This window comes from Thermosipho sp. 1070, from assembly GCF_001682135.1.
GTDB classification, from domain to species: domain Bacteria; phylum Thermotogota; class Thermotogae; order Thermotogales; family Fervidobacteriaceae; genus Thermosipho; species Thermosipho affectus.
Window position 1 is genome coordinate 1,614,204 of the sequence record NZ_CP007121.1, and the last position, 115,343, is coordinate 1,729,546.

Consider the following 115,343-nt stretch of genomic DNA (forward strand, 5'->3'; position numbering starts at 1 on the left):
ATTTTAGAAAGGATAGAAAAAGCCGATGGAGATGATGCATATGAGGCATTGAAAAAAGTATTAATTGATATTTTGAGAGGAAATAATGATCTTATAATAAGCGATTTGCCATTTGTTATAAGCATGGTTGGAGTTAATGGTTCTGGAAAAACAACAACTGCGGGGAAGCTAGCTTCATACTTTTCAAAAAATGGCAAGTCTGTTGTTTTGGCTGCTTGTGATACTTTTAGGGCTGCAGCAATTGATCAATTAAAGGTGTGGGGAGATAAGACAAATGCAACAATTATTGCACATCAAGAAGGTGCAGATTCTGCCGCAGTAGCTTTTGATGCAGTAAATCATGCAATTTCCAAGAAAAAAGATGTTGTAATACTGGACACTGCGGGAAGGTTGCACACAAAGAAGAATTTGATGGAAGAGTTGAGAAAGATTAACAGGGTTATTAAGAAAAAGATTGAAAATGCGCCACATGAAGTTTTATTGGTAATTGATGCGGTTACAGGTCAAAATGGATTGCAACAGGCAAAGGTCTTTAAAGAATTTGTGGATATTACTGGAATAGTTTTGACCAAATTGGATGGTACAGCAAAAGGTGGAATCGCAATTGCTATTGCAAAGGAACTTGGTATTCCAATAAAGTTTGTAGGTTTAGGGGAAGGAATTGATGATTTAAAACCGTTTGATGCAGAAGATTTTGTTAATGCACTTTTGGAAGGTGAATAATATGAATAGTTTATGGGATAAGGATTATAAGTGCCCTGTATGTGGTAAAGAATTTAAAAGTAAAAAGGTAAGGATAGATTCAGTGAAAATCTCAAGTTATGATGAAGACTTGAAACCTAACTTTTTGGAAGTTAATCCCTTTTTATATGAAGTTGTTGTATGTCCGTATTGTCTTTACGCAGAGTATGAACCAAAATTTGAAAATACTGTAACTGTTGTTGAAAAAGATAAGATAATTGAAGCATTGGATAAATTAAAAGAGAAACTTTCAGAAATGAAAAGTAAGTTTGTAGAGAAGAGAAATATAGATATTGCCTTAAAGGCATATGGGATAGTTATAATTTTATCAACTGTTACTAAAAAATATTGTAAATTAGCAGATGCATATTTAAAGGTTGCGTGGTTACTTAGAGAAAAAGGTGATAAAAATCAAGAAGATATAGCGCTTGCGCATGCGCTAAAAAATTTTGAAGATTGTTATATGAAATCTGATATTCCAGAAGGAAAACCCGAAGAGAAAGTTTTATTTTATCTTGGAGAGTTAAATAGGTATTTTAACAAAAAAGATGAATCTATAAAGTGGTTTTCTGTACTTATTAAAAAGTATGGAAGAAGCTCTTCGTATTATGCAAAGGTGGGAAGAGATAGATGGCAAAGTATGCGGCAATAGTAGTTCTTTTATTATTCTTGTTTTCTTGTAATTATGTAACATATGAACAGTTTAATCAATTGGAAAATAGAGTATTTACTATGGAAAATGTTGTGGAAAAACATGAAAAACAGATAGAAGAGCTTGAGAAAAATTATATTAGTCTTTCAAAGAGTTTGAAAAAGGATATTGAAAGATTAGATAAAGAATTAAAAAGCATTAATTTAAAAAATAAAGTAGATTATCTTGAGGATTTTACCCATAAATTAGCGTTTCAAATTTCTAGTATGGAAAATCAATTGAATAAAGTAACTGCTAATTTAACATCGTATAATATTCGTGGAATTATTTACAGGATAAACGAGGTAGAAGGCTTGGTCCAAAGTTTAGATTTGAATTCTGTAAATACGCTTTTAAATGATGCCATTGAAAAATATAACAATGGATATGCGGAAATTTATAATTTAGCAGATAAGGTAAGGAAGTTAGAGTTGGAAATTCAGGCTCTAAGTGAAACATTGTCGGAGATAGATAATGTAAAAAGCAAAAATGACGAGAAGAGTATACCCGCAATTCAAATAATAAATCAGGTTGAAAAGATAAACAAATTGGAAAGTGTGGTTAATGATTTGATACTAAAAGTTGATAAGTTTTCATCTAAGGAAGGATTGGAAAAGGAATTGGCATTGGTGAAACAGATTAGTTCTGAAATTAGTTTTTTAAGGAAAAATTTTAGTCGAGAAGATATTATTGATATATTGAAGTTGAGGCAGGGGTATATTTCTTATATTGTAAGAAGTGGAGATTCATTGTACAGTATAAGTAAAAGATTTAATCTGGGAAATGGGGGAATTGAAAAGCTAATATCATTTAATGCAATAGTGAATCCGAGGAAGATTATTCCAGGTCAAATAATAAAAATTCCGGTGGATGATTTTAAGAAATTTTTGAGAATTCCGATAGATGTGAATCCTGAGAGTATTTTGAGTTATTTTGGAGAATCAAGAGATGGAATTACCAATTTGGGAATAGACGTTGATGCTGCGGGTAATGAAGTTTATCCAATTTTAGTGGGAAGAGTTACAATCAAGGGTGAGGATGTTTTGTATATAGATCATGGAAATGGTATTTTAGGAATTTACAAGGGAATAGAAACTAATTTAGAGGAAAATGACTGGGTGGATATTAACAAACCGCTGGGAAAGGTTAAAAAAATCTTTCATTTTGAATTGTGGGTTGATGGTGAACCTAAGGATCCTTTGAAATTATTATTTGAGTACAAAGGAAAATTTATGGTAACGTTTTATACCCCGTGGGATGATGGAAAAATACCTTTACATCCTACTTTTAGATTAACAAGATCTGGTAAAGTGGCAAGAGAGTGGATTACAGCTGCAATTGATCCCACATTGATCCCTTTGGGTAGTTATATATATATTCCGCAGTTGAAAAAACTACTAGTCGCGGAGGATACTGGGAGTTTGATACAAGGAAAGAGGATAGATATATATATTGAAGATGTAAATGTTGCAAGAAAAAATAGTGTTAAAGATTTTGATGTGTTTATACTAAAAAATGGAGGTATTTAAATATGGCAGTTACGATGAAAAGTGAATATGCGTTGAGGTTATTGCTTCTTTTGTCTGTTGAGAATAAGCAACTTAGTACAAAAGGATTGATTGAAAGGTGTAAAAATAAAATACCATATGAATTTGCACAAAAAATTTTGTCCAAATTGGTATCAGCCGGGATTTTATCATCATCTAGGGGAAAGTTTGGAGGTTACAAGCTTATTAAAAATCCCGATGAAATAACCATTTACGATATTGTGACAGCTGTGGATGATATAACTTCTGTGATTACGTGTTTTGTAGAACCGGGGAAAATTAAGACTTCACCTGAAATTTGCACTGTAAATGAAGTATGGCAAATAGTTATGGATAGGTTTTCACAGTCATTGAGATCTGTAACTTTGGAAGATTTACGAAAGTCTTATACAAAAAAGTGTGAGAAGTATGAAAGGAGGAGCAAATTATAAAGGTAGGTGTTGCATTAAGTGGAGGAGTTGATAGTGCAGTTGCTTTATACCTTTTAAAGCAAAAAGGGTATGATGTTACTGCTTATCATATTAAAACAATTCCAGATTCGGTTTACTTGACAAAAGAAATAAAACATAAAGTTTGTTGTAGTCCATCAGATACTTTTGATGCAATGAAAGTAGCAAAAAAATTCGATGTAGAAATGAAAATAGTACATGTTGAAGATGTATTTAAGGAAACGATAGTTAAATATTTTTTAGATGAATATAGAAAGGGAAGAACTCCCAACCCTTGTTTTTTTTGTAATGATTGGATTAAGTTTGGGTTTTTACTTGATGAAATCTTAGAAGATGGTAATGACTATGTTGCTTCAGGTCATTATGCAATTGTAAAAAACGGTAAGTTGTACAAGGCAAAGAGTAAAGAGAAGGATCAGTCCTATTTTTTAGCTTCTATAAAACGTGGAAAATTGGGACATTTGTTATTTCCAAATGGTGAATATGAAAAAGAAGAAATTAGAGAAATTGCGAAAAAATTGGATATTCATGTGCATTCAAAGGAAGACTCTCAAGATTTGTGTTTTATACCTGATAACGATATTTATAACTTTTTAAGTGAGAATGGTGTGAATTTTAATCCAGGATTGATAATAGATACTAAAGGAAATATTTTGGGGACTCATAAAGGATTACCAAATTACACAATTGGACAACGGAAAATAGGAATTGCAACTGGGAAAAGATTGTATGTGTTAAAAAAAGATTTTGAAAATAATTTGTTGATTGTAGGCGAAAAGGATGAAGTGTTTAACAAAAAGTTTACCGTTTCGAAATTAAATTTTTTACAAGATGTATCTAACTCTCTACTAGGATATGTTAAAGTTAGAAAAAAGTTCAAAGAAGTTAAATGTAAGGCATATTTTTTAGATGGAAGATTGTTTGTGAAGACTGAAGAACCGGTATTTGCTATTACTCCTGGCCAAATAGCGGTAATTTATGACGATGATGGAGCGGTAGTGGTATCAGGAATTATTGAAGAGGAGGGATGGAATGGATTTAAAGGTTTTGATTGATCAAGAAAAATTGAAAAATCGTATTAGAGAATTAGGAGCTGAAATTACGAATTATTATAAAGAAAAAACGGACACAATTCATGCTGTTTGTGTTCTGAAAGGTGCTATACACTTTTTTACGGATTTGGTTGAGAATATTGATTTAAATGTTGAATATTCTTTTATTCATGTTTCAAGTTATAGTGGGATGGAATCTACTGGAAGAATTAGGGTAAAAAGTTGGATAGATGAACCTATTGAAAGTAAATATGTCTTAGTGGTTGAAGATATTTTGGATACTGGGCAAACGTTATCGTATATTTTAGGATACTTGAATAGATATAATCCTAAAGATTTGAAGGTAGCTACTTTGCTTAAAAAACCTTCAAAGAAGCCAATTGTTAGTGCAGATTTTATTGGTTTTGATATTGAAGATAAGTTTGTAGTTGGATATGGTTTGGATTTTGATGAAAAATATAGAAATATTCCTTATATAGGTTATATGGAATGAGAAAAAGTTTATTAATTACAGTTGGGATTATTATTACATTGTTTTCATTAGGAATAGTTTTAATTCCTTGGTTTAGGATAATATTATATGTGATATATTCTCCTCTTAAAGAGGAAACGAATTTTTTGGTGTTAGGTTTAGATAAAGATATTCAAGGTACTAGAAGAACAGATGTAATAATGTTTTTAAGTGTAAATGCTAAGACAAAAAATATAAAAATTTCCAGTATTCCAAGAGATCTAATAATAGATGGAAAAAAAATAAACTCATATTATCAAAGAAATGGTTTAGATGCTTTGATAAAATTGGTAGAAGGATTTTTGAATAAGAAAATAGATAGATATGCAATAGTTGATTATGATGTAATAAAGATCATTGGTGATGAAATAGGTCCAGTTGAGGTTTATATAGATCAACCTATGAAATATACTGATTATTCTCAAAATTTGATAATTAATTTTGAACCAGGATTACACAATTTATATGGTGAAGAGCTCCTTGCTTTTATGAGATTTAGAAAGGATTTTAGAGGTGATCTTGGAAGAATAGAAAGACAAAAATATATTATTGAACAGCTTTTAAAAACAGCACTTAAAAAAGATATCTTTACTTTATCTAAAACGTTTAAAAAGGTTTTTGATATGATAGAGACAAATGTTAAAACTTCAGAACTTGTTTATTTAGCAGTAAATTTTAGAAATGGGTTTAATCTGAAAAATATATCTTTTCCCGTAAAGTATGATGTGGATGGAAATATCTATCCAGGTGATTTGAAAAATTATAGAGAAGCTTTTAATGGAGAAAAAAAAGAGGAGAATAGTTTCAATTTTTATATATTAAACAATACGAAAACTCAAACAAGAACATATAACGTGAATTTATATTATATGTGGAAGGCGGCAGGTTTCATTCCAGAAAAAATATATAACTTGCCCAAATTATCTTTAAAAGAAGATACGGTGTATGTTTTAGATGAAAGTATAAATATTCAAACTGTCAGTAACATAGTAAAAGTAGTACATCCAAAAAGAAGGTTTGCTATAAAATATGCAAAAGATCACTTAGAGGAATATTATTTGATAATTGAAACGTTATCTTCTGAAAGAAGCTATATAAACTTTCCAATTGATTTTATAGTTATTTTAACAGGATAGAAATTTTTTCTTTATTTTTTGTGTGTAAATGTGAGCTAGTCTTGTTGGTTCTGGAAGTTTGTATTTTCCGATAAATAATTTTGTTATTTTGAGACTAGATCCTATATCTATTAAATATCCAGGTGATATAAAAATGGGCTTGACATTATCTTTGCTTCTGTATACTATACCTAGTCTTTCGCCGCTGTATTCCAGATATGAAAAACTCCCATGTTTTTTTTCGGGTTCTTTGTAATTTCCTACCAATTTACTTTTTGCGATTCCAATTGTTGGTTTTTCAATCCAAAGCCCCATATGACTAGCTATTCCTAGTTTTCTTGGGTGTGCAATACCATGTCCATCAAAAAAAACAATATCTACATTTGTTTTTAATTTTTCCCAAGCTTTTAAAAATATAGGGCCTTCTCTAAAAGCGAGTAATCCAGGGATGTAAGGAAATTTTACTTTTTCAATGTGATGTACAATTTCTTTGATGTTAAATTTTTGATCTAGAACTACAATTACTGCCAATCCGTATTTATTTGGAAATGAAAGATCAACCCCCGCAACTAGAAAGGTTTCTTTTTCAAACTTTTTAAATTTTAATAATTTTTTCAATTCATTTTGAATGTTTATAGCTTCTTTTGGAGTTATGTTCCAATTGTGTAATTTTTTGTATATCATAATTTCACCCTTTTGAGTTTTGTATGCTAATTTTCTTTTTGTCTTCTTGTTTGAGTTTGATAATTCTATCGTACATATATTCGAAAAATTTAATATTTATTTTTCTTATAACTTCATTTGGTATTTTTTCAATTGTATCTTTTAAAATTTCAGTTAACATTATTACACCTTTGGGTAAATAAGATGGGCCTAAAAAATCCATCGCCTTGTGTAATTTTTTATACAAGTTTTTGTCTAAATTTTTGTATAACCTTTTAAATCCTAGTTTTGAATTGTTTCTATCGTAAATATATCTTAAAATTACAGCTAAATCTCCACATAAATTACTTCCAAGTCTTGAAGCCCATATTAAATCATTTCTTTTGTAAGCTGATACAAATTCTAACATAGTAAAGGAAAAAGAATTGAAATATCTTATAAAATCTTCCTCAGTTATAGAAAGTTTTTCTGCTTTATAATTATTTAAAAGACCTTCAGGATCGTGGATTATTTTTATTTGGTCAGTTTTTGGTAAATTACTAACAGTGACAGTATAAAAATCAAAATGTAGCCCGTTGTCAAAAACAGCAACAATTTGAGGTCCAACAAAATTTACTTCGGACCAGTAAAGTAATGGCCTGTATTGTTTCAGATAATGTAAACGCCTATTTAAAAATTCTTCTAATTTGTCGTTTTTCACAAGACAGTAAAAATCAACATCTGAATAAATATCCATTTCACCACGTGCAACTGAACCTTTAACAAATATTGCACGTACAGCCGGATCCTTTTTAACTAATCTAGAAATTGTGTTGATTGCATTTAATTGTTTCATTTTTCAACACCCCATAATATTTTAATGAATTTAATGAAATCTAAATATTTTTTTATTAAGATTTTTAGTTATTTTTAATTTTTGTATTTGTTATTTGTTCAATATTTGTTTTAAATAATAAATTGGAAATACTTATCATTAGCTAAGTACTTATAACAAAAGAATACATTGTTAAAAAAATATTATTGATCTATTCTCTTATTATAAGTAGTATGAAAAAAACAAACATAAACTTATCAAAAAATTTCACAACAATATTCTACCACAACATTATCAAAAATTTATCTTCAAAAGTATAACTAAAAATACATAGATGTTTTAATTTTTTCCTTAGCAGTTTTAAAAGAACTATTTGTTCTTTCATTTAAAGAGACATTAGAAATTGGAACACTTTACTTTAAGAAAGTAGCTTAGAGAATTCATTCACAAAGTGTTATTTTGAATGTTTCTGGATGAGATGTATGTGTGTAAGATAAGTAAAAAATCATGTAAGGCGCAAAGTAATTCTGAAAAAAAGGATTATTTGGTAATATAAAAACAAAATTTGGTGAATATGTATATTCATACAGAGAAGATTTGGCAGGAATATTAGCTTTATTAAAGTTCCTATTCTACAACTTATATGTAACAATTTTTTTGTTTATTGCTAGAATAGGTATTTTGTGCTTTTTAATTTATTTATTGTTTATTTTTTAAACAGCCTCATTTTTCTCGTAGTATTATAATTTTATAGTTAAATACTTAAAATAAAAATCCCCCAAGACGGGGGATTTTTATAACTTTACATTTTCAAATTCTCTAAAATGTTTTATATTTATTCTTTCTCTTTTTAGCATATTTAATAATACATTCTTTGGCCCTATTTCAATAAACTCGGTTACACCTAAAGCTAACATATATTTTATTGATTGATACCAATACACCGGGCCAGCTATTTGCTCCAATAAATAATATTTTAACTCTTCTGGATCAGTTGATGCTTTTCCTGTACTATTTAAGACAATAGGAACTTTTGGTTTATTAAATTTAACATGTTCTATTTCACCAATCAATTTTTCCCTTGCACTTTTTAAAAAAGGAGTATGAAATGGGCCTGAAACTACTAATTCTGCAACTCTAATTCCTTTTTCTTTGCAATCATTTATAAACTTGTCTATAGATATTTTTAATCCACTTATCACAGTTTGAGTTGACGAATTATAATTTGCAACATAAAGTCCTTCATAATTTTTCACTAATTCTTCAACTTGTGATGGGGAAATTCTCAAGACAGCTGCCATACTACCTTTACCTGGTTCTATTGCTTCTGAAATATACTCTCCTCTCTTTCTTACCAAGTATATTCCAAAATCAAAATCATAAACCCCTGCGGCAGCAAATGCTGTATATTCTCCCAAACTATGTCCAGCTGTAATATGATAGGTTACACCATTTTTCTCTAAAAATTTATATCCAACATAACTTGCCAAATATATTGCAGGTTGTGCATTCTCTGTAAGTTTCAATACTTCTTCATTACCATTCATTATATCAATCAAATTTAAGTTCAAAACTTCTTCTGCCCTTTTACTATAATAATTCCAATCTGGTAACACGGAAAAATCTTCAGCCATTCCGGAATATTGCGAACCTTGTCCTGGAAACAAAAACGCCCTCATGCTTCCACCACCTTCAAAACTCTTTTTGAAATAACAACTGCTAAAACCATCTTTACAAAATCAATTCCAATAAATGGAAGTACACCGACAAAAAACGCTTTTGAAAAACTTTTCAAATGATATGCTAACACAGAAAAACCAAATAAATAAATTATAGCAAGTCCCAAAATTCCATAGATGAGCATAGAAAAATAATCTTTTTTAGAAAAACCAACAATTAACGCCGCAACCGGAAAAGCCATTAAGTACCCTCCAGTAGGACCAAAAAGATGAACTATTCCTCCGGAAAATCCGGCGAAAACTGGTAATCCAATTATACCTAAAGCCAAATATATTACCTGGACTAAAAATGCATAAAATGGTTTTAAAAAATATCCTGTTATAAAAATCATTAAAACCTGCAAAGTAATTGGTACTGTACCAATTGGAATACTTATTTGAGCCCCCACAATAGTTAGAGTAACAAAAAGTGCAACTAGTGCCAACTCTTTTGTTTTCATTAAAATCCCCCCTTTAACCCTAAAATTACCTCCTTATATTCACTTACAATTTCTCGAATAATTTCATCAACAGTCTTTACATCATCTATCAATCCTACAGATTGACCCGCCATAAAAGAACCTTCATCTGTATTACCATCAATAACTGCTTTTCTCAAACTACCCACAAGAATACTTTCTGCCTCTTGTGGACTTGAAACTTCCAATTTACGAACTACCTTTGAAAATTTTGTCTTTACAACTCTCGCAGAATGTCCTAACGCAGCACCAGTTATTACGGTATCTCTAATTCCAGATTTTAATATTAATTTTTTGAAATTTTCATGTACTTCTGCTTCTTTGGAAGCTATAAATCTTGTACCCATTTGTATTCCTTCTGCACCTAACGCGAATGCTGCAGCCATTCCTCTGCCATCAGATATCCCACCGGCAGCAATAACGGGAATTTTTACCTTTCTTGAAACTGCATTTATAAGAACAAAGGTCGTAACTTCACCAATATGCCCGCCTGATTCCATACCCTCAGCAATTACTGCATCTGCTCCACTTCTTTCTACCATTCTTGCAAGACTATCAGAAGCAACTACTGGAATTACTTTAATATTATTCTCTTTTAATCTTTTTATGTATTTTGTAGGATTTCCTGCACCAAATGTAACAACTGGAACTTTCTTTTCAATAACTACATCTATTAATTCTTCCACATATGGAGAAACCAAAATAATATTAATGCCGAAAGGTTTATCCGTTAAATTTCTTACTCTTTCAATTTCATTTTCCAAATCATCTGCCTTCATTGGACCTGCACCAATAATTCCCAATCCACCAGCATTTGAAACAGCCGCAGCTAATTTTGCAGTTCCCGCCCAAGACATACCACCCATGAGGATGGGATATTTTATATCTAATAGCTTACATATTCTATTCATTAAATCACCTCTTCATTCCCAACATTAGTATTGCTTTAGCCACAACTTTGTTTTCCACGTATGCTTTTCCTTCAACAAATACGATATTTGATTTAATATTCTTCAATTCAACTTCGTACCTCAATATACAATCCGGTCTTACTTCTTTTTTGAATCTTGCATTATCAATTCCAAGAAATAAAGGAATATCATCACCTTTTAAAAGCATAATTCCAGCCGCCTGTGCCATCCCTTCTATTATATACACGCCAGGATATATCGGATAATCAGGAAAATGACCTTTAAATACTTCAAGGGTTGATATAATATCTTTCTCTGCAATAATCTTTTTTTCTTCTTTTTTTAACACTCTATCAACTAAAAGAATTGGTTCTCTATGCGGAAGTATTTTCATTATTTCGCTTTTATCCATGTTAATACCTCCCTACAACAATACACGCATTGTGTCCACCAAAACCAAAAGAATTTTTCAAAAAGTTATTTACCCTATAATTTACACTGTCCTTTACAATATTAATTTTTGATGAATTTTCATCTGGGTTTTCCAAATTTGGCATTCCATGAATAAATCCTTCTTTCATTTCAATCAAAGCAGCTATTGTTTCAACAGCTCCTGCCGCCCCCAAAAGATGACCTGTTAAAGCTTTAGTCGAATTAACAAATACATCTTTATCACCAAAAATATCCAGAATTGCTTTGGCTTCGAGTTCATCACCTACAGGAGTACTTGTCGCATGGCAACTTACCAAGTCTATGTTACTCGGCTCCATTTTTGCATCGTTTAAAGCCATTTTCATTACAGCTTTTGAACCTGTTGCCTCAGGATGCGGCGCACTAAAATGATACGCATCGTCATTCATACCAAAACCTTTAACCTCCGCTAAAACTTCCGCATTCCTCTTTCTTGCAAAATCTTCAGATTCTAACACTAAGACTCCTGCACCCTCTGACATTACAAATCCGTCCCTGTCCTTGTCAAAAGGTCTTGAAGCTTTTTTGGGGTCATTATTTCTTGTTGAAAGAGCTTTCATTGCAGCAAATCCTGCTATTGGCAGTGGAGCAATTGTAGCTTCTGCACCTCCTACTATAGCAACATCCACATATCCATGTCTTATTAACATCGTCCCTAAAGCAATTGCATGAATTGAACTTGCACATGCACTTACCACGGAAAAATTCGGACCTTTCAAACCATATACCATCGACACAACTCCACTGGCCATATTGGAAAGCAACATCGGTATCATAAATGGGCTTACTCTATTTGCTCCTCTTTTCTTAAACACTTCATTTTGATTATCTAAAGTTAAAAATCCTCCCATTCCACTTGCAATGATTACCGCAACTCTATCCTCTATCCCTTCAAAATTTATTCTAGACGATTCAATCGCTTCTTTTGCTGCAACTAACGCAAATTGTGAATATCTATCAATTCTTTTGGATAATTTTCTGTCAATATATTCTTCTGGTTTGAAATTTTTTACTTCACCAGCAATTTGTACAGGCAAATCACTAGGATCAAAGCTAGAGATCTTATCTATTCCTACAACTGTATTTTTTAAGCTATTGGAAAATTCCTCTACGTTTTTTCCCAGCGGATTAATGGTCCCCATACCTGTAATTAAAACTCTTCTCACATTATCACCCTCCTTTAAATCATCTGATAAAATTATATCAATTTAACTTTTTTAAGTCAAGCAAACTTATAATTACTTTTAAATATTATGCTTTTCACATATTCACAATTTTGTTTGTTGCAATAATTTAAATTTAAAATAAAAAAATCCGGAGGGAATTCTCCGGATTTTTAAAAATTTATTTACTAGCAAATTTCCATTGAAATATCAATGTATTTTATTTCGCTTGTTAACCTTCCAATTGAAATTACATCAACTCCATTTATCAAATAATCTTTCAGATTTTCTTCACAAATTCCACCTGAAACTTCTACTATTATGTTCTTTTTATTTTTTATTAATTCTACAGCCTTTTTTGCATCTTTTGGATTAAAATTATCCAACATGACAATATCCACATCTAAATCTAATACTTCTTCCAATTCTTTAAAGTTTTCAATTTCTACTTCTATTTTAGAGGTAAAGGGCTTTATCTTTGAAATCTGATTAACTGCTTTCTTTATTGATCCGTATATTTTTTTGTGGTTATCTTTAATCATAACAGTATCAGAAAGATTTAATCTGTGTGTGTTTCCTCCACCGTCTAATACTGCTAATTTTTCAAGATCTCCAATTAAAGGAATTATTTTTCTTGTAGCAGATATTGTAATTCCAAAATCTTTAGCAATATCCACAAACTTTCTCACCTTTGTAGCTATTCCACTCATTAGTGATAAAATATTTAGAACAGTTCTCTCTATTACTAAAATGTTGTATGCATTGCCGTTTAAAGTTAATAAAATGCTATCTTTTTTTACAAAATCGCCATCATGAAAATTTATTTTATATTCCAAATCATAATGCTTAAAAATATGCTTTACAATCTTTATTCCCGATAACACTGCATCTTGTTTCAAAACTATTTCAGCCTCTACATATTTATTTTTCAAAGGATACGATGCAAAATCAATCAACCCTTCATCCTTTTCAATCCATTCAATAATTTTATTTATCATTTTATACCTCCATAAGTTTAAACATATTTTTTATTGGGATCTTTGCCTTTTCAGAGACTTCCAAAGGAACTTCTACTTCAAATTGTTCTTTTTCCAATGCCAATAAAATATTCTTTAAATTATTCTTTTTCATGTTATTACAAATTGCACCATCAATTTGTATAAACATCTTTTTTGGATAGATTTTTCTCAACTTAACAACCATATCTTTTTCTGTTACAACTATATATTCATTTCCTTTATCTAATTTAGGAAACTTTTCCATTTGTGATGTACTTCCAATATAATCAGATATTTCTCTTATTTCTTTAGAAACCTCTGGATGCGATATAACTTTTGCCTTGGGATACTTCTTTTTTAACTCCAAAACATCTTCTTTAGTTATATAGTTATGAACATAACAATAACCTGTTTCACCAGGAACGGGAATAATTTTCTTTCCGGTTTTTTCTGCTACATAACTTGCAAGATTCTTATCAGGTCCGAAAAGAACTGTATCACTATCTATTTTTTTTACTATTTCTACTGCGTTTGCTGAAGTACACGCAAAATCTGCATACATTTTTGATTGTGCTGTGCTATTGACATATATGACAAATGGAACATTATACTTTTTTTTCGCAGCTATTATAAGCTCTGATGTAAGGGAATTAGCCATAGGACAAGTAGCTGATCTCGCGGGAACTATAACTTTTTTATTAGGATTTAAAATCTTTATAGTTTCTGCCATAAAATCTACGCCTAAAAATAAGATTTTTTCGTCTTTAATTCTTGTAGCAAGCCTTGCAAGTTGCAAAGAATCCCCCAAATAATCCGCTATTTCCTGTATATCTCTACTTTGATAATTATGTGCAAGAATTATATACCCTTTTTCCTTTGCTAATTTTTTTATCTTTTTTTTCAAGAGTTCCATAAATATTAACCTCCTATCTTTATTTTTTCAAAATTTTTTCTCAAAACCGCCGCTAAAGTTAGTGGAGCTAACAAACTTGTTTTAGGATTGGGAGATTGATTATTTTCAAAGGTAAATGTGTAATTTCCCACACTTGAAATTGCTTCAATTTTATGTATATTCTTCTCAACATTTGGTTCTGAATAAATTTCCACCAATACTTTTTCAAAACTTCCAACTGCTAGCGACAAAGTGACGGAAACATTGGTATTTTTTGGAAATCTATTTATGGCATCTATTGCATTTCCACTAAAAATTAACTCCCTTTTTTTATCATTTCTTCCAAAAGAAATTGGTGGTTTGAAAGTTTTCAAAAATACTTTATCAATATATTTTCTAATTGAATAAATAACATCTAATCCTCCAATAGCCCCAGATGGTATATAAATGTTAGATTTAGAATCTACAATTTTTTTCATAAAATTATTCCTAAAAGTTGAATCTGCAAATGCACCTGTACTTAAAATATAAAAATCTTTTCCTGAATCTAAAATTTCTCTGTAATATTTTTTTACCGCTCCAACAGATGCACATTCTATAACCATATCACAATCTTCTGGAATAGAAAAATTTTCTAATCTAATCCCCAAGTCACTTGTTATTTTTTTCTCATCATAGTAATAAAAATCATCAATAATATCTTTTAATTCTTTTAAAATTATCTTCGTTGAATTTCCAAATCCCAAAAACATTGGTTTCATCTGTCTTCACCTCCGAAAATATTTTACATCTGATAATTACATTTGTCAACTCAGTGACTAAAAAAACAAGGGTAAAGGTTACCCTTGTTTTTATAACTTTCTCAATGCAAAAAATATATGCTCTGCTTCTTTTATTAAATACGAGTTTTTTAATTCCTCAGATAATACTTTTGAAAGACCACATCCCCTTATATCAATAACTTCAAATCCATACCTTTTGAGATTTAAAATATCCTCAACAGTAAAGCACCTAGATTTAAAAGTTCCATACTGTGATCCAACAGTGGTAATATGCGTTCTATCAAAGTCTCTTAGTTCTTTTAAATTTCCATATTTTATTATCTGCCTTCTCATAAAATAGAAACTATCTACAGTTGCAAATATATATCCTTTATTCTTAACTAAATTTTTCATTTTTTTCATTACAAAATCCAAATCTTCAATATAACTCAAAACGTCTCCTTGCAAGTTTAAGATGTCAAATCTGTCTTCAAATTCAAACTCTTCAATTTTCGTGTTGAAAAACTTTACCTTGTCTTTATACTTTCTTTTAGCTATTTCTAACATTTTTTTTGAAGGTTCAATGGCATACACTTGAAAATTCTTTTTCAAAAAAAAATTCAGCCAATATCCTGTCCCAGTTCCCACATCCAATACTTTGCCACTTAATGAACCAATTACATTTTCTATATAAATTTGTACGGCCTGTCTTAAAATTGTCCATTCCTCATCTTCATACATTTGATCGTATAAGTGAGCTATTTTTTCATAATATTCATACGATTTCACAACTAACCTCCTAACTTATTCTTTTATATTGATCATAGTTATTTACTATGGTATTTTTCAATTTTAAAATTCCAAAAGAACGTGGTGACATCCTTATCTGCAATGTTCCACCTTTAACATAGTATTTTTCATCATTAAATAAATCAACATATTCAGTTCCGCTCAAGATTCTATTATCGGGTAAATTTACAATTAATTCATATGGTTTATCGTAGATATTTCCATATACAATCAGATTATCCAAAACCATAGGGGTTTTTCTCATAAACACGATTGGGTCATTATTTAACAATTCAAACCCTCCATAACGCAAAGCTGGTTCTTTTCTTCTTAATTTAATAATTCTTTTATAAAAATCCCTTAATTCTATATCCCAATTATTTTCATTCCAATCCATTGTCTTTCTACACTCTGGATCAGGACCACCATCCATACCAATTTCTGTCCCATAATATATTACAGGTACACCGGGATAAGTAAACTGAAGAAATATTGCAAACATCCTCAAAAATTTATCCTCAATTATTGTAGCAAGTCTTTCCGTATCATGACTATCTAACATATTCCAGCATGTTAAAATATTACTTGTTTCTTTATACATTCTTTCAAGATAAAGTCCAAAATTTTTATTAGTCCCTTTAACGTAGGATATTATATTTTCTCTAAAATGGTAGTTCATTACTCCGTCAACCATATCCCATCCTGCAGGATACGTCCAAAGTTCACTTACCACATACTTTTCTGAAGAAAAACCTTTCACTTTTGAAGTTATATATCTACTAAACTCTGGGCCAAGATCCTGGCCACAATCTAATCTCCAACCATCAATTCCCAATTCAAGATATTTAATCAAAACATTGGTAATGTATTCTTTGACAGATATTTCTTCCAAAACAAGTTCTGGTAAACTCTTTGTTCCCCACCAACCCCTATAATGCTTCTCATAAAAAACAAACATATTTTTAAAAGACTTATTACCCTTTAAGGCCTTTTTAAAATATACATTCTCTTTTCCAACATGATTAAAAACTCCATCTAAAATCAATTTCATGTTTCCCTTATGCAATTTTTTTAAAAGCTTCTTTAATGCTTTTATTCCTCCAAATTGAGGATCAACTTTAAAATAATCGATGGCATCATACTTGTGATTGGAATTTGATAAAAATATCGGTGTTAAATAAATAACATTTACTCCCAATTCCTTTAAGTAACTAATTTTATCGGCAACCCCCCATAAATCTCCTCCGTAAAATACCTTTACGTGCTCGCTTCTCTCCTTTTTTTTTGGAGGAACATCCCAATTTTCTATTCTTCCTCCTCTTTTTTCGTAAAGATTTCTTTTCAACTCAACATTTGAACCGTTTCCAATAAAAAACCTATCTGGAAATATTTGATATATTACAGAATCGAATGCCCAAGATGGTATAGGAAATCTCATCAAAACACCTCCTGTTTCTGGAAAAAAGTATATCACAAAAAACTGCACTGGAAAACCAGTGCAGTTTCTTTATTAAAATACACCTAAAATCTGAAACTATTTACTATTTTGTTTAAAACAGTAACTACTTTCTTTAAATCATTACTCATCGTATTTAATTTTGTTATTCCCTTTTCAAGATCATCAAGCATATCCTTATTTAATTCAATCATATGTACTTGTTCTGAGAGCGTTCTAGTTGTACTATCAACTGCACTAGACATTTCCTCTGCTGCTGCACTTTGCTCCTGAGCGGATGCAGCTGTATTATTAATCATATTCGTAATCCCAAATATTTCTTCTTCAATTTTTTCAAGTTTTACCTTAACATCTTTTGAAAAATCTGCCGCATCTTTTATGCTTGTAACTGTATTTTTTGTATTTTCATTAACTATATTGGCATTTTCCCTTATTTTTTCTAAAATGTTTGCAATATTATTTGTCGCTTTTTTGCTTTCTTCCGCAAGTTTTCTAATTTCATCAGCAACCACTGCAAACCCTTTACCAGCTTCTCCTGCTCTTGCAGCCTCAATCGCAGCATTTAGTGCAAGTAAATTTGTTTGTTCAGAAATTCCATTAATTGTTTCTAATATTTCTTTAATATTTGCAGCAGACAAAGATAATTCGTCAACCATTTTAGCAGTATACAAAATTTCGTTATATCCTTTCTCGATTATTTCATATACTCTACTTACAGAGTTTGCTCCATCTTTTACGCTTTCAGAAATTTCATTAGAACGTTCTGCTAATTCCATCGAAGCTTTAGAAACAGCTTGTGCACTTGCCGCAACTTCCTCAATGCTTGAATTTATCTCTTCAAGCGATGCCGAAATATTTTGCGAATCTGAAACAACTTTTCCAAATGTCTTCACCAAATTTTCGGCTACATCTTTTTCCTTATTTGAAATTTCGTACAAACTTTGCGATGACTCCTCTAAGTTTTTCGAATTTTTAGTAAGAGAAGAAACTGTTGTTCTTAAACCATCAATCATATTGTTTAATGAATTTGCTATTTTACCTATTTCATCTTTCCTATCTACTTGTACTTTCTCAGATAAAACTCCTTTAGAAACATTTTCAACAACTAAAGCAACTTTTTTTACATCTCTTTTTATACCTTTTCCTATATAAAGTACAACTATGAAAGTAATTCCAAGAATTATTAATATTGTAATCAAATTTTTAATGAAAAAACTATTTACTATTTTATTAATATCATCAATATAAACTCCTGCTCCAATCATAAATTTGTATGGGGCAAACCACTTTGCATATGAAATTTTACCTACATCTTTTCCCAACGATGGTTTATTCCAAACATATTCGTATATAAACTCACCGTTTCTTTTTGCACCATCTACTAAATCAACAAGTATTAACCTTCCTTTTGGATCTCTTATATTATTTGCTTTTTTGTTTTCCAAAGTCGGATGTACAATTCCAACATATTTTTCATTAAAAATAAATACGTAATTACTCCCATCAAATTTCATTGAAGAAATATATCTTTTCACAAAATCTATTGCCTTATTATGATCTATAATTCCATTTTTCTCCATTTTGTAGATATTTTCCACAATACCATATGCACTTTCAACCACACTTTTTACCTTATCTATTTTTTCATACCTTAACTCTTTATAAAAATTAACATAACTGAACCACAAGAAAAAAATAGAAACAAATATCACAGTACCAATAGTCAAAAACATTATCAAACTTGATAAACTTTTCAACTTCATATTCTCTCACCTACTTCATATATTTTTTATATCCTTAATTTAGATTGTACTACATATAAATTACAATGGTTATCTTTGATTTAACAATGTTACTAATTAATTAAAACAAATGTATAAACATTTAATTAAAAATACAAAATAAATCCGGTATTAAATACCGGATTTATTATTCAACCTATACACTTTTAGACCAATAATTAGGTGGTTCTTTAGTTATTATTATATCATGAGGATGACTTTCTTTAACCGATGCGGCGGTAATTTTTATAAAATTAGCTTTTTTATGTAATTCTTTTATAGTTGCTGCTCCGACATACCCCATTCCTGAGCGAAGTCCGCCTATCAATTGATATACAACATCTTTAACATCACCTTTATATGGTACCATTCCTTCAACACCTTCAGGTATAAATTTTTGGTTTTTACTTTGAAAATATCTATCTGCACTTCCTCTGTTCATAGCACCTAGCGATCCCATTCCTCTATATGACTTATATTTTCTTCCTTGATATAAAATTGTTTCTCCTGGTGCTTCTTCAGTTCCTGCAAAGATACTACCCAACATTACCGCTTCAGCACCTGCAGCTAGAGCTTTAACTATATCACCAGAGAATCTAATCCCACCATCAGCTATTATTGGTACATCGTATTTTTTTGCCACGCTAACGCAATCAAATATTGCTGTTAATTGGGGGACTCCAATACCTGCAACTACCCTTGTAGTACAAATCGAACCAGGCCCAATTCCTACTTTTACAGCATCAGCGCCTGATTTTATTAACATTTCCGTTGCTTCTGCCGTTGCCACATTCCCGGCAATAATTGAAATATGAGGAAAATTTTCTCTTATTTTCACCAGAGTTTCTATAACTTTTTTTGAATGTCCGTGTGCTGTATCAACAACTATAACATCTACTCCTGCGGAAATTAATTTTTCCACCCTTAGTAAAGTATCTTCACTTGTTCCAACTGCTGCGCCAACTAAAAGTCTTCCTTTCTTATCTCTCGATGCGTTTGGATGCTCTACAACGCTCCTTATGTCTTTGATAGTAATAAGTCCCGAAAGAGTACCATCGGATCTTACAATAGGTAGTTTTTCTATTTTGTTTTCGTGTAAAATATCTCTTGCTTCCTCAAGAGAAATTCCCTCATTAGCAACTATTAAATCACTAACAGGAGTCATCAATTTTTTTACAGTTTTTTTTAAATTCCTTTCAAATCTTATATCTCTATTTGTAATCAATCCCAATAATTTATTGGATTCATCGACAACTGGAAGTCCTCCTATCTTATACTCTGCCATTATTTTTTCTGCTTCTTCTACGCTAATATCTGGAGAAATTGTAACAGGGTCATCTATTATACCATTTTCAGTCCTTTTAACAATCTTAACTTGATGCGCTTGTTCTTCAATAGATAAATTTTTATGGATTATTCCTATACCACCTTCTCTTGCTATAGCTTTTGCAAGTTCCGCTTCAGTAACTGTATCCATAGCAGCACTTACAAGTGGTATATTTAAACTAATTTGCCGTGTTAATCTTGTCTTTACTTCTACATCTGCAGGTAAAACTTCACTATACCCTGGAATAAGAAGCACATCATCGAAAGTTAATGCCTCTCTCATAACTACACCCCCCTATTTTCTTAAAATGATTTGATATATGTAAATTATATAGATAGTTAAAAATACTATACCTTCTAATTTTCCTATCTTTTTCCTAAAAATCGCAAACAAGAATAACAAAATAGATAATAAATTCATTATAATAAGGTCTAAAGTAAAGCTTTTAACATCAATTCCCAAAGTGCCTATCAAAGAACTAACCCCTAAAATAAATAAAATATTAAAAATATTACTTCCGACTATGTTTCCAACTAATATATCTTGTTCTCTTTTTAAAGCTGAAATTAAACTTACAACTATTTCTGGTAATGAAGTCCCTATAGCAACGATTGTCAATCCCACAAACGTTTCACTAAGATGAAAATATTTTGCTATTTTCACTACATTATCTATTGTGAGCTCTCCACCTAACCAAATACCTAAAACACCTACACCTACAAGAAGAAAAGCTATATTTGTTTTGTAAACTTTTGCTTCAGATTCAAATTCTTTTTCTACCATTTCTTTGTCACTTTTAATTAAATAATAAAGATAAATAATTAAAAGTGAAACAAAAACTACTCCGTAATTCCACATTAAAATTTTTTCTCTTAAAAAAAGTACCGTAAAAACTACTGTAGAGATAATCATAAAAGGTATTTCAACCATAGATGTATTTTTTTCTATCTTAATATTTGAAATTAAAGCTGCCAAAGCTAGAGCAATTGCAATATTGGCTATATTACTCCCCACGACGTTAGATATGGATACGCTACTATGTCCTTTTACAACAGAAACCAACGAAGCAACCAATTCAGGCAGTGAAGTTCCAAATGCTACAACTGAAAGTCCTACGACAATTTTCGAAATTCCCAAACCCAGAGCAATTGAAACTGCCCCATCAACTAACCAATCTGCTCCCTTTATTAATAAAACAAATCCAATTATAAGGCCTAAAAGGTTTAAAATCATACATGCCACTCCCTTTAAAAATATCTAATTTCTATATAAACGATAGAAACAATCAAAGAGACCAAAGAAGGAATAACTGAAAACTTAAAAAAATCTTTGAATGAAACGTTTTTCTTGGAATATCTTACAAGCATAGTAATTGCAACAATATTTGCAGATGCACCAATTGGAGTAAAGTTTCCACCATAGCAAACTCCCAATGATAGTGCCCACCAATACGGCATCAAATTTGAAAAAGATGAGTTTATTGATGGCAACATTTTTATTACCGGAATCATAGTTGCCGTAAACGGAATATTATCAAAAAATCCACTCACAAAGAATGACATAACTATCAAACCCAAACCAAATAATCTGGGTGAATTCCCAAAATTTTCACTCAAAACCAAGGCAACTTGTTTTAAAATTCCCGTATCTTCTAAAGCACCTGTAATAATAAACAAACCTATAAAGAAAAATATAGTACTCCACTCAATTTCTGCAAAATGTTTTTCCAAGTTTTTTGGATCAATAACTAAAATAGAAACAAATCCCATACCAAAAGCTATAATAGAGCTGTGAATCTGTAATTTTTCTTGAAGGGCAAAAAGCAATATTACAACTGAAAGCAAAATAAACGATTTTATTAAATTTTTCTTTGATATCGAAAGTTCATTAAAATTAAATTCTATTTTATTAGATAGAAACTTTTTGTATTTAATCAAAAATATAATTAACACGATTAATAGCGTTATAATTGTTGGGAATGCAGTATTTAAAATAAAATCGTTAAATGTTAAACGTGCAGCATTACCTATTAAAATATTAGGTGGGTCTCCAATTAGTGTTGCAGTTCCTCCAATGTTTGAACTAAAAACCTCTGAAAGTACAAAAAAGGTAGGATCGATGTTGGCTGCATCGGCAATTGCCAAAGTAATAGGTATAAAAATCATTACAGTAGTGACATTATCAATAAAAGCTGAAAACAGTGCAACAAAAAAATTAATAAGCAAAAAAATCTTTAGTAAAGAATTCTTTGAAAATTTTATTATCCAAAATGCAACGTATTCAAAAAATCCAACACTTTTAATTGTAGAAACTAAAAGCATCATTCCAATCAATAAAAATATAGTATCGAAATCCACATAATTTTTAAACAAATAATCTGGGTCTTCAAAAACTCCAAAAAATGTTAAAATAAAAGCCCCTAAAACAACAGCAATAGACCTATGTATCTTTTCTGAAATAATTAAGTAGTATACGATAACAAATATTATTAAAGCAATAATTGCATCTACACTCAATTATTCCACCCCTGTTTTTAAATTAAAAAAAAAAGGGCACATATGGCCCTGGAGCGGGCGACGGGATTCGAACCCGCGACCCTCAGCTTGGGAAGCTGATGCTCTACCAACTGAGCTACACCCGCTAATCTCATTAAATATTATATCAAAGGATAATAAAGTTTTCAAGTTCATATTTTTATCATACCTTGGAATCCCATAAAAGCCAGAGATAAGAGTGAAGCAGTTATTAGAGCCAAAGGTAATCCTTCAAAAGGTTTTGGAACATCGTATAACTCAAGCTTTTCCCTTATTGCGCTAAAAACAATTAACGCAAGCAAAAATCCCAAACCTGCTCCCAGTGCATTGAATATTGCCTCAAGTAAATTGTAATTACTCATACTGTTAATAAGAGCTACACCAAGAATTATACAATTTGTAGTGATAAGAGGAAGAAAAATTCCCAAAGCATCATATAAATTTGGATTATTTTTCTTCAAAAATAACTCAACAAATTGTACAAATGATGCTATTACAAGAATAAAAACAATTGTTCTCAAAAATTCAAGTCCCAAACTTATTAACAATCTATCCAAAAACCAAGAAATCGTTGATGACATAACAAGCACAAAGGTGGCAGCAAGCCCCATTCCAAATGCTGTATCCATTTTTTTAGAAACACCTAAAAACGGACATATACCCAAAAATCTTATAAAAACATAATTATTAACAAGCATTGCAGAAAGTAAAATTAAAAATACCTTCATTTAACCTTCCCCCTTTCTTTTCTTTTCATGCCAATAAAGGCAAATAAAGCTGCTAATAATCCCAATGTTAAATATGCACCAGGGGGAAGTATCATTATAAACACATTAAACGCTTTACCCCAAATTTTTATATCGAATATCGTACCATTTCCCAATAATTCTCTTATAGCACCTAATAAAGTTAAACTTGCAGTAAAACCCAAACCCATTCCCAAACCATCAATTAATGAATACCAAACATTATTTTTTGATGCAAAAGCTTCAGCTCTTCCCATTATCAAACAATTAACAACTATTAATGGAATAAAAAGCCCCAATGTTTTCCAAAGATCATATACATATGCGTGCATCAACAAATCAACCATTGTCACAAATGATGCTATTATAGTTATAAAAATAGGTATTCTAATCTTTTCGGGCACTGCCTTTCTAAGAAGAGAAATGACTATATTGGATAAAACTAGAACTACAGTAGCAGCTATTCCCATTCCAAGTCCATTTTTTGCACTTGTAGTAGTTGCAAGAGTAGGACACATGCCTAAAGCTTGTACAAATGTGGGATTTTCAACAACAAATCCTTTAGAAAATTCCTTCCAAGTTCTACTGGCCATTTCTTAGCACCTCCTTTTGCAAATACTCAAACATAGCGTTCAAAGTTGCTGCTACAGCTCGTGGAGTAATAGTTGCCCCAGTCATAACATCACTAATTTTTACTATTCCTATCTTTTTTGCATCTTCAGGTGAGAGATTACTTTTACCCGCATCTTTATCAACTTTTACACCATTTTTCAAACCCTCGTATGGTATTGGATAAAACCTCTTTTGCGAAACCTCTTCTGCTATCTTTGCACCTAATCCCGGTGTTTCCTGTGAATAATCTATTACCTTTATTGCCATCAAATCTATTCTATTTTCTTTTACTAAAAATGAAGCAACTGAAATTACTTTACCACCATATCCTATTCCGTATCCTTTTAAAACGTAAACATTTCCTTTATTTGTTCTAAACTTAAAAACAGGAGAAACAACAACACTTGTTTCTGCCTTGAATAATTCTTCTTCTGGGTTATTTGAAGCGGATACAACAGCATCTTTTATTTTATTTTTATCTACAATTAATTTTCCATCTTCTGTCAAAACAAATTTTACTGCATCAATAGTATTTTTTAATTCTGCAATTTTTATTGCATCTTGCGTATAAACATAGACATATCCTAGTATTAACCCTGCAATCAGTGTATAAACCATTAAAATTATTCCCGTTTTAAACATTTCTTTCATGATTCCACCTCACCAAATATTCGTGGCATCGTATATTTATCAATTAACGGAACAAAAGCATTCATTAATAAAATAGAAAGCGAAACTCCTTCTGGATATCCCGCAAAGTACCTTATAAGTAATGTCATAACACCAATACCAACTCCAAAAATTGCCTGGCCTTTGATTGTCATGGGACTTGTAACCATATCTGTAGCCATAAACAAAGCACCAAGCATTAACCCACCACTTAAAATATGAAATAAAGGAGTTCCAAAAGAAGGATTTACAAAATAAAATACACTAGACATAACAAAAACTGTAGAAATATACGAAATTGGGATCATAATCTTTATTCTCTTTCTTATCACAAGATATATAAATCCAACCAAAAGTAGTAAGACACTTGTTTCACCAATTGAACCTCCACGATTTCCAATAAACAAATCCCAATAACCCACATTAACATTTCCAGTTTCTTTTAAAATTGCAAGTGGAGTTGCTGATGTTTGCACATCAATCCATTTTGTAAAAGAAAGCACAGGTTTGTACCAAGTAGTCATTGCCACGGGAAATGAAACAAGCAAAAACGCCCTTCCAGCAAGTGCTGGATTAAAAATATTCATTCCAAGTCCACCAAATGCATGTTTGGCAATCCCTAATGCAAAAGCTAATCCTATCAAAAACACCCACCAAGGAGTTGCAGAACTTACATTCATTGCAAGCAAAATTCCCGTTATGGCTGCACTTCCATTTGGAGTAAAACTTTTATCATTTCTAAGCACTCTCATTATAAACAATTCAAACAATTCACCAGTAACTGCCCCAAGTAAAATTAAAAATAGTGCGTAACCACCAAAAAAGTACCATGCTCCAATAATGGCAGGAATCAATGCTATAATGACATCCATCATAACTTTTGAAGTAGTGTCATTTGCTCTTACGTGTGGTGCATTTCCCGTTATTAACTTCATTATTTCTTCCCCCCTCTCAGGGCCTTGTATACTTTTTTGGCCAATTTGATTGTTTTTACATGTTCTATTTTTGCAGGACAGATATATGTACAAGAACCACATTCAATACAATCTAACAAACCAATTTCGACTGCTTCATCATATCTTTTTTTCTTTCCTAATAAATCAAGTAAATAAGGTTGCAATCCCATTGGACAAACGTTAACACAGTATGAACATCTTATGCAAAATGTGCTTTTTTGTTCTTTATGTATTAAAGTTGTAATACCATTGTTACCTTTTACCAAAGGCGTATCAATATTGTTTATAGGGATTCCCATCATTGGTCCACCCATTAGTACTTTTACATTCTCAACGTTTTCTTTAAAACCTCCTCCAAGGTTTTCGATTACCCAAGAAATAGGAGTGCCTATCCTAACCCACCAATTTCCTGGTTTATTAACTGCTTCGCCGGTAACAGTTAATCCTCTTTCGACTAAAGGTTTTCCATCTATTACCGCTTCTTTTATCGCATATAAAGTGCTTACGTTCAACACTACAACCCCTACATCCATTGGAAGTTTTCCACGGGGTACTTTCTTACCAGTAGTTGCGTAGATAAGTTGTTTTTCTGCACCTTGGGGATATTTTGTTTTTAATGGAATAACATCAACTTTTCCTTTCCATTTATTTTGAAGTAAATTTATTACATCCATCTTATTATCTTCAATACCAATTGCCACATTTTTTATTCCCAATATTTTTTTCACTATCTCAATTCCAATCAAAATATCTTCTTGTCTTTCTAACATCATCCTATGATCAATTGTAAGATAAGGTTCACATTCTGCACCATTTATAACAAGATAATCTATCTTCTTGTCTTTTGGAGGCATTAATTTAACATAAGTTGGGAACATGGCACCACCAAGCCCTACAATTCCAGCTTTCTTTATAATCTCAACTAACTCCTCGTTTGAAAAATCCTCATAATTACCATGTGGTAGTAACTCCCACTCATCTTCTCCCTCTCTTTGAATTTCCACTACTTCTACCGCTTTTCCAAAAATAACATTTGTAACCTTTTTAACATCAACTACAGTACCCGTAACAGGCGAATGGACATAAGAGGATATAAAACCCGTTGGTTCACCAATAACCTGCCCTGTTTTAACTTTATCACCCTTGTTTACAACTGGTTTTGCGGGGCTTCCAGCATGTTGCTGCATAAAAACCAATACCTTTTCAGGTAGAGGTGCTTTCTTAATTGGATAATCTTTTGATAAATGCTTATTTTCAGGAGGATGAACACCTCCCAAAAAGGTTGATAACTTCAAGACACCACACCTCCCAGAATAGACTTTTATACCATCACCGAGAATGATTATAACACAGTTTTTTTAGTTTTCACAAACAAATTTTATATGATATAATAAAAAAAAACGGGAGGAAAAAGTATGGAATACCTATTAAATCTTTTTAATGGAAATTGGGTTGATGAAACTACAAGATTACCTAATAAAGACTTTTTTAACCATATCTATCCGCTAATTAAAGAATCAAAAACACTGTTTTATCTAATATATTTAGATTTAGAATTTGAATCAACTGATATCAATGAAATTAACTTTGTTATAGCAAGAATTGCATCGATAATAAAACACAGCGTTAGAATACCAAAAGATTTTGTATGTCGTTCATCTGAAAAAAGCTTTGTATTAATCTTACACGGTATTAATGAAATAGTTGCCAAACAAATAGCAAATAGAATAAAAGATTCTCTAGATTATTTACTCTTAAATTATGGAAATAAAAATATCAAAGTAGAGACAAAAATAAAAATCGAAGCTGTAGGAGGTGCTCCTAGTGAATAATGAGATAGGCACAAGATACGCTCCAAATAAAATTGAAAAAAAATTGTACAGCTTTTGGTTGGAAAAAGGATATTTTTCACCTAAAAAAGATGGGCCAAAATACTCTATTGTAATTCCTCCGCCAAATATAACGGGTAAAATCCACATGGGGCACGCTTTAAACATCACATTACAAGATATATTAGTTAGATTTAAAAGAATGAATGGATACAAAACGCTCTGGCTACCAGGTGAAGATCACGCGGGAATTGCAACTCAAACTGCTGTAGAAAAAAATTTAGAAAAGGAAGGAAAGAAAAGAGAGGAGCTTGGCAGGGAAAAATTTTTAGAAATTGTTTGGGAATGGGCAAATACATACAGAAAGACCATAAAAGATCAAATAAAAGCCATTGGAGCTTCTGTGGATTGGTCTAGAGAAAGATTTACTTTAGATGAAGGGTTATCAAAAGCCGTTAGGAAAGTGTTTGTATCATTATACAAAAAAGGATTAATATACAGGGGAAAATACATTGTAAACTGGTGTCCAAGGTGTAAAACTGTTTTATCTGACGAAGAAGTAGAACACAAAGAGCATGAAGGTAAGCTTTACTATATAAGGTATCCATTTGCTGATGGTGCTGGAGAAATAGTTATAGCCACCACTCGTCCAGAAACCATGCTAGGAGATACCGCTGTTGCTGTATCCCCTTCAGATGAAAGATATAAGAACTTAGTTGGTAAAGAAGTAATTTTACCACTTATAGGAAGAAAATTAAAAATAATTGCAGATCCATATGTTGATCCAGAATTTGGTACAGGGGCTTTAAAAGTAACTCCCGCACATGATCCAAACGATTATCTTATTGGCCAAAGGAATAACCTCGAATTTATCAACATATTTAACGATGATACAACACTGAATGAGAATGCGGGGAAATATCAAGGTCTTGGCAGAGATACAGCAAGGGAAAAGATTGTCGAAGACCTGGAAAAAGAAGGATATTTAGTAAAAGTTGAAACATTACAACATTCCGTAGGACATTGTTATAGATGTGACACTGTTATTGAACCTATGCTAATGGATCAATGGTTTGTTAAAATGGAACCACTTGCCAAAAGAGCAATAGAAGCTGTGGAAAATGGAGAAGTAAAGTTTTATCCAGACAGATGGAAGAAAGTGTATTTGAATTGGATGTATGAAATAAGAGATTGGTGTATAAGTAGACAACTTTGGTGGGGCCACAGAATACCAATTTGGTATTGTAAAGATTGTGGCCATATAAACGTATCTGAAGAAGAAGTACACGTTTGTGAAAAATGTGGAAGCACAAATTTACGTCAAGAAGAAGATGTGCTTGATACATGGTTCTCCTCTGCACTTTGGCCATTTAGTACCCTTGGTTGGCCAGATGAAACATCTGATTTAAAGGAATTTTATCCAACCAATGTATTAGTTACAGGATTTGATATTATATTCTTCTGGGTAGCAAGAATGATCATGATGGGATATGAATTTATGGGTGAAAAACCGTTCTCGGATGTTTACATACATCAACTAGTACGTGATAAATTTGGAAGGAAAATGAGTAAATCACTTGGTAATGGAATAGATCCACTAGATGTAATTGAAGATTACGGAGCAGACCCCATGAGATTTTCACTTGCATTACTTGCTGCACAAGGTAGAGATATAAAACTAGATTTAAAACACATTGAAACAAGTAAAAAGTTTGCAAACAAAATTTGGAATGCAACAAGATTTGTGATTTTAAATCTAAAAGATTTCGAAAAAGAAGAATTAAATAATTTAAACTTATCGGATAGATGGATTCTTTCAAAACTTCAAAAAACAATTAAAAATGTAACCAGCGCAATTGAATCATATGATTTTAATCTTGCGGCAAGGGAAATATACAATTTCTTCTGGGATGAACTTTGTGATTGGTATATCGAAGTTTCAAAACCACGACTTAATTCTGAAGACAAAACAGTTGTTCAAAATGTATTGGTAAAAGTATTAGATAATAGCTTAAAACTTCTTCATCCATTCATGCCATTTATAACGGAGGAATTGTGGCAAAAATTACCAACTGATGGTGAATCTATAACTATTTCAGAATGGCCGAAAATTGATGATAACTTAATAGATGAAACTGCGGAAAAAAGATTTGAATTGTTAAAGAACATAATAAAAGGTATAAGGAACGTTAAAGCAGAAGTTAATATACCTCAAAGCAAAAAAGTAAACATAGTTTCAACTATAAAATTTGATCAAGAGGAAGAACTTTACATAAAAACTCTAGCAAAAGTTGAAAGTATAAGTTATTCAAACATGAAACCTGAAAAAGCGGCAAGTGCATATGTCGACAATGAAAACGAAATATTTGTAGAACTTGGCAATTTGATAGATATTGATACTGAAGTAAAAAGATTAACCAAGAAAATTGAAAAGCTAGAAAAGGATGCGGAGAAATTCAGAAAAAAACTAAACAACAAAAAATTCCTGGAAGGAGCACCAGAAGAAATAATAGAAGAAACAAAGGAAAAACTCTCGAATATCGAAGGGCAAATTGAAAAGATCAAAAAAATTCTAAAATCACTAATGTGAGGGATGACTGTGACTTATTTAGAAGCACTAAAATATCTTTATTTCAACAGACCATTTGGTAAAATAAAGATAGGTCTATACAGAATAGAAGAACTTTTAAATATACTTAACAATCCAGAAAAAACTTTCTCTTCTTTTCACGTAACTGGTTCAAATGGAAAAGGGAGTACCACAACGTTTTTGCATTACTTATCTAGATTTCATGGATTTAAAACGGGGGGATATTTTTCTCCCCATTTATCATCTATTTTGGAAAGGTATTTAATTAACGGAGAAAAAGTAAGTAAAAATACTTTTCTAAAATCCTTTGAAAAAATTAAAAATGCAGCAGAAGTCTTAGATAAAAAAGGTATAGATTATTCTCCTAGCTTTTTTGAATTTGCAACTGCTATTGCATTTGAGATATTCAAAAACGAAAATGTAGAAATTTCAACAATTGAAGTAGGACTAGGTGGAAGATTTGATGCAACAAACGTTATTATTCCTAAAGTCTCTGTTATAACAACTGTTAGTTTAGAGCATACAAAAATTTTAGGAAATTCAATAGAAAAAATAGCTTTTGAAAAAGCGGGAATAATAAAAGAGAATACTCCTGTTGTTATTGGAAGTATTCCAAATACTGCAAAAGAAGTTATTTATGAAATTGCAAATAAAAAAGGTGCAAAAGTTTACGAGTTGGGAAAAGATTTTAATTTTGAAATAAATAAATTGAGTTTCAATGAAAATTCAATTAATTATTACGGGGATAAAGACATAAAGGACATAAAAATATCACTAAATGGTACTCACCAACCTATAAACGCTGCAATTGCACTCAAAGCCTTTGAGATATTTAATCCATTAAATGAAAATGTGGTAAATGATGCCTTCAAAAGAGCTTTTATCCCAGGAAGATTTGAACTTTATAAAAATATTCTTCTAGATGGTTCACACAACCCGCAAGCTGCTGAAAAATTCGTTGAGAACCTGGATATATACTTTAAAAACAAATCGAAAGTTGCAGTTTTTGGCATCCTTGATGATAAAGATAAGAGAAAAGTAATAGAAAAAATATCAAAAAAATTTGATCATATAATAGTTACTTGCCCACCTTCACATAGGGCAGTTAATTGTGAAGAGACGTTCTTGCTAACAAAAGAATACTGTAATTCGGTTGAATTTGTCAAAGACCCTTTAAAAGCATTGGAAAAACTTCAAAAGTACCGTTCTGAATTAAAGGTAGTAACTGGTTCTTTTTATCTTGTAGGTTATATAAGAAGTTATTTGGAAAATGGGTATATAGATGAAGAATTAAATTTAATGAGGAGGTGACATTTTTGGAAATACTTGATTTAATTTGGAAAACATTGATTGAAAAAGAAGCAATAGATCCCGTTATATTAGACATGTCAAAAACAAATGTTCCAACTGAATTTTTTGTAATTTTAACTGCAAATAGTAATACACATATGAACAGTTTAAAAGAAGCTATTCTGGATTTACTCAAAGGTAACGGGATGGAGATTATATATTATGATAAGGAAGAAAATCATGATTGGTTAATAATTGACGCAGATGAAATAGTTGTGCATATATTTAAAGATGATGCCAGAGAATTCTATGATTTAGAAGGCTTATGGATCGACGCCAAAAGAATAAAGGTGAGTAAAGAATGATCCTAAAAAACGCATATGTATTAAAAAGCTGGGAAAAAAATCCAGAAAAATTAGATATAAAAGTCGAAAATGGAACAATAGTAGAGATAAAACACAATTTACAACAAGAAGATGATGAAATAATAGAGCTAAAGAACAAACTTATTATTCCCGGACTTGTAAATACACACACTCATGCGGCAATGTCAATTTTTAGAGGAATAGCTGAAGATGTATCATTTAATGATTGGTTATTTAAAACAATTATTCCATTAGAAGAAAAACTGGACTACAAAACGGTATATTATTCTACATTAATTTCACTAATGGAAATGGCCCAAAATGGTATAGTTGCTTTTTGTGATATGTATATTTTCGAGGATGCAGTGGCACAAGCGGTAGCCGATTTTGGTATAAAGGCTTTGTTAACACGTGGGTTAGTATCAGAAAATGACAAAATCGAAAAAACTAGACTAAACGAATCCCTTAAGTTATACAACAAATGGCACGGATATGATAATAGAATATTTATAGGTCTTGGGCCACATGCCCCTTATACTTGCTCTATACCAGCTTTAAAAGAAATCTCAAAAATTTCAGAAGAATTAGATATTCCAATAACCATACATCTTTTTGAAAACAAGTGGGAAAGAGAAAAATACAGTCTAAAAGAAATCCTTGATACAGGTATTGCTAATAATCATCTTTTGGCTGTACATTGCATCCATTTAGACGACAACGACATTCAATTATTAAAGAACTATAACGTCTATATTTCACATAATCCATCAAGTAATTTGAAACTTGGGAACGGAATTGCACCTGTTACAAAATTTATCAATAATGATTTACCCGTTACATTAGGAACTGACGGGCCTGCAAGTAATAACTCTATCGATATATTATTTGAAGCAAGACTTGCAACTCTTCTTCAAAAGAAAGACAATCCAAAAAATCTTTCAGTGGACAAAGCAATTAAAATGATCACATACGACGGATATAAAGCGTTGAATTTAAACGGAGGAACAATTGGAATTGGAAAACCTGCAGATTTTACTATTATAAATTTAAATAACCCAAGCTTTTTCCCTGTTGATAATATGAAAAAACATATAATCCACTCAAAAACAAGTATATTTGCCACAATGGTTGACGGTAAATTTATATATTTCAATGGAAAATTCCCAACAATTGATGAAAAGGAGGTCTATAAACAATTTTCGAATTCCTACAAGAAGGTTATAGGTACAGAAAATTAAGCGTTGAATTAAAAAAAAGATATGGAACTAAAGTCTATAGATTACCTATAAATGCAGGATTTACTTGCCCAAATCGTGAAAACGGACAATTTGGTTGTCTATTTTGTGATGAAACAGGAAGCGGTTTTACAACTATTAAAGATATTGATATAAAATCCCAAATAAATGAAATGAAAAAAAGATATATAAACAAAGGTGCAAAAAAGTTTATAGCTTACTTTCAAAACTTCTCAAACACCTATGCTCCAATTGAAAGATTGAAAGATATTTATTATCAGGTTATAGAGAAAGACATAGTTCAAATTTCCATTTCAACAAGACCTGATTGTATTTCTGATGAAATACTCGATCTTCTTGAAGAACTTAAAGAAAAGATAGACGTATCTATTGAAATGGGACTTCAAACAGCAAACTATCACACTCTTACAAAAATGAACAGAGGACATACACTTGCCGAGTATATAAATGCAATAATGAAGGTTAAAAATAGGGGATTTGAACTAGTCTCACATGTGATATTGAATTTTCCTAATGATAACATGCTCGATGTTATTGAAACTGCTAAAATATTATCTGTACTTGGAGTTGATGGTGTAAAAATTCATTCACTTTATATTGTTAAAAACACTATTTTAGGTAAAATGTTTGAACAAGGAAAGATAAAGATAGGTTCTCTTGAAGACTACGTCGAAAGGACTATTAGATTTTTAGAATACCTTTCTCCAAAGATCGTTATACATAGATTAGTTGCAGATCCACCTAGAGAAGGAACAATATTTGGAAATTGGGGAAAACCTAAAATCCAAATTATAAACCTTATTGAAAGAAAGCTTGCCGAAAAAGAAACCTATCAAGGAAAAAATTTTTTAAGCTGGTATACTCCAAAAACTGAAAAATTTAAAAATATTCAAAATGATTTACATTAGAACTTTTATGTGGAGTTATAACCACTGAAAAAATAATATTTTATCAAGATTGCTGAAAGTCATAAAAGATTTTTACTCCCAATAAGGAGGACATTAAGAAAGATAAAATTATTTTGAACTCAGTCATTCAATTTGGTCTAATGATAATTTAGCTTGTTCTAAGAAAATAAAGTTCATTTATTTTGAATTTATATCGTATTTGTATTAATTACAAGTTTTTATTCAAATGTAATTTAACAATATTTCTTCTATTTTGTTGTAATCATTAGTATTTATTTCGCCAATCTTTCTTCCTTTTTTTAAGACAATTATTTTGTGCATTTTTTTTAATTCTTCAATTTCGTGCGTTGCAAAAAAAATTATTTTATCTTTTTCTATAAGTTCTTCTACAATATTGTATATACTTTGACGAGTTTTAAGATCAACTCCGGCTGTAGGTTCATCAAAAATATATATTTCAGAATCTTTCATTATTGCCCTTGCTATATCCAGTCTTCTTTTTAAACCTTTGGATAACTCCATATATTTTACCTTTTCAAAATCTTTTAAATCTGTTTCTTCAATAACTTTATCTATGACTATTTGCAATTTTTCCCCATACAAACCATTAAGTCTTCCAAAAAACTCTAAATTTTGTCTAACATTCAATCTATAGTAAAAACTTCTTTCAGTTCCTGTTGATATTGATACATTTTCTCTGGCATATTTTTCATGTTTAAACAAATCAATACCATTTAAGAAAACATTCCCGTTATCTGGGATTAAAAATGTTGCCACTATTTTTAGCAAAGTAGTTTTTCCAGCTCCATTTTCTCCAAAAAGTGCTATTTTTTCTCCTTTTCTAACAGTTACGTTTATATCTTGTAGTGCTATTGTTCCATTTTTATATTTTTTACTTACATTAATTATTTCAAGCATAAAACCTCCTCAATACCATGCAAGAGTACCTTCCTTTCTTGCTTTATTAAATGATAATTTAAATAACCAAACACCAAATGGTATTAACACCAAACCCATTATTACCATAACAAGGAATCCCGTTCTTATTTGAACTACATTATAGCCCTTTAGTAAAGTTTTTCTTAAAAGATCCATACCATACGTTGATGGAAGAAGATACGAAATTCCTCTTATAAATTTCGGCATAATTTCTACTGGATAGTATATTCCAGAAAAAAGACCTGTGAGTGTAAAATATATCCACCCTACTGGATCACCTCTTTTTGTTATAAGTATTATTGCAGCTGAAATTAGTCCAATTCCTATAAGCGGAAGCATTACAACAAGCAAAACCAAAAAAGATGCAAAAATATTTGGATTTATTTTTACAGAAAATAACCACACAAGTGCAAAAAATATAAATAAAATATTAAAGGTTGTAAACAAAAAGCCACTTAAAAAGTTGAATGCGAAAAGTTGCCAAAATGGCGTATCTGAAAGCAAGAAATATTCAAGTGTTCCCATTCTTTGTTCTCTTTGTATTGACGCTTTGAAAGTTGATAATGCAAGATTTGTATAAGACATGAATACTGATCCAGTTATAAAATATGCAAGAATATCTCCACCATATTTTTCAATTAATGGAAAATAATTACCACCAGCTATAAATTTCCCTATGAGCCCAAATTGTATTATTCCAACAAATCCACTTAAAAATCCCAAAATAAATTGTGTCCGGTACGAAAACCAGATAATTACATCCCGTTTTATAAATCCAAACAATTTTACTGCAAATTTTATAAAATTTTCCATTCTTTCACCTTATTTATTTTCCTCATAAAGCCAAGGAAATAACCAATTCCACCAATGTCTTTTTTTACAGCCTTCATTACAAGAAACATTTGGTGAACATTCCTCTTTGTTTGCACAACCGTCGCAATTTTTAACATCTCCACAAAGTCCTCTTTCTCCATCACAAAAGGAAAGATATACTTTATCGTTTACAACCGGCTTGTTTAAAAATTCCATGTTCTTCCTCCTTCTTAAATTCTAAACACGGTTTGAGTAAGTTCTCAATTTTAATTGTTGATTTGCCACAACCTCAATAATATCCTTTATATTATATTTCATAGATATACACCTGTATGGTTTTTTAGCTGGAGACCCGTGAAGTTTATCTACAACAACGGCATTAAACGTACACCCTCCCATACAAGCTGGAAATACTATACAACTTTGACATTCTTTATCTTCATATGGTTCATAAACCAACCACTTGGTATACTTTTGATTCAATTTTATACCTTCATTTGTTAATTTTCCAGCAATAGTCACTTTATTTCCAACTTCTCCCCAACATTTGTGAACGCTTCCATCCACATCAATTACAAAACTGTTTAAACACAAAGCATCACAACGTGCAAATTTTAGATTTTTAAATGGATTAAATGAATATTCGGGTAAATATTTAAGAATTTCCTTGTAAAGTTCTATCTCTATTTTCGAAAATTCTTGGAGTGTTAGTGGTGTATCTTCAAATTTATTAGAAAATTCTTTAACAACTTCTATCATTTGAAAATCAAAGGTTACATTTAATCTCTTCTCAACTATAAAGCTTATTAACTTTTTTACAGAATTAACGCTCTCTTTAGAAATATTTATCCTTAATTGTACTTGCATATCCTTGTGTATTTTTTCTATATTCTCAATCAATTTCGAAAAAGTTGGGCCACCATTTAAAAGTCTTCTATACTTATCGTGAATCTCTTCTGTACCATCTATTGTTATGATAACGGATCTTATACCAACCTTTATTAATTTTTTCGCTGTTATTTTGTTTAACAAATAACCATTTGTTACTATGAATGGTCTGTATTCAACTTGATATTTTTTACTTAACTCTCTAAATTTTTCACTTATAAAAATTAACTTTTCCAACGATAATAACGGTTCTCCTCCATAAAATGTAACACTCAAAACTTTTGGTTTTTGGCTCTCAAATCTTCTTTTTGTTTCTTCTATTAATTGACTTATTTGCTCTTCCTGAATTTCAGAAGCCATCTTACCACTAACAGATTGTATTTGCTGTTGATAACAGTATACACAGTTAAAATTACACTTTTCAGTTAGCACTATTGTATACCTTAAATATCTATCACTGTATCTGTATGCATTAAACCTAAGTTTTAAATATTCAACTTCATCAAAATCATCGTCAAGAATAAAAAATCCTTTTTTTAAAGTTTCTATTTCATCTGGCTCAAATTCACCTATTTTAACTTTTTTACTTTCACACATCTTTTTTATTTTATTTTTTTTAGATTGTTCAACGTAAAGCATCGCATTTGAGATTGTATTAAAAAGGATCAAGTACTCTTCTTTTTCTATTAATATATTGTATTTTGAAAGTTTCACTTTTCCACCTCACAAATTTTACACTTATTTTCGAGAGTTTTGGTAAAGTACCAAACCTTTGCAAAGTGTTCAACATCACGTTTTTCTTCAGGACATCCTTTGCTTCCTTGTAATCTTGCATTTCTGCATCCTCCCATACAAATTGGAAGAATTTTGCAATTTTTACATTCTTCATCCTCAAAAGCATCTGGTTTATGCCAGTATAAATACTTTTCTTTTTCATATTCAATGCCATTTTTTGTTACTTTTCCAAATACTGCTCCCTTTGCTATTGCAACTGTACACGGATATATTTCTCCTTTAGGACCTATCACAGTGGATGATATGCTATCATACTCGCAATATCTATTTTGAGTGAGTATTGGGAAAAATATTTTAAATCCTTTTTTTGCAGCTTCTATATAAAATTTCGAGATTTTTTTGAATGAATTTAATCCTTTAAATTCATGAAGTTTTGCGTAAAATTCCCTATTATCTTCACTTGCTTGGAAAATCCATCTAAAATAAATTCGTATCCTTTCTTTTGGAAAATCATCAAACATTTCGAGAAGTTCTGGAATTTTGTCATAATTTTCCACGCCAACGTTTACCCTTAACGAAATGTGAGTTTCTTTGGTCATTTCTAACAATCTTTTTGTGTTGTTATAAATGGTCTCAAATGTTCCTTCCCCCCCTTTTAAAGGTCTGTATTTGTTGTGATATTGGGGAGGTCCATCAAATGTTATCTGAACATTTTTTATATTAAGTTCATCAAAATATTTAGCTTTATCTTCATCAAGCAAATACCCATTCGTAGATATAGATGAAACAAAATCTGTGTGATATTTATCACATGTTTCAATCACATTTCTATTAATAAGTTTTATAACATCAAAATTTACTAACGGTTCTCCACCAAACCATCCTATACTTATCTTTCTTTTTTTCTTTGCAATTTCACATAAATAATCGGATATTTCCTGGGCAGTTTCTTGCGTCATGGAAGGTCCTTCTTTGGATTCATAACAATAAACACAGTCAAAATTACATTGCAACGTTGATAATATGGTAAATACTGGGCTACTTGTATCATATCTTGATATATAATTTAACATTTTTAAATGTTGAAGTTCATCAAAGTATTTGTTAACAAGGTATCCACCATAAATTAAATCATCTTTTAATTTTTTATATTCTTCCTTCCATTCTCTATTTGGCTCTCTTAGAATCTCCTTTATCATTTCTGCTTTTTCTTTATCCACAGTTGCAATTGCACGCGTTAAATAATTCACAAATATTACTTTATTATCTTCCTCAAAAGACACATTATATTTAGATTCTTTGTATTTATTCATTATACTTCCCCCTTGAGTATTTAAATTGATGCTACGCAATTATCACAATTTGGATTTGGTTCAAAACATACCAAACATTCACATAAACAATTATAGCAACCCTCATTTTGACAATCACAATTTGGATTATCGGTGCAACAATTTAAAATTACATCTTGATTAGGCATGTTTATAAATTCCATATTTTCACTCCTTTTTTTAACACATGCACTCAATGCAACCATTATTTATACAGTCACAGTTTCCGTTATCACAACACAATGGTTCATCGTTATAACTTGGATCTTTTTCTTTTGGAAGATTTAAGAATTCCATACTTTTTCTCCTTTCCTCAAGAAAATTTATTTAGAACTTAAAAATAATTTAAGGGATAATACAAATAGGACAAAATGCATTACAACCACATACAGCATCACAGTTTGGGTCACAACCAACATTTGGATTACACTCCTGTTCATTTGTACATTCTGTACAATTGCCATCATCACAACAAAGTGGTTCGATATCTCCTCTTGTAGGATTATTGATAAATTCCATAAAAAATCCCCACCTTGATATAAAATAATATGTAGAGCAGCTATTCTATAATGTATTGTATAAATTACATGAAAATATAACAACCTCGAAAAATTTCAATTATAAGTTTTTTTTTTTTTTTTTTTAACCATAATTATTTACAAAATGCTTTTTATTTTAAAATATTTCTAATTTATTTAAAATATATTAACGAATAATGTATATGTACGTATTAAAGTTTTATGATTTAAATTTTATTGTTCGATTATCTTACTCATAAAGCCAAGGAAATAACCAATTCCACCAATGTCTTTTTTTACAGCCTTCATTACAAGAAACATTTGGTGAACATTCCTCTTTGTTTGCACAACCGTCGCAATTTTTAACATCTCCACAAAGTCCTCTTTCTCCATCACAAAAGGAAAGATATACTTTATCGTTTACAACCGGCTTGTTTAAAAATTCCATATAATTCCCTCCCTTTTCAATAAAGTTTTTGATTAATTTTTTGAATATTTCAGTAAAATTATACAAAATCTACGTTTAAATTACAAGTATAATAATTTTATGTTTTTATATATTAACATCATCTATATAACTATGGTTTAGTAAAACATATGTACATTTAATTAGCATTACTACATATAGTTTTGTAGTTCCTATACTGATAAATCAAATGAAAATATGTTAAAAAATATATAAAAATATTGGGTTAGGAAAAATATTTAATTGCTACGCTTATCAAAAAAATTTCCTAAATTGTAAAAGTTAAATTTTATAATAAAAAAATGAAAAAATATTTTTGTTAGAAATAGAAAAATTAACAAATAAAACCACATTTTTATGGTCTTGTGCAATGTTAATAATAAAACCTTCTTATTTTAGATATTATATTATAAAGCATAAATCAAATTATTCGTAATAATTATGCAAAATAATAAGAAACATTTTAAAATTTCAAGTATTTTTGCTATAATTATGGTTAAAAAAAAAAAAAAAACGCACTATATGAAAATTTTTAGAGATTGATAGGCGCTTATATATCTTATAAAATAGAATTGTAATTTGTTTAAAAAAATATTTTTCGTTAGTGAAAAAAATATCAAAAGGAACGATATATTATGAATGAAATTTTCAAGGATGCATCTTTTGTTTTTTTGGATAAAAATCTTAAAATTACACATAAAAGTACAAATTGCATAAAATTTAAGTCATATTACGTCGTTGATTTACCCGAGTATAATGTGTACTTACCTATACAGCTTGAAAAGCACAAAATTAGAAATCTTAATGGAAAGTTTATATGTGATCCGTTTACTATAGCAAAACAAAGATTTTATAACAACTAATAATATAATTTAAAATACATCATGAATCCCGGGCCGGGATTATCTTAAAAGAAAAGGAGGGGATAACATGAAAAAAGTTGTTATTTCTTCAAAAAATTTTGATAAAGTTTTGAATGCAGGATGTACGGGTTATTTTCTTTGTGGTAGTTGTAAAGAAGGAAAACTAACACCATAACTTTAAAATTGTCCTCCACCTTATTAAACAAGGTGGAGGACGTTTATAAATAGTAATTCTTAAAATTTGTGAGGGACTACTTTTATTCAGAATTTTAGCCAATATATAGGGGTGAAATAATGAAAGAGCTTGAATTCATTTTTAAACATTTGGAAAACATAAAAAGTAATTTTAAGCTTTTTTATCGTAAAAATGATAAAGGTTTATTATTACATAAACCTACTCTAACATTATATGTTCTAGATAAACAAAATTTTCAATTTTTCAAAGAACTCTTAAACAAAAATGAAGCACAACTAAGAGAAAAATTTAAAAAAAAGGATTTTGAGCTGAAAGATTTAAAAAATACAATTGAAGAAATTAAAAAGCTTGTTCAATATAACAGTCAAAAAGATAAAAAAACAAAAAAATTAGAAAGATTAGCACTTTTTATTGCGCAAGAATGTCCGCTAGAATGTGTTTATTGTTATGGGAAAGGAGGAACATATGGAAAATCAGAAATAATGAGTTTGGATATTTTAGAAAAATCGATTAACGTATTTTATTCACTCTATGACAAAATTGAAACTATTCAATTTTTTGGTGGAGAACCATTAGTAAACATAGAAGGAATATGTAAGACAATCGAAATTTTAAATAAAAAAATAATGAGACAACAAATAATTTATATGCCGAAAATTAATATAATAACTGGGCTGGGAGTTTAAAAAAAAGTAGTTGAGAAATTGATATTATTACTTAAGAAAAATAATCATTTTAATTATGAAATAATTGTGAGCTTTGATGGTCCAAAAAAGATACAGAATCTATTACGACCTTTTAAAAAAGGATTACCATCATATGATAGGATAGTTGAAAATCTTAATATTTTAAAAGAAATAAATCAACCAAAAGCAATAGAAGTTACTTATACAAAGCAACATTTAATATTTGGAATTAGTCACGAAGATTTAAAAGAATTTTTTAAGAATGAATTTGATATTGAAGATATTTTAATTAGACCTGTAATGAGCTGCGATGAGAATTTAATTATAGAAAATGATAATACTTTAAAGGAAATAGAAAAAATATTAGAAAGACCTTATGATTTGGAATATAAACTGAAAGAATATATAAGTATTTTGATCAATTCCAAACCTACAGAATATTATTGTAATGCTGGAATATCCAGTGTTGCTATATCAGCTTCTGGCGATATATATCCTTGTCAATTAGTTGTTGGAGATTCCAAATTTGCTTTTGGTAGTATTCAAGCTCCAATAAAAACAATAAAAGAAAATCTAAAAAAAATGGAAAGTAAATATAAAATTTTAAACTCAAAACTTCTTGACAAAAATTGCAAAGAGTGTTTTTTAACTTTTTTTTGTGAAGGTTGCGTTTTTAAGCAATATTATTTTGAAAAATCATCCGATGCATCTATTCCACATAATAACTGTGAAATTGTAAAAACGTTGACTGAACGTTTATTTTTAAGTATAAATTAACAACAAAATGTATTACTCAATATCAACAGAATGATAGAAAATTAAAAAATAAGGAGGAATACAATGAAACTTTTTTCGATTTTATCAAATAAAGAAGTGAAAGAACTTTTAGATTACACAAAGAAGTATGTAAGTTATCAAAAAACTATTTTTATATTAGCTCCGATTTTACTTATTGTTGGTTCAATTAGTCCGTTTCTTGTCAGATTTTTGTTTGATAATATAATCCAAAATGCGTATTTTTCAAAACTTCCATTATTTGTATTATTATTCATTTTTGTAAAAGGAGCGGAGAGATTTCTTTCAGTTATTGTGAATTATAATTTTAGAAAATGTGGAAATCTAATAGTTAGAAATGAACAAACAAGTTTTGTTAAAAAAATTCTTCGCTTACCAGTTCGGACTATCTCTGGAAATAATACAGGTGATATACTTTCAAGAGCAACTTCAGATATTCCTGTTTTTTCTCAGGTAGTAAGTACAGCTATGCCAGGTATTGTTTTAAATGTCATATCACTGGTTGTTTTTAGTGGAATACTTATTTATTTGAGCTGGCAACTTGCAATAGTTGTATTTGCAACTATACCTTTTTATAACCTATCTATCAATAGTTTTAACAGGCTTTTAAAAAATTTTTCTAAGTTGGAACGCGAAAAGAATAGTGAGGTTATAGAAGGAATACGTGAAAGAATAGAAGGAGCATTAACCATAAAACGCTTTGGTAAATTTGATTATTTTGTAAGCAGCTTAAAAGAGAAAATAGACGATTGGGTAAAAATAAGTAATAAATATAATTTGTTTATGCAATCAATAGAAGATTTTTTAGTGTTTATAAAAGATATATGTCCAATAATAGTATTAAGTTTTGGTGGATATCTAGTTATGAAAGGAAATATAACTCTTGGTACTTTGGTAGGTTTTTATAGTTTCATGAACTGGATTTATGAACCAATAAGAGTTTTAAGTCACTTCTTTGTTTCACTTCAAAGTTCAACACCAGTTTTTAAAAGAATAAAAGAAGTATACGAAATAAAAGAAGAAACAAGCGGAAAAGAAACAATTAAAAATGTAGATGAGATCGAATTTAAAGGAGTTGACTTCTCATATAACAGCAATTATGTGTTAAAAAACTTAAATTTTAAAGTAACATCGGGTGAACGAGTTGCCATTGCTGGTTTAAGTGGTAGTGGAAAAAGTACAATGTTAAGTCTTATGACAAGATTTTATGAACCAACTAATGGGAGTATATTAATAAATAAAAAAGATATAAAAAGGTATACACTTGAATCTCTCAGAAAGAATATTATAGTAGTAAAACAAAACGATTTTCTTTTTAACATGAGTGTAAAAGAGAATATAATACTTGATGGTAATTTTAGTGAAGAAGAGTTCATAAAAGCAGTGAAAATAGCACGCGTGGATAAGTTTGTAAATGAACTTGAAAATGGATATAAAACATTGATTGGAGAACGTGGGAAAAAGTTATCAGATGGTCAAAGACAAAGAATAGCGATAGCAAGGGCAATAATTAGAAAACCACAAGTTCTTGTACTTGATGAAGCAACATCTGGAATAGATTCTAAAACTGAAGAAGAAATATTTGAAAATCTTTTCAAACTTGATATGACAATAGTAATTGTTTCCCATAGATTATCCACAATTAAAAAAGCAGGGAAAATATTTATCATAGAAAATGGACAATTTATATGTGATGGAACTCATGAGGAACTACTTAATAAATGCTCAAAGTATAAACAAATCATTCAGGCTCAACTTATTAGTTAAAAATAATTAAATTATAAAATATCAAAAAAATATTAAAAACAACTATTTTTATATTTATCATCTTACTTACATTATTATTTAATAGCGGATACATTTTATAAACTATTTTTTGATTTTACCAAATGAAAATAAACTCCTTGTGTAAATTGATTAGCAATAATATAAATATAACATAGTTGTAAGTCCTGATTTATAAAAGATACTAAGGAACATTTGGGTTGTCCCAAGTACATCCAATAGGTAAATCAAGGAAACACCCACCGGGTGCTGGCCCACATGGTCCACTTCCTCCTTCGCATAATTGTGCAATCATTTCACAGCCATTTTCCGTTTCCAAATCTTCTGGTGGTATTATGGGATTTAGTATTTTTACTTTCATCATTTTTCCCCTCCTCCTTTTGTGTTTTTATTTATAATTTCAAAAGCATAATCTAACATTACATCATTTTCTCCAAGCAAATAATCTATTTCTTCATCTTCGGTTAATTCTTTTTCATAATCTACCTCTATTTTTGGATTGTCTGTAACTTTGTAATATCCACCTGGTATAAGTACTAATATTTTCGTATTTGGTAAAATATATTTTCCCAGTGCAGCACTAAGAGTATTAACAGGTTCCCTTGGTCTTTTGCCTATTATTTTTCCTACGTTTAGCTTTTTAAAAAAGTATGTAGCTACAACTGCCGCTGAAAACATTCTATTATTTACAAGAAGCCATATCTTTCCGTTAAAATTGTGTCTTGCAGGAAGTATTTTTGGATTTAATTCGTATTTTTCTAAGGTCCTTTTTATTTTTCCGTTACTTAACGGTATATTCTTGCAGGTGTACCCTACTAAGTATATTTGTAAAGGATTTTGGGTTAAATATTTGAAAAGCTCCCACACATTGTCTAAAAGTCCCCCAGAATTTCCTCTTAAATCTATTATTAAATCTGATAAGTCTTCATTTTCACTGAATGTTTTGTTCAAAAATTCTTTGTAATATGTTAACCATCTATAACTATACATAAACGTACTTATTTTTAATATTCCAATATCTCTTCTTCTTTCAAACGATAATTTTCTTTTTTTCCATTCCTCTGGATATAATTCTTTTTTCTTTTTAATTGCCTCTTCAAATTTAATGGCATTTACTTTTATTACTTTTTTTATATCATTGGTTTTTATCAACACTTTGAAATTATTTTTATCTTCAATTTCTGGAAAGAGTTTAATTAAATCCTCCAAATGTTTGAAAAGTACATCTGAGGAAATTTTTGGTAAAAACAGTTTCAAATCATTAATTATTTCTTCTACGTTCCTATCATCGATTTTCAAGATCTCTACCTTATTTTCTAACTCAGTCACAAGTGAATTTTTCACAAATAATCTATTACCTACCACCACTGGTTCAAATGGCATTACTAATATATCTGGTGTAATATTGAAAAATACCCCATAATGTCCATCGCTAAAAATATGTATTATAGGAGCGATAGTTTTAAAAAACTCGCCTTTTGTCATAGGCTTGTTAAGTTGTCCCTTTATTCTGTTAACTTCTGAATAAAACTTTTCCTGAGATACAAATTCAAATGGATCAATCCCTGATTTTAGTATGTAGTTTATATAAATTTCAAAATCTTTTTGTAATTCTTCAGGAGAAAATAATTGTTGATTAAAACTTATCATAGCAAATAGTAATAATAAGATTGAAATCCATTTTTGTATATTTTTCATAAATTATCTTCTCCTTTGAATTAGAATTTTTTTCAGCTTTTCGGGAATGTATGAGTATAATGCAATAGATGTTTCAACAAGTTTTCGAACAAACCTACAATAATCTTTGTTTAATTTATAATTCTTTTTATCAATTATTCCAGATTCGTAATAACATTGACCTCCACAAATATATCTTGCAAAGCAACTTTGACATTCTTTTAAAATATCTACCTTTTTAATTTTTTCCATGATTGTTTCTTCAATAATTTTAAAAATCTTTATTTTATTGTCTTTTAACACGTTCCCAACTTTGCCAGTAAAAGTTCCATCAAACCTATGACAAACATAAACATCTCCTTTAGGATTCACTACTACAACTTTTCTACCTGCTCCACATGGGTAATACCTTTTTTGCCTAGTATGTAAAATTTTTAAAAACATCCAGATTATATTTGGTAACTTTTTTTGAAATTTATCAAAATTTCTTTCTTTTAAAAGTTTTATCATTTTATCTGTATAAATATCTATGCTATTTAACAGTTCATCTATTCTCGGTTTTAATTTATTATCATTTGTTGAAACTAAGAAAACAGTAAATGGAATTGTTAACGTAGAAAAAAACTCCATTAAGTTAGTAAAATCATCATTTTTTGATGTTAAAGTGGCCCGAAGCAATATTTTTTTAAATATGTCGTTTTTATATGACGAATGTAAAATTTCAATTGCTTTTATAATATCTTTATAGGTTCCTTTCTTGTTCTTTTTTAGTCTCAATTTATCGTTCAATTTTTGGTTTCCATCCAGACTTAATGTAATTGAAAAGTTATTTTTTCTAAAAAACGTAGCTATTTCCGGTGTAATGATAGTGCCATTCGTTGTTATAGCAAATCTAATATTTTTTCCTAAATAACTGTTTGCAAAATTTACAACTTTCTTGATAACACTAAAATTAATGAGCGGTTCTCCTCCAAAAAAAGAGATTCCAACGTTTGATTGCCCTTTTTCATAAAACATTTCTATAGCTTTCTTAGCTGTTTCCAGATTCATTAAACCTTTAGAATGATAAGTTCCTTCTTCTGCATAGCAATAAACGCATTTAAGATTACACATATGTGAAACTGTTAACACTAATAACTGTGGTTTAAAATTAATACTATTAAAGCTGCATATCTTATTATCTATAAACGGTTTAACTACACTAACTATATTTGGTGGTAAAAAATCGTTATCTTTTATTTGATGGCTAATTTCTTCATCAATTTCAAGTAGTAATAAGTTTTCTGGCAGAAAAAGAAGATATTTTCCAAAATGATTTATAAGTTTGAACTCCATATTTTCACTCTTCCTTATTAATTCATTCCACTTCTACAATTTATTATATAAATCACATGAAAATATAACAACCTCGAAAAATTTCAATTATAAGTTTTTTTTTTTTTTTTTTTTTAACCATAATTATTTGCAAAATGCTTTTTATTTTAAAATATTTCTAATTTATTTAAAATATATTAACGAATAATGTGAAGCATTTTTTTATGTACTAAAACTATTTTTATAGTTTAAAAAAATTGTTTTGTTTATTTTCCTTATAAAGCCAAGGAAATAACCAATTCCACTAATGCCTTTTTTACAGCCTTCGTTACAAATGCCAACACAAGAGTCGTAAAAGTTAAATTTTATAATAAACAAATGAAAAAATATTTTTGTTAGAAATAGGAAAATTAACAAATAAAAACACATTTTTATGGCTTGTGAAGTGTTAATAATAAAACCTTCTTATTTTAGATATTATATTATAAAGCATAAATCAAATTATTCGTAATAATTATGCAAAATAATAAGAAACATTTTAAAATTTCAAGTATTTTTGCTATAATTACATTTAAAAAAAAAAAAAAAAAAAACGCACTATATGAAAATTTTTAGAGTTTGATAGGCCTTTGCATATCTTATAAAATAAAATTGTAATTTGTTTAAAAAAATATGAATCATATCTCAACCATTCAAATAAATTTGCTTAACATACAATAAATGCATAAAGGATTTTTATATTGTTTGTTAAAAAAATAACAAGTATTATGTCAATAAGAATATATTATGATTTCTTTATAAAAATCACAGGGGTGGAGGGGAGTTTTTAAGGAGGTGTTAAAATGAAAATAATACTAAAATGGTCTGATGTAAAGAAGTCGGTTCTTAAGATATCAGCTACTAAAGTAAACTGCTCGTTATCGGCTGCTCATTGTTCATATTTTGTACATTAAAAATTGATTCCCTCCACCCTTTCCGCTTATTTTTAATTATTTACATCAAAAACAAGGAGGGAAAGGAATGCGTTTTTTTAAAGATGTAAAAGGTAACTATTGCGTATGTTTGGACTCGGAAACTCTTAAATGGATAATTGTTGATAAAAACTCAGCTCTACAATGTGACGATAGCAATCAAAATCTAATAAAAGTCTTCGAAGATGAAAGGGTTAATGAAAAAGAAAGTGAAATTCTAAAAGATAATGTATACCCTAATCCTATTGGGATATCAATACTCCCAACATTTAATTGTAACTTAAAATGTATTCATTGTTTTTATGAATCAAGGCCAGATAAAAGTTATCAAATGCTTAATCGAGATTATATTCCTTTAATTATTGAACTAATAAATTCGTATAATATTGAAAATGTGACAATAGGTGGTGGTGAACCTTTAACTTATCCACATCTAAGGAAACTATTAACCGACTTATTAGAAAAAACAAATGTAAAAATTTTTTTATTAACAAATGGGTTATTATTGTATAAAATAAAGGACTTTTTGAAAAATACCCAACTTAGTATCCAAGTTAGCTTTGACGCTACAAATGCGGACACTTATCAAAAAGTACGTGGCGGAAATTTTCAAAATTTACTTGAAAATATAGCTTATTTAAAAGATTTGAAAACTGATACTGCTTTGAGTTATACAATACATACTATTAACAAAGATGAAGTTATAAAATTTATAAAATTTAGCGAAAAAATAGGTATCAACTTTCTTCACTTTCCAATTATAGAAAATTATGGAAGGGCAAAAATTAATCAGTTATCTCCAGCCCCTAAAGAGCTAATTGACTTATACCAATTCTTGGTTTATTACTCGTTTCACTATAATAAATTAAAAATTTATTTTGTTGAGGAAATTAAGTTTAGATTACTGAATCAACTTAGGAGATATAATTGTTCAGCACTTTATAATCAATTATCTATTGGACCTGATGGATATTTATATCCATGTAGTGAATTGATAGATAACAGATTCAAAATCTGTCATATCACGGAATTGAAAAAATTAAAAAACTTTGTTCAACAATTCAGGATTCAGACAAACATTGGAACACCGATTGTCCAAAAAATTTGTCCAGATTGTCCTATAAAATATTTGTGTGGTGGAGGATGTAGAGCTGTTGATTTTCTTTCTGGAAAAAGCTATTTTAAAGCAAAAGCAGATAGTTTAACTTGTGATATATTTCTGAAAAGTGCTTTTACTATTTTGTGGGAACTTGCAAATTATGAACTTAATCCAAGAATACCATTAAACCTCCTCTATTCTGATAATGTATTTAGGTGGGTGAAAGAATATGAAAAACATAACTAAAAAACAAATAGTTAAATTACTTAAAAAACATCTCTTTCATTTATTTTTTGCATTTTTTCTGCTAATTTGTGCAACAGGAATGACAATTTCTATTCCTTTATTTTCAAGAAATATCATAAATTTTATATTGACTAATAATACCACAGCTAGTTTGTTCAAAATTCAGCTAATGTTACTTTTGTTGGTGAGCCTATCCAAAGAATTTCTTATGTACTTTTCGTATTACATCTTCGAAAGTAGGATGAGATTTTTTACCGCATCACTTAGAAAGACAATATTTGAAGTAGCTCAAAATAATTTCAATCAGATTTCTTCCTTTGAATCTGGCAGGTTGTTCACTTACATTAGTACGGATACAGAGAGAATTCAAAATTTCTTTTATCCTACTCTTATATTTTTTTTGAAAGACTTGCTTATATTGATTTTTGCCTTAACCATAGGGCTTTTTATGAATCCCTTGGCAATTACAATATCAATTCTTCCTCTACTGCTTTTCTTTGTTTTAGCACGTTTTGTTAATTCAAAGATTAAAAATCTAACACATAAAGCACTTGAATCGCAAACGGAATTTATAAGCAGGTTAAAAGAATATATTCAAGGAATGGAAATGTTTCGGGTATTTTTGAAAGAAAAATTTTCTATAACAAAGTTTAAAGAATTCAATGAAAATTATACAAGAAATGATATCAAAAGGATAAAGTCAATTGTTTTATTCAACATTCCACTTGCACTATTATTCAATAGCGGATATATCATAGCAATAATTATGGGAATCTATCAAATGAAGATAGGTACCATACAAGCAGGTGGTTTAGTAGCAGCGCTTATGATAATAAATTATATCTATGAATCTGCAAAAAACTTTTGGGATTTCAACATACATCGCCAGGAAATAAAAGTTGTGCAAAAAAGACTTTCTGAGATTTTAGAACTACCGTTTTCAAAAAAATGCAACGCTACTTCCAAACTATACCGTTTAGACGAAAAGATCAAGTCTTTAAAAGTACATATACCAAACTTTTCTTACGAAGATACTACTCCATTACTTGAAAATTTTAACCTGGATATACAAACAGGAAAAATCATAGGACTTTTTGGAAAAAGTGGAATAGGTAAAAGTACTGTAATAAAAATCATTCTTGGACTTTTAAGTGTAGAAAACAACTACGTTTTCATTAACAACATATCGCTGAGTAAAATCGAGATAAATTCATATTATCAGAAAGTTGGTTATCTTCCCCAGCATTCAGTTTTATTTAAAGGAACGGTTAAAGAAAACATACTTCTTGGTGAAGATAAAGAATTAGATAAGGACTTAATAGAATTTTTAGATGATCTTTCACTTGAAAAACAAGTAAAAGAAGGAGGTAAAAATCTTTCAGGTGGAGAACGTCAAAGAATTGCTATAGCACGAACATTTGCACAAAATGATAAAGACATGTATATCTTAGATGAACCCACAACTTATCTGGATGAAATAAAAATCAGAGCTTTAAAGGAGCTGATACGCTGTAGGTCAAGTAAATCTATAGTTTTGCTCATCTCACACTCCAGGGATTTTCTAAAAGATTTATGTGATAGTATCGTGGAATTTTTATAAATTCAAAAAAATCAACTATCATGTGTGCTAAACAAGAATAAAATGAAGATACTAAGAAGCATTTAGATTGTCACAAATACAATCATTATTCTTTCCCTCGTTTTGTGATTTTGTTTATAATTTCAAAAACACGTTCCAATAAATTTATGACAAACATAAACGTTTCCTTTAGGATTCACTACTACAATCTCGAAAGATTTCAATTATAAGTTTTTTTTTAACCATAATTATTTGCAAAATGCTTTTTATTTTAAAATATTTCTAATTTATTTAAAATATATTAACGAATAATGTAAAGCATTTTTTATGTACTAAAACTATTTTTATAGTTTAAAAAAATTGTTTTATTTATTTTCCTTATAAAGCCAAGGAAATAACCAATCCCACCAATGTCTTTTTTTACAGCCCTCGTTACAAATGGCAACACAAGAGTTGTAAAAGTTAAATTTTATAATAAAAAGTGAAAAAATATTTTTGTGAAAAATTAGTAATAATTATGCAAAATAATAAGAAACATTTTAAAATTTCAAGTATTTTTGCTATAATTACATTAAAAAAAAAAAAAAAAACGCACTATATGAAAATTTTTAGAGATTGATAGGCGCTTATATATCTTATAAAATAGAATTGTAATTTGTTTAAAAAAATATTTTTCGTTAGTGAAAAAAATATCAAAAGGAACGATATATTATGAATGAAATTTTCAAGGATGCATCTTTTGTTTTTTTGGATAAAAATCTTAAAATTACATATAAAAGTACAAATTTTACAAAATTTAAGTCGTATTACGTCGTTGATTTACCCGAGTATAATGTGTACTTACCTGTGCAACTTGAAAAACATAAAATTGTAAAAGTTAGAGAAAAGTTTGTGTGTGATCCTTTTAATAAAATAAACCAAAAAGTAGAGATTCTAAGTTCTCTAATAACAAATAAAAATGGTAAAAACGTATCTAAAATCTTTTATGTTTCACATGTAAATACTGAAGTTGAAATAAAAGTCAAATTTTACTTTAAACTTGTACCTGAAGAATTTCGTTCTTTTATTATAGTGCTAAGGGATAAAGAAGATGTTGAAAAAATTTATATAAGGATATTCAGCTTGATAGAAAAAAGTGGAGAAATGGTATTTTACCTAAAATTTGATGGAAGAAAAATAGTAGGGAAAAAATATTTAGAACTTTATAGTTGTGGAGAAAGATTGTGGTCTGAAAATATTGAAATTATTAAAAACACATATGGGGGTGTTGAATTATGGTAAGAACGTATGCATTAACGGCAAATGATGGCACTGGAAGAACGCATGATGGATACTACAACAAAGAAGTAGCAAGAAAAATCGATGAAATAACCACCAAAGCTTGGCAGGCAGATAGAAGATTTGTTACTTCAAGATACTCACGCTGGATAAGATCAGGAACACTTGGAGCTTTAACGTGGTCAGTTACTGGAGGACCGATAGTTGGGTTCTTTGTTGGAGTAGGTAGCGCAATGATAGATGATTTGGCAGAACACTTTTTATTAAAGGCGGTAGATTATGCGCATGGAAAATAATTTGCTTTTCAAACCTTCTATTTGGTTTGTTGAAAAATGTTTGAATTTTAAAGGTACATCTATTTTTGCAGTAATTCTTTCTCTGTTTGATATGTATTTGATAATTGAAAAAGCAAATTTACCTACCGCATCTCCTGATGGAAATGCTCCTTTGTGGATAAAAATTGTTTGGACTATAATGTTAATTTATTTAGCTACTGGCATAGAGGTTATCTTCAAGAATGAAAAAATGAATAGAAGTAGGGGAGCTGGTTGGATATTTGCAATTTTCATCGAATACATTTGTATAACTACAGTGATCTGGTCTGTGATACTTTACATATTTTACGGAAACAGGGATGTACTTAACAAAGGGCTAAAATGGATAATAATATATTTACTAATACTTGTATTAGTACATCCGCTGAATAAAAAGAACATAATTTTTGTTATGATGAAAAATAAAAAAAGACGTTACTTTTGAAAGTTTTGTAAAAATATAAGAAAGTAGGCTTTTTCGAAGAAAAACTTGATATGTTCAAATCACGTGAATTACCAATATTATGGTGCTAAGGGATAAAGAAGATGTTGAAAAAATTTATATAAGGATATTCAGCTTGATAGAAAAAAATGGAGAAATGGTATTTTACCTAAAATTTGATGGAAGAAAAATAGTAGGGAAAAAATATTTAGAACTTTATAGTTGTGGAGAAAGATTGTGGTCTGAAAATATTGAAATTATTAAAAACACATATGGGGGGGTTGAATTATGGTAAGACCTTATTCATTAACAGCGAACGATGGCACTGGAAGAATGCATGATGGATACTACAACAAAGAAGTAGCAAGAAAAATCGATGAAATAACCACCAAAGCTTGGCAGACGGATAGGAAAGTAGTGCAGAGTCCTCTATTTCAGATTGGGCTATCTGGTATTTTGACTGTGGCAACTGGTGGACTGTCTGCAACTAAAACAATAACTAAGTTTGCAATAGGAGCGGCAAGTGGTGCTTCAGGTATTGGCATCACGAACTTTCTCCTAAAAGCTGTGGACTATGCTCATGGAAGGTGATATGGTTGAGGAAAATTCTTAGACTTGTATTAAATCACGCAAGATTTTTCTTCGATACTTTTATCGATGTAGAAAACAAAATATGGACATACTTATTGTTTACATTGTTTGATGTTATTTACCTTTATAAATTCACTAACATGTACCCTATTTTCGGATATGATATACCACATTTGAATATTTATCAAAAAATCCTGCTTATTATTATTTGGATATTGTACATCGGTTATCCGATGGATATTTACATAGAGAAAAAGAATATTAGTAAAAAAAGAGCCATATTTTTCTCCGTGATTTTTATATATGAGATTCCAAATTTCACAAATATTCAGCTCTTTCTCTTTGCAGGTAAGGGAGATGTTGTATATAGAGTCATAATATACTTTCTTTTCATGGCAATTGTTATACTAATTCATCCATTAAACAAAAAAAGGATTTTATTTAGGAAATAGTGTATTGGAGGGATAGTGCAAAAACTAATGCTTGACGATCGTTTAGAAAGTTTTGTGACGAAAGCGGTAGATTATACAGTATTTATAACAAAGGTGGGTGATTATGGATACAAAAAATAATATATTCATTAAATTAAAAACTTGGCTTATTAAAGAATACGTAGAAATAAATATCATACCAATTTTTGCAATTATTCTTTCTATATTTGATATGTATTTATTGCTTTCAAAAGCAAACATTCCACCTTTATCTGATACAGGAGATTTTCGTTGGGGGTTCAAGCTTTGCTGGATAGTAATATTAAGTTTCCCATCAATAGCAATATTGAATTTTCTCTCAAACATAATATTTAAAACTTGCAAGAGAGAAAAGATTAGTAAAGTCAAAGTTAAAGGTTGGTGGGTGTCATTTTATTTTGAATATGTTAACATAACAATAGTGCTATGGTCTGTGATACTTTACATATTTTACGGAAACAGGGATGTACTTAACAAAGGGCTAAAATGGATAATAATATATTTACTAATACTTGTATTAGTACATCCGCTGAATAAAAAGAACATAATTTTTGTTATGATGAAAAATAAAAAAAGACGTTACTTTTGAAAGTTTTGTAAAAATATAAGAAAGTAGGCTTTTTCAAAGAAAAACTTGATATGTTCAAAGAAAAAGAAGAAATTTAATATACACAACAAATCCAATAAAGACTTTGAATAACTGTTTATGGATCTCACACAAAAAAATTAAAAGACGAGTATCTAAAAGTGTATTGGAAAAATATTACTAAATCCACAATAGGTGAATTTATTCATCGATTTATTTAGAATTTATACATTTTTACATAGTTTCTAAAAAAGTCTTTTATTTTGTTTCAACTATTTTCAACTTTCTGAAAGTCTTTATTTTTTTCAGCATCATCAAAATATGTAAGTGATTTTAAAAAGACTGCTAAATTGTATTTAAGATATTTTTTTGTATCATGTCTAACAAATTGTTGATGCACCATTTATGAATCTTTATCAATGTCTAGTCTAGAGGTCAAAAAAATCTTTTTTTAGACCTCTTTTACTTATGGCATCTGCCTTCATACAAGCTATATCTTCATCACTTGCCACTGGTACATTTTTTATTTTCTCAATTTCTTTTATAAGAGGATATGGATACTCAAATAAAGAAACCTTTACCCCATTAAGTACAAAAATAAGAGTTTGAGTATTTCTATACACAAATTTAAGTTCTTAAGTAACTCTTTTTCATATAGTTCAAGTTTGAATTTTTCGGTGGGCAAAAGAAAAAAATCGAAATCCAAGGATGGTCTATGATTATATTTTAAAAGAAGAGAAGTACCACCTGCAAGATAAAACTCATGGAAAATATCTAATTCCAGTATTTTTTCTAAAACATTCTCTTGCTCTAAGGTTAATTTGTGCATCAGAAACCTCCAAAATCAGCTGCCAATAGCTTTTATCCCTACCCTGAAACCTGTGGAAATTATCCAAAAAAACTTTTCTCAGGTTGCTTTTTCCATATACTTTTAAAAGCTCTTTTATATCTTCAATATCTCCAAATATCATTTTTCTTATTATAGTCTCATTTCCTCTACAACTATCCCACACAAAATTCATACTAATCATCTCCCATTAATATTATATCATGTGCTGTTTCAAAAATCCAAACAATTAAGATCCTTCGTCGCTTTGCTCCTCAGGATGACATTCCCTTCGGTGCTTCGCACCTCAGAATGACAGGAAGAGGAGATATCATTCAAGATTCTTCGCACATATTGCTCAGAATGACAAAAAATGAGAAAAGTTTATATTTTTATTTTTGAAACAGCTCCCGCTTTCCTTGATTGTTCTGTCTTTTCGTATCGGATCAACTCAATAGAAAATTTTGATACTTGCAATGTTAATGATATTATTGATGGTTTCTCACATAACAATAACAGAAGGTAGGAGCAGCAAGTGGTGTTTGAGGTATTTTTGTTACGAATTTTCTCTTAAAGGATGTAGATAATGCTCAAGGAAGGTAATATAGTTAAGAAAACTTTTTAGATTTGTCATAAATTTTGCAAAGTTTACAACTCTCTTGATAACATCAAAATTGATGAGTGGTTCTCCGCCAAAAAAGAGATTCCAACATTTGATTGCCATTTTTCATAAATCACTTTTAGAGCTTTCTTAATTGTTTGCAGGTTCATTAAACCTAAACTTCGTTATATGATTTATACAATTTATATTTGTTTTGGAACATGAAAGAAGGGGAGTTGTTTTTTATTTTGGTTTTTCATCAAGAATTAATACATAATTGGAGGATTACCATAACCGCACAGATCAAAAATACAAGGAATTTCACATATCATATCGCATATAACTGTATCTTCACCGCCACAAAGTCCGTCTCCATCTCCGGGTGTAAGACAAGCTTCTATTTGTTCTTCGCTCTTAGGTCCAGTATTTAACAATTTTATTTTCAACTTTTCACTCCTTTCCTTAATCCCCTTCTTTCATGTTGATTATTCAAAACATTATTTATTCTTAATTATTTTTATTACTTTTTCAAGAACAGGATCAGAAACTCCTGTCAACCACTCAAGTCTCTCTTCCGTTGTCATTGTAAGTTCGTAATCTGGTATTATTCTGTTAGGTGAGGAGTAAGATGTGATTGCAGCTGGAATGTAAACATAAATTTTCATATTTGGCAAATAATGATTAATACCACCCATTGTAAAATGTGAGGAATAAATTGGTCTTTCTCCTATTATTCTTCCTATTCCATAACTTTGAACAATACTGGCAAAAGTTATTGCAGCTGAAGCTATACCGTTATCGACAAGTACCCATACTTTTCCATTAAATACAGGACTTCTTGGAGTTATAATCCACGAATAAGTTGTTTCAATTACTCTTCCATCGGTGTTTGTATCATAACGAACTCCTATTCCTGCCAAAGCTTGTATGTTGTACTTGGAGTTTTTAACTTTAACTCTACGTTTCACAGAAAGTTCTTTATTTACGAAATGGCCTAATACTTCAATTACGCTTTGTGGTTTACCACCGAAGTTTCTTCTTATATCTACAACCAGATCTGTCATGTCTTTATTTTCTCTAAAAACTGTGTTCAGAAATTCTCTGAAATCGACAAATAAATTGCCTTTGATGCTAAAACTCCCTATTCTTAATATCCCTATATTTCCTTTTCTTTCAAATTCGTAGGGTAATTTTGATTTCTTAGATTCTTGAACTTTTCTTCTATATTCTTTCATTGTTATAGCCTTTATATTTTTTCTTTTTATAGAGCCGTTATATTCAAATTCTATTTCCGCACTTTTTTTATTCCAAAAACTAGGTATCAAGTTGATATATCGGGAAATTTCATGTTCTTTCCGAGAAGAGTTATCTTTTGTAATGGTGTACTGCTCAAACTCCTTTATTATTTGTGCTGATGGGATGCCATCAATCGCCAAAACTTTTGATTTTATTGGTATATTCTCGATCAATGAAAAAACAACGTAGATATTATTATCTATAACATAAAGAGTCATTGGAAAGATTTGAGAATCATTCGAAATGGGAAGTTCAATACTACAATGGTAATCATTCAGGTAATGGAAAATAGGAGAAACCGCTTTAAAAAATTCAAAACTATCCATAGGTTTGTTAAGTTTTCTTCTTACATCATCAACGATCTCTGCAAATTCTGGGCTTTTAACCAGTCCATTTGGATCAATGTACGCTTCTTTTAGAAGGGCAATAATAAATTCAAAATCTCTTTGAAGTTTTTCTGGTTCAATTTTGGCTGCAAATATCGAGGAAATAAAAACAACACTTGTTAAAAAAAGAACTATTAACACTTTCAAAGATTTTTTCATAAAATCCCTCCTTTTTTAAAACAGTTTATTATGAAACTACTTCTGATTTGTTTGCTTTTGAAAAATTATCTTTTAATTTATCAGGTAAATAAGCATATATTACTAATCCCAATTCAAACAATTTTTTCTTAAAATGGCAACTGAGCTTATCAACGGTATTCCATTCATTAGCCGTAATCAGTGATTCATGATAACATCTACCACCACAAATATATTTTGCCCAGCAGTTAGAACAATCTTGTAAGTGATCCACAGTATAGAGCTTCTCTGAAAATAATCTTCTTGTATTTTCAATAATGTCCTCACGAGTATCTTCAAATATATTTCCAACCTTGCCGTTATTGTTTCCATCCATTCTATGGCAAATGTAAACATCACCCATTGGATTTACAACCAAAACTTTTCTACCACCGCCACACGGATAAAATCTTTTATTTTTACCATGAACAACAGTTATTGCAAGGTTCATCCATCCAAATGTCTTTTTAAAAGCTTGTTTGTAATTTCTATCTCTAACCAGATCTGTAATATATTTTCCAAAATCATTAATTTTCGAAGATAATTCTTCGAAAGTTGGTCTTAAATCTTCATCATTTGTTGTAACTAATTGAATTGTGAATGGTAAATCTAAAGAAGAAAAGTATCCAACTAATTCAATCAAATCGTTATTTATAGAAGTTAACGTAGCACGAATACTAACTCTACCATTTGTGTTATACAATAATAATTTTTTAATACTATTTAAGATAGTATTATGTGTGCCTTTACCAGCTTTTGTGTAACGCAATTTATCATTGTAAAATTGATCTCCATCTAAGCTTATCAGAACACTAAAATCATTATTTGTCAGAAAACATGCAACATCATCTTTTATCAAAATTCCATTGGTTGTCATTCCAAATTTTACATTTCTTCCAATATATTCTTTTGCAAATTTCGTAACTTGTTTTATAAGTTTAAAGTTCAGCAGAGGTTCTCCTCCGAAAAATGTAATTCCCACATTTGATTGACCCTTATCAAAAAAAGTTTCAATTGCTCTTTTAGCAGTTTCAAAATCCATGACTCCTGGATTACCATAAGTTCCGTTGTTTCCATAACAATATTTGCAATTTAAATTACATTCATGAGATACTGTTAGAACTATTGCATTAATATCATACTTTTCTTCAACCGTTTTCGTAAACTCATTTTTTTGTTTAATTGGTAAGTATTTAAATATTTCCTTTTTTATAGATTCTGGCAAAGTACTTTTGTTTTCAAAAAATGAAAATAACTCTTCATCAATCTCAAACAATAATAAGTGTTCAGGCAAAAAAAGAAGATGTTTTCCAAAGTGACTTATGAGTTTAAATTCCATATTACCCCTTCTCCCCCGTTAGTTTGTTTATTTAAATGAATGTGAGAAAAAATTCACTTGTTAAATAAAATACTTAAAATTTTTATATTCCATCCAAATTACATTATACAATTTATAAATTCACTCGTACAACCTTCAAAAAAATTCATTTTGCCTTTTTTTTTTTTTTTTTATGACAAATTATTAAAAAAATACTTTGTGTTTTAAATGATTACTAATTTATTGTTTGTGTGTTAACACATTATTTTTTTAATATTACAACGAATTTGAAGATTCTGTCGAGAAATTGCTATAAAAAAACACTCACCAAAACAGATTAATAGCCCATATCAGAGGAAAAGCTCACCAAAATACTTTCTGAGACACTTGAAATTTGTAAAAAATTTGGTTTTGAAAATTTAAATGTTGATAACTATGCAGAATATGTAACATTTAGAAATACAGGAAAATTATATGGAATTTTAGGGGGCTTAGATAAAATGTATATATGATTACAACATGATGTGCAGTTTTGCACACCATATTATTTTATTGCAATAATCAAAAATAATTTAGATAAAGTCACATGCCCTGTACTTATCACTGGAAGTTTAAAAATAATTTAATAAATGATATTGATAAAAAATTGCTTGAGGTTGCAAAGAAAATAAAAACATCATTGACAATATTTAAATATGACGGAAATCACCCCATTATAAAAAGGAATTTTTCAAAAATATAGCTATAAGATTTTTAAATGGGAATTTGTAATTTGAATTAAATAAGTTTTTAATGTATTATATAATTGTTGACAAAATTGATATAAGGAATAGAGACGGCTTTTGTACATGCAAAAATGGATAGGGTAATTAAGTTAGAAATGAGCATAGATGTTTATTTCAGGCGTTTTTATAATGGTTCAGCTGAGCAATTAATTAAGACATTGAAGAAACTTCACCAAAAATACGCTCCAGAAGTAAACTTTATACCTGAATTGTAATTCAGTTTCCGAAGATCTTCTAATTGAATGGTTTGAACCTTATCTTTACTTTGACTACTTTAAATCTGTTGATTTATGCAATTAAATCAAAATCTGTTATGAGTTTTTTTGCAAAAAAATAACATCTAGCCGAATATTTACCAAACAAGTAATTATATGTTAAACTGGATAGATAGTATAAAAAAGCACCCGAAAATTATTTGGTGATGGTATAAAGGTAACTGTGAATACAGATGATGCTATAGCGTGGAATTTTTTCAACAGAAAAGTTTAATATAATTAGAATAATCGGAAAGTTTGTCAAGTGTTAGCGATGTTGGATAGGTTAAAGAGTTAGTGAAAAAATAAGATTTTTCATCGTTTCGCTCCTAAGAATGGAGGTAGGAAAGACTTAAAATGACAAAAAAGAATATTCCACAGAATGATTAAAAAATGAGAAGAGTTTATATTTTTTACTTTTTAAGCAGGTTCAAAAAAAGCTTGACTTTGCATAAAATTGTTTGTTTTTTGTTCAGTTCCTAGAAGAGTATTATAAGAAAAAAGCTATTATGGGGGATTTAAGTGATAAAAATTATTGATACATTTCAAGAATTTAGAAAAGTTTTTTGTAATAAATTAGATTTATCTGTAAATGAAAAAGTTGAACTATGGGACAAAAAGTATATATTCAAATATCCTGAACTTGAGAGAAAAATAAAAGAAGATTACGAATTAAATGGGTATAACTGGCAAGAAATAGCAAAAAAACTTGTTTTTAACAATATTGAGAAAAATTACAAGAAAATGATTCAAGCATATCAGAATATAGTGCAAATAATTAACAAAACAAGTAAGAAAAGTTTTGAGATGTTTAATCTAAATTTAGAATTGAATGTAGTACTATATTGCGGACTTGGTAATAGTGCTGGCTGGGTGAATAAATATGAAGGAAAAAGGGCAATATTGTTTGGAATTGAAAAAATTGCTGAACTTAAATGGCATACGTTAGAAAAATTAGAACCACTTGTAGCCCATGAATTATGTCATGTAATACATTTTGAGTTGAGAGGAGAAGATGATTTACCAAGAGGGATTAAAAAAACTAAATACAATTTGGGAATTTGGAGAATATATGAAGAAGGATTTGCACAATTTTATCAAAACAAATTATTAGGAAAAAACGTAGATTCTCGTGGTAAAAAGTGGATGGAACAATGTAATGAAAAGAGGAGAACTTTAAAAAAGTTATACAAAGAAGCCTTGGAAGTGGGAAACACACAAAACTTTTTTGGAGATTGGTTTGAAGTTTTATGTATCAATGATGCTGGTTATTTTTTAGGAGCTGAGTTAATAAAGAAATTAGATCAAAAATACTGTATAGAAGACTTGGCTCGATTAAATTTTGAGATAATAAAAAAAGAAGTATTAACTTATTTATCTGAGTAAAGATATAATGTATGATTTATCACATATAAAAAGAATTCTTAAAATGGTCAAAAGGTTAGCAACACATTGTGAAAACGAAATAGATATGGATTTAATTATATATGGTGCTTATTTTCATGGAATCCTTTATGAAAAAGAAAAACAAATATTGAAAATTTTTAAAACTAAAGAATTGTCAAAGGAAAAAATTAATAAGATAATTCAGGTTTCCTGGAAATCTCAAAAGAAAAAAAACTCCTGTAACATTATAAGGGAAAATCCTTCATTGGGCTCACTTAATTGAAGGAGGTAAGACTTTCATAATTTGAAATCCTTAATTGCTGGTACTTTAAGAGGTCAAGTATTAGAAGAAACAATAGAGTATATTGAAAAAAACATACTTGGAAAATTCAAGCCTTACCTTTCAGAAACACAGAATCTCTATATCGATAAAGAAGAATTTGCAAGGAAGTTTTTAAAAGAGTTAAAAGAAAATTTGTGATTACTGAAAAGGAGGAATTTGTATGAAAAAAGGTGATAGATTGTTCGTTAGAATAGATTATAGAATTAAAGATATTAAATTTGGACCAACAGATTTTGAAGATCATTTAAAATAGTTAAACGATGTCGCAGCTAAGAAGTATTTTATTGGTGGAGGTTTCTTAAATGAAGATGACGGAATGCTTATTTTTGAAGCAACAGATTTAGATGAAGCTACTGAAATTGCAAACAATTATCCTATAATAAAAAGAAAATTGTATACTTATAAACTGTTTGAGTGGGAGTTAGTTGTTCTTTCTAATAAAAACGGTTATTGATACTTTTTTCATGGTTTTTTATCTATAATTTTTATAAGTCTTTCTATTTGTGGATCTTTTTTATTCAGTATATCTTCCATCGTTGTATAAACTTCGATATCAGGGTATAGGCGTCCTCCGGATCGTTATTAATGTTAGGCCTCACCCATTTTTTGTGGGATACATAAAATTTAAATCCTGAAATTGGTAGTTGAAATCTTAAAATGTCTCCGTAGCTGGATGGTTGGTTTCCTGTTGGAGTGCCTATTATCGTTCCTAAAAATGTAAAAAAAAGGATTATTATTGTTGGTTAGATATTACTGTTTAGAAGAATTATAGAAAAATTCAAGTTTTTCCTTTAATCTATAGGCTTTTCCTTTAATTAAGATTACGTGGGAATGGTGTGATAGTCTATCTAATATTGCTTGAGATAGTACAGGAGAACCAAATATCTCGCTCCATTCTGATAACGGAGTATTGGTTGTTATTATTGTTGAATGTTTTTCATATCTTTTTGAGATTAGTTGGAAGAATATATTTGCTCCATCTCTATCTATTGGTAAACATCCTATTTCATCTATTATTAATACTTTGTATTTTGCAAAGTGTTTAAGTCTTACTTCTAATCTATTTTCTTTTAGAGTTTTTTTTCAATTGAGCTATTAATTCTTGGAAATGTATAAAATATGTTGAATATCTATATTTTTCTATTCTTAATGAAACTGCAAGATGCGTTTTACCAAATCCTGAAGTACCTACAAATAATATATTTTCATTATTTTCTATAAATATTAAGCTTTTTAAATCTAAAAGTAGTTTTCATTAATTTTTAGATTAACTATTTTTCCTATGTATTCTGTTGGAAAGGAGTATTTATTCCCTTTGTAGTATATTGTAGTATATTAATGAATCTTTAACCTTAACAGAGTGGTCTACATATGATTCAACGATGTGTCTTCTTGTCAAGTGGGATAAATACTCTTTTTTTGAAATAACAATAATGGCGGAACATTTGTTGCTTGATTTAATTGTGTGTTAACTTTTTTATTTATTCTCCTAATTATATCTTTTAGTTCTTCCTCATTTTCAAAAGCGTAATCATATGCTAATAACCAATTTAAAAATTTATTTGCTGAATCTACTTTCCCTTTAGTATATGAGTGTCTTGGTTTACATAATTTAATTTTAAACCCAAAATCTGCTGCAAAAGCTTTCATCTTGTTGTTTATTTTTCTCCCACTTTCAGTGATGTCAACAACAGATTTCATATTGTCAAATAATATCTTTTGAGGAACACCACCTGTAGTTTTAAATGCATTGATTAAACATTCAAAAATATCTTGTTGTGTCTTGCTTTGTCTGTATTCAAAGTAACAGTATCTTGAATATCCCAATTTGTAATTAAATACATTTACTACAAATTCTTCACCACTCTTTGAATGTAGCTTCATATTTTCTTTTCAATCTACTTGAGCTTGAATACCAGGTAAAGTTTCAAATCTTGCGTGTCCTTTAGAAGCTTTCTCTGGTCTCAACCCATTCCTTTTTACATATTTCCTAAAGTTTGAATATATCCCTACCACTCCCCCTTCTTCATCTCTTAATCTTTCATATGCTGCTCTAATCGTGATACCTTTAATTGACATTAACATCGATATCTTTTCAAAATATTTATCTAACTTGCTAGATTTGTTCCTTTTTTTAGGCTTCCCCTGATATCCTTCCCAATATTTCTTTACTGTCCTTCTGTCTATCCCGTATATCCTGGCTAATTCAGAAAAGTTCGGTCTCAAATCCATCCCCCTTAACATTTCCAAATGTTGTTTGACTTTTTCCATCTCTGGTATCCCTCCTTCCTTTGGAAGGATACCATTTATGTACATTTTTGTTCATTTTTATTTTCCTCTTCTTGGTCATTTGTATTTTACCATTTACATCTTTGGTTTTTGTGTAATATTCAGTAATATGTGCTTCTTGAAATCCATACTATTTTACACAATATTTTAATGCTGAATTCTTTGTTTAGTTGGTTTATTACTTCAATCTTTGTTTTTTATTTCTTTTTCTTCAAGTATCTTTTTCATAGAGAGCTTCAAATATGCATTCTCAGCTCTCAACTTTCCATTTCTTATTCTAAAGTTTTCTTCTTTGGCCTACCTCTTTTTAGTTCAACAGTAAGATAGCTGTTAATCTACAAACGAACTCTGCTTTGATCAATACCCAAAAGAGAAGAAATGATTCTTTTTGGAAGTTTCTCTTCAAAGTGAAGTCTAATGACTTCTTATCTTAGTTTAGAATAATATTTCTTAAATTTCTGCCCTTTTTTGTCAAAAAAATACACCCCCTCGTTGGTTTTATTGTACTACTTCGGGGTGCTTTTTTTATTGTTTCATTTTTCATAATATGATTAAAAGCTATTTTAATTTTTCTTTTTTTACATTATTAAAAACTACGGGATTATTTTTGATTATAAAGTAGATTAATGTTAATCTTTATTTTCCATCAACGACCAAATAAGTTGGCTCTTTTTTTCATTAGGGGTTATAGCTCTGTTTTTGGATTGTTGATTGGATTTAGCTATTTTCTATAGTATTATGATTCTTACAGATAGACCTTTGTATGGAGAAACTAATAAATCTCTAACTTTTGTTTTATTCTAAACAAAAGGTCTTTGAATGTCGAATAATGCTATATCTTCAGTGTCAATTAAAGATAGCAAGTTACCTATTTGTCAATGCGTTAGAGCAAATAGCATATTTACATTGGTGTTATTTTGTATTGTAATCTTTTTATACATAAATAATTAATATAATTTGTATGTTATGTTTTGTAATGCTTCTACTATGATATTATACATTAATTAAGTCGTTTGAAAAAAAGTTTTTAATAAAAAATAAATATATTACAAAGTCGATTTTCTTTCGGAGAAATATTTTTTTGAAGTTACAGCTATATATAAATATAATCAAGCAGAAATACCATTTAAGAAGTATTTAAGTGGTGTATTTATATTGTGTTTAACGATATTGTTACGTTGTTGAAATTGAAAGAATATTGATTCTTTGTTATTATGAAGTAGTGTAGCTTTTTTATAAAAGCTTTGTCACAATTATTTTAAATAGGAGGTATAAAGTATGAACAAATTATTTAAAGTACGGGTAGTAGCTTTATTAGTTCTTCTTGTTTTCACCACGGGTTTGTATTTTGGTGAAAGCGTTTCTTTGAAAAATTATGTGCTTGTAACTGTAAATTCGAAAGTTAAAATTATGGATTTTAGTGATCCAATGTATCCAGAAGAAGTTAGCCAATTTTATGCAAAAACTGCTAATAGATCATACGTTAATGGAAATTATGTATATGTTACAGCTAAAAAAAATGGTCTTATGATATTTGATATATCTGATTTAACAAATCCAAAACAAGTTGCAACTGTTAACACTAATGGTGAAACATATGCTCTATATATAAGAGATAATTATGCCTATGTTGTAAATAAAAAAAGATTTTTTGTAATATTTGACATATCTAATCCTGAAAGTCCAAAGCAGATTAGTCAGCTTGAGTTATTAAGTAATACTAATTCATCTATAAGGATGGCGGATATATGGGTTGAAGGAAAGTATGCATATGTAGCTTGTAAAAGTGATGGTTTTGTGATAATTGATGTATCAAATCCTAAAAGTCCAAAATTAGTTAGAATAATTAATAATAAAGAGTTCTTTGATAATGACAGCGACTCGTTTGCAGTAACAGTCGGAATATATGCAAAAAAAGATTATCTGTATATGATAGATTGGAGATTTGAATTAGTAGTATATAAAATATCTAAGCCTACAAAACCAAGACCAGTTACAAATCTTGAACTTGGAGAAGGCTCTGTTAATGATATATTTGTGAAAGGAAAGTATGCGTATATTTCACTTAATAAAGGTGTTGCAGTAGTGGATATATCTAACCCTAAAAAACCAAAGAAAATTGTAATGTACAAGACTAATGATTCTGTGCCAGGAAAAGTATATGTCTTAGGAAATTATGCATATGTTCCAGTGGGGTATAAATTAGAAATAGTTGACATATCCAATATAAAAAGACCGAAGAAAGTTAAAACTCTTAAATTAGATGGATATGGACCGCGCGTAACTGGTTTAGGTGAATAATAAAAAGAAATATAAATATTTCAAAAAAATGGCTTCGGTGAAGTTTCGAAGCCATTTTTTTAATAATATGATTTATTAAGTGCGTAGTTAAAAGGGGTTAAATCTTTCACATGTATGTGTTCGGAATGACAAGAAAAGGAAATACATCTTAAAATAACAAAAGATCAGGGTGTATTTTAGAATGATGGGAGGATCTAGCGAACTTCAGAATAAGAAAAGAATAAGCTTCCTTGGAATAACAAGCGAATATGTTTCTGAATATACCTGAAAAAAAGTTTTGAAAATCGTTGGAAATCTCAATTTTTCTCTTATAAACGAGCAGTCAATCTTTGCAAAAGTATGGCTAGAACTGTTGGTCTTGTACTTCTGTCAACATCAGCTTCATTTTATATGGAAATAATTAGTGGAGTGGAAGATATTCTTTCTGCTAATAACTATTATAGCTTTTTATGACATTTGAAACTTTAAATGATAAAGAAACAATTTGTAAAAAAATCGTTTATTATTAGAAAAAAAGCAAGTGGATGAACTTATCGTTTTTGATCTAGAAGCGAGTGAGGCTTTTGTACATCAAATGTCAGAAATTAAGAAACCGTGTGTATATCTTGAAAAAATTTAAAAGTTCTAATATATACGGCCTCATTTGATAATGAATTTTGAAGTTTGCTTACTATGCAGCACCTCTTGGAAGCTCATGGCTTCGAAAAAATAGTTTTTGTTATGAGTCTTTTTGATAGTTATCATGTTTTGTAGAGATTAGAAAGTTATAGAAGAAAACTTTTAGAGTAGTGGAATAAAGTATGATGAGTCGTTTGTTTTTTTGGATAATTTTACAAAAGAAGACATGGAAAAAGTGAGTGAGGCTATTTTTTTAATCGACCCTGAAGCGATTTTTGCTTCAAACGATGAAATAGCTTTTGGATTTGGTTACAGGGCAAAACAGCTTGGCCATTTACCTATTGAGATACATGCTATAGTAGGTTTTGATGATGATCGTTGAGCAGAATCTTTCTCTTACAACAGTGCGACAACCAAAAATGCCAATAAAAGTTAAATTTCATACAAACGTTCTTGTAAGAAAATTTTGTGGTTGTTGTTTTAAGAGTGATTTTTAAACAACGTGTATGTAACCATAGTTTGTTTTATAAAAAGGCATAGATATATTTTGGATACGAATACTTTTTTGATGATTGTTGTGAATACATAATAAAACGCCAAAAACACCATGCCCTTGGATAAATTTTATTTCTAATGGAAATTAGCAATTTCAAAATTGAATAGAATAGCAAGATGGCGCCTATTATAAAAGATGATTAGAGGAAATATATTTACATTTGTGATGTTGTTATCGGCGATATTCGGTTTCCTTTTTTCATGATTAAAGATATTTGTTTCAGGAGAAAACCTAGTTGAAATTTGGATTCTCGCTTTAAAAAATGAGAAAGAAGTTGAAAGAAAACTTATTTGAGTCTTTTTAAAAAATAAAGAGATATAATTGTTATGTGAAAAATTAAACAAAAAACTATTTGGATAACTCTATTAAATTGTACAACACAAATTTTGCATATCATGTGTTCTAGGTATTTTCGTGGTTTACCTTTCTTTTTAGAATATTGCAAAATAAATTTGTAAAATTCTTTGTTGAATTTATAACTTCATCTTTCCCTTTTTTTCCTTTTTTGAACAGGCTTGCTTGAAAAATTGACTTAAGTAAAAAATTTTATTATACTTATGAGTAGGAAGGGATGAGATATGTGGTAATTTCATATTATATGTATGTGGGATTTTCGATACTTTCAAATATTTTATATTTTTTCTATAAAGAGCTTGCAGAAGTTTTTTTGGGACTTTCATCAATCTCTTTTTTGATTTTTTTGTATGTAATAGGCTTAAAAATTAAAAGAGAATTAAAGATAAATGTTTTATCCATTTATTATATTGTTTTAAGTCTTGTAATTTTTTCCTTTTTTCCGCTTTATTTGACATCTTCTATTTTTACGTATTTCTTCTCGCAAACTCTTGCTTTACTGTTTGTGCTTTTATACTTAAAATTGATTTTGAGCGTTTTAAAGTCAAGACTATCTATTTTTAATCTAATTTTGTTTTCTATATTAACATTTGGAATATATTCTTATGTGTTTTTTTATAAATTAATAAAAGAAATTGAGAAAAGTTTGACCTGATAAAATAATTGAGTTAAAATATACATGTAAAGTGAATAATTTCCCGAGGGGAGCTCCATATTCCGGAGCTGAGAGGAAGGTGGAAACCTTCGACCCTTAGAACCTGAACCGGGTAATACCGGCGGAGGGACTGGGGAAGAGAAAAAAATGAAATTTTGCCCTCCGGTGGAGGGCAAAATTTTTTTAAGGAGGGATTTAAGATGTGGGATTTAGAAATTTCAAAAATTATAGTAGAAGAATTTACCGAGAAATTAAAAAAAAGTTTAGATGTAGATGTAGCAATTGTTGGAGGGGGGCCTAGTGCGTTAGCCGCTTCATATGTTTTATCGAAAAATGGGTTTAATGTGATAATTTTTGAAGAAAAAAATGAACCAGGAGGTGGGACATGGGGCGGAGGGATGTTATTTAATGAATTAGTTGTAGAGGAAGATGTTGAGTGGTTTTTAGAAGAGCTAGATATGAAATACAAGAAAACTAAAGGGTTTATTTCTATTGATTCCGTACATTTTGCTTCAGCTTTGTTGTACAATTCAACAAAAGTGGGTACAAAAATATTTAATAATGTTTTTGTAGAAGACGTTCTAATGAGCAAAGAGAGAATAAACGGTGTGGTAATTAATTGGGCACCTGTTATAAGGCAAAGATTACATGTTGATCCTATAACGGTAAAGGCAAAATATGTTATTGATGGTACTGGACATCCTGCAAGTGTAGTTAATATGGTTATAGATAGAAATTTATCAATTGACTTACCTCTAGGAAAAATAAGGGAGTTTCCTATGAATGCAAAAGAAGGTGAAAAATTTGTTCTTGAAAATACTAAAGAAATTTTCCCGGGGTTACTTGTAATGGGAATGGCCGCGGTATCTGTTGGGGGTGGTCCAAGAATGGGGCCAATATTCGGTGGTATGTTAAAGTCTGGAATTAAAATTGCAAATATTATTATCGAGAATATTGATGTTGAGGTGAAAGGATGACAATAATAGATGAAATAAAAAGTGGTAAGGTTCCTTCAATTCTTAATGAAATATCAAAAAAAGAAGGAAGAAGTATTGATTATCTTGTAAAAGGATTATTAGATGGGACAATAGTTATACCAAAAAATAATAATCATGTTTCTTTGAAAAATCCGATGGGGATAGGAAAGGGTTTAAAAATAAAAGTTAATGCAAATATTGGTACTTCTTTTGGATATGATGATTTTGAATATGAGTTAGAAAAGTATAGGACATCAAGAAAATATGGAGCAGATAGTGTAATGCTTCTTTCTACATGGGGAGATTTGGATTTTCAGAGAAAAGAGTTATTAACAATTTCGGATATTCCCGTAGGTACTGTTCCAATTTACGATGCAGCGGTCATAGCATATAAGGAAAATAGGAATGTTGTAGATTTTTCGGAAAAAGATTTTTTGAAAATATTTGAAAAACATGCAAAACAAGGTGTAGATTTTGTTACTTTACATGTTAGTATTACAAAAGATATTGTAAAAAAACTAAAAAAATCTAATAGAATAATGAAAATAGTAAGTCGTGGCGGTTCTATTATTGCAGGTTGGATAATTAAAAATGGATTTGAAAATCCGTTTTATAGATACTTTGATGAAGTTTTAGATATTGCTAGAGAATATGATGTTACACTGAGTTTAGGAGATTCTTTAAGGCCCGGGAATTTATTTGATTCGTTGGATAGGTTACAATTAGAAGAGTGGTTTATATTTGAAGAGTTAGTTGAAAAAGCTCGAAGTAAGAATGTTCAAGTAATACTGGAGGGGCCTGGGCATGTTCCAATTGATCAAATAGAGTCTACTGTTGAGTTAATGAAAAAGTATGGGAAAAATGCTCCAGTGTTTTTACTTGGGCCAATAGTTTTAGATGTTGCACCTGGATATGATCATATTACCTCATCGATTGGAGCGGCAATTGCCGCAAAAAGTGGAGCGGATTTTATTTGTTATGTAACTCCCTCGGAACATTTATCATTGCCTTCTGTTGAAGATGTAAAATTAGGGGTTATTTCTTCTAAAATTGCGGCAATGGCTGTAGATTTTTCAAGAGGAAAATTTATTGAGGAAAATTATAAAGTAGCTATTTCAAGAAAAACCTTAAATTTTGAAAACATAAAAGAAGTTGTTTTAGACAAGGAGATAGTTGATAAATATTTAAAGAATAGACCGTTTCACGGGAAAGGTTGTTCAATGTGTGGACCATTTTGTTCATTAAAAATTGTAGAGGAGTATTTGAAAGAATGAAAATAGGAGTTTCAACGAGTGTTATAAGGAGTGATTTTAGATTTTTGAAGTATTTTTTGGAAAAATTCGAAGATTTAGATTTTTATGAATTAGGATTTTTGAGTCCATTATTTGTGAATAACTTGTTTAATTTGAAAAAGTCATTTGGAATACATGCTCCATTTATATTTAAGATGGATTTTCATCCTAAATTAACGTGCAATGATTATCATGAAACATTTAGGAAGATTAGGCAAAGTGCTTTTATGGCCAAGTATTTATCTGCCAAATATTTAATAGTACATTATCCAGATACATTACAATTGCAAGATTGGAAAGATAATTTTAAATTATTGGATGAATTAAAAGGTATTATTAAGATTAGGATTGAAAATACATTTGGGAATAAATATTTTTATGCGGCAAAAGATTACAAATTTTTATGTGAAGAATTGGGGTTGACTATGTGTATTGATATTGGACATCTTTTACTTGATGAAAGGATAAATCCATTTGATTTTATAGAAGAATTGTCAGATTTTGTAGAAGAATTTCATGTGTATTACGCAGATGATAAGACTTATAAAAAATGTCATCATTTACCGTGGTCTGATAATGAAAAATACATAAATTTGTTAAATTTTATAAAAGAATTTGATGTGGATATAGTAATTGAAGCAACACCAGACTGCAAAGGGTTAGATAGACTTTTGAATTTCTGGAGGTGAATTATGAAAAAATTATTAATAATTTCAGGATTTGATCCTTCGTCAGGTGCTGGTTTAATACAAGATGTTGGTATTGCTACTGCTATGGGGATGAGTGTATATTCAGCAGTCAGTGCATTTACCAAACAAACGCTCGAAAAGACATATAATGTAAAATTTAGAGAGATTTCAGAAATTTTAGATGAGATAGAGTTATTAGAAGATGTAAGTGTGGTAAAAGTTGGAGTAGCACAACCTAAAATAATAAAGGAATTGAGAAATCTTTTTAAAAATTCAACAATTGTTTGGAATCCGGTTTTGGAATCTTCAAGCGGATTTAAATTTTTAGATGAGGAAGAAGTAAAAAGATATATGAAATTTGCAGATTATATTGTTGTTAATAGCGTTGAAGCAAAGAAAGTTGGAATATTTGATAATATGGTTATTACAGGTGGACATGAAAATACGGAGATGATAGAAATAAAATATAAAGGTAAGGTTTTTCAACATGAAAGGATAAGAGGTAATTTTAGGGGGACAGGTTGTGTGTTTTCAACATTGTTTTCTTCGCTTTTGGTTTTAGGATATACTCCTGAAGAGTCAATCAAAAGGGCATCGGAAATTTTAGTTAGAGTTTTGAAGAGATCTAAAGACAGAGTGCAAGTTGAATTATTAACAAGAGAATGGCAAAAAGTTGAAGTCTTAGATGAATTAAATAGTATAGTAATGGATATTATGGAAATAGGTCATTTGACTATTCCAGAAGTTGGACAAAATGTTTCGTATGCATTACCTTGGGCGGAAAGTGAAGAGGAAGTGGCAAAGTTTCCCGGAAGAATAAGGTTGGTTTTTGGCAAGCCTCATTTTTTAGGTGATGCAACTTATAAGGGGAAATCTCATACTGCAAGGATGACACTGGAAATGATGAAAAAATTCCCTTATATAAGGTGTACGACAAATATAAAATTTAATGAAAAATACGTAGAAAAAGCAAATAAAATAGGTCTAAAAGTGTATGAGCATTTAAGAGATTCGGAGCCTAAAATGGTAAAAGAAAAAGAAGGACAGTCTTTGAGATGGGGAATTGCAAATATTATACAAGATTTAGATAAATCACCTGATATAATATATGATAAAGGTTTTTGGGGAAAAGAAGCAATGATAAGAGTTTTTGGAAGAAATCCTAGAGAGGTTATTGAAAAGGTAAAAAGTGTAATTTTCTAAAAAAGACTCCTTTATAGTTAAATATTGTTTTTTATTTATTGAATTTGCCTTATTTTGTGGTATTATATATTTAGGCAAACTAGAAAAAGGAGGATTTCTATGAAAAAAATTGCAGTTATGACTAGCGGTGGAGATGCTCCAGGAATGAATGCTGCTGTACGTGCTGTTGTTCGTTATGCTGTAAAAAATGATATAAAGGTTTTAGGTATTCAAAGAGGTTATGCTGGGTTATTGGATGAAGATTTTATAGAAATGGATTTTGCATCTGTTGGGGGAATAATGGAAAAAGGAGGGACTATCCTAAGAAGTAGTAGATGCCCTGAATTTGTAAGAAAAGAGACTAGAAGGGAAGCAGCATCAATTCTTGCAAAGCATGGAGTAGAAGGATTAATTGTAATTGGTGGAGAAGGTAGTTTACACGGTGCGATGTTTTTAGAAGAGGAACAAAAGGTACCAGTTGTAGGAATTCCAGGAACGATAGATAACGATATTGCAATGACTGATATGAGCATTGGAGTAGATACATGCTTAAACACTGTTGTTGATGCTATACAAAAATTAAAAGATACTGCATCATCGCATGAAAGAGCATTTATTGTAGAAGTTATGGGGCGTTCATCTGGTTACATTGCTACAGTGGCTGGGTTAGTTACTGGAGCAGAAGCTATAGTAATTCCAGAAATACCCGTTAATTATGAAGCTCTTGGAAATAAGATCCTGAAGGAAAGAGAAAGGGGAAAAATTAATTGTATAGTTGTAGTGGCAGAAGGTGCGGCAAGTGCTTATACAGTTGCAAGACATCTTGAACATAGAATAGGATATGAGACTAGAATAACAATATTAGGACACATTCAACGTGGAGGTTCCCCTACTGCTTTTGATAGATTGTTGGCATCTAGAATGGGAGTTGCAGCTGTTGAGTTTTTAAAAAGGGGTCAAAGTTATGTTATGATGGCTTTACAGGGAGGAAAAATTGTTCCAGTAAAGCTCGATGAAGTATTAAAACAAAAGAAGTCATTGAATATGGAATTAGTGGAATTAACGGCTTTATTGTCATGATGGTAGTAAAGTTTAGCAATGGGTATGTTTGGAAAGATGGTAACTTTGTAAAAAAGGACTTTTTTGTAGAAGGAAACAAATTTGTTTATCCAAAAAAATTTGATAAAGAAGTTAACCTGGAAGGGAAATATATTCTTCCGGGTTTTTCTGATTCACATGCACATATTTTAGGTGTAGGAATAAAAAAATTAACTTTAGATTTAAGTGATGAAAATTTTGAAAAAATTCTAGATATAGATAGTGATATAATTTTAGGAAGAGGCTGGGAAAAGATAGATAATAAAGATTTTTTTGATACAGTTAAATCTCCAGTTATTTTGATTAGAAAGTGTGGTCATGTTGCATTTCTAAATAGGAAAGCGCAAAGGCTTTTGAAAATTAACGATTATTATATTTTCGAAGATGAAATAGAAAAAATATGGGAATACATCCCTTCTGAATTTTTGGTAAGGGCTTTTAAAGAGGGGATAAATGAGTTTTTAAAACATGGGATTACGAGTGTACATTCAGATGATTTACATGGGATTTCATTTGAATTGTTAAAGAGACTTTTGAAAGAGAGTAAATTACGTGTATATGAAAAATTATGTACAAAAAATCCATGGGAATTTGAGTTTGGTAGCTATGGAATATCAAAAATTTTTGGTATAAAGCTTTTTGCAGATGGTTCATTAGGTGGTAAAACAGCATTTTTATCTAAAATGTATAAAAATAATAGTGGTTTTAGTATTTTTACTTTGCCGGATAATTTTAGTGATATAGTGAAATTTGCAGAGAAAAATAACTTGCAAGTATGTGTTCATACAATAGGTGATGAGGCACTAAGTAGAACTATTGAGGCATTTGGAAAGAAAACAGGTCATAGAATTATTCATGCACAATTTGTAAAAAAAAGGGACTTTGAAAAGCTATCTTCCTTTAGTTTTTCTGTACAACCTCATTTTTTCTTTGAAGATTTGAATTTAATATCTAGTGTTGATTTTAGTAATATACTTTTATATCCTTTTAGAAATATGTATGAAAATAATATTTTGATTTCTTTTTCAAGTGATGGACCAGTTTCACCAATTTCCCCTTTATATGTAATTCAAGCTGCTTTAAAATTGGGCTTTTCCTTTAGCGAGTCAATCTCATTGTATACTGAATTTTCTGGAAAACTAATTAAAGAAAATATTGGGGTTATAAAACCCCAATATCTGGCTGATTTTATTATTTTTAAAGATAAAACGTTAAGAAATTTAGAAAAAGTTTTTGTAAACGGTGAACTTGTTTATGATACCTTAACTCTGAATCCATAAGTTTGTCCTACTTTCCTTTTTAGATCTTTTATCATACCTTTAACACATTCAATACAACTTGTATCTACTTCAAATAGACAAATTTTATTTGGGTACAGTGTATAGTGTGGTCTGTATGGATTAGGGGTTAGATTTGGCATTATTACATTTGCCCCAGACTTAAGAGCCATTTGTCTTCCAAATGGATGAAGACTTCCCATAGCAGTGGTTGCAGGAATATTTGCAGTGGGAATTAATATTCTGGCAAGCGCTATTATTTTTAAGGTTAGTTTTAAATCACCACCTTTTGCATTTTTCAAAGGAGTATTTGGATTTGGAATAAATGGACCAATACCTATCATGTCTGAATCAAGTTCTTTTAAAAAGAGTAGATCTTTTGCTAATTCTCTAGCTCCTTGCCCGGGTAATCCAACCATGCACCCCGCTCCAACTTCATAGCCTAATTCTTTTAACTTAAAAAGGTGTTTTTTTCTATTTTCAAAAGTATCATGTGGATGAAGGTTATTGTATAATTCTTCATCTGCCGTTTCGTGTCTCATTAGGTATCTATCGGCACCGGCATCTTTCCAAATTTTATATTCTTTAAAATCTCTTTCACCAATGCTTAGAGTTATAGCAACGTTAAGTGATTTTATTCTTTTTATTAGCTTTTCAATTATTTCAGTGGTATAGTAAGGATCTTCACCTGACTGTAAAACTATTGTTTTTATGTTTTTTTCTGATATTAATTTAGCTCTTCTAAAAATTTCATCAGGGCTCATTCTGTATCTTTTTATTTTATTATTTGGGGCCCTTAATCCGCAATATAGACAATCCATTTTACAGTAGTTAGAAAATTCTATAATTGCTCTTATGTGTATTTCATCACCTACGTATTTTTTCCTAATTTCATCAGCAAATGATAAGATTTCATTGTCGTATTTGTTGGTAGATATTAGATATTCAAGTGTTTCAAGTGTAACATTATCTTTTTGAATTTTTTTCAGCATTTCTAGCATATTTTATCACCTCTAAAAGTAGTTTTCTTAAATATGCATCATCTTTGGAATGGATATTTTCACAGAAAATAATATATTCACTATCTTCATAAAGTACTTCCGGTGGGAGATAATATTCATTTCCCGCTTTTTCTATGAAACTTATTCTTTTACCAATTTTTTTGTTTATCCATATTTTACAATTGTATTTCTTTGCTATTTTATTTAACAAATCTTTTAGTTTAAAATCTGACATCTCTCTCACCTTTGTCTATTTTGTTTAGACCATCTTTTACTGTTTCTTTTTGTTTTGTGTCAAGTTTTTCTATTTCCGTTTTTATTATTTTTTTTCCTATTTTATACGTTTTTTCAGAAGCATAATCATTTAGGTATTCATTTAATGTAAATAATGCATTTGGAGTACAAAATCTTTTTACAAAACCTGGAATTGCAAATTCCATGAAGTGTTCGCCTGTTCTTCCTGCTCTATAACAAGCAGTACAAAAAGATGGGATGTAGTTTTCTTTTAAAAGTTCATAGATAACTTCATCTAATGTTCTTGTGTCGCCAAGAATAAATTGACTTTTTTTAATTACTTCTGGATCTTTTTCAGAATATGAACCAACACCTATGCTTGAGCCAGCATCAATTTGTGAAACTCCAAGTTTTAAAACTTCTCTTCTTATATTCATTGGTTCCCTTGCAGTTAATATTAACCCTGTATATGGCACAGCTAGTCTTAAGATGGCAACTATCTTTTTAAAATCTTCGTCGTTAACTTGATATGGAGGCCTTTTTGCTGTGGGAGTTCCAACAGCTGGTTCTATTCTTGGAAATGAAATTGTGTGAGGTCCTACTCCAAATCTTTCTTCAAGGTGAATGGTATGATAAATAAGACCCATAATTTCAAATTTCCAATCGTATAATCCAAATAAAGCTCCAATTCCAACATCATCAATTCCAGCAAGCATGGCTCTATCAAGTCCATATAGTCTCCACGCAAAATTAGATTTTGGCCCTCTAGGATGCATTTTTTTGTACGTTGGTATGTGATATGTTTCTTGAAATATTTGGAATGTTCCTATACCAACTTCTTTTATTATTTTATATCCTTCAACGGTTTGTGGTGCAGCATTGACATTTACTCTCCTTATTTCACCGTTTCCAACTTTTGTGTTATAAATATTATCAATTGTCTTTGCAATGAACTGAGGTGAATACATAGGATGTTCACCGTAGACAACTATAAGTCGTTTGTGACCTTTCGTTACAAGTGCTTTTACCTCATCTTTTAGTTTTTCTATAGATAGGGTTTTCCTAATAACATCTTTGTTTGAAATTCTAAATCCACAATATTCACAATCGTTTATACATTCGTTTCCTATATAAAGTGGTGCAAATAATACAATTCTATTTCCATATACTTTTTCTTTTAATTTTCTTGCTGCTTCAAAAATTTCTTCCCACAATTCATCCGAGTTGGCATTTAGTAAAGTTGCAACTTCATACGGTGTAAGCCTTTCTTTATTGAGTGATTTTTGGAGAATATTGCGTATTTTTTCACTTTCTGGATTTTTTGTAGATTTAAGTATGGAAAGAATTTCGCCAGTGTTAATAAAGGTTTTTTCATTTTCATTTTCTTTTACAAAAACATACATAATTATGCCTCCTTTTTTATTAATAAACTTTTTACTTTTACAGTTTTTAATTGTCCTAATTTTCCGGTAAAACTTCCAAGAGTATCATTATTTGCTTTGAAAAGCAAAAAGATAACAGCACTATTTTCTTCCTCAATAGGATATCCAACTCTTAATTTTATATACTTTGAGTAGTTATGTAATATCTCATTTACTTTGTCATATATATCGTTCCTGTTTCCTACCACAATATTTATAGAGTAGAAATTTTCCATAAAAAATCCCCCTTTCCAAAAATACCAAGGAAAGGGGGAAAAATCCCTTATAACATTTCACCCCTTTCCTTGGTCTCAGGTAGTTCCCTCAACCTCAGAAAGGAACTATTTAATTTCGAAAGATTACGTACTATTCAGCTGCTACTTTATTTTTAACTGATCTATCTGTATAGTGCGTATGTAACAGTTCGTGAGCAATGTGACTATATGGTTTTTCAAGGAATTCTTCATATAGTTTTTGAACATCTGGGTTTTCATGTGATCTTCTAAGTGTACTAAGTTCATCTATTGAATAAATAGCCATTGCACGTTTTTTGAGTATTTCTGGATCAAGGCTCTTTGGTTGTCCTCCACCACCGATACATCCACCAGGACAAGCCATAATTTCGATAAAATCGTAATATCTTTTTCCATCTCTTATGTCATCTAACAATTTTTTTACATTGGCTGTACCATGCGCAATTGCAATTTTTATTTTTTTACCTTCAATATCAATTTCTGCTTCTTTAATACCGTTTAATCCTCTTACATCGTCGAATTCTAGTTTTGGCAGTTGTTTGTTTGTTATTATTTCGTATGCGGTTCTAAGTGCAGCTTCCATAACTCCACCGGTTACACCGAATATTGCACCTGCACCAGTGGAAGTGCCAAGTGGATTGTCAAATTCTTCATCTTTTAATCCGGCAAAGTTAATTTCTTTTATTTTTATTAATTTTGCAAGTTCTCTTGTGGTTATGACGTAATCTGTTGGCTGAATTTCTCTTCCATCTTCGAGTTTAATTTTTTGCTGAGGTCTTTTTATTTCATCTTTTTTGGCAGTACATGGCATTACAGATACCATAACAATATCTTCTGGATCTACACCGATCTTCTTGGCAAAATATGTTTTAACTACTGAACTCATCATCTGTTGTGGAGATTTAGCACTTGATACATTTGGGATAAATTCAGGATATTCCTTTTCAAGAAGATTTATCCAACCTGGGCAACAACTTGTAAACATTGGAAATGGTCCGCCTTCTTTTAACCTTCCAATTAACTCTGTCCCTTCTTCCATAATAGTAAGGTCTGCTGCAAAGTTTGTGTCAAATACGTAATCAAAACCAAGTTTTTTTAAAGATGCGACCATTTTTCCTGTACTGACTGAGCCAGGTTCCATTCCAAATTCCTCGCCTATTGCAACCCTAACAGATGGAGCAGTTTGGGCAACTAATATTTTTTCTTTTCTTTCAATTAATTTTAATACTTTTTTCCAATCAGGAGTTTCATAAATTGCGCCTACTGGACACAAATACGCACATTGTCCACAAGAAATACAATTTGTTTCGTAAACTGGTTTGTCGAAGGCTGTTTGCGGAATAGTTTTATAACCTCTTTCAACCATTGAATAAATATTCATTCCCTGAATTTCGCTACAAACCCTTACACATCTTTGGCATTTAATACATCTTGAAAGGTCCCTTTGGATTGAAGGACTACTATCATCAAATACCTCAGATAAATCTGTGGGATTAAAAATAGGTCTTACATCGTATTTGTGAACTAATTTTTTAAGTTCACATCTTTGGTCGGCTTCACAATACATACAATCATTTGGATGATTTGCCATTATTAATGAAAGATTAAATTTTATTGCATTTTCAACTCTATCAGAATTTGTCCTAATTTTCATTCCATCAGTTATTTTAGTGGTACATGCTGGTTGTAAAGTTCGTGCTCCCTCAATTTCTACTACACAAATTCTACATGCACCAATAGGTTCAAGTTCAGGATGGTGACATAGCGTTGGAATTTGTATCCCCAACTTTTCCGCAGCTTCAAGGACAGTTATCCCGTCTGGTACCTCAAACTCTTTCCCGTTGAGAAAAATTTTTGCCATCATATCCCTCCTCTAGTTTATTAACATAAACGATATTTTTCACATTCTTAGCCAAAAAATGATAAAGAAATATTATAATCTATATTTCTTCAAGTAAATTATATCACAAAGTATTTTAAAATGAAAAGACTTAAATTTGTGAATTTGTTAAAAAAATCCTAATATTTAACTCTATCTTTAAATAATCTTTTCTATTAAAAATACCCAGACAGGTATAGTAAAAGCAGAAAATAATGTAGTAATTGCAACAGTAAGACTAATGTCGGAAGAGTCGCCAGTTAAAGCATCGATTAGGATAACACTGTTTATAGCAGTTGGCATAGCACTTTCTAATATAAATACCTTTCCTAAGTTTTTTTCCATGTGAAAGATAATCACATAAATTAGTGCAAAAAAAGGATAAATAAATAACCTAATTAGTGTAGTTGATAACAATAATTTGTGGTTTATTTTCTTTATTGTAATTTTTGAAAGGGATAAGCCAACAAATAAAAGTAACACTGGTATAGCTGCATTTTTTAATAATAAAATTGTTTCTAAAATTGGCTTTGGAAAATTTCTATAATTTATACCAAGTAATGACAAGATATATGCAAGTATTATTACATATATGTATGGAAGTTTAAATGTATTTTTTAAACTTATTTTTTTGTCAAGAAACATTGGAACAAATATGGACCCCAAGATCATATTAATCACAGAATATATAACACCATATGATAAGGCTTTTTCACCCCAAACGGATAACAAAATGGGGTATCCTAAATACCCCGTATTTATATAAACACTATTTGTGAATAAAAGTGATTTGTTTTCTTTAAATGGCAAAGATATAAAATAGAATATTATAAATAGTATTATTATACCGCTACCATATGTTTTCAGTTGTGATAGTGATGGTGGATAATCGTTGATAAAAGTGAAAGTTAACGTATTTGCCATTATCCAAAGAGAAATCTTTGATAAGATTTTAATGTCAAACGGAAAAATTTTACCAAAGAGGAAGCCAATTAAAATTATGACAAACGGAGGTAAGATATTAAAAAGTATCATTTTTCATTTCTACTCCATATTATTTCGTTTTTGTACTTTATTTCTTTTATTTCTTCAGGATAATTCAATTTATTTCTTTCCAAAATTTCTAAAATCAAATCTATGGGTAATGATGTTTCTACCCAAATCTCTTCAACTGTTACAGTTTCTATTCCACTATTTGCAAAGTTACTCAAAACTTTAGAAAGTGCTTTTTCATATCTCTCCCAAGTAATATTGTATTCTTTCAACTTTTTATTTTCCATTTTTTTCATCCTCCTTTAATTTTTCATATGCAGTTTTTGCTGCAAGTTTTTCAGATTCTTTTTTTGAAGTTCCTTTTGCTTTTGAAAATATTTTGCCGTTTATTTTTAGTATCGTAAAGAATTTATTTCCCATTACTGTAGTTTCATATACAGGAAGTTGTTTGAATTTTTCTTGGGTTATCTCTTGAAGTTTTGTTTTGTAGTCAAATATTCTTTTACCCGAAAGAAAAATTTCTATATATTCCTTAAATATATCTGAAAATAGATTTTCTATAGTATATAAGTTTTTCTTTGAATCTAAATATACAGCCGCAACTAAAGATTCAATTACATCAGCTAAGATGGATTTTTTCTCAGAACCTCCATTTCTTTTTTCTCCTTTTCCAAGGATTAAAAATTTTCCTATGTTTAATTTTTTTGCAATTTCGTATAAAATGTCTTCACTTGTAACTGCAGATTTTATTTGAGCCATAGTACCTTCTGATAGATTTTCATAATTTTCATACAAAATTGTACAAACTAATAAGTCAATAACAGAATCCCCCAGAAATTCTAATCTTTCATAAGATTCTTTTCTGTGTTCATTTGCGTATGAAGTATGTGTTAAAGCAGTGAACAAGAGTTCTTTATTTCTAAATTCGTACCCAATGATATTTTCGATTTCTCTTGTTCGAAATTTTCCCATTCTTCCACCCCAACTACATGAATAGTTCTAAGCTTATTATTTTTGGATTCTTTCCAGACCACTTTTATAGGTACTGCAAATTCGGGTTGTAGTTTTCCTTTTTCGATCCAATATTTTGAATTTTCCACCCTGTAAATAGATGGGTTGGCTAAAACTTTCAAAATTAATGGTTTGTTTGCAATTATAACTTCATCAATTACGTCAAGTGTCTCTATTTTTTTTCCGATTTCTTCGATGTTGTATACCATGGGTTTAACGTTTATTATGGCTATATTTTTTGAAAGTGGTCCGATAATTTTTACATTTGCAAGTTCTAAATTCTTTGGAACGTTTTCAAGCAAAATTTCATTTGCTAAGTCAACAGCTTTGCCATGGTAATTCATATTTGTCATAATTTTTAATAAATGTTTTAATTTGCATCCTTCTCTTTTAGCGTTTTCTCCAATCCTTTCAAGTTTGAATGAATAATAATTAAGAATTTCTTTTATTTCTTTTTTATTAAGATTACCAAGTGGTGCATAAAGTCCGTTGAATAATTTTAAACCAGTTTTTCCCCAACTATCACTTTGATTAGAACCTGTAACAACTAGTATGTCTTTTGCATAGTTTTTTACCGTATTCATTTTTACTGACTTTGTACACATATTACAGGATGGACCATTTTTCCAAATTTCTTTTTGATATAGGGATTCTAAAAATGTTAACTTTAATCCCATTTTATTTGCCGCTTTTTTAACAATTTGGATGCTTTTTTTGTAAGTAAATGGTCCATAAACAACATTTACCAATTCCACTTTTTCAGGTCCCAAAGCATCTTTACAAAGAAGAGCTGCAACTGTACTGTCAAGTCCTCCGGAAAAAGCTACAATTACTTTGTTATTACCCACAGTTTTTCTAATTTCATCTATTATGTTTTTTATTTTTTTATTTAAAATACTAATCATTTATCCCTCCTTTTTCCAATTCATGAATACTTCTTATTTTTATCCGTTTTTTATTTTTTTCAAGTAGCAAAAAATCAGGAAAAATTTTGATTATTTTGTAACCTGAGATCTTGTCTCCTTTTTTAAACATTAAATTTTTTTTCCATTTGATGTTTAATAGTGGAGAAAATAAAGAGAATAACAGAAAATTCTTGTTGTATTCTTTTATAAATAATTTTAAAAAATCATTTGGGTTGATTTTTTTATTTTTTATGTGATAAATTGAAATCCCATTTTTTGGTACATCATTATTTATGTTTATACCTATACCAATTATAATACATTTTATTTTATTGTTAAATGATATTGCTTCTGTTAGGATTCCAGAAAGTTTTTTGGAATTAACATATATGTCGTTTGGCCATTTGATTTTGGCATTAATATTTAGATTTTTTAGTACATTTAAGATTACTATGGAAGATAATTTTGTATAAAAGTTTGGTTTTTTTAAGTTCCTTTTTACTAATATAGAAAACCAGAGTCCTCCTTCATTTGACACCCAATTTCTTCCGAGTCTACCTCTTCCATTTGTCTGGATTTTTGAAACAACAATAGTTCCATTTTTTAATTTTTTATATGAATTCTTTAGATAGTCATTTGTACTGTTTATTTTTTCAAAATATATAATTTTGTTACATTTTAGCATTTAAATACCTCCAAATTAATTCTTTATAAAATATAGTAGAAAGTAGGAGATATATTATAACTGCTATGAGTATTTGGATTAAAAAATGAAGGTTTTTAAATGGAATAATCCCCAAAGTCATTATAAGGCTATTTAAGAGTATTTTTAAACAATCCTTTATAGGGAATATTTTTATATATAGTATTAAATACATTGCTCCAATAATTCCAGCAATACTTGTAGCAAATGCTACACCTATTGGCCCCCACTTCATTCCAAAAATTAAATCTAAAATTATATTTGAAAAAGAGACTATTAAAGTTGCGTAAAAGGGAATCTTTGTGTTTTTTATTGCATGAAAGCTTCTGGAAAGAGTCGAATAAATACCATAGAAAGGTAAACCCAAGGAGTATGCAATTAAAACCTTTGAAGTTATTGCTGTATCGTAAGCGGAAAATTGTCCGTGTTGATAAAAGAATTTTATTATCTTAAAAGAAAGGTAGATCAATCCAAATGTTGAAGGAATGGTAAGTACTAGTGTTGATTTTAACGCATCATTTACGTAATGTTTAAAAAGGTGTTTTTCATTTGAGATTTTTGAGAGAACTACTGTGGAAACGGAAACTGCAAATAAACCATACGGAAGCATATAAAACCTAGAAGCGTATTGTAAATAAGAAATGCTTCCTTCACTAAAAAAAGAAGAAACATTCATATCAACAACGGTATTTACTTGAGAAATAGTCATTGTAAAAAAGGTAGGAATAAAATATTTAATAAATTCTGGAAAGTATTTTAATGTAAAATAATATTTATGTGAAAAAAATGATTTTATTAAACTTAAAAACATAAGTATACTACCAAAGAGGAAGCCGAATGTCGGTGCAAGTATTCCATATTTTTTTGATAAGAATATTCCAATGATTATAGCAATATTTGATAGACTTGGAGTAAGAGCCGGCCAGAAAAACTTGTCTTTTGTATTTAAAATTGAGTATAATATTGACCAAAGAAAGATAAAGTAAACGGCCGGTGCTGTTATTAGAAGTAGCTTTTTTGATAATTCTTTTGTTTGGATGGAAGCACCTGCACCAAATAAATTTATAAAGGCTGCCGGAAATAGATAAGTAAAAAGAAGTAGCAAAAAAATTATAATAGAAAAACCATTTATTATAGAGGATAAAAACATGTCTTTGTTTTCTTTTTCGCTGTACAATGGTACAAAAGCAGAAGACATTGCGCCCTCACCGAATACTTTTCTTAAGAAAAATGGAAACATTATAGCTATAAAATAAGCATCAAGTTGGTAAGAAACACCAAAGTATTTTGCAAAGAGTATGTCTCTAAATAATCCTAATATTCTTGAAAAAAATGTTGCTGTAGAAAATAAAATACTACTAACGAATATTGACATTTTTTCCTCCTTTTATTTTTTCAATAGATATTATAGCATTAATGACAATTTTAATCTATTTATGGTAAAATAAATCTAGAAATAATAAAAATAGGAGGTGTTTGACGTGGTAGTACTTTATTCGGCACTTGTTATGGGAGTTTTAGGATTGGGATTTGGTCTATTTTTGGCGTTTAGTAATGAAAAATTTAAAGTTGAAGTTGATCCAAGAATTGAGTTAATTACAAAAGTATTACCTGGAATAAATTGTGGGGCGTGTGGATATCCAGGCTGTGAAGGATATGCTTCAGCTATCGTAAAAAAAGGTGATGCAATTGATAAATGTCTTCCTGGAAAGAAATCGGGTGTTCAAGAGAAGATAAAGGAAATACTTGAAAAACAATGAAAAAGAATTTAAAAATAGTAGTTTGGCATTTTTCTGGCTATAGGCTAGACGAAATTGAGAGAAAACTAAGTAAAGATGAAGATGGAGAAAAAAATGATTTGTATTTTAAATTAGAAGATTGGCTTTCAAAGACTGAGAATTTTGTAGTGACCTATTTTGATGAATATTACCCGGAAAATTTAAAAAATGTGTGGAATCCTCCTGTTGTTTTATTTGGAAAAGGAAAAAAGTCTTTGTTATTAAAAAGGAGCTTTTCGATTGTTGGGGCGCGTAAAGCAAGTTCATATGGTAGAAAGGTAACATGTGAATTTTCTAAAAAGTTGAGTAATTATTTTGTGATTGTAAGTGGAATGGCAATGGGAATTGACTCGATAGCCCATAATTGTGCAAAGGAAACAATTGCAATTTTAGGAAGTGGTGTGGATGTTTGTTATCCTGAAAAAAATAGAGGAATATACGAAAGGTTAATTCTAGATGGTTGTGTTATAAGTGAATATTTACCGTGGAAAAGTCCAAGAAAGGAGTATTTTAGAGAGAGGAATAGAATCATTGCAGGTATATCTGAAGGGACTTTGATAGTTGAGGGAAAATTAAAGAGTGGAACAATGATTACTGCAAGGTTTGCATTAGAGTTTGGTAAAGATGTTTTCTGTATACCTGGAAATATATACAATGAAAATGCACAAGGTCCAAATTACTTGATAAAAAATGGCGCATTTTTAGCAACAGGACCAGATGACATACTGGATTATTATATTTTAAGGGGTGTACTGTATGATAATTGTTGAAAAAGTAGATGAAATGAAAAAAATATCGAGAAGTTTAAATGGGAAATCCATAGGTTTTGTTCCAACGATGGGTTATTTACACGAAGGACATCTTTCATTAGTTAGAGCTGCAAAAAAGGAAAATGATGTAGTTGTAGTGAGTATATTTGTAAATCCGACACAATTTGGTCCAAATGAAGATTACGATAATTATCCTAGAAATTTAGAAAGAGATTTGAAACTTTTGGAAAGTGAAAGTGTTGATTATGTGTTTATTCCTACAAATGAAGAAATGTATGAAAAAGACTTTTCAACATATGTTGAAGAAGTTTCTTTATCTAAATTTTTATGTGGCGCAAAAAGACCAGGTCATTTTAGAGGTGTTTGTACGGTAGTTACAAAATTATTCAACATAGTAAGACCTACGCGTGCATACTTTGGTCAAAAAGATGCTCAACAGTTTCGAGTATTAAGGAGAATGGTAAGGGATTTAAATTTTGATGTTGAATTGAAGGAGATGCCAATTGTTAGGGAAAAAGATGGACTTGCCATGTCTTCAAGGAATATCTATTTGACCAAAGAGGAGAGAAAAGAAGCTACAAGGCTTTATAAATCATTGTTAAAAGCTAAAGATCTTGTTAAATCAGGTGTGGTAGATGTAAAAATAATAAGAGATGAGATGAGAAAAATTCTTGAGCATCCACTTTTGAAAATTGATTATATTGAAATAGTTGATGAGGAAAACCTTATGCCAGTTGAAATAATTGACAGAAAAGTTGTCATTGCCATTGCAGTATTTGTTGGAAAAGCAAGATTAATTGATAATATAATCATTGGAGGGTAAATGGATGATTTACAAAGTGATATATGGAAATCCGGATGTAAGTAGCGAAGCGGTTGTAAATGAAAAAAAGGTAAAGTTAGTGGATCAAGAGTATTTAAAAAACGTGATTTTCGATGAATGTCTTTTAAAAAACGAAAAAGAATATTTGATATTAAGAATAAAGTTAAAGGAAAAAAGAGGTTTTTATTTTGGCTTTGGCGATAAAGTTGGGCCTTTAAATAGAAAAGGAAGAAGATATATTTTTTGGAATACGGATGATTTTATTCATCATCCCGGAGCAGAACCTTTGTATAAGAGTTTTCCATTTTTTATTTACATCTCAAAGAACATGAAATTTGGAATATTTACAGATTATCCTGGTTATATGGAGATTGATCTAGATAGTGAAGGTAAAGGGGAAATAGAATTTAAAGTTAGAGGAGAGGGTTTTAATCAATATATTATTTTAGAAGAAAAGGTAAAGAAGATCTTAAAGCAATATCTATATTTAACCGGTAAAAATGTGGCCTTTCCATTTTGGAGTTTGGGATATCAACAAAGTAGATGGAGTTATTCTTCTCAAAGTGAAGTTTTGCAAATTGCAAAGAAATTTAGAGATAAAAACATACCATGTGATGTTATTTGGCTTGATATCGATTATATGGAAGGGTATAAGGTTTTTACTTGGAATAAAGAAAATTTTTCCAATTACAAGTTAATGTTAGAGAAACTTCATAATATGGGGTTTAAAGTTTCGGCAATTTTGGATCCGGGAGTTAAAGTAGAAAAGAATTATGAAGTGTTTGAAGAAGCCAAGGATAGATATTTTTTGAAAGATACTTCAGGGAAAGATTTTGAAGGAGCAGTTTGGCCTGGACGTGTTAGGTTTCCAGATTTTTGTGAAAATAAAGTTAGAAAATGGTGGGCAAGAAAAGTTAATAAGCTTTTGGAAGATGGAATAGATGGATTTTGGAATGATATGAATGAGATTGCAATTTTTGCAAGTGAAAAAGATATAGAAGATGCAAAAGAAAAATTGAAAAATATAAAATTAGAGGATGGAATAAAGGTTGCAAGTGTAATTGGAGAAATTGGAGAGATAAAAAAAAGGGGAAGAGGAGATGAGATAGTACATCTTTCGGAAAAGAAACACTATAAGTTGAAAAATGTTTATGGTTTTAATATGATTCGTGCAACATTTGGAGGTTTTCCAAAGAACAAAAGAAAGTTGATAATTACAAGATCAGCGTATTCGGGAGTCCAAAGATATGGAGGAGTGTGGACTGGGGATAACCATAGTTGGTGGGAGCATATACTTTTAGAAATTCAAAGAATAAACTCTTTGTCGATGGTTGGCGTTTTTAACTCTGGATTTGATGTTGGAGGATTCGGGGGTAATGTTGAACCAGAGTTAATAGTTAGGTTTATGCAGTTAGGAGTCTTTATGCCTTTGTTTAGGAATCATTCAGCTATTGGGACTAGGAGGCAAGAACCTTGGAGTTTTGATACAGAATATGAGGAATTATTAAAAGATGTGATAGTTTATAGGTATAAACTAATCCCCTATTTATACACATCCTATATGTTAGGAATATTAGAAGATATACCACTTATTGCCCCAATTTTTTATCATTTTGAAAACGATGAACAATCTTACCAGGTTTTTGATCAGTTTATGGTTGGAAAAAGATTATTAGTTGCGCCTGTGTATAATCCTGGTGTGACAAAAAGAATGGTTTATTTGCCTAAGAGAGCTTTAAATTTCAACAATAAAATTTTTGTAAGAAAAGGTTGGAATCTTGTGGATGCTCCTTTAAGCAAGATTCCGCATTTTATATTGGATGGTTCTATTGTATTTATGCAAGATGAGGTACAATACTTGAAAAATTCATATAACGATGTATTAACTGCGCATGTAGTAGCTTATAATGATAAAGCTGTTGGATATTTGTATGAAGATGATGGTGAAAGTTATAATTACAAAAAAGGATTATATAACTTATACAAAGTAGTCTACGATAAAGGAAATGTACAGTTTTTAACTAAAAGAAATGGTTTTTTGCATAGGAAACGGAAAATTAAATTTAAAATTTACAGAAAGTTTGGTCTGGATGAGTTTGAGTTAGAATTTTAGGAGGTGTTTTGATGAAAGATTTTAAAGAATGGAGTAAGGAGTTATTTGGAAGAAAATTAACAGTTCAATATGGAAAAGTTGCTAAACAATCTTCAGGTTCAGCATGGGTTCAATTTGGAGATAGTGTGGTATTAGCTACTGCAAATATTTCAGATAGAGTGATAGAAGGAGTTGATTTTGTCCCGTTAACCGTTGAATATCAAGAAAAATTTTACGCCGCCGGAAAAATTCCAGGTGGGTTTATAAAACGGGAGGGTAAACCTTCTGAATCTGCAATTTTATCAGCAAGATTGATTGATCGACCAATAAGGCCGTTGTTTCCAAAATATCTGAGAAATGATGTGCAGTTAATTGTAACTGTACTATCTGTAGATTCTGATACACCACCGGATGTTACTGGTATAATTGCATCTTCGCTAGCTTTGAATTTTTCAAAGATACCGTTCACTGGTATTGTTGCCGGTGTAAGAGTGGGATATGTTGATGGGAAGTTTATTGTTTTTCCGACCGAAGAACAATTAAAAAATAGTAGGTTAGATATTGTAGTTGCGGGAAGTAAAGATGCGATAACAATGGTGGAGGGAGAAGCAAAGGAGATTTCAGAGGAAGAAATGGTGCAAGCATTGCTTGTTGCACATGATGCAATTAAAGAGATAATATCTTTTGAAGAGGAAATTTTGAAAGATATTAGCGTTAAAAAGATGGAAATAGAAGAGCCAAAACCAAAAGAAGAACTAATTCAAAAGTTGGAAAGTTTAATTTTAGAGCAAGAATTAAAGGAAAGATTATTAACCAAAGAAAAATTGGAAAGATCCGAAAGATTAAAAGAGTATAAGGAAGAGGTTATTTCAAAAATTTTTGAAGAATTTGATGTTGATGAAGAGGAAAAAGCAACTCAAGAAATGCTTTTAAAAGAATATTTTGATGAGAAAGCAAAAAGTTTGATGAGGAAAATAATAGTTACGGAAGGATTAAGAGCTGATGGAAGAAGCCCAGAAGATATTAGGCCAATTATTTGTGAAGTGGGGATTTTGCCAAGGACTCATGGTTCGGCACTCTTTACAAGGGGAGAAACTCAAAGTTTGGGAATAGTAACACTTGGTGCTCCAATGGAAGAACAAATTGTTGATACTATAATGGAAGAAGGAACAAAACGTTTTATTTTGCATTATAATTTTCCACCATTTTCCGTTGGAGAAGTAAAACCGTTAAGAGGCCCTGGAAGAAGAGAAATAGGTCATGGCCATTTAGCGGAAAGGGCACTAAAAGCTGTGGCACCGGCTGAAGATGATTTTCCATATGTAATACGTGTAGTTTCTGAAATTTTGGAATCAAATGGTTCTTCTTCAATGGCAACTGTATGTTCTGGTTCTTTGGCGCTCATGGATGCTGGAGTTCCGATAAAAACACATGTTGCAGGGGTTGCAATGGGGTTAATCGTAGAGGATGGAGAAGCAGTTGTTTTAACTGATATTCAAGGTTTAGAAGATCATTGGGGAGATATGGATTTTAAAGTTACGGGTACAAAAGATGGTATTACTGCGTTTCAGATGGATTGTAAAATAGCAGGAGTGGGCGAGGAGTTACTTAAAAAAGCTTTAGAACAGGCAAGAATAGCTAGAATGAAGATTTTGGATATAATGTTTAAAACTATTGAAAAACCAAGAGAATCCCTATCACCTTATGCTCCTTTAATTGCTAATATAGAGATAGATCCGATAAAGGTTGGAGAAATAATAGGTCCTGGCGGTAAAGTAATTAAATCTATTGTTAAAGAATTTGGCGTTGAAATATCCATTGATGATACAACTGGAAAAGTTTCAATTTATGGTAAGGATCAAAAGAAAGTTAATGAAGCCATTGAATATATAAAAACATTAACTAGAGAAATAAAAGTGGGTGATATTTTTGAAGGTAAGGTTACTAGAATTGAACCTTATGGTTTGTTTGTTGAGTTAATGCCTGGAAAAATAGGACTTGCACATTCTAGTAAATTAGGAAGTGATTCAAAGGAATTTAGAAAAAAATACAAGATAGGAGATCAAATAAAAGTAGTAGTTGTTAATATAGACAATAGTGGAAGAATTCAATTGGGAAAAGCAGAATAGAGGGATGGAAAATTATGGAAAAAATGATTTTAAGAAATGGAATTGAACTATATTTTTATCCTGTAGAAGGCGTTAGATCTGCTACTATTGCATTTAACGTTGGAGTGGGATCTGTGTACGAGCCAGAGGAACTATCTGGCATTTCCCATTTTATTGAGCATTTGTCCTTTAGGGGGACAAAGAAATATAATATGAAAGAATTAAAATTAATGGTTGAAGAAGTTGGTGGCATGTTAAATGCGTGGACAGATAAAGAAAACACAGTATATTATGCCAAAGTCCCTTCTTCTACTTTATTTGATGCATTTGATGCGCTAAAGGAAATAGTTTTTTATCCAAATTTTAAGGATGAAGATTTAGAGTTAGAGAGAAGCATAATTTATCAAGAGTATCTTTCTCACAAAGAGGATCCCATGAGTAATTTGTTTGATTTGATGTATCAAAGGGGATTAAGAGGACCGCATTCTAAAACGGTAATCGGCACAGAAGAAACTATTAAAAATATATTGTTAGATGATATTAAGAGATTTCATGAAGAATTTTATACACCGTATAATGTTAAAGTAATAATAGTTGGTTATGTAGATAGAAAGGTATTGGATAGAATAGTTAATGAACTTGAAAAAGTGGACGGAAATTTTATTAGAACCGTGAAACACAAAAGTGATATAAATCATGGGATTTTGGAAGGAAAGGTAATGAAAAATGCAAAACAAGTTCACATATTATACGTAACAAAGGGATTTTCACTTGAAGAGCATGAAAGATATCCAATGATAGTTTTGAATACAATATTAAGTAGTGGTATGAGTTCGTATTTTTTTGAGGAAATAAGGGAAAAAGAAGGATTGGTTTATGATATATTTTCTACGAATCTTTCGCAAAAAAATTGGGGAATTTTTAATATTTATGCGGCTGTGTCTCTAGAAAAAGTTGAAAAGTTTGTAAGAAGAATGTTTGAGGTTATAAGGAATTTTAAATTGACTGATGATATGTTCAATTACGGAAAAAAACGGATGATTGGAAAGTTAGAACTTTCAACTGAGAGTACTTCAACTATTACAAATTTGATAATTGAATATTTAGCGAATGATGTTACTCCTGAACTTCCGATAGATATTATTAAAAGAATTAAGACTATACAAAAAAAGGAAATAGAAGATGTTTTTGAAAAACTTTTCACTCAACGGTGGTCGTTATTTTATGTTTCTCCCAAAAAGTTAAATAATCTAAATTTTAGGGGGGAATTCTTTTGATTATATGGAAAAATATTGAATTAGTTGAACCAGGTGAAATTGTTGGTGAGGATGTTTATGATCCTTCGGGGTTTATAATATTGATAAAGGAAGGTTCTGTATTAAAAGAAGGGGATATATATCTTTTAAAAAACCGTGGAGTTAGTATTCTTCCAATTTATGTAGAAGAAGTACTAACCTCTGAGGATATAGAACCAACAATTGATATGGAATTATATGATAACTTATCTAAAGATTTATCCAATACCTTTGAAGAGGTAAAGAATGGAGAATTAAATGTAAAAAAAGTAGTTAAACACTCAGAGGAAATTATGAAAAAAGTTCTTGAAAAATACAACGAAAAGATTCTTAATTTAATTAGGAAAGATCAAAAACCTTTGGCAAGACATGCTATAAATACCGGTGTAATATCTTCCATTATTGGGATTAGTTTGGGGTTTGATGATGAAACATTGAATAAACTTATAATTTCTGCAATTTTACATGATGTTGCACACGAAAAACCCGTTCGTGATATAATAGAATACTATGATACTCATCCAATAAAAGCAACGGGAATGTTGAGAAAACATTTTAATATGAATGATGATGTTTTGCTTTCAATATTGCATCACCATGAAAGATTTGATGGAAAAGGATATCCGCGAAATTTAAAGGGAACATCCATTCCGGTTTTTGCAAGAATACTTTCAATAGCTGATGCGTACGATACGCTTATTAGTAAAGATTTTCCTGGAAAAGCTTTTTCTCCGTATGAGGCAGTAAAATTTATAATTTCAAATTCTGGAAAAATGTTTGATCCAAATATAGTTTCAAAATTTGTACAATATGTTGGTATATATCCTACTGGAACGGTGGTAGAGTTAAGTAACGGAGAAAGAGGTATTGTAGTGAAAGTTTTATCTGGCCTTATTCCTTTGGTAAAAGCCAATGGTAGGTTACTTGATATAGTAAAGGAGAAGATATATATAAAGAAAGTAATTAATTAGGAGGGAAACCATGAAAAATTTTGATAGATTAACTCCAAAACAAATTGTGAATGAACTAGATAAGTTTATTGTGGGACAAAATGAAGCTAAAAAAGCTGTTGCTATTGCTATAAGAAATAGAATTCGTAGACAAAAATTACCAGATGAATGGAAAAAAGAAATAACTCCTAAAAATATTTTAATGATTGGGCCTACTGGTGTTGGTAAAACAGAAATAGCAAGAAGATTGGCTCAACTTTCTGGTTCCCCATTTTTAAAGGTTGAAGCAACAAGATTTACTGAAGTTGGATATGTTGGAAAAAATGTTGATTCAATGATTAGGGAATTAGTCGAAATAGCTGTAAACATGGTAAAACAAAAGAAAATGAAGGAAGTTGAAGAAAAAGCTAAAAGAAATGTCGAGGAAAGGATTTTAGATGCCATTTTACCAAGTGCAAAAAAAACACAAATCCCATTTGCAAATATTTTTGGGATGCAATTGGAAAAAACTCAAACTGTAGAGGAAAATGTAGATTTTAGAGGTAAAAGGGAAGAGTTAAGAAAAAAGTTGAGAAATGGAGAACTTGATAATAATGAGATCGAAATAGAAATTGAAACTGGAAATTCTCCAATAGGTTTTATAGGTCTTCCTGAAATGGAGGATATTGGAATGGATTTATCAAATGTTTTGGGGAATATTTTTCCAAAACAGAAGAAAAGAAGAAAGATGAAAATTTCTGATGCTAAAAAAGTGCTATTACCAATAGAAGAAGAAAAACTTATTGATATGGATGAGACAGTTCAAGAAGCATTAGAACTTGCTCAAAATAGGGGAATTGTATTTATAGATGAAATGGATAAAATTGCGGTAAAAACATCTGGGGGAGGGCAAGATATTTCAAGACAAGGTGTACAAAGAGATCTTTTGCCAATAGTAGAGGGAACGACTATAACTACAAAATATGGACCTGTTAAAACAGACTTTATATTATTTATAGCCGCAGGAGCTTTCCATGTTTCAAAACCTTCGGATCTTATACCAGAATTGCAAGGAAGGTTTCCAATAAGGGTGGAACTTGAACCATTGACTGAAAATGATTTTGTAAGAATTTTAATTGAACCGGAAAACGCCTTAACTAAACAATATCAAGCGTTGCTTTATACTGAAGGAGTACATTTGGAGTTTACTGAAGATGGTGTAAGAGAAATAGCAAAGGTATCGTATAAATTGAACCAAAAATTGGAAAATATTGGTGCAAGGAGATTGTATACAGTACTTGAAAAGATACTTGAAGACGTTTTATTTGAAGCACCAGACATAGAAGAAAGAATTGTCGTAGACAAAGACTTTGTTAATAAAAAATTGAAGGATATAATAGAAGATGAAGATTTAACTTCGTATATACTATAGGAGGGAGAAAGTGAAGGCATCTGCTAAAAAAAGACTAAAAGAGTCAGTTTTGGCATATTTATTTTTGTTGCCATCGTTAATTGTGTTAGGTATATTTGTTTTTTGGCCTGTAGGTTTTTCGTTTGTTTTAAGTTTTTTTAAGTGGGATTTTAGAAACATGAAAACCCCTTATTTTAGTGGTTTTGATAACTATTTAAAAATTTTTGAGTATAACTATCCTCCAAAATTTTCTTTTTTGGAGGGGTTAGTTTATTCTATTTCATATATTTTTCTTTCTATAATTTTAGTTTTTACGGTTTATGCTTTTGTGAGAATTTGGAAAGATAAGAAGGTTACTATATTTTTTGTTAATATTTTTGCTATTGTATGGGCATTTTTAATATTTTTTAAATTGAATTCCTTTATTTTGTTTTTAGATATAGTTTTAGCTGTAGTTTTATTTTTGAATTTAAAAAACAAAAGTTTGACGAAATTATTTAAAAAATTTGCTTGGATTAATGTTTCGGCTATAATTGTTGTGTATGTTTTGCTTGAAACAAGTAAATTTAATCAAAATGGATTATTTATGTTTTTTATGGATGCAAAGGATAAGAATTTGTTTATGAAAGCTTTAGTTAATACGTTTTATTACGTTATTTTAACAGTTCCTATAACACTTTTGTTATCGTTGATAGTAGCCGTTTTATTAAATTCAAATGTAAGATTTAGAGTGTTTTTTAGAACGAGTTATTTCATTCCTTTTGTTACATCCGTAGTTGCAGTCTCATTGGTTTGGAAGTGGATTTTTAATGACGAGTTTGGACTTTTGAATTACTTTTTATCTTGGTTTAATATAGAAGGAATAAGGTGGTTAAAAGATGAAAAGTGGACAATTCCAACTATTGCGATTGTATCAATCTGGAAGCAGATAGGTTATGATGCAATTATTTTCTTGGCTGGACTTCAAAATATTGATCAATTTTATTACGAGGCAGCAGAGGTTGATGGTGCAAATTCTTGGCAAAAATTTTCAAAAATTACGTGGCCTTTACTTTCACCGACTACGTTTTTCCTATTAATTGTTTCAATGATTGGTGCTTTTAAGGTTTTTGCACAAGTTTATGTTTTATATGACGGGTTACCTGGTCCGTACAATAATAGTGGTATGACAATGGTGTATTATGTATTTGATTTATTTTATAGGCAACAGAGAATGGGAATTGCCAGTGCAGCTGCATATTTATTATTTGCGGTTATATTGATATTTACTGCAATCCAATATAAAGTTGGGAATAAAGTTGTAGAATACGTATCGTGAGGTGAAAGTGATGAAGAAGTTGATAATATATTTATTACTTTCAATAGGTTTTGTTGTAATGATTATGCCTTTTGCATGGATGATAATAACATCTTTTAAAATGCCTAGTGAAGTTCAACAATGGCCTCCAAAATGGTATACCAAGAACTTTTTCAGCAAAAGAGATGTTAAAGTTGAAACAAAAATAGGTGCAGTAAGGACTTTAAAGGGTATTAGTTTGAGCGAAGCTTTAAGTTTTACCTCTTCAAAAGAAGAGGACAATGTTTTAAACATTTCAGTAGAAGATGATCCATTCTATAGAGGAGTATTAACCATAGATATAAAAGGATTTGATTATATAGAAAGATTATCCAATTCGCAATTTCAAAATTGGTTGAAAAATGTAGATATTCCCATAGAAATACAATATGATACACCTGAAAATTTTTTTGAAGAAGTTTTTTTGTACTTTAATAGTGGTTCAAAACCGTATTTTAATAGATTAGAATATATTTCAAATTTGACTGGGAAATTTGACTCTGCAATTTCTGGAATAAATTTAATTTCCAAGTTTGTTAATAGAAGAATAAAAGATAAAAGTGAACAAGAAAAATTTAAAATATTTTTAAATTCAATGAAGGAACAATTATTTTCAACAAAAGAGATAATAAAAAAATATAAAGCGGGGAAATATTTGGTATTGGAAAATGATGAAATAAAGAATATTTATGATATTTTATCCAGTTTAGATTTAAATTACAATGGAGAGAATGTTTTAAATAAGGTTTATAACAATAAAGTAGTAGATGTTATAAAATCAGAAATAAAAATTTTGGAGTTTTATTTAAAAGTATACGATTATTTTAAGAATATTCAAAGTAAAGTTGTAAACTCTTCAATAGTTGCAAAAGTAATGTCAAAAGACGAGAAATATGAGCTTTTGAAAAATGAGATTTCAAAAATTGACAATCCAATATTAGAGGAGATATTAAGCGAAAAAGATCTAAAGGATCTACCTGAAAAATTTTCCAAAAAAGTTGACAAATATTTTATGAATGAATATGCCATTAGTATTTCACAACTTAATAGTTTAAAAAGTTTAATAGTAAGTTATAAAAATCTTTTGATTGAAAAGAATATAGATTATACAGATATTCTTAAAGGCGGTAATTTTAACGATTTAAAATATGTGTCTGATGAAAGATTAAAAGATAGTAATACTTATAAAATATTTATTTCTAAGTTGGAAAACATATCATCTAGGATAAGGAATTTAGATAAATTCTTAAAGGAATTAATGTTGTATACGGATTATGTTGATGAGGTAAGAAGAGTTTACAATAACTCAATGAATGCATGGAAAATAATAAAAGCTCCAGAATTTGTTAAAAACATTAGAGTTAAAAATGGGGAAGTAATAGAAATTGAACTCTCAAATGTTTCACCTATATACCTTAGTGATGATAATTTAAAGATGGTAAGCTTGAAATTTTCTTTTGGAGAGGTTATAAAGAATGTTTTTCAAAATTATGTTGATGCTTGGAATTCAGCTCCATTTGGAAGATATTACTTAAATACGGTTTTTGTGGCAACTGCAACAACAGTGCTTGAAGTAATACTTGCATCAATGGCGGCTTATGCATTTTCTTGGATGAATTTCCCTGGGAAAAATTTAATATTTGGAATCTTTTTAGCTACAATGATGGTTCCGGGTGAGGTATTACTTGTTCCAAACTTTATAACCATTTCTAAGTTTGGGTGGATAGATACGTATTATGCATTAATAATTCCTTGGATTGTAAGTGTATTTGCTATATTCTTAATGAGACAGCATTTTTTAGCAATTCCAAGAGAATTATTTGATGCTTCTAAGATTGATGGTTGTTCTCATTGGAAGTTTTTATGGAAAATTGTGGTACCATTAAGTAAACCTGTAATTATTACCGGTGCTTTGTTGAAATTTGTCGGAAGCTGGAATGGATTTTTATGGGTATTAATAGTTACAAATTCTGATAAGTATAGAACTCTTCCAGTTGGATTGCAAAATTTTAGTTCGGATGTTGGAACACTTTATAATCAATTAATGGCTGCAGCAACATTTTCGATACTACCAGTTATATTGTTATTCTTATTCACACAACAGCACTTTGTTAGAGGAATTGCAAGAACAGGATTAAAATAATTGAAAAAGGAGGGAATGAAATGAAGATTTTTCTCGATACAGCAAAGATTGACGAGATAAAAAAGGGAGTGGAATGGGGATTAGTTGATGGAGTGACAACAAATCCTACATTAATTGCAAAAGCTGGTACTCCTTTTAAGGAAACTATTAAAGAGATATGTCAGATCGTTCGAGGGCCTGTTTCTGCTGAAGTAGTTTCATTGGATTGGCAAGAAATGGTAAAAGAAGCAAGGGAACTTGCAAAAATTGATGATTACGTTGTTGTAAAAATTCCTATGACCCCTGATGGGTTAAAAGCTGTTAAGATTTTATCAGCAGAAGGTATAAAAACTAATGTTACACTAGTTTTTAGTGCAAATCAAGCATTGCTTGCGGCAAAAGCTGGTGCTACTTATGTTAGTCCATTTGTAGGAAGAATGGATGATATAGCTAATGATGGAATGGGAATTGTTGATGAGATTATTACCATATATTCTAATTATGGTTTTGAAACTGAAGTAATTGTTGCAAGTGTAAGACACCCCAAACATGTTTTAGAATCTGCATTAATGGGAGCAGATGTTGTTACAATTCCTTTTAATGTTCTTGAAAAGTTGTTTCATCACCCTATGACGGAAATAGGTATTAAGAGATTTTTAGATGATTGGAAAAAATATCAAACAGGAAGGTGAGGATTTTGTATAGGACGCATAATTGTGGAGAATTAACAATTAAAAATAAAGGAGAAAAAGTAGTACTTGCTGGATGGATAGAGCGTATAAGAGATCTTGGAGGAATAAAATTTATAATTTTAAGAGATAGGTATGGGAAAACACAATTGGTGGTAAGTCCCAATTCATCAGCGTATAAAGTTTCTCAAGAGCTAGGTAGGGAATGGGTAATTCAAGTGAAAGGAAAAGTATTGGAAAGGCCAAATGAAACGAAAACAGACACGCCAACTGGTGAAATAGAAATAGATGTTGAAGAAATAAATGTTTTGTCTAAAGCAGAGATACCACCATTTTATCCAGGAGAAAAGGTTTCTGAAGATTTAAGGTTAAAGTATAGATATATAGATTTGAGAAATGGTGAAATGCAAAGTAATTTAATAATTAGACACAAAATGGCGCAAACTGCAAGAAATTTTTTGAATGAACATGGTTTTGTTGAAATTGAAACACCATACTTAACTAAAAGTACTCCCGAAGGAGCTCGGGACTTTCTTGTGCCTTCTAGACTACAAATGGGAAAATTTTATGCTTTGCCTCAATCACCTCAGTTATTTAAACAGCTTTTAATGGTTTCGGGTTTTGATAGGTACTATCAATTTGCAAGGTGTTTTAGAGACGAAGATTTAAGAGCAGATAGACAACCTGAGTTTACTCAAATTGACATTGAAATGTCTTTTATGGAAATGGAAGATATTTTGTGTTTAATGGAAAACTTTGCAAGAGAAGTTTTTAAAAGTGTAGGAATAAGGTTACCGGAAAAGTTTGATAGATTAACATACGATGAAGCAATGGATAAATACGGTAGTGATAAACCAGACAGAAGATATGGAATGGAGCTTGTTGACTTTACAGAATATTTTAAAGAAACAGATTTTAGGGTAATAAAAAATGTAATAGAAAATGGTGGATACGTTAAAGGATTTATTACAAGTATTCCTATTAGTCGAAAGATAGCATCTGAATTTGAAGAATATGTAAAGCAATTAGGCTTAGGTGGATTATTGTGGTTTAAAGTTGAAGATAAAATAGTATCACCGACAGCGAAGTTTTTGTTGAAAAATTACGAAAAAATTGTAGAAAAGTTTAAATTAAAAAAAGAACAAGTGGTATTACTTGCGGCTTATGATGATAAAGAAGTGCTTAATGGTGCACTTGGTTCGTTAAGATTAAAAATTGGAAAAGAATATTTTAAAGAGTTGGAAGAAGGGTATGATGCACTATGGATAGTTGATTTTCCATTTTTAGAATGGGACGATGAGGAAAATCGTTATGTAGCAAGGCATCATCCATTTACAATGCCTAAAAATTTGGAACAAAAATTAGATGAAATAAAAGCTTATGCATATGATATGATAATTAATGGAACGGAAGTAGGCGGAGGAAGTATAAGGATACATGATAGTGATATTCAGAAAAAAGTTTTTGAAATAATAGGTTTAACTGAAGAAGAGGCCAACGAAAAATTTGGTTTTTTCTTAAACGCATTAAATTTCGGAGTTCCACCGCATGGAGGAATAGCATTTGGTTTTGACAGGATGGTTTCAATTGCTGCTGGTGTTAATTCAATAAGAGATGTTATTGCGTTTCCAAAGACTACAAGTGGGACATGTCAACTTACAGGTGCACCGTCATTTGTTGAAGAAAAACAATTAAAGGAATTGTCAATTGAAATTCATAAAGGAGGTATAGAAAATGAGGAGCACGAAGGTTGAATTTTCAAATGAAGAAAAGGCATTAATTGCTAAAGTATATGGAGATATTGATGCATATCATTCGGCAGATATAAAGAAGGAAATTAGAGAAAAAATGATTTCATCAGATAAAGAAAAGATTATCATTGATCTTTCTGAAGTAAATTACATAGATAGTGCAGGTTTGGGGAGCTTGGTTGCAATTTTAAAAGATGCAAGAATGAATAATAAATTGTTGTATTTAATGTCTCCAAAACAGTCTGTTATGAGAGTTTTTGAAATGACAAGATTAGATAAGGTATTTAATATTATTTCAAGTATTGAAGAAATTTAGGTGATAGAATGCCATGTAGAATAGCAATAGATGGACCAGCTGGTTCTGGAAAGACGACTATTGCAAAATTACTTGCGAAAACTTTAGGTATCTTTTACTTGGATACTGGGGCTATGTATAGAATTGTTGGATTGTATTTGGAGAAAAGTGATGTTAGTAATGATGAAGAAATAGAAAACAAATTAAAAGAATTAAAGTTATCTTTTTCGGATGGAGATTTTTTTCTTAATGGAAAAAAAGTTGGTGATGAAATTAGAACACCTGAGGTTGGAATTTATGCCTCTAAATATGCTAAAAACGAAATTGTAAGAAGATATCTTACAAAGCTTCAAAGAGAGATTGCGGAAAATGAAAATATAGTAGTGGAAGGAAGAGATATTGGAACTGTTGTTTTACCAGATGCAGAAGTAAAGATATTTCTTGTTGCCACACAAGAAGCTAGAGCGAAAAGAAGGTTTAAGGAGTTGACAGAAAAGGGAGTAAAAGTAACATACGAGCAGGTGTTAAATGAAATAAAATTAAGAGATAAACAAGACTCTGAAAGGAATGTCGCACCTTTGAGAAAGGCCAAAGATGCTATATTAATAGATTCAACGAAGTTTTCCATTGAAGAAGTAGTTCAAAAGATATTAGAGGTGGTTAAAGAAAAATGCAAATTATTGTGGCAAAGGGAGTAGGTTTTTGTTTTGGAGTAGAATACGCAGTAAATAGGGCCAAGACTCTTTTAAAGAGTGGCGTAAGTGTCTGGACGGATGATGATATAGTTCACAACAAATTTGTTATGAAAGAATTAAATGATTTGGGTTTGTCAAAAACTTCTGGAGATGTTTTTTTAGTTAGAGCACATGGACTACCCAAATATGAGATTGAAAAATTAAATAAAAAATACAAAATAGAAGATCTTACGTGTAGGATTGTTAAAAATTTATTTAAAACTGTTTCAAAGTTGGAAGAAGAGGGGTATAAAGTGGTTGTTTTTGGAAAAAAAGAACATCCAGAGATGAAGGCGCTAAAGAGTTATTGTACTGATGCTATCATTACAAAGGAGCCTGTAATGGTTGTAGGAAAGAGAATAGCTGTTGCAAGCCAAACTACCATGTCATATTCAGATTTTAATCTTTTTGCGGGAAAAGTAAAAGAAATGTCTAAGTTTGAAGAGTTTAAAGTAATAAATAGTATATGTAATATAACATATGATAGAGAGATTGAAACGCAACAATTATCAAAAATTGTGGATTTGATGGTTATTGTTGGTGGAAAACACAGTTCTAATACAACTAAGCTTTATAAAATTGCTAAAAAATATACCAATGCTATTCATATTGAATTTCCTGAAGAGATAGAATTTATACCCAAGGGGGTTAAAAAAGTTGGAATAATAAGTGGTACATCTACACCAAAAGAGTTAGTTGATAAAGTGGTAGAGAGATTAAAAATATTAGGAGGGATGCTGCAAATGGATGGAAATTTTGAAAAACTTTTAGAAGAGTATTTGTACACAGATGTTAGAAGGGGAGAAGAGGTAGAAGCAACTGTTTTAAGAAAAAGTGATACTGAACTTTTTGTAGATTTTGGTTGGAAAGGTGAAGGGATTGTAAATTCTAATGAACTTGTAAAAGATTTGGAAGAATATAATATTGGTGATAAAATCACATTATTATTGTTAAAAAAAGATGAAGAAAATGGTACAGCATATTTATCAGAGAAGAGAATCTATTTGAAAAAAATTAGAAGAATTTTAAAGGAAAAGTTTGAAAAAGGCGAAAAAGTTACAGGAAAGATTATCTCAAAAGTTAAAGGAGGATATAAGGTATTAATTGATAATGTTTTAGAAGCATTTTTACCAAAGAGTGAATCTATGATATTTGATGATAATATACCTGAATACAAATGTGAGTTTAAGATTATAAAATTTGAAAATAAAAGAAGATTAAATGTTGTACTTTCAAGAAAGGTATTAGTGGAAGAACAAGTGAAAAAATTTTTCAATGAGAGAAAAAATGGAGATATTGTTGAAGGTATAGTGAAAAAAATTGAAAAGTTTGGAGCGTTTATTAGAATTAGCGAAGGTATTGAAGGATTATTGCCAAATTCGGAAATTTCTTATGATAATGAAGTAAATGCTTATGATGTATTAAGTGAAGGGCAAAGTGTTAAATTATATTTAAAAGAAATTGTTCCGGAAAGAAAAAAGATAATCTTGAGTTTAAAGGAATTACTTCCAAATCCGTGGAATAGTGTTGAGAGAAAGTATAAAGTAGGAGAAGTGGTTAGTGGGAAAGTGAAGAAGATAATGCCATATGGGTTTTTTGTAAATCTTGAACCAGGTATTGATGGATTTGTCCATATTGATGATGTATTTTGGGGAAGAAGAGGAAATTTAAAAGAGTTAATTTCTGAAGGAGATTTTGTGAAATTAGTTGTAAAAGAGGTGGATAAAGAAAACAAGAGAATAAAGTTAAGTTATAAAGAAGTAAAGGGAGATCCATGGGAAAGTATTGAGGAAAAATATCCAGTTGGAAATGTTGTGACTGGTGTTGTTAGAGTTATTTTTGAGAAAGGAATAATAATAGATATTGAAGAAGGAGTAAGTGGATATTGTCCTATTTCGGAAATCTCATGGAAATACATAAGAACTCCAAATGAAGTCGTAGCCGAAGGTGAAAAGGTAAAGGCCGTTGTGACAGAACTTGATAAAGAGAATAGAAAAATAAAATTAAGCGTAAAAAGGGTGGAACAAAATCCGTGGAAACTGTTCAAAGAAAACTACAAAGTAGGAGATGTGGTAAAAGTTAAATTAACGAAGGAATTGAAAAAAGGGTATATTGGTGTTATTGAAAATGTTGAAATTTACATTCCAAAGTCGGATGTGGATTCAACTGTCAATATAGGAGATGAATTAGAAGTAAAGATTATTGGTATTAAGGAAGACGTAGAAATTTTAAGGATTATTGCAAGCGAGAAAGAAAAAGTAAGTGAGTCTTTAATAGAAGAAATAAACAATGAAGCTGAGAAGGAAAGATTTAGTTCCATTGAAAGGAAGGTAAAAAATGGCAACAGTTTTGATAGTAGGGAAGAGTAATGTTGGAAAATCAACGCTTTTTAATAAATTAATAGGTAGGAAAAAATCAATTGTAGATAATAAAGAAGGTGTTACAAGAGATGCGGTTAGTGACCGCGTCTCTTATTTTGGAAAATCTTTTAGATTAATAGATACGTGTGGAATTTTCGAGAGACCAGAAGATATCATATCTTCTAAGTTAAAAAATTTAACTTTGGATATGTTGAAAGAAGGAGATCTCGTTTTGTTTGTGCTTGATGGAAAAAATGGATTAACCTCTGAAGACTATCATCTTGCGGATTTTTTGAGAAAATCAAATTCTGATGTATTGTTGGTGGTTAATAAATCTGAAAATGAAAAAAAAGTTTTGGTAAATTTATCGGATTTTTATAGCTTAGGATTTGGTGAACCAATATTTGTTTCAGCAGAACAAGGAAAAAATATCGATAATTTAGTTGAAAAAATCATTGAGAAGTTGGAAGAAAAAGGAAAAAATTTAAGTGAAGAAGATAATAATAATGATTCTATAATTAGGGTAGCGTTAATTGGAAGACCAAATGCGGGAAAATCAACATTATTTAATAGTATATTAAACAAAGAAAGAGTACTTGTTACTCCTATACCTGGTACAACAAGAGATGCAATTGATGAGTTAATAGAATTTAATGGCCAAAAATATCTATTTATTGATACAGCGGGGTTAAGAAGAAAATCTAGAGTTGAATACAAAAGTATTGATATGTACAGTAATGTGCGGGCTATAAGAAGTGTTGAATTAGCCGATGTTGTTGTGTTAGTTATAGATGCCATCGAAGGTATCACACACCAAGATCAAAGAATAGCAGGGATTGCTGAAAATAGAGGAAAGGCAACTGTTGTTGTTTTTAATAAGATAGATCTTGTGAAGAATTTTAATTTTAGAAAAACAGAGTTTATTGAACATTTTAATGAAAAGTTATATTTTATTAATTATAGTCCTGTGGTATTTGTAAGTGCTGCAAAAAACAAAGGAATAAAAAAATTAATAGGCGCAATTAATGAAGCATATACTTCGTTAAATTACAGAGTTAATACAAGTGCGGTAAATGCTGCTATACAGAGAATGGTTATGTTTTCACCACCACCAAGAGGTTTAAAGATATTTTATGGTGTGCAGGTAGACGTAAGACCTCCAACATTCTTATTTTTTACAAATGGGAAAAAAGTTCCAGAATTTTATCAAAATAGTATTAGAAATACTATTCGCGAGAATGTCTATCCTTTCAATGGGGCACCTATATTTTTGAAATTCAAAAATAGGCATTAGGGGGGATATTATGAAGAAGATTATATTACTTGGGATTTTATTATCTATAAGTGTGTTTTCTTTTAAGGTTATAATGGTAACGGATATCGGGGGATTAGGCGATGGATCTTTTATGGATGGAACTTGGTCTGGTATTGTTAAAGCGTGTGAGGAGCTTGGCATTGAGTATGAAGTTATACAGTCAAAGGAACAAGGAGATTACGTAAGTAATTTAAGTAAGGCAGCAGAACAAGCAGATGTAGTTTTCGCTGTAGGTTATTTAATGTCTGATGCGTTTTATAAAGTTGCGCAACAGTATCCTGAAACATATTTTGTTGGAATAGATTTTGATAACGGTACAGAACTTTCAAATGTTATGACATTTACATTTAAAGAACAAGAGGGTAGTTTTTTAACTGGATATCTTGCTGCTGGAATGACAAGAACTGGAAAAGTTGCGATTATTGGTGGAATTCCTATTCCACCTGTGAAGAGATATGAAATTGGATTTAGGGCGGGAGTTAAAGCATTCAATCAAATTCATAACACAAATGTTGAAGTGAAAGTTGTGTATGCAAATTCATTCACAGATCCAAAAAAAGGAAAAGAATTGGCGCAGGCATTAATTAGTGAAAAAGTAGATATTATTCAACAAGCTTGTGGAGGAACCGCATTAGGAATTATTGAAGCAGTCAAAGAAGAGGATCAAAAATTAGTAAAATCGGATAATTTAAAAGACTTGATTGATTATTTCTACGAAAATGGCGGTTATTTTATGTTAGGTGGTGATGTTGAGCAAGGGCCACAAGCACCTGGCTATATTTTAGCAAGTGCTATTAAAAGGGTTGATGTTGCAAGTTATTTAGCTGTTAAAATGGCGTATAATGGAGAATGGGCGCCTGGAAATACGGAATTGGGAATAAAAGAAAATGGTGAAGGAATTAGCAATATGATATTTACCAAAGGGATAGTTCCTGATAGTTTGATTTGTGAGATAGAATATCTAATAAGTTTAATAAAAAAAGAAGAATTTATAATTCCATCATCTGAAGAAGAGCTTAATGGAATGAAAATAAAAATTAAGTTTTAAACGGTGATAAAATGTTAAAAAAAATGAGTTTTTGGTTTTGGTTTATAATTATTGTTGTAATGATAATTTTTCAATTTTTGTATTGGTATTTTTTTAAGGGAAATTCTTATGCATTTCTTTATTCTTTAAAGAATGCATCACACGAGATTATTACACAACAATATAGGCCTTTAAATTTATATCCCTTAAATGAAGATGCACTTTCTAAAAATACTTTAAAGTATGTAAAATCAAAGGGATTGAATATTATAGTTGGACCTAATTTTAGTGCTACTGGATTTAGAATATTCAAATTTTTAGAAGATTACGATCTTGTTGCAATTTCTCCAAGTATAACATCAACTAAATTGTTAATGAGTACTAATAGAATTCTTTCAATAGTTCCCACTAATGAGTTTCAAATAAATGTAATTATAAAATTTTTGAAGAATAATGCATCAAAAAATGTTTTAGTGATATTAGATCCATTTAACAAAGAATACTCAAGAGAATTTTTAAAAATCTTAAAAGAGCTTAATGGAGAATATGCGTATTTTTATTCCGTTGAGACTTTTTCTAAAGATGTGAGTAAATACGATTCAATTGTAATTACGCTTGAACCTAAAGGGACTATCGATTTTCTAAGTTATTTTGCTCCTGATTTTAGAGGAATAATTGTAGCATCTGATGCCGCAATTGATGAGGGATTGGATAGTTTGCCGGATTTAAAAAATTTATACGTTGTAACTTTTGGGTTTAAAAGTTACAATTGGTCAAATGAAGCCATTTATACAATATTTAGAATGCTTTCAAAGCATAAGTTTATTTCTACCAACCAATTTGTTAATTTTTATTTGGGACATGAAATTGGTAGAGGAATGTATTTTAACGATGAAGGATTTATCGAAAAAAATATTAGTATAGTAAATTTTTCAAAGTATAGAAAGGAGAGTTTAATATTTGAAGGTAAATAGGAGATTATTATTTTTATTCTATTTTATATTGTTGATTTTATTGGTTATAACGCTTAATTACTATTTAAAGGTAACTTTAAAAGATTCTAGTAAGGTGTTTACGAAATATTTTGATAATTTATTACTAAACAAACAATTTTTAGTTGCAAAGTTGGATGATAGCTTTTTTGACAAAGAATCAAATAAAAATTTGAAAGGGATATTAACTGAAGGGCCAAATAAATATATCAAAGGAATATATTTTAGAATTGATACGTTAAAATATGTGGAAAAACATGGAAAGCAGTATTTTTTGTATGAAATTCCATTGAACTTGTTTAATTTAAGTGAACTCTCTATTAAATATTATGATATTATTGCTGAGGATAAGGTTGTTTATTCGTCGGAACCTTTAAAAATTGGAAGCAAATATAAAAAATCATTTTTTGAAGAATTTTCAAAATCAAGTTATGGATTTACTTTTGTAGTAGGGTATAAGGCAGCTTTTGTTATAAAGTTGAATTTGTTTGTGACAATGATTTTTACCGTTGGTTTTGTATTCTTTTATTATTTATTTTATATTGAAAAGGGAGAAACTGAGAAAATGGAAAATGTTATAAAGAATTTGAATATGGAATTAGAGAAGATATATGAAAGTTTTAAAAAGCATAAAAGGCTATATGAGTTTGGTAGTTCTCCTACTAATTTAGAAAGTGTTAGTAAATTACAAAAAACTATTAAAAGTATTTTTGAAGAGTTTAGAAAGATATTTAGTGAATATGAAAGAACTGCAGAAATTTTAGAATCCACAATGGCAGAACTTGAGGAAACTAATGCAGAATTGATGGAAAAGAATCTTCAAATTATTTCAGCTCTTGCCGAGGCTGTTGAAATAAAAGATTCAGTTACTGGAAATCATTCAAGAAATGTTATGGATTTTTCCCTACTTTTGGCAGATAAAATGGGAATTAAAGAGCCTGCGGAAATTGAAGCAATAAAATATGGGGCGATTTTACATGATATAGGTAAGATAGGTATCCCCGAGCATATATTAAATAAACCTGGAAAATTGAATGATGAAGAATTTGAAATAATGAAAAAACACACAGTTTATGGTGAAAAAATAATTAAAACTATACCAGGTTGGTCTCTTGTTGGTGATGTAATTAGACATCATCACGAGAATTGGGATGGGAGTGGTTATCCCGACGGATTAAAAGGGCAAGAGATTAGTTTGCGAGCTCAAATAGTATCGATTGTGGATGTTTTTGTTGCTCTTACCGAAGATAGACCATATAGAAAGGGGCTTTCAGTTGAAAAATCTTTGAGTATAATGAAGGATATGGTTGGAGTTAAGTTTTCATCGGAGTTATTTGCACAATTTTTAGAAGTTTTAAAAGAAAGAGGATATATAAGTTGATAAATAATTAAATTTATGATAACATATAAAAGGACAAAATTTAGAAAAGGAGGATAGTATATGAAGAGGACATATCAACCATCGAGGATTAAGAGAAAAAGAACACACGGGTTTTTAGCGAGAAAAAAGACTGCAGGTGGAAGAAGGGTGTTAAAGAACAGAAGAAGAAAAGGAAGATGGAGATTAACAGTATAAGTAAAAACACCTTTAAAAAACATGAACGCTTGAAGCTCAGGAAAGATTTTAAAAATATATTTGAAAATGGCAAAAGCATACAAAACAGTTATCTTGTGATTTTATATGTAAATAATGGTCTAGAGTATAGTAGATATGGTTTTTCAATTAAAAAAAAGTTTGGTAAAGCCGTGAAAAGGAATAGATTGAAAAGATGGTTACGTGAGATTATAAGAAATAATAAAGGGATTATTCCAAAAGGATTCGATTATTTAATAATTGCTAGGAAACATCTTTCGAAAGATTTTGACAAGATATTATTTACAGAATTAAAAGATGAATTGTTAAAATTATTTGTGAGGATTAATGATGAAAAAAATAGTAATGTTAGTGATTAGATTTTATCAAAAATTTATTTCTCCATTAAAACCACCAACTTGTATATATACTCCGACGTGCTCGGAGTATACTTATTGGGCGGTACAAAAATTTGGTGTATTTAAAGGTCTTTTCCTGGGCTTCAAGCGTATTTTAAGGTGTAATCCTCTCCATAAAGGTGGGGAAGATCCAGTACCAGATGAATTTTATATAATTAGAAGGAGGCGGTCTAGTTGAAGAAAGCGATTACCGTCATTTTTTTGTTGTTGGCTTTTTTTGTGTTAGCAGGAACTATGACTCTTGAAGAAAGAACTGATGGTATTTACGTGTTTACTAAACTTGCGGAATATAAATTTGACTATAATGGTAATTTACAAGAAGTGTATAGAGTTACTGAAAGAAGAACAAGATTATTTTTGTATTCTAATGATGGTTTTGATCTGGAAAATGTAAATTCGACTCCTACTTTTAAGTGGCAGGGATTAAAAGATGAAGGAAAATACTCTGAATTAACTTTGGTTTTTAATTATGGGAATATTGAAAAAATATTCAGTTTTAAAGAAGGCCCAAATTATACATTTAATGTTTCAATTGATTCTAATGATGAAATTACTGTATCAATTCCAAGGGTTGGTTACGAGGAAAATGATAGATTGCGCGATAATGTTTTTGTATCGTTTTATAATAAAGGAGATATTCTTTCTATAGTAAAATTTTCTGGGAAAACATTAGGTGGAAATAAGGTGAAAGGTACAAATCTAAGATTTCTAGCCTATATTGGTCCTTATAAAAAAACCCTTATAAAAGATGCATTTGGAGAAGATTATTCCACGATTTCAGAGATGTTAAAAACAATTTCTGGGGTTGGAGGATGGTTTGATGTAATATTATATCCATTAGTTTACTTTTTTGGATGGATAAATAATTTTACTAAGAATTTCGGACTTACAATTATTGTTTTTACGATAATTGTCAGATTTATACTTTATCCACTGTATCATTCACAGACAAAGTCTATGATTAAAATGAGAAAAATGCAACCTATTGTGGAACAAATAAAGAAAAAGTATAAAGATCCTCAAAAACAGCAACAAGAACTTTTAAAGGCGTATAAAGAGAATAATATTAATCCAGCAAGTGGGTGTCTAATGGCGTTTGTGCAGTTGCCAATATTTATAGTTTTGTATCAAGTTATAAGGTATTATCAAGAAGAATTTGCGTTTAATGGACAATTTCTCATATGGAAGGATTTAACAGCTGGAGGATTTTCAGCAAATTGGGTGTTTTTAGTTATACAAATTCTTGCAGGATATTATCTTGCATTGATTACAAGTCAGGATACAAGAACAGCATGGCAGAGTATAATTATGAGTTTTGTGTTTCCATTCCTGTTCATAGGATTGCCAAGTGGAGTGTTTTTATATTACACTGCAAATACGTTAATTCAACTTGGAATAACATATTATATTTATAAAAAATACAAAATTAAAGGGTTAACACAAAGAGAACTCTGGGGCTTACCAAATAAGGGGTGAATAGCTTGAAGAAGTTAACGTTGACTGGAAAGAGTATAGAAGAAATTTTGACAATTTTTGAGGAAAATATGGGTATTAAAAATGGAGAATATGATTATTTGGTTATAGATAAGGGTTCAAGTGGTTTTTTTGGCTTTTTAGCAAGAGATGCGGTTGTAGAAATTACCATAAAGAAAGAGTACTATGAAAGAAGACTACAGGAATTTTTGAAAAATGTGATAAAATACTTTGATGATAGAATAGAAATAAGTGTGTTTTCAAAAAATAACAGAGTGTTTATTGCGAAAATTCAAGGAGAAGGTATTGGAAAGATAATAGGAAAACATGGTAAAGGATTAGGTGCTTTACAGCATATTGCAACAATATTTTTAAACAGACTTTCTGATATAAAAATCACGGTAATTATAGATGCAGGAGATTATAGAGAAAAGAGAAAAGAACTTATTAGAAAAATTGTAGGAAGTGCCGTAGAAAAGATTAGAAATGGTGCAAAAAGGATAGAACTTGATCCAATGTTTTCATTTGAAAGAAGATTAGTACACGAATTTTTGAAGAAATATCCAGATGTTGTATCTCATTCTGAAGGTGTTGAACCTTATAGATATGTGGTAATTGAAAGGAGGCATCTAAATGATAATATCAAAACCAGAAAAAGTAGAGCCTATAATAATAGATGATGGGAAAATTGAGAAAAGAATATTGATTGGTTCAAAGGATGGGGCTAAGAATTTTGTTATGAGACTTTTTAGATTACAGCCGGGTGCAAATACGCCATATCATTCGCATGATTGGGAACATGAAATTTTTGTGGTAAAAGGAAAGATCCAAGCAGTTACAAAAAATGGGAAATTTGAAGCTGAGCAAGGAAGTTTTATTTTTGTTAAACCCAATGAAGAACATCAATTTGTTAACGTTGGGGATGAATATGCTGAATTTATATGTATAATCCCTTATATGCCGAACAATGAATGAGAACGTAGGAAAATTACTCATAAAACAAATTTTTCTTTTTACTGTATTAATATTAATAGTATTAATAACGGGAGTCTTGTATTATCATCTTTTTGAAGGACTCCCGCTTGTTGATGCGTTCTTTTTTACGGCAATAACCATTTCAACGGTTGGCTATGAAATGCCAGAAACACTTTCTACCACTGGAAGAATCTTTACTTCTATTCTAATCTTTATGGGGATTAGTGTTGTTTTATATGGAATATCAAGTGTTACGGCAATTATCGTTGAAGGAAAACTTAGCGATTACATGAAAGAGAGGCGAAACAGAAAAATGATTGAAAAGATGCAAAATCATATTATTGTTGTTGGTGCAGGAAAAACTGGACAATATGTAATTGCAGAATTGATCAGAGAAAAGGAGAGTTTTTTAATAATAGATAAAAGCGAAGAAAATGTAAAGCGTTTATTGGAAATGTATAGTATAGAAGTTCCATATATAGTTGGAGATGCAGCGGAAGAAGATATATTGTTAAATGCTGGGATTTCAAAAGCAAAAGCATTAATAACAACACTTCCAGAAGATTCAGTAAATGTTTTTGTTGTATTAAGTGCAAGAACATTAAACCCAAGTTTGACGATAATTTCCAAAGTTACTGATGTATCGTCAATTAGGAAACTAATATATGCTGGTGCAACTACAGTTGTAGCAGCTGCGGAAATTGCTGGTACTAGAATGGCAAGATTAACTACAAGACCAGAAAGTGTTAACTTTGTTGATTTGTTTGCATTTGGCAATGAACAATATAGAATCGAGGAAATTAAAATAGTGAAAAACAGTGTGTTGGTAAATAAAAAGATATCTGATTTGGATATAGGAAAAAAATTTAAAGTTATGGTATTGGCTGTTAATAGAGAAGGCGATACAATTTTTGGCCCAAGCGGTGATTTGGAGTTACGTGAGAACGACGCTTTGATGATAATGGGAAGAAAAGAAAATATTGACGAATTTAAAAAAATTTCAGACATTTAATCCCACCCTTAGTTGTATTTATCCCAGATAAAATTTGAATAAAATAGTTAATGGGAGTATAAGCAATGTTTTTGGGTTATCTTTGAAAATATTGCTTATAATTATTTTATTCTATCCTTGTTAGTATAATTTTTGCGTGTTACACTATTAATGCAAAATATAATTTTTTGGAGGTGTGTTATGGAAATAAAAGAATTACTAAGTATTGTAGAACGTGAAAAAATTAATTTTATAGATTTGAAAGTAGTGGATATTTGGGGAAAGTGGAGACATGTAACACTTGCAAGAACGAATTTTTCCGAAAAGACATTTTATGATGGTGTGGGTTTTGATGCGTCAAATTTGGGATATGCATCTGTGGAAAATAGCGATATGATTTTAATTCCAGATCCAGAAACAGCTTTTATTGAAAATGTTGGGGAAGAAAAAGTTTTAAGTTTAATTTGCGATGTTTATGATGCAAATACTGGGAAACCTTCTTATCATGATCCTAGAACGATTTTAAAATCTACACTTAATAGTATAAAAGATATAGCTGATGAGGTTCATTTTGGTCCAGAATATGAATTTCATATTTTTGAAGATGTTAGATATAAAATTTCAAATAATGAAGTAACAGTACAAATTGATAGTAAAGAGGGATTTTGGAATTCTGAAGAAACAGGTGAGTATTTTATTGGAAAGAAAAAGGGTTATCATAGAATACCTCCGTTTGATACGTTGATGGAGGTAAGAAATAAGATAGTATCAAAGTTATTAGAGTATGGTATTCCGGTAAAATATCACCATCATGAAGTAGGAACTTGTCAAGTTGAAATTGAATTGAATTTTGTAAGCGCATTAAAAGCGGCAGATTATACATTGTTAGTAAAATACATTGCAAGACAAGTTGCAAAAGAGTATGGATTAATAGTAACATTTATGCCAAAGCCATTGTATGATGAAGCGGGAAATGGAATGCACGTGCATCAATATTTGGTTAAAGATGGGGAAAACATATTTGCTGGTGATAAATTGTACGGTTTATCGGAAACAGCTTTATCGTACATCGCAGGATTATTGAAGCATGCACCATCTGTTATGGCATTTACCAATCCAACCACGAATTCGTATAGAAGATTAGTGCCTGGTTATGAAGCACCTACCAATGCGGTTTTTGCCCTTGCAAATAGAACAGCAGCGATAAGAATACCCGCATATGTGAAAGATGCTAAAAAGAAAAGAATAGAATTTAGAACTATTGACGCGTCATGTAATCCATATTTAGCGTTTTCTGCCATGATTTTAGCAGGAATAGATGGTATAAAAAATAAGATGGATCCAACAAAAGAAGGATTTGGACCTTTTGAGAAAGATCTATATGTGGAAAATATTAAACCACTTCCATATTCATTGACTCAAGCATGTCAGGCTTTGAAAAATGATAATGATTATCTAAAACTATTTCCAAGGGAACTAATAGAACATTGGATTAAATTAAAAATTTCTGAGGATAGGGAAATAATGTCAATTCCACATCCAAAAGAATTTGAAAATTATTTTGATATATGAAAATTGATTTTTTTGATATCCTCCGTTATGTAACGGAGGATTTTTTTTTATATTTGCAATTTGGTATAATATCAAGTAAGTAAGTTAATGGGGGGAGAATTGTGGAGAAATTATTGATTATTGACGATAGTAAATTTTGGCGGTCTGTAAGTTCAGATTTTTTTAAGGATTATTTTGATGTGTTTACAGCAGATTCTGGACTTGATGGTATAAAAAAGGCGTTTGAAATTTTGCCGGATATTATCATTACAGATTACAACATGCCAGATATTAATGGTATATTTTTATCGTTGGTATTGAGAAAATATGAATCTTTTGAAAACTCTGGTATTTTTATTTTAACAAGTTCGGATGATAAAATTAATAATTTTTGGGCCCAAAAAAGTGGTGCAAATGGTTTTTATTCCAAAGCTATATTTAACAACAAAGAACAATTATCTTTTTTTGTTAATACTTTGAAAAATGGAGAGTTTTATACAAAAAAGATGCAAAATTATCAAACGATTACCCGTGATAAAATTTTTGAAATAGTAGAGGAAAGGTTAAAAGAAGAGATATATGAAAAAGAAATTCTAAATCTTTTAAAATACATTAGAGATGAAGAATACCTAATTCTAAGACTTAAAGATCTCTTTAGCGAATTATTTTCATTTAACTCATTTCTGACACTTATCCTATCAGAAAGTGAAGCAAGACTTTATAGCTTTAATACAAATATCTCGAAAAGTCATGCAAAAGTGCTGATGTTATCGTATTTTGAACGACCTACTATTCCAAATTCATGGA

General features: G+C 30.0%; 119 protein-coding genes, 1 tRNA gene and 1 riboswitch (2 of these 121 cut by a window edge). Of the genes, 67 read left to right on the plus strand and 53 right to left on the minus strand.

All coding sequences use genetic code 11. The features are described from left to right. The 7 genes in view from ftsY to Y592_RS08280 are tightly spaced (at most 2 nt apart) and all read left to right on the plus strand, a layout consistent with a single transcriptional unit that may run on beyond the window. Positions 1 to 723: the 3' portion of a signal recognition particle-docking protein FtsY gene (ftsY, locus tag Y592_RS08250; RefSeq protein ID WP_075666506.1), read on the plus strand. 165 nt of this gene lie to the left of the window's left edge; only the last 723 of its 888 coding nucleotides appear in the window; the start codon falls outside the window, past its left edge; its stop codon occupies positions 721 to 723. Position 724: 1 nt separating this feature from the next. Beyond that, positions 725 to 1,393 carry a DUF2225 domain-containing protein gene (locus tag Y592_RS08255; RefSeq protein WP_075666507.1) on the plus strand — a complete coding sequence of 223 codons (669 nt, stop codon included), beginning with the start codon at positions 725 to 727 and terminating at the stop codon, positions 1,391 to 1,393. Then, entirely contained in the window at positions 1,372 to 2,961 is a 1,590-nt protein-coding gene (locus Y592_RS08260; protein ID WP_075666508.1) for a 3D domain-containing protein, read from the plus strand. Before Y592_RS08255 ends, Y592_RS08260 begins: the two co-directional genes overlap by 22 nt. A gap of 2 nt (positions 2,962 to 2,963) precedes the next feature. Further along, positions 2,964 to 3,410: an RrF2 family transcriptional regulator gene (locus Y592_RS08265; RefSeq protein WP_075666509.1), complete on the plus strand. Its 447-nt coding sequence runs from the start codon at positions 2,964 to 2,966 to the stop codon at positions 3,408 to 3,410. Next, on the plus strand, positions 3,407 to 4,483 hold the full coding sequence (mnmA, locus tag Y592_RS08270; protein WP_075666510.1) for a tRNA 2-thiouridine(34) synthase MnmA: 1,077 nt from the start codon (positions 3,407 to 3,409) through the stop codon (positions 4,481 to 4,483). Before Y592_RS08265 ends, mnmA begins: the two co-directional genes overlap by 4 nt. After that, entirely contained in the window at positions 4,461 to 4,973 is a 513-nt protein-coding gene (gene hpt, locus Y592_RS08275) for a hypoxanthine phosphoribosyltransferase (RefSeq protein ID WP_075666511.1), read from the plus strand. The genes mnmA and hpt overlap by 23 nt, the downstream gene beginning before the upstream one ends. After that, positions 4,970 to 6,127 carry an LCP family protein gene (locus tag Y592_RS08280; RefSeq protein WP_075666512.1) on the plus strand — a complete coding sequence of 386 codons (1,158 nt, stop codon included), beginning with the start codon at positions 4,970 to 4,972 and terminating at the stop codon, positions 6,125 to 6,127. The genes hpt and Y592_RS08280 overlap by 4 nt, the downstream gene beginning before the upstream one ends. Here Y592_RS08280 and nfi read toward each other — a convergent pair. From nfi to rsxC, 22 genes are all read right to left on the minus strand, one after another. Further along, positions 6,116 to 6,790 carry an endonuclease V gene (gene nfi / locus Y592_RS08285; RefSeq protein WP_075666513.1) on the minus strand — a complete coding sequence of 225 codons (675 nt, stop codon included), beginning with the start codon at positions 6,788 to 6,790 and terminating at the stop codon, positions 6,116 to 6,118. The genes Y592_RS08280 and nfi overlap by 12 nt on opposite strands. Before the next feature lie 4 nt (positions 6,791 to 6,794). Then, positions 6,795 to 7,604 (minus strand): nucleotidyltransferase domain-containing protein, encoded by an 810-nt coding sequence (locus Y592_RS08290; RefSeq protein WP_075666514.1) that lies wholly within the window; start codon positions 7,602 to 7,604, stop codon positions 6,795 to 6,797. 773 nt (positions 7,605 to 8,377) lie between these two features. After that, positions 8,378 to 9,262, minus strand: a complete 885-nt coding sequence (locus tag Y592_RS08295) for an ACP S-malonyltransferase (protein WP_075666515.1) — start codon at positions 9,260 to 9,262, stop codon at positions 8,378 to 8,380. Then, positions 9,259 to 9,762 carry a biotin transporter BioY gene (locus Y592_RS08300; protein WP_075666516.1) on the minus strand — a complete coding sequence of 168 codons (504 nt, stop codon included), beginning with the start codon at positions 9,760 to 9,762 and terminating at the stop codon, positions 9,259 to 9,261. Before Y592_RS08300 ends, Y592_RS08295 begins: the two co-directional genes overlap by 4 nt. Next, positions 9,762 to 10,691: an enoyl-[acyl-carrier-protein] reductase FabK gene (fabK, locus tag Y592_RS08305; RefSeq protein ID WP_075666517.1), complete on the minus strand. Its 930-nt coding sequence runs from the start codon at positions 10,689 to 10,691 to the stop codon at positions 9,762 to 9,764. The genes Y592_RS08300 and fabK overlap by 1 nt, the downstream gene beginning before the upstream one ends. A 4-nt stretch (positions 10,692 to 10,695) precedes the next feature. Further along, positions 10,696 to 11,103, minus strand: a complete 408-nt coding sequence (gene fabZ, locus Y592_RS08310; protein WP_075666518.1) for a 3-hydroxyacyl-ACP dehydratase FabZ — start codon at positions 11,101 to 11,103, stop codon at positions 10,696 to 10,698. A gap of 1 nt (position 11,104) precedes the next feature. Further along, positions 11,105 to 12,328: a beta-ketoacyl-ACP synthase II gene (gene fabF, locus Y592_RS08315; protein WP_075666519.1), complete on the minus strand. Its 1,224-nt coding sequence runs from the start codon at positions 12,326 to 12,328 to the stop codon at positions 11,105 to 11,107. 185 nt (positions 12,329 to 12,513) lie between these two features. Next, positions 12,514 to 13,323 carry a carboxylating nicotinate-nucleotide diphosphorylase gene (gene nadC / locus Y592_RS08320; protein ID WP_075666520.1) on the minus strand — a complete coding sequence of 270 codons (810 nt, stop codon included), beginning with the start codon at positions 13,321 to 13,323 and terminating at the stop codon, positions 12,514 to 12,516. 1 nt (position 13,324) lies between these two features. Beyond that, positions 13,325 to 14,236 (minus strand): quinolinate synthase NadA, encoded by a 912-nt coding sequence (gene nadA / locus Y592_RS08325; protein ID WP_075666521.1) that lies wholly within the window; start codon positions 14,234 to 14,236, stop codon positions 13,325 to 13,327. 5 nt (positions 14,237 to 14,241) lie between these two features. Then, positions 14,242 to 14,976, minus strand: coding sequence for an aspartate dehydrogenase (nadX, locus tag Y592_RS08330; protein WP_075666522.1), 735 nt, complete (start codon positions 14,974 to 14,976; stop codon positions 14,242 to 14,244). Positions 14,977 to 15,066: 90 nt separating this feature from the next. After that, the gene (locus Y592_RS08335) at positions 15,067 to 15,765 is read right to left on the minus strand and encodes a class I SAM-dependent methyltransferase (protein ID WP_075666523.1); all 699 of its coding nucleotides are present in this window, start codon (positions 15,763 to 15,765) and stop codon (positions 15,067 to 15,069) included. A gap of 10 nt (positions 15,766 to 15,775) precedes the next feature. Further along, positions 15,776 to 17,203, minus strand: coding sequence for a cyclomaltodextrinase (gene aglB, locus Y592_RS08340; protein ID WP_075666524.1), 1,428 nt, complete (start codon positions 17,201 to 17,203; stop codon positions 15,776 to 15,778). Between the two features lie 83 nt (positions 17,204 to 17,286). Then, entirely contained in the window at positions 17,287 to 18,984 is a 1,698-nt protein-coding gene (locus Y592_RS08345) for a methyl-accepting chemotaxis protein (protein WP_075666525.1), read from the minus strand. Positions 18,985 to 19,159: 175 nt separating this feature from the next. After that, on the minus strand, positions 19,160 to 20,611 hold the full coding sequence (gene guaB, locus Y592_RS08350; protein WP_075666526.1) for an IMP dehydrogenase: 1,452 nt from the start codon (positions 20,609 to 20,611) through the stop codon (positions 19,160 to 19,162). A 12-nt stretch (positions 20,612 to 20,623) separates the two neighbouring features. Beyond that, positions 20,624 to 21,562, minus strand: a complete 939-nt coding sequence (locus tag Y592_RS08355) for a calcium/sodium antiporter (protein ID WP_075666527.1) — start codon at positions 21,560 to 21,562, stop codon at positions 20,624 to 20,626. Positions 21,563 to 21,576: 14 nt separating this feature from the next. Then, on the minus strand, positions 21,577 to 22,845 hold the full coding sequence (locus Y592_RS08360) for an SLC13 family permease (protein ID WP_075666528.1): 1,269 nt from the start codon (positions 22,843 to 22,845) through the stop codon (positions 21,577 to 21,579). 49 nt (positions 22,846 to 22,894) lie between these two features. After that, positions 22,895 to 22,970: transfer RNA gene (locus Y592_RS08365), tRNA-Gly, on the minus strand. Positions 22,971 to 23,015: 45 nt separating this feature from the next. Beyond that, positions 23,016 to 23,591, minus strand: a complete 576-nt coding sequence (gene rsxA, locus Y592_RS08370) for an electron transport complex subunit RsxA (RefSeq protein WP_075666529.1) — start codon at positions 23,589 to 23,591, stop codon at positions 23,016 to 23,018. Continuing rightward, positions 23,588 to 24,202 (minus strand): electron transport complex subunit RsxE, encoded by a 615-nt coding sequence (gene rsxE, locus Y592_RS08375; RefSeq protein ID WP_075666530.1) that lies wholly within the window; start codon positions 24,200 to 24,202, stop codon positions 23,588 to 23,590. Before rsxE ends, rsxA begins: the two co-directional genes overlap by 4 nt. Continuing rightward, positions 24,192 to 24,872, minus strand: coding sequence for an RnfABCDGE type electron transport complex subunit G (locus Y592_RS08380; RefSeq protein ID WP_075666531.1), 681 nt, complete (start codon positions 24,870 to 24,872; stop codon positions 24,192 to 24,194). The genes rsxE and Y592_RS08380 overlap by 11 nt, the downstream gene beginning before the upstream one ends. Beyond that, the gene (locus Y592_RS08385) at positions 24,869 to 25,825 is read right to left on the minus strand and encodes an RnfABCDGE type electron transport complex subunit D (protein ID WP_075666532.1); all 957 of its coding nucleotides are present in this window, start codon (positions 25,823 to 25,825) and stop codon (positions 24,869 to 24,871) included. The genes Y592_RS08380 and Y592_RS08385 overlap by 4 nt, the downstream gene beginning before the upstream one ends. Beyond that, positions 25,825 to 27,141 (minus strand): electron transport complex subunit RsxC, encoded by a 1,317-nt coding sequence (gene rsxC, locus Y592_RS08390; protein ID WP_075666533.1) that lies wholly within the window; start codon positions 27,139 to 27,141, stop codon positions 25,825 to 25,827. Before rsxC ends, Y592_RS08385 begins: the two co-directional genes overlap by 1 nt. A gap of 120 nt (positions 27,142 to 27,261) precedes the next feature. Here rsxC and Y592_RS08395 point away from each other — a divergent pair, with 120 nt between their 5' ends. The 6 genes from Y592_RS08395 to Y592_RS08420 are packed head-to-tail and all read left to right on the plus strand — an operon-like array spanning position 27,262 to position 34,084. Then, on the plus strand, positions 27,262 to 27,678 hold the full coding sequence (locus Y592_RS08395) for a GGDEF domain-containing protein (protein WP_075666534.1): 417 nt from the start codon (positions 27,262 to 27,264) through the stop codon (positions 27,676 to 27,678). Next, a complete protein-coding gene (locus tag Y592_RS08400; RefSeq protein WP_088368950.1) occupies positions 27,671 to 30,265 on the plus strand; it encodes a valine--tRNA ligase in 2,595 nt (864 codons plus the stop codon). Before Y592_RS08395 ends, Y592_RS08400 begins: the two co-directional genes overlap by 8 nt. A gap of 3 nt (positions 30,266 to 30,268) precedes the next feature. Further along, a complete protein-coding gene (locus tag Y592_RS08405; RefSeq protein WP_237254755.1) occupies positions 30,269 to 31,576 on the plus strand; it encodes a bifunctional folylpolyglutamate synthase/dihydrofolate synthase in 1,308 nt (435 codons plus the stop codon). Between the two features lie 5 nt (positions 31,577 to 31,581). Then, positions 31,582 to 31,920, plus strand: coding sequence for a ribosome silencing factor (gene rsfS / locus Y592_RS08410; protein ID WP_075666537.1), 339 nt, complete (start codon positions 31,582 to 31,584; stop codon positions 31,918 to 31,920). After that, entirely contained in the window at positions 31,917 to 33,158 is a 1,242-nt protein-coding gene (locus Y592_RS08415) for an amidohydrolase (RefSeq protein WP_075666538.1), read from the plus strand. Before rsfS ends, Y592_RS08415 begins: the two co-directional genes overlap by 4 nt. Then, entirely contained in the window at positions 33,116 to 34,084 is a 969-nt protein-coding gene (locus tag Y592_RS08420) for a TIGR01212 family radical SAM protein (protein WP_088368952.1), read from the plus strand. Before Y592_RS08415 ends, Y592_RS08420 begins: the two co-directional genes overlap by 43 nt. Before the next feature lie 222 nt (positions 34,085 to 34,306). On the opposite strand, the gene Y592_RS08425 is transcribed toward Y592_RS08420, so the two are convergent. The 7 genes from Y592_RS08425 to Y592_RS08450 form a co-directional block, all read right to left on the minus strand. Continuing rightward, positions 34,307 to 35,002 (minus strand): ABC transporter ATP-binding protein, encoded by a 696-nt coding sequence (locus tag Y592_RS08425; protein WP_088368953.1) that lies wholly within the window; start codon positions 35,000 to 35,002, stop codon positions 34,307 to 34,309. 9 nt (positions 35,003 to 35,011) lie between these two features. Then, on the minus strand, positions 35,012 to 35,836 hold the full coding sequence (locus Y592_RS08430) for an ABC transporter permease (protein WP_088368954.1): 825 nt from the start codon (positions 35,834 to 35,836) through the stop codon (positions 35,012 to 35,014). A 9-nt stretch (positions 35,837 to 35,845) separates the two neighbouring features. Beyond that, on the minus strand, positions 35,846 to 36,052 hold the full coding sequence (locus tag Y592_RS08435) for a hypothetical protein (protein ID WP_075666541.1): 207 nt from the start codon (positions 36,050 to 36,052) through the stop codon (positions 35,846 to 35,848). Positions 36,053 to 36,073: 21 nt separating this feature from the next. Continuing rightward, on the minus strand, positions 36,074 to 37,438 hold the full coding sequence (locus Y592_RS08440; RefSeq protein ID WP_075666542.1) for a radical SAM/SPASM domain-containing protein: 1,365 nt from the start codon (positions 37,436 to 37,438) through the stop codon (positions 36,074 to 36,076). After that, entirely contained in the window at positions 37,435 to 38,772 is a 1,338-nt protein-coding gene (locus tag Y592_RS08445) for a radical SAM/SPASM domain-containing protein (protein ID WP_075666543.1), read from the minus strand. The genes Y592_RS08440 and Y592_RS08445 overlap by 4 nt, the downstream gene beginning before the upstream one ends. Before the next feature lie 363 nt (positions 38,773 to 39,135). After that, a complete protein-coding gene (locus Y592_RS09125; protein ID WP_156858191.1) occupies positions 39,136 to 39,309 on the minus strand; it encodes a hypothetical protein in 174 nt (57 codons plus the stop codon). 249 nt (positions 39,310 to 39,558) lie between these two features. Then, a complete protein-coding gene (locus Y592_RS08450) occupies positions 39,559 to 39,756 on the minus strand; it encodes a hypothetical protein (protein ID WP_075666544.1) in 198 nt (65 codons plus the stop codon). A 653-nt stretch (positions 39,757 to 40,409) separates the two neighbouring features. Between Y592_RS08450 and Y592_RS08455 the strand changes: the two genes are divergently transcribed. From Y592_RS08455 to Y592_RS08470, 4 genes are all read left to right on the plus strand, one after another. Beyond that, positions 40,410 to 40,637, plus strand: coding sequence for a hypothetical protein (locus tag Y592_RS08455; protein ID WP_088368955.1), 228 nt, complete (start codon positions 40,410 to 40,412; stop codon positions 40,635 to 40,637). Positions 40,638 to 40,931: 294 nt separating this feature from the next. Then, positions 40,932 to 41,519, plus strand: coding sequence for a 4Fe-4S cluster-binding domain-containing protein (locus Y592_RS08460; protein ID WP_088368956.1), 588 nt, complete (start codon positions 40,932 to 40,934; stop codon positions 41,517 to 41,519). Between the two features lie 18 nt (positions 41,520 to 41,537). Further along, positions 41,538 to 42,296 carry an SPASM domain-containing protein gene (locus Y592_RS08465; RefSeq protein ID WP_088368957.1) on the plus strand — a complete coding sequence of 253 codons (759 nt, stop codon included), beginning with the start codon at positions 41,538 to 41,540 and terminating at the stop codon, positions 42,294 to 42,296. Positions 42,297 to 42,359: 63 nt separating this feature from the next. Beyond that, on the plus strand, positions 42,360 to 44,081 hold the full coding sequence (locus Y592_RS08470) for an ABC transporter ATP-binding protein (protein WP_088368958.1): 1,722 nt from the start codon (positions 42,360 to 42,362) through the stop codon (positions 44,079 to 44,081). Between the two features lie 202 nt (positions 44,082 to 44,283). On the opposite strand, the gene Y592_RS08475 is transcribed toward Y592_RS08470, so the two are convergent. The 3 genes from Y592_RS08475 to Y592_RS08485 are packed head-to-tail and all read right to left on the minus strand — an operon-like array spanning position 44,284 to position 47,111. After that, positions 44,284 to 44,463, minus strand: a complete 180-nt coding sequence (locus Y592_RS08475; RefSeq protein WP_075666548.1) for a hypothetical protein — start codon at positions 44,461 to 44,463, stop codon at positions 44,284 to 44,286. Then, positions 44,460 to 45,797 (minus strand): S41 family peptidase, encoded by a 1,338-nt coding sequence (locus Y592_RS08480; protein WP_088368959.1) that lies wholly within the window; start codon positions 45,795 to 45,797, stop codon positions 44,460 to 44,462. The genes Y592_RS08475 and Y592_RS08480 overlap by 4 nt, the downstream gene beginning before the upstream one ends. Before the next feature lie 3 nt (positions 45,798 to 45,800). Next, the gene (locus Y592_RS08485) at positions 45,801 to 47,111 is read right to left on the minus strand and encodes a radical SAM/SPASM domain-containing protein (RefSeq protein WP_075666550.1); all 1,311 of its coding nucleotides are present in this window, start codon (positions 47,109 to 47,111) and stop codon (positions 45,801 to 45,803) included. A gap of 999 nt (positions 47,112 to 48,110) precedes the next feature. Between Y592_RS08485 and Y592_RS08490 the strand changes: the two genes are divergently transcribed. The 9 genes from Y592_RS08490 to Y592_RS08530 all read left to right on the plus strand — a co-directional run bounded on the left by Y592_RS08490 (position 48,111) and on the right by Y592_RS08530 (position 54,669). Then, complete coding sequence (locus Y592_RS08490) at positions 48,111 to 49,406, plus strand: radical SAM/SPASM domain-containing protein (protein ID WP_088368960.1); 1,296 nt, start codon at positions 48,111 to 48,113, stop codon at positions 49,404 to 49,406. Further along, a complete protein-coding gene (locus Y592_RS08495) occupies positions 49,390 to 51,006 on the plus strand; it encodes an ATP-binding cassette domain-containing protein (RefSeq protein WP_088368961.1) in 1,617 nt (538 codons plus the stop codon). Before Y592_RS08490 ends, Y592_RS08495 begins: the two co-directional genes overlap by 17 nt. Before the next feature lie 690 nt (positions 51,007 to 51,696). Continuing rightward, a complete protein-coding gene (locus Y592_RS08500; protein ID WP_075666553.1) occupies positions 51,697 to 52,266 on the plus strand; it encodes a hypothetical protein in 570 nt (189 codons plus the stop codon). Further along, on the plus strand, positions 52,260 to 52,559 hold the full coding sequence (locus Y592_RS08505; protein ID WP_088368962.1) for a hypothetical protein: 300 nt from the start codon (positions 52,260 to 52,262) through the stop codon (positions 52,557 to 52,559). Before Y592_RS08500 ends, Y592_RS08505 begins: the two co-directional genes overlap by 7 nt. After that, positions 52,543 to 53,022, plus strand: coding sequence for a hypothetical protein (locus tag Y592_RS08510; RefSeq protein WP_157648513.1), 480 nt, complete (start codon positions 52,543 to 52,545; stop codon positions 53,020 to 53,022). Before Y592_RS08505 ends, Y592_RS08510 begins: the two co-directional genes overlap by 17 nt. Positions 53,023 to 53,101: 79 nt before the next feature. Then, positions 53,102 to 53,314 carry a hypothetical protein gene (locus Y592_RS08515; protein WP_088368964.1) on the plus strand — a complete coding sequence of 71 codons (213 nt, stop codon included), beginning with the start codon at positions 53,102 to 53,104 and terminating at the stop codon, positions 53,312 to 53,314. Next, complete coding sequence (locus tag Y592_RS08520) at positions 53,308 to 53,610, plus strand: hypothetical protein (protein WP_075666554.1); 303 nt, start codon at positions 53,308 to 53,310, stop codon at positions 53,608 to 53,610. The genes Y592_RS08515 and Y592_RS08520 overlap by 7 nt, the downstream gene beginning before the upstream one ends. Positions 53,611 to 53,615: 5 nt before the next feature. Then, positions 53,616 to 54,062 carry a hypothetical protein gene (locus tag Y592_RS08525; protein ID WP_075666555.1) on the plus strand — a complete coding sequence of 149 codons (447 nt, stop codon included), beginning with the start codon at positions 53,616 to 53,618 and terminating at the stop codon, positions 54,060 to 54,062. A gap of 103 nt (positions 54,063 to 54,165) precedes the next feature. After that, positions 54,166 to 54,669, plus strand: a complete 504-nt coding sequence (locus Y592_RS08530; RefSeq protein WP_075666556.1) for a hypothetical protein — start codon at positions 54,166 to 54,168, stop codon at positions 54,667 to 54,669. 265 nt (positions 54,670 to 54,934) lie between these two features. Here Y592_RS08530 and Y592_RS09320 read toward each other — a convergent pair whose 3' ends face one another. The 6 genes from Y592_RS09320 to Y592_RS08555 all read right to left on the minus strand — a co-directional run bounded on the left by Y592_RS09320 (position 54,935) and on the right by Y592_RS08555 (position 59,291). After that, positions 54,935 to 55,069, minus strand: a complete 135-nt coding sequence (locus tag Y592_RS09320) for a hypothetical protein (RefSeq protein WP_255362985.1) — start codon at positions 55,067 to 55,069, stop codon at positions 54,935 to 54,937. A gap of 174 nt (positions 55,070 to 55,243) precedes the next feature. After that, positions 55,244 to 55,495 carry a nucleotidyl transferase AbiEii/AbiGii toxin family protein gene (locus Y592_RS09255; RefSeq protein WP_232218185.1) on the minus strand — a complete coding sequence of 84 codons (252 nt, stop codon included), beginning with the start codon at positions 55,493 to 55,495 and terminating at the stop codon, positions 55,244 to 55,246. After that, the gene (locus tag Y592_RS08540) at positions 55,428 to 55,688 is read right to left on the minus strand and encodes a hypothetical protein (RefSeq protein WP_075666557.1); all 261 of its coding nucleotides are present in this window, start codon (positions 55,686 to 55,688) and stop codon (positions 55,428 to 55,430) included. Before Y592_RS08540 ends, Y592_RS09255 begins: the two co-directional genes overlap by 68 nt. A 671-nt stretch (positions 55,689 to 56,359) precedes the next feature. Then, a complete protein-coding gene (locus tag Y592_RS08545) occupies positions 56,360 to 56,539 on the minus strand; it encodes a hypothetical protein (protein ID WP_075666558.1) in 180 nt (59 codons plus the stop codon). A 51-nt stretch (positions 56,540 to 56,590) separates the two neighbouring features. Next, positions 56,591 to 57,934 (minus strand): S41 family peptidase, encoded by a 1,344-nt coding sequence (locus tag Y592_RS08550; protein ID WP_232218186.1) that lies wholly within the window; start codon positions 57,932 to 57,934, stop codon positions 56,591 to 56,593. Between the two features lie 28 nt (positions 57,935 to 57,962). Further along, complete coding sequence (locus Y592_RS08555) at positions 57,963 to 59,291, minus strand: radical SAM/SPASM domain-containing protein (RefSeq protein ID WP_075666559.1); 1,329 nt, start codon at positions 59,289 to 59,291, stop codon at positions 57,963 to 57,965. Between the two features lie 1,540 nt (positions 59,292 to 60,831). On the opposite strand from Y592_RS08555, the gene Y592_RS08560 reads away from it, so the two are divergent. From Y592_RS08560 to Y592_RS09205, 4 genes are all read left to right on the plus strand, one after another. Then, positions 60,832 to 61,695, plus strand: a complete 864-nt coding sequence (locus Y592_RS08560) for a hypothetical protein (RefSeq protein ID WP_088368965.1) — start codon at positions 60,832 to 60,834, stop codon at positions 61,693 to 61,695. 7 nt (positions 61,696 to 61,702) lie between these two features. After that, the gene (locus Y592_RS09195; protein WP_198022707.1) at positions 61,703 to 61,978 is read left to right on the plus strand and encodes a hypothetical protein; all 276 of its coding nucleotides are present in this window, start codon (positions 61,703 to 61,705) and stop codon (positions 61,976 to 61,978) included. Between the two features lie 21 nt (positions 61,979 to 61,999). After that, positions 62,000 to 62,176 carry a hypothetical protein gene (locus Y592_RS09200; RefSeq protein WP_198022708.1) on the plus strand — a complete coding sequence of 59 codons (177 nt, stop codon included), beginning with the start codon at positions 62,000 to 62,002 and terminating at the stop codon, positions 62,174 to 62,176. 178 nt (positions 62,177 to 62,354) lie between these two features. Further along, entirely contained in the window at positions 62,355 to 62,492 is a 138-nt protein-coding gene (locus Y592_RS09205) for a hypothetical protein (protein WP_198022709.1), read from the plus strand. Positions 62,493 to 62,788: 296 nt separating this feature from the next. Here the strand turns inward: Y592_RS09205 and Y592_RS09360 are convergent, their stop codons facing one another. From Y592_RS09360 to Y592_RS09210, 4 genes are all read right to left on the minus strand, one after another. Beyond that, positions 62,789 to 63,055 (minus strand): ATP-binding protein, encoded by a 267-nt coding sequence (locus Y592_RS09360; protein WP_443081308.1) that lies wholly within the window; start codon positions 63,053 to 63,055, stop codon positions 62,789 to 62,791. A 43-nt stretch (positions 63,056 to 63,098) separates the two neighbouring features. After that, positions 63,099 to 63,263 (minus strand): ATP-binding protein, encoded by a 165-nt coding sequence (locus Y592_RS09365; protein ID WP_369799927.1) that lies wholly within the window; start codon positions 63,261 to 63,263, stop codon positions 63,099 to 63,101. Positions 63,264 to 63,433: 170 nt separating this feature from the next. Then, complete coding sequence (locus Y592_RS08580; protein ID WP_075666561.1) at positions 63,434 to 63,922, minus strand: DDE-type integrase/transposase/recombinase; 489 nt, start codon at positions 63,920 to 63,922, stop codon at positions 63,434 to 63,436. Positions 63,923 to 63,931: 9 nt separating this feature from the next. Next, entirely contained in the window at positions 63,932 to 64,309 is a 378-nt protein-coding gene (locus Y592_RS09210; protein ID WP_075666562.1) for a hypothetical protein, read from the minus strand. Between the two features lie 1,296 nt (positions 64,310 to 65,605). On the opposite strand from Y592_RS09210, the gene Y592_RS08590 reads away from it, so the two are divergent. The 9 genes from Y592_RS08590 to Y592_RS08630 all read left to right on the plus strand — a co-directional run bounded on the left by Y592_RS08590 (position 65,606) and on the right by Y592_RS08630 (position 75,329). Then, on the plus strand, positions 65,606 to 66,628 hold the full coding sequence (locus Y592_RS08590) for an LVIVD repeat-containing protein (protein ID WP_075666563.1): 1,023 nt from the start codon (positions 65,606 to 65,608) through the stop codon (positions 66,626 to 66,628). An 820-nt stretch (positions 66,629 to 67,448) separates the two neighbouring features. Continuing rightward, the gene (locus Y592_RS08595; protein ID WP_075666564.1) at positions 67,449 to 67,628 is read left to right on the plus strand and encodes a hypothetical protein; all 180 of its coding nucleotides are present in this window, start codon (positions 67,449 to 67,451) and stop codon (positions 67,626 to 67,628) included. 745 nt (positions 67,629 to 68,373) lie between these two features. Further along, on the plus strand, positions 68,374 to 68,811 hold the full coding sequence (locus Y592_RS08600; protein WP_232218187.1) for a DUF4234 domain-containing protein: 438 nt from the start codon (positions 68,374 to 68,376) through the stop codon (positions 68,809 to 68,811). Between the two features lie 36 nt (positions 68,812 to 68,847). Next, positions 68,848 to 68,959, plus strand: a riboswitch (TPP riboswitch). Between the two features lie 52 nt (positions 68,960 to 69,011). Next, a complete protein-coding gene (locus Y592_RS08605; RefSeq protein ID WP_075666566.1) occupies positions 69,012 to 69,788 on the plus strand; it encodes a sulfide-dependent adenosine diphosphate thiazole synthase in 777 nt (258 codons plus the stop codon). After that, the gene (gene thiC, locus Y592_RS08610) at positions 69,785 to 71,062 is read left to right on the plus strand and encodes a phosphomethylpyrimidine synthase ThiC (RefSeq protein WP_075666567.1); all 1,278 of its coding nucleotides are present in this window, start codon (positions 69,785 to 69,787) and stop codon (positions 71,060 to 71,062) included. Before Y592_RS08605 ends, thiC begins: the two co-directional genes overlap by 4 nt. Then, on the plus strand, positions 71,059 to 71,769 hold the full coding sequence (locus Y592_RS08615; RefSeq protein ID WP_075666568.1) for a TIM barrel protein: 711 nt from the start codon (positions 71,059 to 71,061) through the stop codon (positions 71,767 to 71,769). The genes thiC and Y592_RS08615 overlap by 4 nt, the downstream gene beginning before the upstream one ends. 3 nt (positions 71,770 to 71,772) lie before the next feature. Continuing rightward, complete coding sequence (locus Y592_RS08620) at positions 71,773 to 72,972, plus strand: thiamine-phosphate synthase family protein (RefSeq protein WP_075666569.1); 1,200 nt, start codon at positions 71,773 to 71,775, stop codon at positions 72,970 to 72,972. Between the two features lie 99 nt (positions 72,973 to 73,071). Then, positions 73,072 to 74,031, plus strand: a complete 960-nt coding sequence (gene pfkA / locus Y592_RS08625) for a 6-phosphofructokinase (RefSeq protein WP_075666570.1) — start codon at positions 73,072 to 73,074, stop codon at positions 74,029 to 74,031. After that, on the plus strand, positions 74,028 to 75,329 hold the full coding sequence (locus Y592_RS08630) for an amidohydrolase (RefSeq protein WP_077288026.1): 1,302 nt from the start codon (positions 74,028 to 74,030) through the stop codon (positions 75,327 to 75,329). Before pfkA ends, Y592_RS08630 begins: the two co-directional genes overlap by 4 nt. Here Y592_RS08630 and hydE read toward each other — a convergent pair. The 11 genes from hydE to murJ all read right to left on the minus strand — a co-directional run bounded on the left by hydE (position 75,302) and on the right by murJ (position 85,102). Continuing rightward, positions 75,302 to 76,327, minus strand: coding sequence for a [FeFe] hydrogenase H-cluster radical SAM maturase HydE (gene hydE / locus Y592_RS08635; protein WP_075666572.1), 1,026 nt, complete (start codon positions 76,325 to 76,327; stop codon positions 75,302 to 75,304). The two genes, Y592_RS08630 and hydE, sit on opposite strands and share 28 nt — an antisense overlap. Beyond that, a complete protein-coding gene (locus Y592_RS08640) occupies positions 76,293 to 76,562 on the minus strand; it encodes a hypothetical protein (protein WP_075666573.1) in 270 nt (89 codons plus the stop codon). Before Y592_RS08640 ends, hydE begins: the two co-directional genes overlap by 35 nt. Then, positions 76,549 to 77,964 (minus strand): [FeFe] hydrogenase H-cluster radical SAM maturase HydG, encoded by a 1,416-nt coding sequence (gene hydG, locus Y592_RS08645; RefSeq protein ID WP_075666574.1) that lies wholly within the window; start codon positions 77,962 to 77,964, stop codon positions 76,549 to 76,551. Before hydG ends, Y592_RS08640 begins: the two co-directional genes overlap by 14 nt. 2 nt (positions 77,965 to 77,966) lie before the next feature. Continuing rightward, positions 77,967 to 78,218: a TM1266 family iron-only hydrogenase system putative regulator gene (locus Y592_RS08650; RefSeq protein WP_075666575.1), complete on the minus strand. Its 252-nt coding sequence runs from the start codon at positions 78,216 to 78,218 to the stop codon at positions 77,967 to 77,969. Between the two features lie 130 nt (positions 78,219 to 78,348). Then, a complete protein-coding gene (locus tag Y592_RS08655) occupies positions 78,349 to 80,097 on the minus strand; it encodes an NADH-dependent [FeFe] hydrogenase, group A6 (RefSeq protein WP_075666576.1) in 1,749 nt (582 codons plus the stop codon). A gap of 177 nt (positions 80,098 to 80,274) precedes the next feature. Further along, complete coding sequence (locus Y592_RS08660; protein ID WP_075666577.1) at positions 80,275 to 81,150, minus strand: AEC family transporter; 876 nt, start codon at positions 81,148 to 81,150, stop codon at positions 80,275 to 80,277. Then, positions 81,147 to 81,395, minus strand: a complete 249-nt coding sequence (locus Y592_RS08665) for a hypothetical protein (RefSeq protein WP_075666578.1) — start codon at positions 81,393 to 81,395, stop codon at positions 81,147 to 81,149. Before Y592_RS08665 ends, Y592_RS08660 begins: the two co-directional genes overlap by 4 nt. Beyond that, on the minus strand, positions 81,385 to 82,080 hold the full coding sequence (gene rnc / locus Y592_RS08670; protein ID WP_075666579.1) for a ribonuclease III: 696 nt from the start codon (positions 82,078 to 82,080) through the stop codon (positions 81,385 to 81,387). Before rnc ends, Y592_RS08665 begins: the two co-directional genes overlap by 11 nt. Beyond that, positions 81,999 to 83,024, minus strand: coding sequence for a 7-cyano-7-deazaguanine synthase (locus Y592_RS08675; RefSeq protein ID WP_075666580.1), 1,026 nt, complete (start codon positions 83,022 to 83,024; stop codon positions 81,999 to 82,001). The genes rnc and Y592_RS08675 overlap by 82 nt, the downstream gene beginning before the upstream one ends. After that, the gene (locus Y592_RS08680) at positions 83,017 to 83,709 is read right to left on the minus strand and encodes a biotin--[acetyl-CoA-carboxylase] ligase (RefSeq protein WP_075666581.1); all 693 of its coding nucleotides are present in this window, start codon (positions 83,707 to 83,709) and stop codon (positions 83,017 to 83,019) included. The genes Y592_RS08675 and Y592_RS08680 overlap by 8 nt, the downstream gene beginning before the upstream one ends. Next, positions 83,696 to 85,102, minus strand: coding sequence for a murein biosynthesis integral membrane protein MurJ (gene murJ / locus Y592_RS08685; RefSeq protein WP_075666582.1), 1,407 nt, complete (start codon positions 85,100 to 85,102; stop codon positions 83,696 to 83,698). Before murJ ends, Y592_RS08680 begins: the two co-directional genes overlap by 14 nt. 106 nt (positions 85,103 to 85,208) lie before the next feature. Between murJ and Y592_RS08690 the strand changes: the two genes are divergently transcribed. The 28 genes from Y592_RS08690 to Y592_RS08825 form a co-directional block, all read left to right on the plus strand. Further along, positions 85,209 to 85,487, plus strand: a complete 279-nt coding sequence (locus tag Y592_RS08690) for an RnfABCDGE type electron transport complex subunit B (RefSeq protein WP_075666583.1) — start codon at positions 85,209 to 85,211, stop codon at positions 85,485 to 85,487. Further along, complete coding sequence (dprA, locus tag Y592_RS08695) at positions 85,484 to 86,275, plus strand: DNA-processing protein DprA (RefSeq protein WP_075666584.1); 792 nt, start codon at positions 85,484 to 85,486, stop codon at positions 86,273 to 86,275. The genes Y592_RS08690 and dprA overlap by 4 nt, the downstream gene beginning before the upstream one ends. After that, positions 86,262 to 87,098: a pantoate--beta-alanine ligase gene (panC, locus tag Y592_RS08700; RefSeq protein ID WP_075666585.1), complete on the plus strand. Its 837-nt coding sequence runs from the start codon at positions 86,262 to 86,264 to the stop codon at positions 87,096 to 87,098. Before dprA ends, panC begins: the two co-directional genes overlap by 14 nt. A gap of 4 nt (positions 87,099 to 87,102) precedes the next feature. Then, a complete protein-coding gene (locus tag Y592_RS08705; RefSeq protein ID WP_075666586.1) occupies positions 87,103 to 89,211 on the plus strand; it encodes a TIM-barrel domain-containing protein in 2,109 nt (702 codons plus the stop codon). Positions 89,212 to 89,222: 11 nt separating this feature from the next. Beyond that, on the plus strand, positions 89,223 to 91,319 hold the full coding sequence (locus Y592_RS08710; RefSeq protein ID WP_075666587.1) for a polyribonucleotide nucleotidyltransferase: 2,097 nt from the start codon (positions 89,223 to 89,225) through the stop codon (positions 91,317 to 91,319). Positions 91,320 to 91,333: 14 nt separating this feature from the next. Beyond that, positions 91,334 to 92,575 carry a M16 family metallopeptidase gene (locus Y592_RS08715; protein ID WP_075666588.1) on the plus strand — a complete coding sequence of 414 codons (1,242 nt, stop codon included), beginning with the start codon at positions 91,334 to 91,336 and terminating at the stop codon, positions 92,573 to 92,575. Further along, positions 92,572 to 93,564 carry an HD-GYP domain-containing protein gene (locus Y592_RS08720; protein WP_075666589.1) on the plus strand — a complete coding sequence of 331 codons (993 nt, stop codon included), beginning with the start codon at positions 92,572 to 92,574 and terminating at the stop codon, positions 93,562 to 93,564. Before Y592_RS08715 ends, Y592_RS08720 begins: the two co-directional genes overlap by 4 nt. Positions 93,565 to 93,574: 10 nt before the next feature. Further along, positions 93,575 to 94,954: an ATP-dependent protease ATPase subunit HslU gene (gene hslU, locus Y592_RS08725; protein WP_075666590.1), complete on the plus strand. Its 1,380-nt coding sequence runs from the start codon at positions 93,575 to 93,577 to the stop codon at positions 94,952 to 94,954. Between the two features lie 10 nt (positions 94,955 to 94,964). Beyond that, on the plus strand, positions 94,965 to 96,251 hold the full coding sequence (locus tag Y592_RS08730) for a carbohydrate ABC transporter permease (protein WP_075666591.1): 1,287 nt from the start codon (positions 94,965 to 94,967) through the stop codon (positions 96,249 to 96,251). 10 nt (positions 96,252 to 96,261) lie between these two features. Further along, entirely contained in the window at positions 96,262 to 98,412 is a 2,151-nt protein-coding gene (locus Y592_RS09175) for a carbohydrate ABC transporter permease (RefSeq protein WP_075666592.1), read from the plus strand. Positions 98,413 to 98,432: 20 nt separating this feature from the next. Then, on the plus strand, positions 98,433 to 99,083 hold the full coding sequence (gene fsa, locus Y592_RS08740) for a fructose-6-phosphate aldolase (protein ID WP_075666593.1): 651 nt from the start codon (positions 98,433 to 98,435) through the stop codon (positions 99,081 to 99,083). Positions 99,084 to 99,088: 5 nt separating this feature from the next. Then, positions 99,089 to 100,834: an aspartate--tRNA ligase gene (gene aspS, locus Y592_RS08745; protein ID WP_088368966.1), complete on the plus strand. Its 1,746-nt coding sequence runs from the start codon at positions 99,089 to 99,091 to the stop codon at positions 100,832 to 100,834. Further along, complete coding sequence (locus Y592_RS08750) at positions 100,815 to 101,147, plus strand: STAS domain-containing protein (RefSeq protein ID WP_075666595.1); 333 nt, start codon at positions 100,815 to 100,817, stop codon at positions 101,145 to 101,147. Before aspS ends, Y592_RS08750 begins: the two co-directional genes overlap by 20 nt. A gap of 8 nt (positions 101,148 to 101,155) precedes the next feature. Beyond that, a complete protein-coding gene (gene cmk / locus Y592_RS08755) occupies positions 101,156 to 101,824 on the plus strand; it encodes a (d)CMP kinase (RefSeq protein WP_075666596.1) in 669 nt (222 codons plus the stop codon). After that, positions 101,797 to 104,229, plus strand: a complete 2,433-nt coding sequence (locus tag Y592_RS08760; protein WP_075666597.1) for a bifunctional 4-hydroxy-3-methylbut-2-enyl diphosphate reductase/30S ribosomal protein S1 — start codon at positions 101,797 to 101,799, stop codon at positions 104,227 to 104,229. The genes cmk and Y592_RS08760 overlap by 28 nt, the downstream gene beginning before the upstream one ends. Further along, positions 104,198 to 105,514 carry a ribosome biogenesis GTPase Der gene (gene der / locus Y592_RS08765; protein WP_075666598.1) on the plus strand — a complete coding sequence of 439 codons (1,317 nt, stop codon included), beginning with the start codon at positions 104,198 to 104,200 and terminating at the stop codon, positions 105,512 to 105,514. The genes Y592_RS08760 and der overlap by 32 nt, the downstream gene beginning before the upstream one ends. Positions 105,515 to 105,524: 10 nt before the next feature. Then, positions 105,525 to 106,583, plus strand: coding sequence for a BMP family lipoprotein (locus Y592_RS08770; RefSeq protein ID WP_075666599.1), 1,059 nt, complete (start codon positions 105,525 to 105,527; stop codon positions 106,581 to 106,583). An 11-nt stretch (positions 106,584 to 106,594) separates the two neighbouring features. Further along, on the plus strand, positions 106,595 to 107,536 hold the full coding sequence (locus Y592_RS08775; protein WP_075666600.1) for an ABC transporter substrate-binding protein: 942 nt from the start codon (positions 106,595 to 106,597) through the stop codon (positions 107,534 to 107,536). Further along, on the plus strand, positions 107,523 to 108,935 hold the full coding sequence (locus tag Y592_RS08780) for an HD-GYP domain-containing protein (protein ID WP_075666601.1): 1,413 nt from the start codon (positions 107,523 to 107,525) through the stop codon (positions 108,933 to 108,935). The genes Y592_RS08775 and Y592_RS08780 overlap by 14 nt, the downstream gene beginning before the upstream one ends. A gap of 60 nt (positions 108,936 to 108,995) precedes the next feature. Next, positions 108,996 to 109,130 (plus strand): 50S ribosomal protein L34, encoded by a 135-nt coding sequence (gene rpmH, locus Y592_RS08785; RefSeq protein WP_075666602.1) that lies wholly within the window; start codon positions 108,996 to 108,998, stop codon positions 109,128 to 109,130. Next, entirely contained in the window at positions 109,112 to 109,507 is a 396-nt protein-coding gene (rnpA, locus tag Y592_RS08790; RefSeq protein ID WP_075666603.1) for a ribonuclease P protein component, read from the plus strand. The genes rpmH and rnpA overlap by 19 nt, the downstream gene beginning before the upstream one ends. Further along, positions 109,479 to 109,724 (plus strand): membrane protein insertion efficiency factor YidD, encoded by a 246-nt coding sequence (yidD, locus tag Y592_RS08795; protein ID WP_075666604.1) that lies wholly within the window; start codon positions 109,479 to 109,481, stop codon positions 109,722 to 109,724. The genes rnpA and yidD overlap by 29 nt, the downstream gene beginning before the upstream one ends. A 56-nt stretch (positions 109,725 to 109,780) precedes the next feature. After that, positions 109,781 to 111,022 (plus strand): membrane protein insertase YidC, encoded by a 1,242-nt coding sequence (yidC, locus tag Y592_RS08800; protein WP_369799928.1) that lies wholly within the window; start codon positions 109,781 to 109,783, stop codon positions 111,020 to 111,022. Then, a complete protein-coding gene (jag, locus tag Y592_RS08805) occupies positions 111,019 to 111,699 on the plus strand; it encodes an RNA-binding cell elongation regulator Jag/EloR (RefSeq protein WP_232218188.1) in 681 nt (226 codons plus the stop codon). Before yidC ends, jag begins: the two co-directional genes overlap by 4 nt. Further along, complete coding sequence (locus Y592_RS08810) at positions 111,653 to 111,994, plus strand: cupin domain-containing protein (RefSeq protein WP_075666607.1); 342 nt, start codon at positions 111,653 to 111,655, stop codon at positions 111,992 to 111,994. Before jag ends, Y592_RS08810 begins: the two co-directional genes overlap by 47 nt. After that, positions 111,987 to 113,006 carry a potassium channel family protein gene (locus Y592_RS08815; protein WP_075666608.1) on the plus strand — a complete coding sequence of 340 codons (1,020 nt, stop codon included), beginning with the start codon at positions 111,987 to 111,989 and terminating at the stop codon, positions 113,004 to 113,006. The genes Y592_RS08810 and Y592_RS08815 overlap by 8 nt, the downstream gene beginning before the upstream one ends. A 180-nt stretch (positions 113,007 to 113,186) precedes the next feature. Further along, complete coding sequence (gene glnA / locus Y592_RS08820) at positions 113,187 to 114,557, plus strand: type I glutamate--ammonia ligase (protein WP_075666609.1); 1,371 nt, start codon at positions 113,187 to 113,189, stop codon at positions 114,555 to 114,557. Positions 114,558 to 114,658: 101 nt separating this feature from the next. Continuing rightward, positions 114,659 to 115,343 carry the 5' portion of a GGDEF domain-containing response regulator gene (locus Y592_RS08825; protein WP_075666610.1) on the plus strand. 701 nt of this gene lie beyond the right edge of the window, so the window shows 685 of its 1,386 coding nt (coding positions 1-685); the start codon lies at positions 114,659 to 114,661; the stop codon falls past the right edge of the window.

Excerpts from the sequence above, each read along its gene's own strand:
- Y592_RS08450 (WP_075666544.1), bottom strand. The coding sequence starts at position 39,756 with ATGGAATTTTTAAACAAGCCGGTTGTAAACGATAAAGTATATCTTTCC.
- hpt (WP_075666511.1), top strand. The coding sequence starts at position 4,461 with ATGGATTTAAAGGTTTTGATTGATCAAGAAAAATTGAAAAATCGTATT.
- Y592_RS08640 (WP_075666573.1), bottom strand. The coding sequence starts at position 76,562 with ATGTCAGATTTTAAACTAAAAGATTTGTTAAATAAAATAGCAAAGAAA.
- Y592_RS08615 (WP_075666568.1), top strand. The coding sequence starts at position 71,059 with ATGAAAATAGGAGTTTCAACGAGTGTTATAAGGAGTGATTTTAGATTT.
- Y592_RS08680 (WP_075666581.1), bottom strand. The coding sequence starts at position 83,709 with ATGCTAAAATGTAACAAAATTATATATTTTGAAAAAATAAACAGTACA.
- cmk (WP_075666596.1), top strand. The coding sequence starts at position 101,156 with ATGCCATGTAGAATAGCAATAGATGGACCAGCTGGTTCTGGAAAGACG.
- rsxA (WP_075666529.1), bottom strand. The coding sequence starts at position 23,591 with ATGAAGGTATTTTTAATTTTACTTTCTGCAATGCTTGTTAATAATTAT.
- Y592_RS08445 (WP_075666543.1), bottom strand. The coding sequence starts at position 38,772 with ATGAATAAATACAAAGAATCTAAATATAATGTGTCTTTTGAGGAAGAT.
- Y592_RS08435 (WP_075666541.1), bottom strand. The coding sequence starts at position 36,052 with ATGGAATTTTTAAACAAGCCGGTTGTAAACGATAAAGTATATCTTTCC.
- Y592_RS08380 (WP_075666531.1), bottom strand. The coding sequence starts at position 24,872 with ATGAAAGAAATGTTTAAAACGGGAATAATTTTAATGGTTTATACACTG.
- pfkA (WP_075666570.1), top strand. The coding sequence starts at position 73,072 with ATGAAAAAAATTGCAGTTATGACTAGCGGTGGAGATGCTCCAGGAATG.
- fsa (WP_075666593.1), top strand. The coding sequence starts at position 98,433 with ATGAAGATTTTTCTCGATACAGCAAAGATTGACGAGATAAAAAAGGGA.
- Y592_RS08510 (WP_157648513.1), top strand. The coding sequence starts at position 52,543 with ATGCGCATGGAAAATAATTTGCTTTTCAAACCTTCTATTTGGTTTGTT.
- Y592_RS08480 (WP_088368959.1), bottom strand. The coding sequence starts at position 45,797 with ATGAAAAATATACAAAAATGGATTTCAATCTTATTATTACTATTTGCT.
- Y592_RS08715 (WP_075666588.1), top strand. The coding sequence starts at position 91,334 with ATGGAAAAAATGATTTTAAGAAATGGAATTGAACTATATTTTTATCCT.
- Y592_RS08280 (WP_075666512.1), top strand. The coding sequence starts at position 4,970 with ATGAGAAAAAGTTTATTAATTACAGTTGGGATTATTATTACATTGTTT.
- Y592_RS09255 (WP_232218185.1), bottom strand. The coding sequence starts at position 55,495 with ATGCACAAATTAACCTTAGAGCAAGAGAATGTTTTAGAAAAAATACTG.
- Y592_RS08345 (WP_075666525.1), bottom strand. The coding sequence starts at position 18,984 with ATGAAGTTGAAAAGTTTATCAAGTTTGATAATGTTTTTGACTATTGGT.
- Y592_RS08265 (WP_075666509.1), top strand. The coding sequence starts at position 2,964 with ATGGCAGTTACGATGAAAAGTGAATATGCGTTGAGGTTATTGCTTCTT.
- Y592_RS08485 (WP_075666550.1), bottom strand. The coding sequence starts at position 47,111 with ATGGAGTTCAAACTTATAAATCATTTTGGAAAATATCTTCTTTTTCTG.
- hydE (WP_075666572.1), bottom strand. The coding sequence starts at position 76,327 with ATGCTAGAAATGCTGAAAAAAATTCAAAAAGATAATGTTACACTTGAA.
- Y592_RS08555 (WP_075666559.1), bottom strand. The coding sequence starts at position 59,291 with ATGGAATTTAAACTCATAAGTCACTTTGGAAAACATCTTCTTTTTTTG.
- Y592_RS08260 (WP_075666508.1), top strand. The coding sequence starts at position 1,372 with ATGGCAAAGTATGCGGCAATAGTAGTTCTTTTATTATTCTTGTTTTCT.
- Y592_RS08775 (WP_075666600.1), top strand. The coding sequence starts at position 106,595 with ATGTTAAAAAAAATGAGTTTTTGGTTTTGGTTTATAATTATTGTTGTA.
- Y592_RS08495 (WP_088368961.1), top strand. The coding sequence starts at position 49,390 with ATGAAAAACATAACTAAAAAACAAATAGTTAAATTACTTAAAAAACAT.
- thiC (WP_075666567.1), top strand. The coding sequence starts at position 69,785 with ATGACAATAATAGATGAAATAAAAAGTGGTAAGGTTCCTTCAATTCTT.
- Y592_RS08405 (WP_237254755.1), top strand. The coding sequence starts at position 30,269 with ATGACTGTGACTTATTTAGAAGCACTAAAATATCTTTATTTCAACAGA.
- glnA (WP_075666609.1), top strand. The coding sequence starts at position 113,187 with ATGGAAATAAAAGAATTACTAAGTATTGTAGAACGTGAAAAAATTAAT.
- hydG (WP_075666574.1), bottom strand. The coding sequence starts at position 77,964 with ATGTATGTTTTTGTAAAAGAAAATGAAAATGAAAAAACCTTTATTAAC.
- Y592_RS08255 (WP_075666507.1), top strand. The coding sequence starts at position 725 with ATGAATAGTTTATGGGATAAGGATTATAAGTGCCCTGTATGTGGTAAA.
- der (WP_075666598.1), top strand. The coding sequence starts at position 104,198 with ATGGCAACAGTTTTGATAGTAGGGAAGAGTAATGTTGGAAAATCAACG.
- Y592_RS08675 (WP_075666580.1), bottom strand. The coding sequence starts at position 83,024 with ATGATTAGTATTTTAAATAAAAAAATAAAAAACATAATAGATGAAATT.
- Y592_RS08505 (WP_088368962.1), top strand. The coding sequence starts at position 52,260 with ATGGTAAGAACGTATGCATTAACGGCAAATGATGGCACTGGAAGAACG.
- Y592_RS08770 (WP_075666599.1), top strand. The coding sequence starts at position 105,525 with ATGAAGAAGATTATATTACTTGGGATTTTATTATCTATAAGTGTGTTT.
- nfi (WP_075666513.1), bottom strand. The coding sequence starts at position 6,790 with ATGATATACAAAAAATTACACAATTGGAACATAACTCCAAAAGAAGCT.
- yidD (WP_075666604.1), top strand. The coding sequence starts at position 109,479 with ATGAAAAAAATAGTAATGTTAGTGATTAGATTTTATCAAAAATTTATT.
- rnpA (WP_075666603.1), top strand. The coding sequence starts at position 109,112 with ATGGAGATTAACAGTATAAGTAAAAACACCTTTAAAAAACATGAACGC.
- Y592_RS08580 (WP_075666561.1), bottom strand. The coding sequence starts at position 63,922 with ATGAAGCTACATTCAAAGAGTGGTGAAGAATTTGTAGTAAATGTATTT.
- fabK (WP_075666517.1), bottom strand. The coding sequence starts at position 10,691 with ATGAATAGAATATGTAAGCTATTAGATATAAAATATCCCATCCTCATG.
- dprA (WP_075666584.1), top strand. The coding sequence starts at position 85,484 with ATGAAAAAGAATTTAAAAATAGTAGTTTGGCATTTTTCTGGCTATAGG.
- Y592_RS08630 (WP_077288026.1), top strand. The coding sequence starts at position 74,028 with ATGATGGTAGTAAAGTTTAGCAATGGGTATGTTTGGAAAGATGGTAAC.
- Y592_RS08660 (WP_075666577.1), bottom strand. The coding sequence starts at position 81,150 with ATGATACTTTTTAATATCTTACCTCCGTTTGTCATAATTTTAATTGGC.
- Y592_RS09195 (WP_198022707.1), top strand. The coding sequence starts at position 61,703 with ATGTATGATTTATCACATATAAAAAGAATTCTTAAAATGGTCAAAAGG.
- Y592_RS09210 (WP_075666562.1), bottom strand. The coding sequence starts at position 64,309 with ATGGAAAAAGTCAAACAACATTTGGAAATGTTAAGGGGGATGGATTTG.
- Y592_RS08290 (WP_075666514.1), bottom strand. The coding sequence starts at position 7,604 with ATGAAACAATTAAATGCAATCAACACAATTTCTAGATTAGTTAAAAAG.
- Y592_RS08295 (WP_075666515.1), bottom strand. The coding sequence starts at position 9,262 with ATGAGGGCGTTTTTGTTTCCAGGACAAGGTTCGCAATATTCCGGAATG.
- Y592_RS08430 (WP_088368954.1), bottom strand. The coding sequence starts at position 35,836 with ATGGAAAATTTTATAAAATTTGCAGTAAAATTGTTTGGATTTATAAAA.
- murJ (WP_075666582.1), bottom strand. The coding sequence starts at position 85,102 with ATGTCAATATTCGTTAGTAGTATTTTATTTTCTACAGCAACATTTTTT.
- Y592_RS09175 (WP_075666592.1), top strand. The coding sequence starts at position 96,262 with ATGAAGAAGTTGATAATATATTTATTACTTTCAATAGGTTTTGTTGTA.
- nadX (WP_075666522.1), bottom strand. The coding sequence starts at position 14,976 with ATGAAACCAATGTTTTTGGGATTTGGAAATTCAACGAAGATAATTTTA.
- Y592_RS08655 (WP_075666576.1), bottom strand. The coding sequence starts at position 80,097 with ATGGCAAAAATTTTTCTCAACGGGAAAGAGTTTGAGGTACCAGACGGG.
- panC (WP_075666585.1), top strand. The coding sequence starts at position 86,262 with ATGATAATTGTTGAAAAAGTAGATGAAATGAAAAAAATATCGAGAAGT.
- Y592_RS08815 (WP_075666608.1), top strand. The coding sequence starts at position 111,987 with ATGAATGAGAACGTAGGAAAATTACTCATAAAACAAATTTTTCTTTTT.
- Y592_RS08515 (WP_088368964.1), top strand. The coding sequence starts at position 53,102 with ATGGTGCTAAGGGATAAAGAAGATGTTGAAAAAATTTATATAAGGATA.
- Y592_RS08665 (WP_075666578.1), bottom strand. The coding sequence starts at position 81,395 with ATGGAAAATAAAAAGTTGAAAGAATACAATATTACTTGGGAGAGATAT.
- Y592_RS09205 (WP_198022709.1), top strand. The coding sequence starts at position 62,355 with ATGCTTATTTTTGAAGCAACAGATTTAGATGAAGCTACTGAAATTGCA.
- Y592_RS08475 (WP_075666548.1), bottom strand. The coding sequence starts at position 44,463 with ATGATGAAAGTAAAAATACTAAATCCCATAATACCACCAGAAGATTTG.
- Y592_RS08415 (WP_075666538.1), top strand. The coding sequence starts at position 31,917 with ATGATCCTAAAAAACGCATATGTATTAAAAAGCTGGGAAAAAAATCCA.
- rpmH (WP_075666602.1), top strand. The coding sequence starts at position 108,996 with ATGAAGAGGACATATCAACCATCGAGGATTAAGAGAAAAAGAACACAC.
- Y592_RS08750 (WP_075666595.1), top strand. The coding sequence starts at position 100,815 with ATGAGGAGCACGAAGGTTGAATTTTCAAATGAAGAAAAGGCATTAATT.
- Y592_RS08760 (WP_075666597.1), top strand. The coding sequence starts at position 101,797 with ATGCAAATTATTGTGGCAAAGGGAGTAGGTTTTTGTTTTGGAGTAGAA.
- Y592_RS08590 (WP_075666563.1), top strand. The coding sequence starts at position 65,606 with ATGAACAAATTATTTAAAGTACGGGTAGTAGCTTTATTAGTTCTTCTT.
- Y592_RS08395 (WP_075666534.1), top strand. The coding sequence starts at position 27,262 with ATGGAATACCTATTAAATCTTTTTAATGGAAATTGGGTTGATGAAACT.
- aglB (WP_075666524.1), bottom strand. The coding sequence starts at position 17,203 with ATGAGATTTCCTATACCATCTTGGGCATTCGATTCTGTAATATATCAA.
- rsxE (WP_075666530.1), bottom strand. The coding sequence starts at position 24,202 with ATGGCCAGTAGAACTTGGAAGGAATTTTCTAAAGGATTTGTTGTTGAA.
- nadA (WP_075666521.1), bottom strand. The coding sequence starts at position 14,236 with ATGGAACTCTTGAAAAAAAAGATAAAAAAATTAGCAAAGGAAAAAGGG.
- nadC (WP_075666520.1), bottom strand. The coding sequence starts at position 13,323 with ATGATAAATAAAATTATTGAATGGATTGAAAAGGATGAAGGGTTGATT.
- Y592_RS08810 (WP_075666607.1), top strand. The coding sequence starts at position 111,653 with ATGATAATATCAAAACCAGAAAAAGTAGAGCCTATAATAATAGATGAT.
- Y592_RS08600 (WP_232218187.1), top strand. The coding sequence starts at position 68,374 with ATGAGATATGTGGTAATTTCATATTATATGTATGTGGGATTTTCGATA.
- Y592_RS08490 (WP_088368960.1), top strand. The coding sequence starts at position 48,111 with ATGCGTTTTTTTAAAGATGTAAAAGGTAACTATTGCGTATGTTTGGAC.
- fabZ (WP_075666518.1), bottom strand. The coding sequence starts at position 11,103 with ATGGATAAAAGCGAAATAATGAAAATACTTCCGCATAGAGAACCAATT.
- Y592_RS08605 (WP_075666566.1), top strand. The coding sequence starts at position 69,012 with ATGTGGGATTTAGAAATTTCAAAAATTATAGTAGAAGAATTTACCGAG.
- Y592_RS08530 (WP_075666556.1), top strand. The coding sequence starts at position 54,166 with ATGGATACAAAAAATAATATATTCATTAAATTAAAAACTTGGCTTATT.
- Y592_RS08460 (WP_088368956.1), top strand. The coding sequence starts at position 40,932 with ATGAAAGAGCTTGAATTCATTTTTAAACATTTGGAAAACATAAAAAGT.
- Y592_RS08500 (WP_075666553.1), top strand. The coding sequence starts at position 51,697 with ATGAATGAAATTTTCAAGGATGCATCTTTTGTTTTTTTGGATAAAAAT.
- Y592_RS08455 (WP_088368955.1), top strand. The coding sequence starts at position 40,410 with ATGAATGAAATTTTCAAGGATGCATCTTTTGTTTTTTTGGATAAAAAT.
- yidC (WP_369799928.1), top strand. The coding sequence starts at position 109,781 with ATGACTCTTGAAGAAAGAACTGATGGTATTTACGTGTTTACTAAACTT.
- Y592_RS08710 (WP_075666587.1), top strand. The coding sequence starts at position 89,223 with ATGAAAGATTTTAAAGAATGGAGTAAGGAGTTATTTGGAAGAAAATTA.
- Y592_RS08550 (WP_232218186.1), bottom strand. The coding sequence starts at position 57,934 with ATGAAAAAATCTTTGAAAGTGTTAATAGTTCTTTTTTTAACAAGTGTT.
- guaB (WP_075666526.1), bottom strand. The coding sequence starts at position 20,611 with ATGAGAGAGGCATTAACTTTCGATGATGTGCTTCTTATTCCAGGGTAT.
- Y592_RS08470 (WP_088368958.1), top strand. The coding sequence starts at position 42,360 with ATGAAACTTTTTTCGATTTTATCAAATAAAGAAGTGAAAGAACTTTTA.
- Y592_RS08425 (WP_088368953.1), bottom strand. The coding sequence starts at position 35,002 with ATGCTTGAAATAATTAATGTAAGTAAAAAATATAAAAATGGAACAATA.
- Y592_RS08620 (WP_075666569.1), top strand. The coding sequence starts at position 71,773 with ATGAAAAAATTATTAATAATTTCAGGATTTGATCCTTCGTCAGGTGCT.
- Y592_RS08540 (WP_075666557.1), bottom strand. The coding sequence starts at position 55,688 with ATGAATTTTGTGTGGGATAGTTGTAGAGGAAATGAGACTATAATAAGA.
- Y592_RS08705 (WP_075666586.1), top strand. The coding sequence starts at position 87,103 with ATGATTTACAAAGTGATATATGGAAATCCGGATGTAAGTAGCGAAGCG.
- Y592_RS08355 (WP_075666527.1), bottom strand. The coding sequence starts at position 21,562 with ATGATTTTAAACCTTTTAGGCCTTATAATTGGATTTGTTTTATTAATA.
- hslU (WP_075666590.1), top strand. The coding sequence starts at position 93,575 with ATGAAAAATTTTGATAGATTAACTCCAAAACAAATTGTGAATGAACTA.
- Y592_RS08385 (WP_075666532.1), bottom strand. The coding sequence starts at position 25,825 with ATGAAGTTAATAACGGGAAATGCACCACACGTAAGAGCAAATGACACT.
- Y592_RS09320 (WP_255362985.1), bottom strand. The coding sequence starts at position 55,069 with ATGGTGCATCAACAATTTGTTAGACATGATACAAAAAAATATCTTAAA.
- Y592_RS09125 (WP_156858191.1), bottom strand. The coding sequence starts at position 39,309 with ATGGAATTTATCAATAATCCTACAAGAGGAGATATCGAACCACTTTGT.
- Y592_RS08300 (WP_075666516.1), bottom strand. The coding sequence starts at position 9,762 with ATGAAAACAAAAGAGTTGGCACTAGTTGCACTTTTTGTTACTCTAACT.
- Y592_RS08520 (WP_075666554.1), top strand. The coding sequence starts at position 53,308 with ATGGTAAGACCTTATTCATTAACAGCGAACGATGGCACTGGAAGAATG.
- rnc (WP_075666579.1), bottom strand. The coding sequence starts at position 82,080 with ATGGGAAAATTTCGAACAAGAGAAATCGAAAATATCATTGGGTACGAA.
- Y592_RS08650 (WP_075666575.1), bottom strand. The coding sequence starts at position 78,218 with ATGGAAAATTTCTACTCTATAAATATTGTGGTAGGAAACAGGAACGAT.